Annotated in this window: 96 protein-coding genes, 4 tRNA genes, 1 other RNA gene and 1 pseudogene (2 of these 102 running past the window's edge); 11 read left to right on the forward strand and 91 right to left on the reverse strand. The window is 61.6% G+C overall.

Annotated features, from left to right (window positions below; all coding sequences use genetic code 11):
• From C1717_RS05280 to lepA, 22 genes and pseudogenes are all read right to left on the reverse strand, one after another.
• Nucleotides 1-288, reverse strand: the 5' portion of a protein-coding gene (locus tag C1717_RS05280) for a CinA family protein (RefSeq protein ID WP_102372149.1). The gene continues 213 nt to the left of window position 1, outside the view; only the first 288 of its 501 coding nucleotides appear in the window; the start codon lies at nucleotides 286-288; its stop codon lies beyond the left edge, outside the window.
• 8 nt (nucleotides 289-296) lie between these two features.
• A complete protein-coding gene (pgsA, locus tag C1717_RS05285) occupies nucleotides 297-923 on the reverse strand; it encodes a CDP-diacylglycerol--glycerol-3-phosphate 3-phosphatidyltransferase (protein ID WP_102372150.1) in 627 nt (208 codons plus the stop codon).
• Nucleotides 924-2,264 (reverse strand): 30S ribosomal protein S12 methylthiotransferase RimO, encoded by a 1,341-nt coding sequence (gene rimO / locus C1717_RS05290; protein ID WP_102372332.1) that lies wholly within the window; start codon nucleotides 2,262-2,264, stop codon nucleotides 924-926. It abuts the gene before it with no gap.
• Nucleotides 2,265-2,300: 36 nt separating this feature from the next.
• Nucleotides 2,301-2,798 carry a YajQ family cyclic di-GMP-binding protein gene (locus C1717_RS05295; RefSeq protein ID WP_102372151.1) on the reverse strand — a complete coding sequence of 166 codons (498 nt, stop codon included), beginning with the start codon at nucleotides 2,796-2,798 and terminating at the stop codon, nucleotides 2,301-2,303.
• A 23-nt stretch (nucleotides 2,799-2,821) separates the two neighbouring features.
• Nucleotides 2,822-3,388: a RodZ domain-containing protein gene (locus tag C1717_RS10810; RefSeq protein WP_245859489.1), complete on the reverse strand. Its 567-nt coding sequence runs from the start codon at nucleotides 3,386-3,388 to the stop codon at nucleotides 2,822-2,824.
• Nucleotides 3,389-4,027: 639 nt separating this feature from the next.
• A pseudogene (locus tag C1717_RS10980) lies at nucleotides 4,028-4,219 on the reverse strand (helix-turn-helix domain-containing protein); the annotation flags it as partial.
• A complete protein-coding gene (locus C1717_RS05305) occupies nucleotides 4,219-6,903 on the reverse strand; it encodes an FtsK/SpoIIIE family DNA translocase (protein WP_102372333.1) in 2,685 nt (894 codons plus the stop codon). The gene C1717_RS05305 and the pseudogene C1717_RS10980, both read right to left, overlap by 1 nt.
• 139 nt (nucleotides 6,904-7,042) lie before the next feature.
• Complete coding sequence (locus C1717_RS05310) at nucleotides 7,043-8,710, reverse strand: ribonuclease J (protein ID WP_102372153.1); 1,668 nt, start codon at nucleotides 8,708-8,710, stop codon at nucleotides 7,043-7,045.
• A 184-nt stretch (nucleotides 8,711-8,894) separates the two neighbouring features.
• Nucleotides 8,895-9,866, reverse strand: a complete 972-nt coding sequence (locus C1717_RS05315) for an acyltransferase family protein (RefSeq protein ID WP_102372154.1) — start codon at nucleotides 9,864-9,866, stop codon at nucleotides 8,895-8,897.
• Between the two features lie 86 nt (nucleotides 9,867-9,952).
• A complete protein-coding gene (locus C1717_RS05320; protein WP_102372155.1) occupies nucleotides 9,953-12,190 on the reverse strand; it encodes a polyribonucleotide nucleotidyltransferase in 2,238 nt (745 codons plus the stop codon).
• 136 nt (nucleotides 12,191-12,326) lie between these two features.
• On the reverse strand, nucleotides 12,327-12,605 hold the full coding sequence (rpsO, locus tag C1717_RS05325) for a 30S ribosomal protein S15 (protein WP_102372156.1): 279 nt from the start codon (nucleotides 12,603-12,605) through the stop codon (nucleotides 12,327-12,329).
• Between the two features lie 177 nt (nucleotides 12,606-12,782).
• Nucleotides 12,783-13,541 (reverse strand): DNA repair protein RecO, encoded by a 759-nt coding sequence (gene recO, locus C1717_RS05330; RefSeq protein ID WP_102372157.1) that lies wholly within the window; start codon nucleotides 13,539-13,541, stop codon nucleotides 12,783-12,785.
• Nucleotides 13,542-13,589: 48 nt separating this feature from the next.
• Nucleotides 13,590-14,582: a GTPase Era gene (gene era / locus C1717_RS05335; RefSeq protein ID WP_102372158.1), complete on the reverse strand. Its 993-nt coding sequence runs from the start codon at nucleotides 14,580-14,582 to the stop codon at nucleotides 13,590-13,592.
• A gap of 11 nt (nucleotides 14,583-14,593) precedes the next feature.
• Nucleotides 14,594-14,971 carry a diacylglycerol kinase family protein gene (locus C1717_RS05340; RefSeq protein WP_102372159.1) on the reverse strand — a complete coding sequence of 126 codons (378 nt, stop codon included), beginning with the start codon at nucleotides 14,969-14,971 and terminating at the stop codon, nucleotides 14,594-14,596.
• An 8-nt stretch (nucleotides 14,972-14,979) separates the two neighbouring features.
• Nucleotides 14,980-15,492 carry an rRNA maturation RNase YbeY gene (gene ybeY, locus C1717_RS05345; RefSeq protein WP_102372160.1) on the reverse strand — a complete coding sequence of 171 codons (513 nt, stop codon included), beginning with the start codon at nucleotides 15,490-15,492 and terminating at the stop codon, nucleotides 14,980-14,982.
• A 1-nt stretch (nucleotide 15,493) separates the two neighbouring features.
• Nucleotides 15,494-16,498: a PhoH family protein gene (locus tag C1717_RS05350; protein WP_102372161.1), complete on the reverse strand. Its 1,005-nt coding sequence runs from the start codon at nucleotides 16,496-16,498 to the stop codon at nucleotides 15,494-15,496.
• Nucleotides 16,498-17,790 carry a MiaB/RimO family radical SAM methylthiotransferase gene (locus C1717_RS05355; protein ID WP_102372162.1) on the reverse strand — a complete coding sequence of 431 codons (1,293 nt, stop codon included), beginning with the start codon at nucleotides 17,788-17,790 and terminating at the stop codon, nucleotides 16,498-16,500. Before C1717_RS05355 ends, C1717_RS05350 begins: the two co-directional genes overlap by 1 nt.
• A 39-nt stretch (nucleotides 17,791-17,829) precedes the next feature.
• Nucleotides 17,830-18,975: a molecular chaperone DnaJ gene (gene dnaJ, locus C1717_RS05360; protein ID WP_102372163.1), complete on the reverse strand. Its 1,146-nt coding sequence runs from the start codon at nucleotides 18,973-18,975 to the stop codon at nucleotides 17,830-17,832.
• A 175-nt stretch (nucleotides 18,976-19,150) separates the two neighbouring features.
• On the reverse strand, nucleotides 19,151-20,263 hold the full coding sequence (locus C1717_RS05365) for a DnaJ domain-containing protein (RefSeq protein ID WP_245859491.1): 1,113 nt from the start codon (nucleotides 20,261-20,263) through the stop codon (nucleotides 19,151-19,153).
• 146 nt (nucleotides 20,264-20,409) lie between these two features.
• A complete protein-coding gene (hemW, locus tag C1717_RS05370; RefSeq protein ID WP_102372164.1) occupies nucleotides 20,410-21,591 on the reverse strand; it encodes a radical SAM family heme chaperone HemW in 1,182 nt (393 codons plus the stop codon).
• A 250-nt stretch (nucleotides 21,592-21,841) separates the two neighbouring features.
• Nucleotides 21,842-22,858: a tRNA dihydrouridine synthase DusB gene (dusB, locus tag C1717_RS05375; protein WP_102372165.1), complete on the reverse strand. Its 1,017-nt coding sequence runs from the start codon at nucleotides 22,856-22,858 to the stop codon at nucleotides 21,842-21,844.
• A gap of 118 nt (nucleotides 22,859-22,976) precedes the next feature.
• Entirely contained in the window at nucleotides 22,977-24,785 is a 1,809-nt protein-coding gene (gene lepA / locus C1717_RS05380; protein ID WP_102372335.1) for a translation elongation factor 4, read from the reverse strand.
• A 145-nt stretch (nucleotides 24,786-24,930) separates the two neighbouring features.
• Here lepA and C1717_RS05385 point away from each other — a divergent pair, with 145 nt between their 5' ends.
• Nucleotides 24,931-26,037 (forward strand): IS110 family RNA-guided transposase, encoded by a 1,107-nt coding sequence (locus C1717_RS05385; protein ID WP_102371612.1) that lies wholly within the window; start codon nucleotides 24,931-24,933, stop codon nucleotides 26,035-26,037.
• Between the two features lie 368 nt (nucleotides 26,038-26,405).
• On the opposite strand, the gene rpsT is transcribed toward C1717_RS05385, so the two are convergent.
• The 16 genes from rpsT to C1717_RS05470 all read right to left on the reverse strand — a co-directional run bounded on the left by rpsT (nucleotide 26,406) and on the right by C1717_RS05470 (nucleotide 41,234).
• The gene (rpsT, locus tag C1717_RS05390; protein WP_102372166.1) at nucleotides 26,406-26,669 is read right to left on the reverse strand and encodes a 30S ribosomal protein S20; all 264 of its coding nucleotides are present in this window, start codon (nucleotides 26,667-26,669) and stop codon (nucleotides 26,406-26,408) included.
• A 243-nt stretch (nucleotides 26,670-26,912) separates the two neighbouring features.
• Complete coding sequence (gene holA, locus C1717_RS05395) at nucleotides 26,913-27,869, reverse strand: DNA polymerase III subunit delta (RefSeq protein WP_102372167.1); 957 nt, start codon at nucleotides 27,867-27,869, stop codon at nucleotides 26,913-26,915.
• A gap of 79 nt (nucleotides 27,870-27,948) precedes the next feature.
• Nucleotides 27,949-30,159: a DNA internalization-related competence protein ComEC/Rec2 gene (locus C1717_RS05400; protein WP_180965846.1), complete on the reverse strand. Its 2,211-nt coding sequence runs from the start codon at nucleotides 30,157-30,159 to the stop codon at nucleotides 27,949-27,951.
• A gap of 185 nt (nucleotides 30,160-30,344) precedes the next feature.
• Nucleotides 30,345-31,115: a ComEA family DNA-binding protein gene (locus C1717_RS05405; RefSeq protein WP_180965847.1), complete on the reverse strand. Its 771-nt coding sequence runs from the start codon at nucleotides 31,113-31,115 to the stop codon at nucleotides 30,345-30,347.
• A gap of 261 nt (nucleotides 31,116-31,376) precedes the next feature.
• Nucleotides 31,377-32,627 (reverse strand): tRNA uracil 4-sulfurtransferase ThiI, encoded by a 1,251-nt coding sequence (gene thiI, locus C1717_RS05415; RefSeq protein ID WP_102372171.1) that lies wholly within the window; start codon nucleotides 32,625-32,627, stop codon nucleotides 31,377-31,379.
• The gene (locus C1717_RS05420; protein WP_102372172.1) at nucleotides 32,628-32,915 is read right to left on the reverse strand and encodes a DNA-directed RNA polymerase subunit omega; all 288 of its coding nucleotides are present in this window, start codon (nucleotides 32,913-32,915) and stop codon (nucleotides 32,628-32,630) included.
• A gap of 5 nt (nucleotides 32,916-32,920) precedes the next feature.
• A complete protein-coding gene (gene gmk / locus C1717_RS05425; RefSeq protein ID WP_102372173.1) occupies nucleotides 32,921-33,490 on the reverse strand; it encodes a guanylate kinase in 570 nt (189 codons plus the stop codon).
• Nucleotides 33,491-33,799, reverse strand: coding sequence for an integration host factor, actinobacterial type (gene mihF / locus C1717_RS05430; protein WP_102372174.1), 309 nt, complete (start codon nucleotides 33,797-33,799; stop codon nucleotides 33,491-33,493). It abuts the gene before it with no gap.
• A gap of 202 nt (nucleotides 33,800-34,001) precedes the next feature.
• Nucleotides 34,002-34,730: an orotidine-5'-phosphate decarboxylase gene (gene pyrF / locus C1717_RS05435; RefSeq protein WP_102372175.1), complete on the reverse strand. Its 729-nt coding sequence runs from the start codon at nucleotides 34,728-34,730 to the stop codon at nucleotides 34,002-34,004.
• Complete coding sequence (locus C1717_RS05440) at nucleotides 34,724-35,647, reverse strand: dihydroorotate dehydrogenase (RefSeq protein WP_102372176.1); 924 nt, start codon at nucleotides 35,645-35,647, stop codon at nucleotides 34,724-34,726. Before C1717_RS05440 ends, pyrF begins: the two co-directional genes overlap by 7 nt.
• A complete protein-coding gene (locus C1717_RS05445) occupies nucleotides 35,647-36,438 on the reverse strand; it encodes a dihydroorotate dehydrogenase electron transfer subunit (RefSeq protein ID WP_102372177.1) in 792 nt (263 codons plus the stop codon). The genes C1717_RS05440 and C1717_RS05445 overlap by 1 nt, the downstream gene beginning before the upstream one ends.
• 142 nt (nucleotides 36,439-36,580) lie before the next feature.
• Nucleotides 36,581-37,870 (reverse strand): dihydroorotase, encoded by a 1,290-nt coding sequence (locus C1717_RS05450; RefSeq protein ID WP_102372178.1) that lies wholly within the window; start codon nucleotides 37,868-37,870, stop codon nucleotides 36,581-36,583.
• Nucleotides 37,854-38,798 (reverse strand): aspartate carbamoyltransferase catalytic subunit, encoded by a 945-nt coding sequence (locus tag C1717_RS05455; RefSeq protein WP_102372179.1) that lies wholly within the window; start codon nucleotides 38,796-38,798, stop codon nucleotides 37,854-37,856. The genes C1717_RS05450 and C1717_RS05455 overlap by 17 nt, the downstream gene beginning before the upstream one ends.
• Nucleotides 38,799-38,801: 3 nt before the next feature.
• On the reverse strand, nucleotides 38,802-39,380 hold the full coding sequence (gene pyrR / locus C1717_RS05460; RefSeq protein WP_102372180.1) for a bifunctional pyr operon transcriptional regulator/uracil phosphoribosyltransferase PyrR: 579 nt from the start codon (nucleotides 39,378-39,380) through the stop codon (nucleotides 38,802-38,804).
• Between the two features lie 247 nt (nucleotides 39,381-39,627).
• Nucleotides 39,628-40,386 (reverse strand): ABC transporter ATP-binding protein, encoded by a 759-nt coding sequence (locus C1717_RS05465; RefSeq protein WP_102372181.1) that lies wholly within the window; start codon nucleotides 40,384-40,386, stop codon nucleotides 39,628-39,630.
• Between the two features lie 65 nt (nucleotides 40,387-40,451).
• Nucleotides 40,452-41,234 (reverse strand): ABC transporter permease, encoded by a 783-nt coding sequence (locus tag C1717_RS05470; RefSeq protein ID WP_102372336.1) that lies wholly within the window; start codon nucleotides 41,232-41,234, stop codon nucleotides 40,452-40,454.
• A gap of 188 nt (nucleotides 41,235-41,422) precedes the next feature.
• Between C1717_RS05470 and C1717_RS05475 the strand changes: the two genes are divergently transcribed.
• Nucleotides 41,423-41,497: transfer RNA gene (locus C1717_RS05475), tRNA-Asn, on the forward strand.
• 472 nt (nucleotides 41,498-41,969) lie between these two features.
• Here C1717_RS05475 and rpoD read toward each other — a convergent pair.
• The 13 genes from rpoD to C1717_RS05540 all read right to left on the reverse strand — a co-directional run bounded on the left by rpoD (nucleotide 41,970) and on the right by C1717_RS05540 (nucleotide 59,967).
• The gene (gene rpoD / locus C1717_RS05480) at nucleotides 41,970-43,289 is read right to left on the reverse strand and encodes an RNA polymerase sigma factor RpoD (RefSeq protein WP_102372182.1); all 1,320 of its coding nucleotides are present in this window, start codon (nucleotides 43,287-43,289) and stop codon (nucleotides 41,970-41,972) included.
• 181 nt (nucleotides 43,290-43,470) lie between these two features.
• Nucleotides 43,471-45,450 (reverse strand): DNA primase, encoded by a 1,980-nt coding sequence (dnaG, locus tag C1717_RS05485; RefSeq protein ID WP_102372183.1) that lies wholly within the window; start codon nucleotides 45,448-45,450, stop codon nucleotides 43,471-43,473.
• Complete coding sequence (gene ribF, locus C1717_RS05490; RefSeq protein WP_245859492.1) at nucleotides 45,437-46,444, reverse strand: riboflavin biosynthesis protein RibF; 1,008 nt, start codon at nucleotides 46,442-46,444, stop codon at nucleotides 45,437-45,439. Before ribF ends, dnaG begins: the two co-directional genes overlap by 14 nt.
• On the reverse strand, nucleotides 46,444-47,436 hold the full coding sequence (gene truB, locus C1717_RS05495) for a tRNA pseudouridine(55) synthase TruB (RefSeq protein WP_102372185.1): 993 nt from the start codon (nucleotides 47,434-47,436) through the stop codon (nucleotides 46,444-46,446). Before truB ends, ribF begins: the two co-directional genes overlap by 1 nt.
• A gap of 3 nt (nucleotides 47,437-47,439) precedes the next feature.
• Entirely contained in the window at nucleotides 47,440-48,495 is a 1,056-nt protein-coding gene (locus tag C1717_RS05500; protein WP_180965849.1) for a DHH family phosphoesterase, read from the reverse strand.
• Nucleotides 48,488-48,979, reverse strand: a complete 492-nt coding sequence (gene rbfA, locus C1717_RS05505; protein ID WP_102372187.1) for a 30S ribosome-binding factor RbfA — start codon at nucleotides 48,977-48,979, stop codon at nucleotides 48,488-48,490. Before rbfA ends, C1717_RS05500 begins: the two co-directional genes overlap by 8 nt.
• Nucleotides 48,980-48,994: 15 nt before the next feature.
• Complete coding sequence (infB, locus tag C1717_RS05510) at nucleotides 48,995-51,673, reverse strand: translation initiation factor IF-2 (RefSeq protein WP_102372188.1); 2,679 nt, start codon at nucleotides 51,671-51,673, stop codon at nucleotides 48,995-48,997.
• An 81-nt stretch (nucleotides 51,674-51,754) separates the two neighbouring features.
• Nucleotides 51,755-52,996 (reverse strand): transcription termination factor NusA, encoded by a 1,242-nt coding sequence (nusA, locus tag C1717_RS05515; protein ID WP_102372189.1) that lies wholly within the window; start codon nucleotides 52,994-52,996, stop codon nucleotides 51,755-51,757.
• A 1-nt stretch (nucleotide 52,997) separates the two neighbouring features.
• Nucleotides 52,998-53,492 (reverse strand): ribosome maturation factor RimP, encoded by a 495-nt coding sequence (locus C1717_RS05520; protein ID WP_102372190.1) that lies wholly within the window; start codon nucleotides 53,490-53,492, stop codon nucleotides 52,998-53,000.
• A gap of 237 nt (nucleotides 53,493-53,729) precedes the next feature.
• On the reverse strand, nucleotides 53,730-56,312 hold the full coding sequence (leuS, locus tag C1717_RS05525; protein WP_102372191.1) for a leucine--tRNA ligase: 2,583 nt from the start codon (nucleotides 56,310-56,312) through the stop codon (nucleotides 53,730-53,732).
• 166 nt (nucleotides 56,313-56,478) lie between these two features.
• Nucleotides 56,479-57,579 (reverse strand): YARHG domain-containing protein, encoded by a 1,101-nt coding sequence (locus tag C1717_RS05530; protein WP_180965850.1) that lies wholly within the window; start codon nucleotides 57,577-57,579, stop codon nucleotides 56,479-56,481.
• Nucleotides 57,580-57,584: 5 nt separating this feature from the next.
• Complete coding sequence (locus tag C1717_RS05535) at nucleotides 57,585-58,232, reverse strand: N-acetylmuramoyl-L-alanine amidase (protein WP_102372193.1); 648 nt, start codon at nucleotides 58,230-58,232, stop codon at nucleotides 57,585-57,587.
• A gap of 220 nt (nucleotides 58,233-58,452) precedes the next feature.
• The gene (locus C1717_RS05540) at nucleotides 58,453-59,967 is read right to left on the reverse strand and encodes an IMP dehydrogenase (RefSeq protein ID WP_102372194.1); all 1,515 of its coding nucleotides are present in this window, start codon (nucleotides 59,965-59,967) and stop codon (nucleotides 58,453-58,455) included.
• A gap of 655 nt (nucleotides 59,968-60,622) precedes the next feature.
• On the opposite strand from C1717_RS05540, the gene C1717_RS05545 reads away from it, so the two are divergent.
• The gene (locus tag C1717_RS05545) at nucleotides 60,623-61,627 is read left to right on the forward strand and encodes a hypothetical protein (RefSeq protein ID WP_102372195.1); all 1,005 of its coding nucleotides are present in this window, start codon (nucleotides 60,623-60,625) and stop codon (nucleotides 61,625-61,627) included.
• Nucleotides 61,628-61,729: 102 nt separating this feature from the next.
• Here C1717_RS05545 and C1717_RS05550 read toward each other — a convergent pair whose 3' ends face one another.
• From C1717_RS05550 to C1717_RS05565, 4 genes are all read right to left on the reverse strand, one after another.
• Nucleotides 61,730-62,305, reverse strand: a complete 576-nt coding sequence (locus C1717_RS05550; protein ID WP_102372196.1) for a manganese efflux pump MntP — start codon at nucleotides 62,303-62,305, stop codon at nucleotides 61,730-61,732.
• A gap of 116 nt (nucleotides 62,306-62,421) precedes the next feature.
• Nucleotides 62,422-63,576 carry a PLP-dependent transferase gene (locus C1717_RS05555; RefSeq protein ID WP_102372197.1) on the reverse strand — a complete coding sequence of 385 codons (1,155 nt, stop codon included), beginning with the start codon at nucleotides 63,574-63,576 and terminating at the stop codon, nucleotides 62,422-62,424.
• Between the two features lie 170 nt (nucleotides 63,577-63,746).
• A complete protein-coding gene (thrS, locus tag C1717_RS05560) occupies nucleotides 63,747-65,507 on the reverse strand; it encodes a threonine--tRNA ligase (protein ID WP_102372198.1) in 1,761 nt (586 codons plus the stop codon).
• A gap of 188 nt (nucleotides 65,508-65,695) precedes the next feature.
• On the reverse strand, nucleotides 65,696-66,127 hold the full coding sequence (locus tag C1717_RS05565; RefSeq protein WP_102372199.1) for a zinc ribbon domain-containing protein: 432 nt from the start codon (nucleotides 66,125-66,127) through the stop codon (nucleotides 65,696-65,698).
• Nucleotides 66,128-66,390: 263 nt separating this feature from the next.
• Between C1717_RS05565 and C1717_RS05570 the strand changes: the two genes are divergently transcribed.
• Nucleotides 66,391-67,227: a histidinol-phosphatase HisJ family protein gene (locus C1717_RS05570; RefSeq protein WP_102372200.1), complete on the forward strand. Its 837-nt coding sequence runs from the start codon at nucleotides 66,391-66,393 to the stop codon at nucleotides 67,225-67,227.
• Here C1717_RS05570 and C1717_RS05575 read toward each other — a convergent pair.
• Complete coding sequence (locus C1717_RS05575) at nucleotides 67,224-68,600, reverse strand: bifunctional folylpolyglutamate synthase/dihydrofolate synthase (protein ID WP_102372201.1); 1,377 nt, start codon at nucleotides 68,598-68,600, stop codon at nucleotides 67,224-67,226. The two genes, C1717_RS05570 and C1717_RS05575, sit on opposite strands and share 4 nt — an antisense overlap.
• Nucleotides 68,601-68,710: 110 nt before the next feature.
• Here C1717_RS05575 and C1717_RS05580 point away from each other — a divergent pair, with 110 nt between their 5' ends.
• Entirely contained in the window at nucleotides 68,711-69,280 is a 570-nt protein-coding gene (locus tag C1717_RS05580) for a mechanosensitive ion channel family protein (protein ID WP_102372202.1), read from the forward strand.
• 369 nt (nucleotides 69,281-69,649) lie between these two features.
• Here the strand turns inward: C1717_RS05580 and C1717_RS05585 are convergent, their stop codons facing one another.
• The 19 genes from C1717_RS05585 to C1717_RS05670 form a co-directional block, all read right to left on the reverse strand.
• On the reverse strand, nucleotides 69,650-70,564 hold the full coding sequence (locus tag C1717_RS05585) for a LysR family transcriptional regulator (RefSeq protein ID WP_102372203.1): 915 nt from the start codon (nucleotides 70,562-70,564) through the stop codon (nucleotides 69,650-69,652).
• 227 nt (nucleotides 70,565-70,791) lie between these two features.
• Nucleotides 70,792-71,418: a 5-formyltetrahydrofolate cyclo-ligase gene (locus C1717_RS05590; RefSeq protein WP_102372204.1), complete on the reverse strand. Its 627-nt coding sequence runs from the start codon at nucleotides 71,416-71,418 to the stop codon at nucleotides 70,792-70,794.
• A complete protein-coding gene (locus tag C1717_RS05595) occupies nucleotides 71,419-72,246 on the reverse strand; it encodes a formate/nitrite transporter family protein (protein WP_102372205.1) in 828 nt (275 codons plus the stop codon).
• Between the two features lie 159 nt (nucleotides 72,247-72,405).
• Entirely contained in the window at nucleotides 72,406-72,972 is a 567-nt protein-coding gene (folE, locus tag C1717_RS05600; RefSeq protein ID WP_102372206.1) for a GTP cyclohydrolase I FolE, read from the reverse strand.
• 153 nt (nucleotides 72,973-73,125) lie between these two features.
• A complete protein-coding gene (locus tag C1717_RS05605; RefSeq protein WP_102372207.1) occupies nucleotides 73,126-73,980 on the reverse strand; it encodes a bifunctional 5,10-methylenetetrahydrofolate dehydrogenase/5,10-methenyltetrahydrofolate cyclohydrolase in 855 nt (284 codons plus the stop codon).
• A gap of 2 nt (nucleotides 73,981-73,982) precedes the next feature.
• The gene (locus tag C1717_RS05610; protein ID WP_102372208.1) at nucleotides 73,983-74,633 is read right to left on the reverse strand and encodes a cyclodeaminase/cyclohydrolase family protein; all 651 of its coding nucleotides are present in this window, start codon (nucleotides 74,631-74,633) and stop codon (nucleotides 73,983-73,985) included.
• A gap of 288 nt (nucleotides 74,634-74,921) precedes the next feature.
• Nucleotides 74,922-76,595, reverse strand: coding sequence for a formate--tetrahydrofolate ligase (locus tag C1717_RS05615; RefSeq protein ID WP_102372209.1), 1,674 nt, complete (start codon nucleotides 76,593-76,595; stop codon nucleotides 74,922-74,924).
• A 148-nt stretch (nucleotides 76,596-76,743) separates the two neighbouring features.
• Nucleotides 76,744-76,899, reverse strand: coding sequence for a hypothetical protein (locus tag C1717_RS10580; protein ID WP_180965851.1), 156 nt, complete (start codon nucleotides 76,897-76,899; stop codon nucleotides 76,744-76,746).
• A gap of 158 nt (nucleotides 76,900-77,057) precedes the next feature.
• Nucleotides 77,058-79,760 carry a valine--tRNA ligase gene (locus C1717_RS05620; RefSeq protein WP_102372337.1) on the reverse strand — a complete coding sequence of 901 codons (2,703 nt, stop codon included), beginning with the start codon at nucleotides 79,758-79,760 and terminating at the stop codon, nucleotides 77,058-77,060.
• A gap of 129 nt (nucleotides 79,761-79,889) precedes the next feature.
• Nucleotides 79,890-80,984 (reverse strand): hypothetical protein, encoded by a 1,095-nt coding sequence (locus tag C1717_RS05625; RefSeq protein WP_102372210.1) that lies wholly within the window; start codon nucleotides 80,982-80,984, stop codon nucleotides 79,890-79,892.
• A 303-nt stretch (nucleotides 80,985-81,287) separates the two neighbouring features.
• Entirely contained in the window at nucleotides 81,288-82,736 is a 1,449-nt protein-coding gene (locus tag C1717_RS05630) for a chloride channel protein (protein WP_102372211.1), read from the reverse strand.
• A gap of 9 nt (nucleotides 82,737-82,745) precedes the next feature.
• A complete protein-coding gene (locus C1717_RS05635) occupies nucleotides 82,746-83,534 on the reverse strand; it encodes a sulfite exporter TauE/SafE family protein (protein ID WP_180965852.1) in 789 nt (262 codons plus the stop codon).
• 91 nt (nucleotides 83,535-83,625) lie between these two features.
• A complete protein-coding gene (gene clpX, locus C1717_RS05640) occupies nucleotides 83,626-85,017 on the reverse strand; it encodes an ATP-dependent Clp protease ATP-binding subunit ClpX (protein ID WP_180965861.1) in 1,392 nt (463 codons plus the stop codon).
• A gap of 47 nt (nucleotides 85,018-85,064) precedes the next feature.
• Nucleotides 85,065-85,688 carry an ATP-dependent Clp protease proteolytic subunit gene (locus C1717_RS05645; protein ID WP_102372213.1) on the reverse strand — a complete coding sequence of 208 codons (624 nt, stop codon included), beginning with the start codon at nucleotides 85,686-85,688 and terminating at the stop codon, nucleotides 85,065-85,067.
• 133 nt (nucleotides 85,689-85,821) lie between these two features.
• Complete coding sequence (tig, locus tag C1717_RS05650; RefSeq protein WP_180965853.1) at nucleotides 85,822-87,135, reverse strand: trigger factor; 1,314 nt, start codon at nucleotides 87,133-87,135, stop codon at nucleotides 85,822-85,824.
• Nucleotides 87,136-87,249: 114 nt separating this feature from the next.
• Nucleotides 87,250-87,333 (reverse strand) — tRNA-Leu (locus tag C1717_RS05655).
• A gap of 66 nt (nucleotides 87,334-87,399) precedes the next feature.
• Entirely contained in the window at nucleotides 87,400-88,065 is a 666-nt protein-coding gene (locus C1717_RS05660) for a metallophosphoesterase family protein (protein WP_102372215.1), read from the reverse strand.
• Nucleotides 88,062-90,020, reverse strand: coding sequence for a BMP family ABC transporter substrate-binding protein (locus tag C1717_RS05665; protein ID WP_102372216.1), 1,959 nt, complete (start codon nucleotides 90,018-90,020; stop codon nucleotides 88,062-88,064). The genes C1717_RS05660 and C1717_RS05665 overlap by 4 nt, the downstream gene beginning before the upstream one ends.
• Nucleotides 90,021-90,126: 106 nt before the next feature.
• Nucleotides 90,127-92,322, reverse strand: a complete 2,196-nt coding sequence (locus C1717_RS05670; protein WP_102372217.1) for an alpha-galactosidase — start codon at nucleotides 92,320-92,322, stop codon at nucleotides 90,127-90,129.
• A 404-nt stretch (nucleotides 92,323-92,726) separates the two neighbouring features.
• Between C1717_RS05670 and C1717_RS05680 the strand changes: the two genes are divergently transcribed.
• The 3 genes from C1717_RS05680 (at nucleotide 92,727) to C1717_RS05690 (ending at nucleotide 97,134) form a co-directional block, all read left to right on the forward strand.
• Nucleotides 92,727-93,791 (forward strand): LacI family DNA-binding transcriptional regulator, encoded by a 1,065-nt coding sequence (locus C1717_RS05680; RefSeq protein WP_102372219.1) that lies wholly within the window; start codon nucleotides 92,727-92,729, stop codon nucleotides 93,789-93,791.
• A gap of 18 nt (nucleotides 93,792-93,809) precedes the next feature.
• Nucleotides 93,810-95,363: a 4-alpha-glucanotransferase gene (gene malQ, locus C1717_RS05685; RefSeq protein ID WP_102372220.1), complete on the forward strand. Its 1,554-nt coding sequence runs from the start codon at nucleotides 93,810-93,812 to the stop codon at nucleotides 95,361-95,363.
• Between the two features lie 67 nt (nucleotides 95,364-95,430).
• The gene (locus C1717_RS05690) at nucleotides 95,431-97,134 is read left to right on the forward strand and encodes a glycoside hydrolase family 13 protein (protein WP_102372221.1); all 1,704 of its coding nucleotides are present in this window, start codon (nucleotides 95,431-95,433) and stop codon (nucleotides 97,132-97,134) included.
• Nucleotides 97,135-97,465: 331 nt separating this feature from the next.
• On the opposite strand, the gene C1717_RS05695 is transcribed toward C1717_RS05690, so the two are convergent.
• Genes C1717_RS05695 through C1717_RS05710 form a run of 4 tightly spaced genes read right to left on the reverse strand, consistent with a single transcriptional unit; the run spans nucleotide 97,466 to nucleotide 101,637 of the window.
• On the reverse strand, nucleotides 97,466-98,314 hold the full coding sequence (locus C1717_RS05695; protein WP_102372222.1) for a carbohydrate ABC transporter permease: 849 nt from the start codon (nucleotides 98,312-98,314) through the stop codon (nucleotides 97,466-97,468).
• Nucleotides 98,314-99,183, reverse strand: a complete 870-nt coding sequence (locus C1717_RS05700) for a carbohydrate ABC transporter permease (protein WP_102372223.1) — start codon at nucleotides 99,181-99,183, stop codon at nucleotides 98,314-98,316. Before C1717_RS05700 ends, C1717_RS05695 begins: the two co-directional genes overlap by 1 nt.
• Before the next feature lie 12 nt (nucleotides 99,184-99,195).
• Entirely contained in the window at nucleotides 99,196-100,509 is a 1,314-nt protein-coding gene (locus C1717_RS05705; RefSeq protein WP_102372224.1) for an ABC transporter substrate-binding protein, read from the reverse strand.
• A gap of 18 nt (nucleotides 100,510-100,527) precedes the next feature.
• Complete coding sequence (locus C1717_RS05710; protein ID WP_102372225.1) at nucleotides 100,528-101,637, reverse strand: ABC transporter ATP-binding protein; 1,110 nt, start codon at nucleotides 101,635-101,637, stop codon at nucleotides 100,528-100,530.
• 418 nt (nucleotides 101,638-102,055) lie between these two features.
• Between C1717_RS05710 and C1717_RS05715 the strand changes: the two genes are divergently transcribed.
• The gene (locus tag C1717_RS05715) at nucleotides 102,056-102,910 is read left to right on the forward strand and encodes an AraC family transcriptional regulator (RefSeq protein ID WP_102372226.1); all 855 of its coding nucleotides are present in this window, start codon (nucleotides 102,056-102,058) and stop codon (nucleotides 102,908-102,910) included.
• Between the two features lie 80 nt (nucleotides 102,911-102,990).
• Here the strand turns inward: C1717_RS05715 and C1717_RS05720 are convergent, their stop codons facing one another.
• From C1717_RS05720 to C1717_RS05740, 5 genes are all read right to left on the reverse strand, one after another.
• Nucleotides 102,991-104,922: an alpha-amylase family protein gene (locus C1717_RS05720; RefSeq protein ID WP_245859494.1), complete on the reverse strand. Its 1,932-nt coding sequence runs from the start codon at nucleotides 104,920-104,922 to the stop codon at nucleotides 102,991-102,993.
• A gap of 112 nt (nucleotides 104,923-105,034) precedes the next feature.
• Nucleotides 105,035-105,295 (reverse strand): hypothetical protein, encoded by a 261-nt coding sequence (locus C1717_RS05725; protein ID WP_102372228.1) that lies wholly within the window; start codon nucleotides 105,293-105,295, stop codon nucleotides 105,035-105,037.
• A 203-nt stretch (nucleotides 105,296-105,498) separates the two neighbouring features.
• Nucleotides 105,499-106,854: an NADP-specific glutamate dehydrogenase gene (gene gdhA, locus C1717_RS05730; RefSeq protein ID WP_102372229.1), complete on the reverse strand. Its 1,356-nt coding sequence runs from the start codon at nucleotides 106,852-106,854 to the stop codon at nucleotides 105,499-105,501.
• A 411-nt stretch (nucleotides 106,855-107,265) separates the two neighbouring features.
• Nucleotides 107,266-107,339, reverse strand: a tRNA-Gly gene (locus tag C1717_RS05735).
• Between the two features lie 3 nt (nucleotides 107,340-107,342).
• A tRNA-Pro gene (locus C1717_RS05740) sits at nucleotides 107,343-107,419 on the reverse strand.
• A 241-nt stretch (nucleotides 107,420-107,660) separates the two neighbouring features.
• Here C1717_RS05740 and C1717_RS05745 point away from each other — a divergent pair.
• On the forward strand, nucleotides 107,661-108,656 hold the full coding sequence (locus tag C1717_RS05745; protein WP_102372230.1) for a diacylglycerol/lipid kinase family protein: 996 nt from the start codon (nucleotides 107,661-107,663) through the stop codon (nucleotides 108,654-108,656).
• A gap of 120 nt (nucleotides 108,657-108,776) precedes the next feature.
• On the opposite strand, the gene C1717_RS05750 is transcribed toward C1717_RS05745, so the two are convergent.
• Complete coding sequence (locus tag C1717_RS05750; RefSeq protein ID WP_245859496.1) at nucleotides 108,777-109,679, reverse strand: alpha/beta fold hydrolase; 903 nt, start codon at nucleotides 109,677-109,679, stop codon at nucleotides 108,777-108,779.
• Between the two features lie 54 nt (nucleotides 109,680-109,733).
• The gene (locus C1717_RS05755; protein WP_102372232.1) at nucleotides 109,734-111,014 is read right to left on the reverse strand and encodes an O-acetylhomoserine aminocarboxypropyltransferase/cysteine synthase family protein; all 1,281 of its coding nucleotides are present in this window, start codon (nucleotides 111,012-111,014) and stop codon (nucleotides 109,734-109,736) included.
• 285 nt (nucleotides 111,015-111,299) lie between these two features.
• On the opposite strand from C1717_RS05755, the gene C1717_RS05760 reads away from it, so the two are divergent.
• Nucleotides 111,300-111,761 carry a C-GCAxxG-C-C family protein gene (locus C1717_RS05760; RefSeq protein WP_102372233.1) on the forward strand — a complete coding sequence of 154 codons (462 nt, stop codon included), beginning with the start codon at nucleotides 111,300-111,302 and terminating at the stop codon, nucleotides 111,759-111,761.
• 12 nt (nucleotides 111,762-111,773) lie between these two features.
• On the opposite strand, the gene C1717_RS05765 is transcribed toward C1717_RS05760, so the two are convergent.
• From C1717_RS05765 to fucO, 5 genes are all read right to left on the reverse strand, one after another.
• Complete coding sequence (locus tag C1717_RS05765; RefSeq protein ID WP_245859499.1) at nucleotides 111,774-112,421, reverse strand: IMPACT family protein; 648 nt, start codon at nucleotides 112,419-112,421, stop codon at nucleotides 111,774-111,776.
• Between the two features lie 130 nt (nucleotides 112,422-112,551).
• The gene (locus tag C1717_RS05770; protein WP_102372234.1) at nucleotides 112,552-113,175 is read right to left on the reverse strand and encodes a DUF47 domain-containing protein; all 624 of its coding nucleotides are present in this window, start codon (nucleotides 113,173-113,175) and stop codon (nucleotides 112,552-112,554) included.
• A gap of 71 nt (nucleotides 113,176-113,246) precedes the next feature.
• Nucleotides 113,247-114,299, reverse strand: a complete 1,053-nt coding sequence (locus tag C1717_RS05775; protein ID WP_102372235.1) for an inorganic phosphate transporter — start codon at nucleotides 114,297-114,299, stop codon at nucleotides 113,247-113,249.
• A 276-nt stretch (nucleotides 114,300-114,575) separates the two neighbouring features.
• Nucleotides 114,576-114,955: RNase P RNA component class A (rnpB, locus tag C1717_RS05780), an RNA gene on the reverse strand.
• Nucleotides 114,956-115,077: 122 nt separating this feature from the next.
• Nucleotides 115,078-115,343: the 3' end of a lactaldehyde reductase gene (gene fucO / locus C1717_RS05785; protein WP_102372236.1), read on the reverse strand. 895 nt of this gene lie beyond the right edge of the window; the window shows 266 of its 1,161 coding nt (coding positions 896-1,161); its start codon lies beyond the right edge, outside the window; the stop codon is at nucleotides 115,078-115,080.

A 115,343-nucleotide genomic window follows, 5' to 3' on the forward strand; every position in this document is an offset into this window, starting at 1 on the left:
CGCCTCGCGCGCGCCAGATGCCATCTCACAAGCACACTTCTCGGAAACGGCACCAACAGTCTCAAGCGTTTCAAGCGAAACGTCGAGCATGCTATGCTTCACCGCTTCGGTATAGCTCACAACTCCGCCTTGAAGAACCTGAGATGCACCGGGAACATCGGCGATGCTTGATGCGACAAGGCCGGCTGTACATGATTCGGCGCAACCGACTGTCAAACCGCACTTGGCACATAGTTCTACGAGTTCAAAAGCGATGCGTTCAGAAGAGTCGCTATTTGCCGTGACCATGATCGCTCCTAGGAGAAGATGACCGAGCGCCCATTCCAGAAATACTGTACGCCCGAGATCACCGTGAGGATAACGGCGGCGATCATCAAAGCGCCGGAGACGATGAGCAACCAGGCCGCCTCGTATACAAAACCGATAGAGGCTGCCGAGAAGGAGACGAAGTACCCGCATAGCGACACCATGGTGACCGCCGTCTTCCATTTCCCAAGCTTATCTGCTGCGATGACGACACCTTGAGCACCGGCAACCATACGCAGCGCGCTTACCAGGAACTCACGGAACAGAATGATGAACACGACCCAGACGCTCACCAGCCCCTGCTCGAGCAGGATGAGCAAGGCGGAGAACACGAGCAGCTTGTCAGCAATCGGATCGAGGAACTTTCCGAAATCCGTGATCTCATGGCGGGACCGTGCCAGGTAGCCATCGAGCTTATCGGTAAGGCTCAGCAAAATGTAAAGGGCGCAGGCGGCGATTGTTGGAACCGGAAGATAGACCGCACCAGATACCACGCAAGAGAGCTCGGCAAGCACCATGAAGATGGGGATGAAGACGATGCGCACACACGTGACGATGTTTGCAGGCGTCCACACGCTCGTAGCGCCTTGCGATGACGCTCCCGATGAAGTAGCCATCTATTTTTCCTCGCAATCAATGACATGGCCGACAAGCTCGTAGCAGAAGCTATCGGTGAATTCTACTTGTACGATATCACCAACGGAAGCCTCGGTAGCATCGAGATGCACCGCACCGTCACAATCAGGGGCCTGGAACCAAGCATGGCCGATCAGCTCGGGGCCATCATCGGTCTCTTCGATGCCGTCGACGATGACCTCGGCCGTGGTTCCCACATGCTGAGCCGTTGCGGCGAAACCAAGGGACTCTGCAAGATCCATGGCCGATTGCGTGCGCTCGAGCTTGACGTCTTCATCGATTTGCTCGCTCATCCTAGCGGCTCGCGTGCCGTCCTCACGCGAATAGGAGAACACGCTGGTGTAATCGAACCCGTTCCTATCGAGGAAGGCCATCATGCGCTCGTGCTCATCCTCGGTCTCGCCAGGGAAGCCAACGAGATAGGTGGTACGCAGAATCATGCCGGGAATCTCTGTCCTGAGTCGCGCAAAGAGCTCATCGAGCTCCTGCTCGGAGCCGCTGCGGTTCATAGCCTTAAGAACGCGCGCGTCACAATGCTGAACAGGTATATCGATGTAGGGCAGCACCTCAGGAGTATCGCGGATGGCAGCGACGAGCTCGTCGGTCATGCCTTCAGGCTGAAGGTACAGGACGCGAATCCAAACATGCTCCGGCCGAAGAGCCTCGGCGAGGGCGACGAGGAGGCCAGCAAGGTTGCGCGGCCCATCCGCGCTCTCGTCAAAGTCGCAGCCCCATACGCCTGTATCCTGACCGATCAAAACAAGCTCGCGGACACCGCCGGCAACGAGTTCGCGCGCTTCGGCGATGATGCGCTCCGCAGAGCGCGAATGATACCGCCCGCGAATGTATGGAATTGCGCAAAAGCTGCAGAAGCGATCGCAACCATCGGAGATCTTGAGGTAGGCAACGGCGCTCTCGACCGTACGCATAACGTGAGGAACGTGGGCGGGGACATGGCGCTCGATACCCAGCAGGCCATCGATCACGGCAACGATACCGTCCTCCTCGTCGGTGCGAACGAACCGCGCGACCTCAGGAAGCTCGGATGGAAGATCGTCACCGTAGCGAGAAGGAACGCAGCCGCACATAACGATCGGCGCCTGACGAACGCCCGCTTGAACCTCGTCGGCGAGCTCAAGCGTGCATTCGATGCTCTCAGAGGTTGCGGATGCGAGGAACGAGCAGGTGTTGATGATGACGGCGTCGCACTCCTCGACAGACGCGGCCTCGTCGTAACCTGCAGCCGTGAGCAGCGAGCGCATGCGATCGGTGTCGACCTCGTTCTTAGCGCAACCAAGCGTGATGTAGAGGATTGACCCCATAGCGGGCATTGGGATTCCTTTCGATACCGTGAGAGCCTAGCGATAGTTGGTGAACTGGAGGGGTTGGCCGTAGTCCTGATCGCGCAGGAAGGCAATCACCTCTTGCAGGGTGTCCTTAGAAGCGCTCGTCACACGGAGCTTATCGGATTCGATCGTGACTTTTGCCTTGAGCTTCAGGGCCTTGATGTCCTTGTTGATCTTCTTGGCGGTCTCTTGATCGATGCCGTCGATCAGGTGGCCGATGACGCGCACCGTTCCACCAGAGGCAGCCTGCGGAGCGTCCCAACGCACGGCCTTGATGTCGACGCCACGCTTGATGAGCTTGGAATTGAGCACATCGGTGATTTGGCGCGCCACAAAATCAGCGGGCGCGGAGATGGTGATGGTGCGCTCGGGTTTAGACAGCGTGACGGTCGAACCTGAGTCCTTCAGATCGTAGCGCTGTGAAATCTCGCGAACCGTTTGCTGGTAGGCGTTATCGACCTCTTGCATGTCGATTTGAGAAACGACGTCGAAGCTGGAATCTTTTGCCATCTTATCCTCCTAGGCTGAATTGGCTATTGGGCGGCGTTCGCCGAGTCGCTTTCAGATGCATCACCGTCATCAGTGGTGGCGGGAGTCGTAACGGGCTGCGGCGCGGTTATGGTGACGCGAGCAACGCCTGTTGTACGGGTGTCCCAGCTTACAGCCTCGCCATTGCGCGTCACATCTACGTCAGCTGGGTTGGTAACGGTGATCTCTATGGACTGCTCGACTGTGAACTCCCGGTCAAAGGGCCCCACCACGTTGTCGGCGAAGACCGATGCGCCGTCGAGCTTTATCTCCACCCACGATGAGTCTCCATCATCCACGTGAACCGCGATGACGGTATCCTCGACTTCGGTGACCGGGCTTTTGGCCTCATCGGTCACAGGTGTCTCTGGGCTAGAAGCGCTATCCGCAGTCGAGCTCTCGGGTTCTACAGAAGATACAGCCTCAACCGATTCCGACGTAGAGGAGGCGGGCTCGTTTTCCGTTTCATGAACCGAGCAGCTACGTACGAACAGCAAGGTCACAATTAGCAAAAGAACAACCACGATGCCCACGGCACCGAGGATGATCCTTGGATCGAGGCCGGCGATCACAGAGGAGCTCCCGCCTCGCTGACCCCGCCGTCCGTCGTTACCGCGCGAGCGCGGTTGGTTGCCGCGAGGGGGTTCGGCACGCCGGCTCCCCTGCCGCTGGTAGACGTCGCGTCGCACCCCTGAAGAACGCCTTCTCAGCTCATCTCCGCTCTGGCGAGCCCGATATGAAGAACGAGCACCGCTAGATGCTGGACGCGAACCATAGGCGCTTTGGCCACGCCCTGCCTCAGGGAGAGACCGCCTTCCGTCGAACGGCGACCGGTAGGCATCCGTCCCGCTGCGCGATCGTGCACGAGGATCAGACTCCGGGCGAGGACTCCGCCTTTGAGGCCGATAAACATCTCCATATGGCAGCTGGGATTGCTCCCTGCCAGAGCTACCGATAAGCCTTCGCTGGTAAGGGTTGTTGGTAACGCGGATAGGCTCGTGGCCTGAACGGGATTCTGGCACATAACCGGCTTGCGGAGGCCTCTGCGCGAAACGCGAGCCTCCATCTAGCATCATGAACCTGCCCGTGGGATTCTCCGACCGAGCGGAAACCATGCCGGCAGCGTCCTGATACTGTCCGCCTGAACGCGATGTCTCGCGCTCATAGATGTCTAAATCCTCAAAATAGGCAGCGACGACGGTCCTCGGGTTCAAGCCGAGGAAGCGTGCATAGCTTGCAATCATCCCTTGCGCGTAACCGCGCGGAGGCATAGCTGCAAAGTTACCCTGCTCAAAGTATTCAATGATCTGCGGGCGGATCTTGATGGTATTGGCGACCTGCTGTATCGACATACCTCTCTGACGACGCCGCTCAAGCAGCATATCACCGAATCGCGCGGCCATCAGAAGCCTCCAAACTCGCTGTCATCGGCCATACGGGCCTCCACAGCTTCGAGCTCGGCCAACCCCTCTTCATCGAGGAGGACCTCACGCGGCTTAGATCCATCTGGAGGGCCGACGACGCCCTTTTCTTCGAGCATGTCCATGATGCGGCCAGCACGGGCGTAGCCGACTTTCAAGCGACGCTGGAGCCCAGAAGTAGACCCGAGCCCGGACTCGACCACCAGGCGGGCGGCCTCCCAGATGAGGGGGTCGTCATCGGATGGGCCCGCCGATCCGCCTCCACCAGCCGACATGGTTGCGGGAGCGACAGCCGAGAGGATCTCCTCGTGGTACTCCGCCTCTCCTTGCGACTTCACGAACTCGGTCACCTGGGCGATCTCGTCATCGGAGACGAAGCAGCCTTGAATTCGCTTAGGCTTGCCCCAATCAACCTTGCTGAACAGCATGTCGCCGTAGCCAGTGAGCTTCTCGGCGCCCATCTGGTCGATGATGACGCGCGAGTCAATGCCGGTCGCTACGTTGAAGGCGATGCGGTTCGTGATGTTGGCCTTGATAAGGCCCGTGACGACATTCGAACTCGGACGCTGGGTTGCGACGATGAGGTGGATACCCGCTGCACGGCCAAGCTGAGCGATGCGAACGATCGATGCCTCGACATCCTTGCCGGCGACCATCATGAGGTCGGAAAGCTCATCGATGATGATAACCAGGTACGGCATCTTCTGGGGCGGGTTATCGTACTGCTCGAAAGCACCCGCAGCCTGCTTCTCGTTAAAGGTCGAGATCTTTCGAACGCCCACGCGCTCAAAGATCTTGAGGCGCCGCTCCATCTCGGATACCGCCCATTGAAGCGCGCTAGCAGCTTGCTTGGGCTCCGTAACCACAGGTACGTACAAGTGGGGAAGCCCGTTGTATCCCGCCAGCTCGACGCGCTTGGGGTCGACCATGATGAGGCGCACGTCCTCCGGATAGGAGCGCATGAGCAACGCCATGACGATGGAGTTGATCATGACGGACTTACCGGAGCCCGTGGTACCTGCGATGAGAAGATGCGGCATCTTGGCAAGGTCCGCTACGATGGGCGCACCCTCGGCATCGCGACCGATCGCGAGCTCGAGCGGACCCCCCTGCACGTAAGGAAGCACATCCCCCAGATTCACGTTCTGACGCTTGCGGTTCGGGATCTCGATTCCCACGAGCGACGTACCGGGGATGGGGGCGAAGATACGGACCGACTGCGCAGCAAGGGAAAGGGCGATGTCGTCCTCGAGATTCGAGATTCGGCTCACGCGCTCGCCTTCGCCAGGCTGCACCTTGAATGTCGTGACTGTAGGGCCGCTGATCCAGCCAACGACACGCGAATGCAAGCCAAACTCCTGCAGCGTCGATTGAAGCGACTCCGCTGTCTGGCGAAGCTCCTTTTCTGAAGATGCCGAGCTGGCAGAATTTGGATTGTGCCTGAGCATGGAAAGCGGTGGCAGAACGCGAGCGCCTTCCTCGGCATCCTGCTCAGCCGCGCTGCCCTCCCCTGAGGACGCCGCAGTGGGACGTTGGTGGCGGTCATTCCCAACCGTGGCATCCGAAGCGGAGTCCTGAACGCCCGCATCCCCCTTATCAAGCTTGGTCGCCCCGTCTTCTTGAGCATGCGTACTCGAACGGGGGTTCAAGAGGAACGCAGGAATAGCAGGGGCAGCGGCCTCGGCAGCAGATGATTTGACCCCTGCAGAGATTGCGTTCTCACAGGGATCGTTCGATCCGTGTTGGGCATCAGCGTCATGGCCCCGCAGCGATTCGCCGTCATGAGCTGGGTAACCATCAGAGGACGGTTTGGACCCCGGATCGTTCTTCATGGGAGCAGAGCCATCTGCACCCTCTACGGTATCGACATAGCGATCCTCGATGGGAATGAGGGTCGTCTTGGCTTGCTCGGCAGCCAACTGCGACGAAAGATCGACGAACGGGTCCTCGTCTGCATCATCAGGTTCGTCAGCTAGCAGCGTGGTCTTAGCACGGTCGCCGAGATAGCTCGTTGGGGCATCACCGTTCTCGTCAAGAAGCTCCGCCTGGCGAGGTTCAGGCGCCTGCGCACGACGACGCGGAGCGGCCTCCGCAGCATTATCGCGGCCATAGGGATCTTCATCGCCCCAAGGCCGTTCGTTAACCGCAACATACCGGCGGTCGCGCAGACGATCCACGCGCTCGCGAAGCGCCTCGGCGAAACCCGAGATCGAGAAACCGATGATCACCGCACCGGCAACGATCACTCCGATGAGGACGACTCCAGAAATGACCTTGCCAAGACCGGCGGTGAGCACCGATGCTATCCAGAACCCGACGTAGCCGCCGGCACGGACGAGCTCGGCATCACCGACGGTGACACCGAGCACCATCTGCTCGGGCGTGCCCACCAGGGTGAAGAACGCAATGAGGGCAAGGAAGATGAGAAGCGACCCTGCCACCGTGCGCACCTTGAGCAGCTGCTCGGCATGGACGAAGAACAGCGCCGCAGCGAGCAGCAATGCAAGCGGAAGAATGTATCCGCCTAAACCGAAACCCAAGTGGTAGAAGTCAGCGAGCGCAGCGGTAAGCGGCGCCGAGGCAGGGGCAACGACGGCGATGAGCGATGCAACGGCGAAGACCGCAAGCAAGACGCCAACGATGTCGTGAGCCGTTGAGGCGGTCATGAGCGGCTCGACCGGGACATCCTCGGCGGCATTGGCGTTCGCCCTCAGGTGGGCAGCGGCCTTCTTGGCGCCCGCACCCTTGTTCGCGCGCGCTTGGGGCTTCGAGCCCGTCTGAGTTGTTCCTCGACGAGCTGCCACCCTACACCTCCATTACCACAGGGATGATCATGGGACGGGTGCGGGTGCGGTTCCAGATGAAGTTGGAGATCGAGTCGCGAACAGCCTTGTTCAGCGCACCGGTGCCGTTGCGGGTATAGTCGAACTTGCCCTTCTCGATGGCCTTCATGACGGCAGCGGCGGCATCCGAGCTGAACTCCTCGTCGATGTTGAAGGAGACGCCGCGGCTGGAGAGCTCGACGGCATCGATCTTCTTGCGCTTGAGCGAGACGGTGGCGACGACCGTCACCATGCCGTCGTTCGCAAGCTTCTGGCGATCGCGCAGCACGATCGGATCGGTGTCACCGATGCGCAAGCCATCGACGTAGACCACGCCGGACTCGACCGCCGGACCGCGGCGCACGATGCCGCCGCGCATCTCGAGCGTATCACCGTTGTCGAGAAGGAAGATATGGTCATCGGCAATGCCGACCTTGCGAGCGAGGTTGGCGTGCGCGCGCAGGTGCACTGCCTCGCCATGGACCGGCATGAAGTAGGTCGGCTTCGCCATGGTGAGCATGAGCTTGAGCTCCTCCTGGCTGCCATGGCCCGAGACATGAACGAGCTTGGTGGACTTGTCGACCACCGTGCACTCAAGCTTCGCGAGGCTGTTGATGACCTGCTGTACCGCCTTCTCGTTGCCGGGAACCGGCGTCGCCGAGATGATCACCGTATCGCCCGCATGGATGGAAAGCGTCTTGTGCTCGCCGTTCGCCATGCGCGATAGCGCGGAGAGCGGCTCTCCCTGGGAGCCGGTGCACATGACCACGATGCGGTCGTCGGGGATGCCGTTCACCTCGTAAGCATCGATGATGTCCTGCTCGTCGATCTTGAGATAGCCGAGTTCGCGTGCCACGCGCGTATTGGTGAGCATGGAGCGGCCCGTGACGACGATCTTGCGCCCGCAACGCTTCGCGGCATCGCAGATCTGCTGCAGTCGGTGAATATGGCTCGAGAACGAGGCGACGAACACGCGGCCGGGTGCGTTCTTGATGACGTCATTCAGCGTGGGCCCAACCTCTGCCTCGGATTTAGTGAAGCCGGGAACGGTCGCGTTAGTTGAGTCGGAAAGCAGGAGGTCGACTCCCTGCTTGGCAAAACGCGAGATAGCGGCATAATCGGGCGTGACCCCGTCGATGGGCGTCTGATCGAGCTTGAAGTCGCCCGTATGCATGATCGTTCCCTGCGTGGTCTTGATGTAGACGCCGAGCGCACCGGGGATGGAATGGGTCATCGAGAAGAAATCAACGGAGATCCCACCAAGGTTGATATGCGAACCGCTCTTGACCTCGCGGAACTTAGGCGCCTTGATGCGGAACTCCGCAAGCTTGCCCTCGATGAAGCCGAGTGTGAGCTTGCTGGAGAAGATGGGCACCTTGTTGTTGAGGTCCTGCAGCAGGTACGGTAAGGCTCCGGTATGGTCCTCGTGACCATGCGTGACGATGATGCCGCGCAGCTTGTCCTCGTTCTCGAGAACATAGGTGTAATCAGGCAGCACCAGGTCGATGCCGGGTTGGGAGTCGTCGGGGAACATGAGGCCTGCATCGATGAGCACCATATCAGGGCCGCACTCGATTGCGGTCATGTTCTTGCCGATGCCGTCAAGGCCTCCCAGCGGGATGACCCTCAGCGGTGGGGTTTTCTTTGCCATGTAGGATAAGCTCCTTTCAAGCTGGAATAGCGATGCAAACACGAAGATGCGCTCCAACGCATCCGTGAAACATGTAGATTAGCCATAGGTATAGGTATTTTATCCAGAGTTTGGTGAATGCCCCACCGAGCTCACCGTTACCACAGGAATAACGGAAGAGGCGGATCGCGATGCGCAAAAGGACCTACAAAGCCAAAGCGAGCCCAACATCTAGCGCAAGCCTAAACACCACCACGGCGACCCATCCGAAAGGCAGGGTCGCAACCGAATCAAGCACATACCATGGGGCGACGATCTCAACGGAATGGATGCAGTAGACAGTCATCGAACGGCGGCCACAAGACTCGAGGCTGCGCGTGAGTTTAGGAAATTCCCGTTCGATATACATACAGAACATGCTGATCGCTCCTATGGCGGCAAGGGACCCCACTGGGCCAGCTAAGGCTAGCCCACGGTAGTATCCGTAGCCCAAGTCCATCTCGGACACACCCATGCAAACAGCCCACACGATCAAAGCCATAGCGAACCGCAAAGCAACGCTAACGGTCTGATGCTCAAGGGTTAAGCATCCTCCCTCGTGTGCCGCATATCCACATGACATGAAGAAGAACCCCATGAGCGCTGCAGGCAGGTTCAGAGGAAGGCAGACCGGGCAATAGATCGAGAGAGCTATCGAGGTTATTCCCGCTAGAATCCCAATAACAAGGAGACTTAGCGTGAGCCTCCTCTCATGATTCAAACGCGCGAGCACAAAAGCAAGCATAAGACGCGCACAGAATAGATCAAGCAAAAACCAAGCCGGACCCACTATGGGAATCCCCGTCACGCTGTAGCTCACGTTGAGAACTAACGCTCGCAGCACAGTTGAACCCAACAATAGTGGCGACCCATCCCCTTCCCAAAGATTATTGGCCAAAGAGGCATATAGGGAAAGAAGAACCCAAGGGCAGAGTAACTGTGGAGCCGATCGACGCGCCGTCTCCCCTACTGGACGCGCGTGGAAGGTATAGCCCGCTAAAAAGAAAAACAGCGGAATCTGAAACGAACCCATCAAGGAATGGAGAATCGCAGGAGCGCTATCGGTATGGTAGATAACGACCGCGATGATCGCTATGCCCTTTGCGGCATCAATCCATCCGATACGCTTCGGCGTCATGTCCCCCCCAAGTGAAAAGCAAGAAGGCGTACAGGTGCTTGCCCTGTACGCCTTCCAGCATGCTCCCTTAGGAGAAAGTATACGCCTTAGCCCTCGTGATGGCGGCGGGGGGCACGGCTCCCGTTATCACCGGGACGGCGACGCGGGCGGTCACCGTGGCCTCGACCCTGGCGGTCACGCGACTCGCGGCGCTGACGGCCCTCGCCCTCGCTATGACCCGACCCTTCGGGTGCCTGGGGCTTGTCGAGGCGGTCGAGGGAGATCTTACCCTTGTCATCGATCTCGATGACCTTGACCTTCACAGCATCGCCGATGTTGAGCACGTCCTCGACGCGATCGACGCGACCCTCGGCAACGCGGGAGATGTGCAGCAGGCCGTCCTTCTCGCCGAAGAGGCGCACGAATGCACCGAACTCCTTGATGGTGACGACGGTGCCATCGTAGACCTCGCCGACCTCCGGCTCGCGGATGATCTCCTTGATCTGGGCGAGCGCATCGGCAACGGAGTCGCCGACGCCGCCCACGACCACGGAACCATCCTGCTCGACGTTGATGGTCGTACCGGTCTCGTCCTGGATGCCGCGAATCGTCTCGCCACCCTTGCCGATGATGTCGCGGATCTTGTCAACAGGAACCATGATGGTCTGGATCTGAGGCGCCGTGGAGCGAAGCTCGGCGCGGGGCTCGGGGATGACGTCGAGCATCTTGCCCAAGATAAAGGCGCGGCCCTCCTTGGCCTGCTGGAGCGCCTGGGCAAGGATGTCGAACGTGAGACCGGTGGCCTTGTTATCCATCTGGAGGGCCGTGATACCGCGCTCGGTGCCGGTCACCTTGAAGTCCATATCGCCAAGGAAGTCCTCGATGCCCTGGATGTCGGAGAGGACGACGGTCTTGCCCTCTTCCTGGATGAGACCCATGGCGATACCGGAGACGGGACGCTTGATGGGAACGCCGCCGTCCATGAGCGCCAAGCAGCTCGCGCAGGTGGAAGCCATCGAAGAGGAGCCGTTGGACTCCATGACCTCGGAGACCACGCGGATGGCGTAGGGGAACTCGCTCTCGTCAGGAAGCACCGGAAGCAGGGCGCGCTCAGCGAGGTTGCCATGGCCGATCTCGCGGCGCTTGGGAGCACCGATGCGACCGGTCTCGCCGGTGCAGAACGGCGGGAAGTTGTACTGGTGCATGTAGCGCTTCCCGTCGACCGGCTCGATGGTGTCGAGGCGCTGCCCCTCGCTCAGCATGCCAAGCGAGAGCACCGAGAGCACCTGGGTCTGGCCGCGCTGGAACAAGCCGGAACCGTGTACGAGCGGCAGGTAGGAGTCCTTGACCATGATGGGACGGATTTCGTTCGCCGCACGGCCGTCGACGCGCTCGCCGGTCTCGACGACCATGGTGCGCATGGCGCGCTTCTCGAGCTTCTTGAGGTTCACCGGGATCTCGCGCTCCCAAGCGAGCTGCTCCTCCTCGGTGAACTCGGCACGGATGCGCTCCTTGAGCTCCTCGACGTGAGCGATACGGGACAGCTTGTCAGCATCAGAGAGGGCGGCGTACATCTCGTCGTAATGAGCGAAGATGCGCTCCTCCACCTCGGGCACGGGCTGGTCGAGCTCGTACTCCTTGGGCTGGATGGGGCCGTTCACGCGCTCCCATTCCTCGACGAAGGCGAGCTGAGCGTCGCAGAAAGCACCGATCGCCTCCTGGCCGAAGCGCATGGCGGCGAGCATGTCGTCCTCCGAGACCTCCTCGGCACCCGCCTCGACCATGGAGATAAAGTCCCTCGTGCCGGCGAGTTCGAGATCGAGATCGGAGTTCTCGCGCTCCTCATAGGTGGGGTTGACGATGAACTCGCCCGTCTCCTTATCGCGCCCGATGCGCACGCAGGCCAGCGGCCCCTCGAAGGGCACGCCGCCGAGGGTGAGCGCAAGCGAGGCGCCCATCGTGCAGATCACATCGATGGGGTTCTTCTGGTCGGCCACGAGCGAGGTGGCAACGATCTGAACCTCGTTGCGGAAACCATCCGGGAAGCTCGGGCGGATGGGGCGGTCGATCATGCGAGCGGTAAGCGTTGCCTTCTCAGACGGACGACCCTCGCGCTTAAGATAGCCGCCCGGGATGCGCCCGGCAGCATACATTTTCTCGTTGAAATCGACCGTGAGCGGGAAGAAGTCGTAGTTCTTGCGCTCCTTGCTCACGACGACGGTCACGAGCGCGGTGGTATCGCCCTGCTTGACAAGGGTAGCCCCGGTTGCCTGCTTGGCGAGCTCGCCCGCCTCGAGCGTATAGGTCTTGCCGTACAGCTCGAACGTTCTGCTTACGAGTGACATTTCTCTCCTTCATCTCCGTACACCCCGTTGTGTACGGGCTTCATCGTGCCCGGCGATCCCAGCCGGGCGGTGTAGGACCGATCTTTCGGTCCTCACATGAAAAGGAGCCCCATCGCGGGGCTCCTACATGCACAACCTACTGGATGTTGTCGCGGATGCCGAGCTTCGCGATGAGTTCACGGTACTCGACGATGTCGTTCTTCTTGATGTAGGACAGAAGACGACGACGGCGACCGACGATCATGAGAAGACCGCGACGGGTGTGGAAGTCCTTCGGGTGGGTCTTCATGTGCTCGGTGAGCTCGCGGATGCGCTCGGTGGCGATGGCAACCTGGACCTTGGGGTTGCCGGTGTCCTGGGCGTTCTTGCCGAACTCGACGGTGAGCTCCGCCTTGCGCTCCTTGGATACGGTCATGTCAACACCTTTCTCTCGTATCCGCCCGGCACTGGGGGGCCGCCGGTGCAGCGAGCCGCCAAGTGCGGGTAAACCAACAGCTCGATATGGTACCACAACTCGGAATATCCTCGTAACCTGCACAAGTTGCATGGCTAGACCAAGGCATCGGCTGCACGTGGACTCCGTGCAGGATATCTACACGCCGAGCATGAACTCGAGGCCGCGCAGGCGCACGTCGAGGTGCGTTGCGGCCCATACATGCGCGAGCGCGAGTAGGAAGGTCGCCGTCATAGGCTCGATGGGGGCAGCAGCGAGCTCGTCGAGTTTGAGCGTCATGAGCGAGCGCAGCCAACCGACGACCGTAGCATCGACCGCCTCGGCACCGGCGACGCTCGACGCACAGGAGGCGCAAAGCAGCCCGCCCGCGGTGGCTGAGAAGTACGTGACGTCAGCGTCTCCACAGAACACGCACCCGCGGTAATCGGGCCGGTAACCGACATGCGCGAGAAGCTTCATGATGTATGCCGCCACGAGGAGGTCCTGGTGCGGGCCGTCCTGCTCGCCTCCCATGCCGCCGAGCACCTCGAGAGTGCGCGCCGTGATCGCGAACACGAAGGGATCCTCGGCATCCTCGAAGATGCAGGCGCGGCATACATCTGCTATCGCGCTCGTAGCTGAAAGGAGCTCCAAGGTAGGCGCGGAGCCAAGCGGGGCTGCAAGCAGCCGCGCTTCAGCGATCACATCGAGCGACCTGCCCCGAGCAAGGAGCAGATCGACCTCGCAGCCGATCTCGCACCGGGCGGCAAGCCGGCTTCCAGGCTTGCGCGCGCCCTTGCCGACCGCACGCACCTCGCGCCCTCCCTCGTCGAGCAGCGTGTAGATGAGGTCGGTCTCCTTGAGCTTCGTCTTACTGAGAACGATCGCCCTCGTGCGATAAGTCCTACTTGCCGCCACGCAACCCGCTCATTCCCCTAAAGTGCCCAACGATACAGTATCCCGGCTCTAGTCATCGGCGCTGTAGCCCAAGCGCCTGATCTCGCGCACGTCGGTGCGCCAGTTCTTCTGCACGCGCACGTCGAGCTCGAGGAAGATGCGGCAGCCGAAGATCTGCTCCAGATCGCGCCGAGCATCGATGCCGATTGCCTTGAGCAGCGCACCCTTCTTGCCGATGATGATCCCTTTCTGTCCGTCGCGCTCGACGTAGATGGTGCAGTGGAGCCTAAGCAGGCCGCGCTTGCGCTCGAACTCGTCGCAGACGACGCCAACGGAGTGCGGCACCTCCTCGCGCGTGCGCAGAAGCACCTTCTCACGCACGAACTCCGCGACGACGGTCTCATCGGGTATGTCGGTCGCCATGCCCTCAGGGAACCATTCGGGGCCTTCTGGCAGGTAGCTTGCAACCAGATCGATGAACGCATCGACGTTGAAGCCCTCTGTCGCCGAGAGCACGATGACATCGTCGAAATCGATGAGCGCGCGCGCCGCATCGACCTGCTTGGCAACGAGTTCCGGCGATGCGAGATCTGCCTTGGTGAGGACGAGGATGCGCTTGGCAGAGCTCTTGGCGATGCGCTCGGCGATCCAGGCGTCACCCTTGCCCACGGGCTTCGACGCATCGATCAAAAAGCACAGCACGTCTACGTCATCGAGCTCGGAGAGCGCGCTCTTGTTGAGCTCGCTGCCGAGCGAGTCCTGAGGCTTATGGATGCCCGGAGTATCCACGAAGACGATCTGGAGGCCTTCGCGGCGCACGACGCCGCACATACGGCGTCGAGTGGTCTGCGCCACCGGAGAGGTGATGGCCATCTTCGTGCCCATGCAGGCGTTCATGAGGGTAGATTTACCGGCGTTGGGCCTGCCTACAAGCGCGACGAAGCCGCTGCGCAAGGCACTTCCCGCCTCGAGTGGCTCATCCGCAGGGACGGTCTCAACAAGGGCATCGAGCTCCTCGTCGGTAAGGTCGGCGAACGGATCGTGCTCGATGGTATCGGTCATAGCTTCCTCCTCTAAAGCAGGGTGAATGCACGGATGAACACGATGAGGCCAACGATGGCAGCCGTCACGGAGAGGGTGAAGACGCTCGCTGCAGCGATATCCTTCGCCCGCTTAGCGAGCGGGTGAAGCTCCTGGGTGGCGAGGTCTACGATAGCCTCGATCGAAGTGTTCACGAGCTCGCCGAAGATCACGAGCCCTATGCAGAGCGTGATGAGTACCCACGAGAGGGCATCGATCCTAAGGACGATGCCCGCGACGACGGCAGCTGCACCCACGCAGAGCTGAACCTTTATGTTGCGCTCTGTGGCGACCGCCGTCTTAAAGCCCTCGAACGCATAAGCGAACGATCGCAGGAACGTGGGGTGCTCCTTGTTGGACCCGGGGATCATGGACTTCCCTACCCTTCATCCTCGTGACGTGTCGTGGGGCCGATGACGACGCTGCTGGGGTCATCACCGCGCGCCGACGCGAGAGCACGCAAAATCTCGAGCTCGCGTGCCTCCATCGCGAGCGCCTCGTCTTCCACCAGGTGGTCATAGCCAAGAAGATGCAACATGCCGTGGACGAGCATGAGCCGGCATTCATCGACAGCCGTGGTCTTGAACCCAGGAGCCTGACGAGCGATAACCATCGGCGCGAGCATGATGTCGCCGAGTTCTACCACCTCATCCGGTTGTAATCCAGGGTCATCCGGCGCATCGCATTCAAATGAGAGGACATCGGTAGGGGCATCGATACCGCGCCAGGTTGCGTTGAGCTCGCGCATCTGCTCATCCCCGATGAACGATACCGAAACCTCGACCGGACGGTCGATGCCCTCTGCGGCAAGGACCGCTGCGCAGATCTCCTCGACCTCCCGCGCGTCAAGCAGGCGCTCGACACCCTCCTCGAAAGATACCAGGACGCCCATGCTACCTCACCGCCTTTTGCCCGCGGTCGCTGTTGCGCGAAGAAGCCGAGGCTTCACGTGCTCGGTCGTAGGCATCATAAGCCTCGACGATGCGCCCTACGAGGGCATGGCGCACCACGTCGGCGCGATCGAGGTGAATGAACGCGACATCCCGCACGCCAGCAAGGATCTCCTCGATATCGGTTAGGCCGCCTTTGCGACCCATGAGATCGCGCTGCGTCATATCACCGGTAACGATGAACTTCGAGTTGAAACCAAGTCGCGTCAAGAACATCTTCATCTGCTCGGGAGTTGTGTTCTGCGCCTCGTCGAGCACGACGAAGGCGTCATTCAGCGTGCGACCGCGCATGTAGGCGAGCGGTGCGATCTCGATGATGCCGTCCTCGATGAGCTGGTTTCCGCGCTCCATATCGGTCATGTCGAAGAGTGCATCGAAGAGCGGGCGCACGTAGGGGTCGATCTTCTCTTGCAGCGTTCCGGGCAAAAAGCCCAGGTTCTCCCCCGCCTCGACCACCGGGCGCGTGAGCACGATGCGGCCCACCTCATGGCGCTTGAGTGCTGCCACGGCCATCGCCATGGCAAGATAGGTCTTACCGGTACCGGCGGGGCCCAGGCAGAAGGTCACCGTGTTGGAGCGGATGGCGTCGATGTAGCGCTTCTGGCCGACCGTTTTAGGGCGGATCGCCTTGCCCCGAAAGGTAAGCAGGATATCGTCGCGAAAACCGGAGATGTCCATAACGCTCTCGCGCAGCGTCTGCAGCGCGCGCACGACTTCGTCCTCGGTTGGCGCTCCACCATCGCGCACCTCTCGAAAGAGATAGGTGAACAGCCTCGTGAGGATCTCGACCTCTTCTGAGGAGCCTTTGATGGAGACCTGCCCGCCTCGCACCACGATGCGCGCGGTCGTAAGCCCCTCGATCGCGCGAAGAACCGAATCTCCGCCCCCAACGATGCGGGCCTCGTCAACCCCGTCCGGAATACCCAGCTTAACGCTAGCTGTGTCCATCATGCCCCTTTCACAGCACCAAGGGCACCGCCCTCATTGAGCTCTCCGATAAGGGATCCGCCCTCTTCAATACCCATGATAGCAACGTCGACGAGCGCGGGCGCCAAGCCATGGGCACCCTTCACGTCGATGGCATGGAACGACGCCGTGGTCCCCCGCGTGCCGCGCTCTATGACAACGCGCTCTACGCTGCCTATTCGGAAAAGGGCATCTCGGCGACCAAGCTCGACAGCGAGTTCACGCGCCTGCCGGCTCCGCTGCTCCTTGACGCGCGGGTCGACCTGATCGGGCATATCGCAGGCAATTGTTCCCGGTCGGGGGCTGTACCTGAACACGTGCATGCGCGAGAACCCGACGCGGTCGCAGAGCGCGAGGGACTCTTCGAAGTCGGCATCGCTCTCGCCGGGAAAGCCGACGATCAGATCGCATGAGAGCGATACGTTGGGAACCCGCTCCCTGATGGTTCGGCAAAGGTCTTCGAACGACTCTCCCGTATACGGCCTGCCCATGCGCTCGAGGGTGCGGGTGCATCCCGATTGGAGGGGCAGATGGAGGTACGGGGCGACACGCCCCTCCGAGGCCGCCATGGCTTCGATAAGGCGCTCGCTCACGTCCATCGGCTCGATAGACGAGAGCCTGATCTGAGGTATCCGGGTCTCACGCAGGATGATGCCGAGCAACTCGTCGATCTCCACATGCTCGTCGCCGGGACCCGCTCCGTCGTAGGCACCAAGGTTCACGCCGGTTAGGACGACCTCGGGCAGCCCCGCTCTCTCGACGGCGCGAACCTGGTCGAGCACGGCATCTACGGGCACGGAGCGCTCCGGGCCGCGTGCCTTCCATACTATGCAGTACGTGCACCTGTTATTGCAGCCGTCTTGGATCTTAACGCCCACGCGCGCCTGCCTGAAACGGGCGCTCCCAACGCCGGCATCCTTGCCGTCGAATGTGAGTCCGAGAAGCTCCGCCGCACGGGAAACGATGTTCACCTTGGAAGATTCGACCCGCACGCGTTCTGAGAGCTCGCGCAGGGCATCAGGGTGCAGGTTCGCTGCGCATCCCGTAGCTATCACCCAAGGAGAGCGAGCCCGGTTGAGCGCGTGTCGAACAGCCTTGCGGGTCTTGGATTCCGCCTCGCCAGTCACAGCGCAGGTGTTGACGATGATGAGTTCGGCCTCGTCGGGCTCGACTAAGCGAAAGCCCTCCCGCTCAAGCTCCCGTTCGATATGGTCTGACTCGACGCGGTTCACACGGCAACCGAGGTTGATGACGGAGACAAAGGGATTGGCCACGTTACCCTCTCTTGAAGCGGTGAAGGTTGGTAGGTTGCGCTAGTCGAGGATGTCGTCGATGGCATCCCGGATACGGTCGCCCATGGTGCGGCGACCGCGAGAGTAGTCCTCGCCCATCTCATCCGCATAGCGTTCGAGCAGCGAGCGCGCCTCGCCGCTGAGCTTGCGCGGAACCTCGACGCGGACCCGTGCGATGGCCCGTCCGCGGCCGGAGCCTCCAACGGCAGGCATTCCCATGCCCGGAGCTTCAACCGAATCGCCGTACTGCGTTCCCGCGGGGACCGTGAAGGCGATCGTCTCATCGGGCATGATGCCGGCAACCTCGATGGTACAGCCAAGCGCCGCTTGAGCGATTGAGACGCTGATATCGCAAATGAGATCATCACCCGAGCGCTGGAAACGGTCATGCTCCTCGATTGCCACGGTTACCAGCAAGTCACCGGAGGACTCACCTCGGTACCCCGCCTCACCATAGTCCCGGACGCGCAGCTGGCGCCCAGAGGCGATGCCCGCAGGAATCTGAATGTCGATCTTCTCATGATTAGGCGTCCTGCCTTGGCCACCGCACATATCGCAAGGATGGTCGATGACCGTGCCCTCGCCGTTGCAGTCTGGGCACGGTGAGGAGGACTGGAACTGCCCGAAGATGGAGCGCTGGACCGATGTGACGAAGCCCGTGCCATGGCAGCGCTCGCAGGTCTTCTCGTGCGCGCCCTCTGCCGCACCCGTGCCATGGCAGTCCTCGCACGGAGCGAGGCGGTCGTACGTAACGGTCTTCTTGCAGCCGAGCGCCGCTTCTTCAAGGGTGATGGTGAGCGTGACCGCCATATCGCGGCCACGACGGTGCGCCGAGCGATTCGAGCCTTGGCGCCCCATGCCTCCTCCGAAGAACGAGGAGAAGATGTCGTCCATCCCCATGCCACCGAAGATATCGCTAAAATCGACGTATCCTTGGCCGCCCATGCCCTCGGCAGTGCCGAACCGATCATAGTTGGCGCGCTTCTGCTCATCGGAGAGGACCGAATAGGCCTTGTTCAGCTCCTTGAACTTCTCTTCGGCGTCAGGATCGTCAGAAACATCCGGGTGCACCTTGCGCGCCTTCTTGAGAAACGCCCGCTTTATGGTTCGCTGGTCGGCATCGCGATCGACACCCAGCACCTCGTAGTAATCCTTCGAACCCGGCACGTTGGAAACCTTCCCCCCATGATGATGTACGTCATCTCATACTGGCCGACAAGCGCCGACCGTGGAACATAGTACCCCTATCAACGTGGCATTAAACCACTCAGAACCAGCCTCAAGCCGCTGCGCGGCGCGCATTGATAACGCTTGCGACATTGATTATTGCAGAAGAGCGCCCCTACCAATATCCAAACGGCATCATGCGCGGATACATCATGCAGCTCGATAGCCAGCCAAGCAGGATCGCGTAGAACACGGCGTTTGCGAAACCGTTAACGACGTGCGTGGCGCCGCGCTTCCACCACGTGAGCGATCGATGGGAAAGCGCTTCTTGACCCGCCGCCATGACGCCCATCACCAAAGGAATGAGGGAGACGAGCGCAAGCAGCCTGAAAGAAGGAACGACGATGCCCAAGATGATGAAGGGCAGCGCGAACCCGACCATGCGGAAGCCCTGACGGGCCCGGTCGCCCAAGCGTTCGGCCGCGACGCGTGCCCGCCCCACAAGGTCGCCGGCTGCGGCCCCGTTGGTCCCCGCGTTGCCTAGGCCCTTGATGCGAACCAAGGTGCCATCGTGCGACCCCGCGGGAAACTCGACAACCGCCTCCGAGATGACCTGGTTGCGGCCCGATCCTGCGCACTGGGGGCAGGGGTCGTTGATGACCTTGCCCGACCCGCCGCATTCCGGGCACACCATTTGGAAGACCCCGGCACCGAACAAGAAGGACATATCCACGTCCATGGCGCCCGTGCCTCCGCAGCTCGGACACGTATGCGCATGCTCGGACGAGACCGAACCCGAGCCATGGCATTGGTCGCAAGGCTCGTACCTGCGATACTTCACTGCTTTACGGGCGCCGGAGCGAACCTCCTCGGGAGAGAGGTCGACATCGACCATGATGTCCGCACCTTCCTCGGGGTTGAACGCCTGGCCACCGCGGCCGCGCGTACGCTGCGAACTCCACACGCCGCCAAAGGGGAATCCACCAAAGCCGCTGGTATAGAACCCGCTCGAAGAACCGGCATAGGGGTTTTGGCGTGGGGCACCCGAGTAGGCGGCATACGGATTACCAGAGCGCATGGCATCATACCGGGCGCGCTTCTGCTCGTCCGAAAGGACGGCATAGGCCTCGGAAACCTCCTTGAAGCGCTCCTCCGCATCCGGTTCCTTGTTGACATCGGGGTGCAGCTTGCGAGCCTTCTGCTGAAAGGCTTTCTGGATCTCTTTCGCGGTCGCGTCCTTGGATACACCGAGGATCGCGTAATAGTCTTTCTCGTTCATGCCTGCCATGGGGCGGGAATACCTCCTGCTAGTCGCGAGCATACGTATTGTACCGAACTGGGGCCGCTCTCATACCTGATATCGTAATCGAACGGGTCCGCCATAACTGTCAACAAGGAGACCTCATCGCTCTACATGAAAGAGGACTCACCTGATTACGAGCTAGCCAAATCCCACATGAGCCCATAGAGCTCGTTACCCAAAAGCCAGCCGCGCTCAGTGGGTTGCAAGGCGCCGGTGACGCTATCGATCGCTGCGAGCCCCTGATGTAATGCCCGAGCTATGGCTTCATCGACCCGAACTTTACCGATGACATCCCTTGCCTGTTCGAGCAGCGTGACAGGCGCTCCCGCAGTCATACGCATCGCGAGCATGAGGTCCTCGGCCATGGCCTCTCGCGCGCCAAGGCATTCGAGCTCGAAGCGCGTAGCTTCATCATCTTTCTGCACCAAGCGAATGCGCGCGGCTCCTCCATCGGATTCACTCATTCCAAACAGATTTGCGAACATGCGGAGCTCATCCGCTGCAACCATGCTCGCAGCGGATCTGCCGATCCCAAGGTAGCTCGCACCGGTCCAGTAAGCGCAATTGTGCCGGCATATCTTTCCAGGCTTGGCGTAGCTTGCAACTTCGTAGCGCTCAAACCCGGCATGCAAGAGCCGGTCCCCTGCCAGCTCCATGCACTCAGCTTGGAAGTCTTCGTCTGGATCGAGGGTCGGATCGGCCTCGGCGCGGCGAGCGAGCGGCGTGCCTTCCTCTATGGTCAAAGGGTAGACGGATACATGCCCGGGAGCGCAAGCGATGGCGACGTCGAGCGAGTGATTCCAGCTCGCCAGCGTCTGACCGGGCAGGCCGCACATGAGATCACATGAGGTGTCAAGTCCGCTGCTCAGCGCAGCTTCTATTGCTGCACGAGCGCTCGGCGTATCATGCAATCTGCCTATTGCACGCAACTCATCGTCAACAAAGCTCTGGACGCCGATCGAGACCCTGGTTACACCGGAACAGGCGAGCTCGCCGGCCAGCGGGGCATCGAAAGACTCGGGGTTCGCCTCGACTGTGAACTCGACGGGATCGCACCACTCGCGAACGCGTTTCACCAGCCAAGGAAGGCGAGAACCGAGCACCGTAGGAGTACCTCCACCGATGTATACCGTGGCTACATGCGCAAACGCTCCCGCTGCGCCAAAGGAGTCAAGGCGATTGCACAGGCGATCGAGGTAGACGCTCGCCGCGCGTTCAAGCGAAATCCCATTGCACGCACGCGAATCGAAATCGCAATAAGAGCATTTTGCATGGCAGAAAGGTATATGGATGTAGAGGGCTTCTATGGGCATGTCCGGCCTTTGTTCAGATGCTACAACCGCCATGATAGGCGAACTTTCGAATATCCGCAGGAATCGGTAAAACTCGCGCGTCTTGGCGGTGGTCGCCGCCGGATTTCCCGCAAGCCAAACGGCAGTCTTCACCGTGCTTCCCGCAAGCCGAGCGGTGCTCGCTACCCAGCGCGAACCATCTCGTCGAACAGGTCTCGCGCATCGCCCTAACGAGAAGCAATTCCGAGGCAGACTGCCGTTAGTCCTCTAGCTAGCTTGCCGCAGAGGCTCGCTGCTCCGTATCATGCTCTACATCGTGCTCGATCTCGTCGACCAGCGCGCAGAACTCCTCATACGCGCTGCACCTAACCACTTTGCCGCGCCAGGTCGCCGCGTGAGGTAGGCCCTTCAGGTACCACGTGGCGTACGTGCGGGCGCGCGCCATCGCACGGGGCACGAGCTCGTGCGTGAGCGCCAGGTGCTCGCGAAGCGCAGTCAAGCGCTCCCGCGCATCGTGCTCCGGCACGGGCGTCCCCTCGAGCGCGAGCGCCCGCGCGTCACGGAAGATCCAGGGGTTGCCGTAGGACCCGCGCGCGATGAAGACCGCGCTCGCGGCCGTCTCGCCGAGCATGCGCGCGGCGTCCGCGGCCGTGAACACGTCGCCCGACCCGACGACCGGGATCGCGACGGCATGCGCCACCTCGTCGATGACCGTCCAGTCGGCGGTGCCGGTGTAGAGCTGCTTGGCGGTCCTGCCGTGCACGGCCACGGCGGCGGCGCCGGCCCCCTCGAGCATCTCGGCGAAGGCGGGCGCCACGCGCTCGCCGCTATGGAAGCCGGTGCGGATCTTCACGGTCACGGGCACGTGGGCGCGCGAGACCGCGGCGCGCACGATGCGCTCGGCGGTGAGCGGGTCGTCCATGAGGGCCGATCCCTCCCCCTTCGTGATGACCTTGCGCGCGGGGCACGCCATGTTGATGTCGATGAGCGCGAGCCTGTCGCCCACGCGCTCCTCGACCGCCTCGACGGCCTCGGCGAACTGCTCGGGCTTGCTGCCGAAAAGCTGCACGGCGATCAAGGGCTCCTCCGCGGCCGGCAGGACAAGCTCCCAGGTGCGCTCGCTCGCGTAGTGGAGCCCCGCGACGCTCACCATCTCGCTGTACGCGAGGGGCGCGCCGTGCCGGCGCATCATGACGCGGTAGGCGCCGTCGGTGACGCCCGCCATGGGCGCCATGATGAAGGGGTGCTCGCTGTAGAACGAGCGAAGCTGTTCGGCAAATGAGCTCATAGGTAAACCAGTTCCATGAAGGCATCGCACGACCGTCAAACTCTCGCCCACATCGACGCGTTTTGACGCTCATGCGATGCCGGTGCCTGCAGGTAGCGACCCGGCGGATCGAGATGCCCTAGTCCTCGACCTTGAGGATGGCGAGGAAGGCCTCCTGCGGCACCTCGACCGAACCGATGGCCTTCATGCGCTTCTTGCCCTCCTTCTGCTTCTCGAGGAGCTTGCGCTTGCGCGAGATGTCGCCGCCGTAGCACTTGGCGAGCACGTCCTTGCGCCGGGCCTTCACCGTCGAGCGGGCGATGATCTTGTTGCCGATCGCGCCCTGGATGGGCACCTCGAAGAGCTGCCGCGGGATGATCTCCTTGAGCTTGTCGCAAAGACCGCGCGCGAGTGCATAGGCCTTGTCCTTGTGGACGATGAACGACAGCGCGTCGACCTCGTCGCCGGAAAGCAGAATGTCGAGCTTCACGAGCTCGCTCGTGCGGTAGTCGGCGAAGTCGTAGTCGAGCGAGGCATAGCCCTTCGTTCGGCTCTTGAGCTGGTCGAAGAAGTCGAGGATGAGCTCGGCGAGCGGGATGTCGAAGCGCATCTCCACGGACTTCTGCGAGAGATGCACCATGTCGGTCATGACGCCGCGGTGCTCGATGGAGAGCTGCATCACCGCACCGGTATACTCGGGCGGCACGATTACCTTAGCCTTGAGGAACGGCTCCTCGATGTGATCGATCCGCGTGACATCCGGAAGATCTTGGGGGCTGCGCACGCACAGCATCTCACCATCGGTTTTGAACACGTGGTAGTCCACGCTGGGACTCGTCGCGATGAGGTCGAGGTCGAATTCGCGCTCGAGACGCTCCTTAACGACCTCCATATGAAGGAGTCCCAAGAAACCTACGCGGAAACCGAAGCCGAGCGCAACAGAGGTCTCAGGGGTCCATATGAGCGACGGGTCGTTCACCCGAAGCTTTTCAAGCGCATCTCGCAGATTCTCGTAGTCCTTGTTATCGATCGGGAAGATGCCGGTGTATACCATCGGCTTCGCCTCGCGGTACCCGGGCAGGGGCTCCGCGCAGGGACGGTCGCGATACGTGAGCGTATCGCCCACGTGCACGGCCTCGGGATCCTTAAGGCCCGTGACCACGAAGCCAACCTCGCCAACCGCGAGCTCATCCACCAAGGTCTCGGCAGGGCGCTTGACGCCGACGCCGTCTACGAGGAAGCCGTGGCCCTTCTGCATCATAACGAGCTGGTCGCCCTTGCGAATGCGCCCGTCGATGACGCGCACCGTGGCAACCACGCCGCGATACTCATCGAAGTAGGAATCAAGGATGAGCGCCTTGAGCGGGGCGTCCGCGTCGCCTGCGGGAGGCGAGATGAGGAACACGATCGCCTCGAGGAGGTCGTGGATGCCCTCGCCGGTCTTGCCCGACACGCACACGGCGTCGTCAGCGGGGATAGCGAGCTCGTCCTCAATCTCGATCTTGACCTCCTCGGGATGGGCCGAGGGCAGGTCGATCTTGTTGATCGCGGGGACGATGTCGAGGTCGGCGTTCATCGCGAGGTTCGCGTTCGAGACCGTCTGCGCCTCGACGCCCTGCGTGGCGTCCACGACGAGCACCGCGCCCTCGCAGGCGGCGAGCGAGCGCGAGACCTCGTAGGTGAAGTCGACATGGCCCGGGGTGTCAATGAGGTTGAACTGGTAGGTCTCGCCGTCGTCGGCGGTGTACATCACCCGCACGGCGTTCGACTTGATGGTGATGCCGCGCTCGCGCTCGATGTCCATGGTGTCGAGCAGCTGGGACTCCATATCGCGCTCCTCGACCGTGTTCGTAAGCTCGAGGATGCGGTCCGATATGGTCGACTTCCCATGGTCGATGTGGGCGACGATCGAGAAGTTGCGGATATGTGAGGTATCAAAGGTGTCCATGGGGCGTATTGTATCCAATCCGCGCGCGTAAAGACGATATGAGCTGAACATTGAGCCCCTCCTCCTGTCGCAGGTCCGTGGGTCGGGCGACAATGGTCGTATCCCGCAACCGTGGCCGCGCGCCACATACGACAGAGGAGGGGCCATGTCCCATTATGTCACAGCCATCGGTCTCGACGTCCACGCCCGCAGCATCAAGGCCTTCGCCCTGAACCCGATGACAGGCGAGGCCGAGCGGGCCTCGTTCGGCTACGACCCGGCGGCGGTCGCCGAGTGGGCGCTCGGCTTCGAGTCCCCGAGGGCCGTCTACGAGTCCGGGGTCACCGGCTTCCACCTCTGCCGCGCCCTGCGCGCGCTCGGCCTGGACTGCGTCGTGGGCGCCGTCTCCAAGATGCAGCGGCCCGCCGCCGACAGGGGCAGGAAGACCGACAGGCGCGACGCCGAGTTCCTGGCGCGCCTGCTCGCGACCAGGAACGTCGTCGAGGTGTGGGTCCCCGACGAGCGCACCGAGGCCGCCCGCGACCTGTCGCGGGCCCTCGCCGACGCGCGCGACGACCTCCAGCGCGCCAAGCAGCGGATGTCGAAGTTCCTGCTGCGCCACGGCCACGTCTTCGACGAGTCGACGCCGACCGGGCGCAGGAGGGGCAACTGGACGCGCGCGTACTGGAAGTGGGCCGACGCGATCGAGTTCGACGAGCCCGATGACGCCGCCGCCTACGAGCACTACCGCGACTGCGTGAGGCGCTGCCAGGAGGCGCGCGACGAGCTGGCGGGGAAGGTCGCCGAGTCGGCCGGGAGGCCGGAGTGGAGGCCCGTCGTCGACGCCCTCAGGTGCGTGAAGGGCTTCGACGTCGCCACGGCGTTCCTGCTCGCCTGCGAGGCGGGCGACTTCTCCCGCTTCCCCACCGCCCCGTCCTTCGCGTCGTGGTGCGGCCTCACGCCCTCGGAGCACTCGAGCGGTGAGACGTCGTCGAAGGGCGGGATCACGCGGGCGGGCAACGCCCACGTGCGCTCCGCCCTCGTCGAGGCCGCCTGGCACGTGCCGATGTCCTCGCGCGACCCGAAGCCGCTCGCCCCGGGCCAGGAGGTCGCCCCCGCGGTGAGGAGGCACGCGACGAAGTGCAACCGCAGGCTCATCGACCGCAGGGAGGCGATGGCGGGGGCCGGCAAGCGCCCCGTCGTCGCCAACTGCGCCACCGCGCGCGAGATGGCGTGCTGGGCCTGGGCGATAGCGAGGATGGCCGCGGAGTAGCGGCCGCCCGAGCGAAACAGGGTCCGACCCCGGGGCCCGCCGCGTTCGAGGCCGTTGGGAGGCCACTCGAGTCTCTTTTTATGGGCAGCGGGGAACCGCCACGCCCGCCATACAGACTTCGGCCGAGGCCCCCAGCCGTAGCAACGAAATGCGCAGCCGACGAGGCCACGCGCGGATATTAGAATGCCGAACGTGCGTCGAACAGACACGCCCTCAAGCGGCGGCGCCCCCGGGTGAAGATAGGTAGGCCCGACCGGTCGCGGTAGCTCCGCGGGCGGTCGGGCCGGTTTTGCCTCTTGACAATGTTCAGCTCATATTAGAAAAGGGCCCCGAGTAGAGGCCCCGAAAATGCAATATCCCTGTGTGGGTTAGTTCAGGGTGTTTACGAGCTTCTGAACGCCGGACTTGCGGTTGGAAGCCTGGTTCTTGTGGATGATGCCCTTGGCAGCAGCCTGATCGAGGCGCTTGTAGGCACGGCTCGCGGCGGTCTTAGCAGCCTCAGCGTTGCCCTCCTCGACGGCCTCGTGAACGTGCTTGATGAGCGTCTTGAGCTCGGAGCGCACGGCGCGGTTGCGGATGCGCGCCTTCTCATTCGTGCGGATGCGCTTCTTCTGCGACTTGATGTTTGCCACTGGTGCAGTTCCTTTCAATAGATAGCTATCAACTATCCGGCCTCTGAGACACGGTGAGGTCACACAAAAATGTAGTCTAGCACGATGTATGAGGTAGGTGAAGTGGTGACCTTGTGAAATCATGCCGATTATCGTGATCGGCAAGACCTCGGTACATGCCGAGCGCGTCCTCCGCGTGAATGCCCGGGCATCAAACCGCATCAAGCGCTATCTCGTGCGCATCTTACCAGAAAACCCGAAACGTCACCCGGCTATGTGCGCGATCCAGCGCACCATAGCGAGGTCGGAATCACTCGAGCCCTTAAGCGCGCGCTCGACCTCCACCGCCTCGTGCAGCGCATCGACCAGACGCTCCATCTTGAACCGGCGCGCCCAACGAATATGATTCTTGACCTGCCAGTCCTTGACGCCAAGCGTCTGGGCGAGCTCACGCCCCCGCCCACGGGCGTCGAGTGCTTTGGCGACGATCAGCTCGCGGATGCGCGCGACCATCAATGAGTAGATGCGGACCTCGCTATGAGCCGGAAAGCACCGGTAGAGCTCGAGCGCACGCGGTAGCTCGCGAGCCGAAAGCGCGTCGAGGAAGTCCCAAGGTTGGACCTCGGCCGTGCGCATGACATTCCGCTCGACATCCTCGACATCGATCCTGCCGCCGGAAACCAACGAGGCGAGCCTCTTAAGCTCGTTATCGAGCATCCTGGTGGAGGTGCCCGCGCGAGCGACGAGCGCCTCGGAAGCGGAAAGGGTGATCTCTACCCCATAGCGCCTTGCCATGCCCTGCACCTGCTTGGGAAGCTCCCAGCGCTTCTTGGGGGCGCAGTCGATGACGGCTTTATCGCCGAGCTTTGCGATCGCTTTGTACAGCCGGGTATTCTTGGCAAGCGCATCAGCGACGACAAGGCACACCGTGGTAGGCGCTGGATCGGCAAAGTACGAGACCAACGCCTCAGAGAGCTGCTTGGGCATGCGGTCGCAACCGGTAAGGACAACCAGCCTGAAATCGGTGCCCATGGGATAGGTATTCAGAGATGACAGCACATCGTCAACTTCTTGGTCCTTGCGCATGTCGCGCTCGTCGAAGTTGAAATCGAGCATGCCGCTTGAGGCGAGCCTGCCTTTGAGACGCTCAACAGCGGCATCGCGCTTGACTTCATCGGTCCCGACAACCAGATAGCCCGCGAGTAGCGATGCAGCCGCCATGCGTCTGACCTCCAATACCGATCATAGAATAGACAGCGGACGGCACCATGCCTTTCGCAGTCTTTAGTTCCCGAGTATTCTACCCGCCCCCGCGCGAGGTAGCCACCGTGAAACCTCCTTCTTCAGGCGAGATGGACACATCCCCCGCATCAATGGTGCACAGGAACGGGACGCCGGCTGCTTCAAGGGCATCGATGCATTCCTCAGACGGATGACCGTAGCGGTTGCCCTCCCCCGCACTGGCCACGGCGAGTTCGGGGGCGAGTATGCCGAGCATCTCGGCATCGACCGACTCCGCCGAACCATGGTGGCCAACCTTGAGGACATCGACCGGTCCCACATCGGCTGCGTACCGAGACGCTTCCGTCGCCTCGCTATCACCCGTGAGCAGCATGTCAAGCGACCTGCCTTGCAACTCGTACGACACATCGAGCACAAGGGATGCCTCGTTGCCATCGCCGTCAACTGGCTCTTGCGGCCATACGACTCGGCAATCGAAGCCTCCGACTACGAACCGGTCGCCATAACCGACCTCAACAGCATCAGGAAGATCAAGAGAGCGAATCTCGGGAGGCATGCCCGCAAGGGCTCCATCGGCAACGATGAGCCGATCCACAGCTATGGTCCCGAGCAGCTCGTCCAAACCGCCATAATGATCGCTGTCCCAATGGGTGATCACAACTGCGTCAAGGTGCAAGACGCCATGACGTAGCAGCGCCCTAACGACATCCCCGTCGACGCCCGAGTCAACAAGGAGCGCTCGGCTTCCCTCTCGCAGAAGGATGGCATCTGCCTGACCGACGTCCATAACGATGATTTCCGCAGGAGCGAACCATCGCGAGCGTACCAGCGGCACCGCGACGAGAGACAGGGCGACCAACACCACAGCGCCAAGCGCCATGGGATGCGGAGACCCCCAAACGGCATATACGACGCAGGCGATTCCATAGCAAGCTGGGGCGAGCAGCGACGGGGCGCTCACATACAAAGATGCCCAAGGGAGCTGAGACATGAGCCCTGCGATGAAGAACGATAGATTTGCGAGAGCCTCCGGAATCAAGAGAATCGGAGCGAGCACCGGGAACGCGAGCTGCACGAAGACGGCTGCGACGCCAGCGACGAGCAGAGCGCTCATAATCGGCCCCAACACGAAGTTCGCAAGCGGGGCTACGAGGGAAAGCTCTTCGAACACAGGAAGGGTCACCGGAAGAGTCGCCCATTGCGCGCACAGCGTGAGCGCCAAGGCTTCCCCTACCGCCCGTGGTACGCGGACAGCCTCCAGCAAGCTTGTCATGTAGCCACTGAACACCTGGATGAACAGGACGCTTAATGCCGAAAGCTGGAAGCCGAGATCGAAAACGACGCCCGCATCCACCACGATAAGCACCATCGCAGCCAACGATAGCGCGGATATACCATGGCCCCTCCTACCGCCCAGCGTAGAGGCAAGCGCCATTGCAACCATGCAGAATGACCGGGTAGCGGAGGGTTCGGCTCCGGTGAATCCGACATAGGAAGCCATGAGCACCAGAAGAACCGCAGTCCGCGGAACGGGCCCGACGCGGAGGCGCCTTACGCAAGCGATGACGAGCGCGGAGATGAGCGCAAGGTGGCTTCCTGAAACCGCGATGAGATGCGTGGTCCCCGTATCCGAAAAGGCTTCGGTCTCCACGCAAGCGTTGAGCTCGGTGGTTCTACCGCAGACGATTCCGGCAACGAGCGCTCGCGCCGGGCTGCGGACAGGATCGATCGCATCGAGCGCACGCGCACGCATCCAGTCGATGGGGCTTGTAGCCCCCTCCCGCTGTTCGCGGACGGTAACCACCTGCACGCGTGCGACCTCGCCAGCCATGAACGAAGCCCGATCCCACCGATCATCCTCGAGGGAGAAGATGCGCCCTACGACCTCCAGCACGGTATCCGCCTCATAAGCGCTGTCTGCAGAAAGCGCAACCTTCGCTATTGGCGAACCGTCCACGTCTTTAGCAACAGCGCTCATCGAAGCACCGTAGGCCGATATGCGCGCATCCCCCAACACCTCGAAGCGATACGCGCTCGCAGCGGCATCGAGACCATCGAAGGACCGAGCGCGCCTCAGAGCGCTCGCACCTCCCGCCAGGGTGCCCGCAGCGAGACCGATCGCGATCCAGCGTAATAACGAGATGACGCTGCGAAGGGCGGCGGGCTCCCCGCTTCGGGCGATGAACGCGGCTGTGACGAGCAGCGCGATCACGCCACAAATAGACAGGAGGACCAATGGCGCAAGTGCGATAAGGGCTTGCGTCGCCACCGGGCGAGAGGCGTCGCTTGCGAGGTAAGCCCTCCAGCCCGTCTCGATGGACGCTCCCGCCGATATGCAGCATACGAGCGCTCCTGCGAAAGACGGAGGTATATAGGGACGCGGCGGCAGCTTCGAGCGCTCAGCATGGTCGAATGACGGAACGTTAGAACCTCTCGCTTCCATCTCGACCGCGCTCATACGCAGATATAGGGGGCGAGGTTTTCGAACTTCTTCTCGCCGATACCGCTCACGCGCATGATGTCCTCGATGGAAGCGAAGGGTCCGTTTTCCTCACGATCATCGATGATCGCCTGAGCAGTCGCCGGTCCGACCCCGGGAAGCTCATCGAGTTCGGATAGGCTGGCTGTATTGATGTTCACCGGTGAAATCGACTCCTCGTCACCATCAGATGCTGAGGAGGCACCTGCAGGGGCCGGCGCGGCCTCGCCGACCCGGGGTACATAAACCTTCTCTCCATCGACGAGCGGAGCCGCTCGGTTAATGCCTGAGACATCAGCATCCTCAGCGAGGCCTCCCGCCGCCTCTATTGCATCGGCGACGCGCGACCCCGCAGGAACCTCCACAACACCCGGAGCAACGACTGCGCCGTCGACGTCTATGACGAGCGGCGCCTCCGACGCACCGCTCGCAGAATGCTCGTCGCTTGTCGAGCCAGTGCCGACTCCCCCGCCATGCTCTCCTCTGCCAGAGGCCTCAGCCCCGGTTCCATCCCCTCGTTCGATACCCTCCGCATTTGAACCGATCTCGCCAGCAGAAGATCCGACCCCAGATCGCTCGATGGAAAACGTCTCGCCCCGCGCTGAGCAAAACCCTAAGAGCAAAGCAGACAACGCCAGCACCGCAACAATCGCACCCGCGATCATGAAGCCGGGATGCTGACGAGCGATGGTCATCATCCGCACGATCCAGGAACCTTGTTTAGACTTGCGAGTTAGCTGAACCATGGTCGCCCCCTTCCTTGCTTGCATGATGAAGCAGAAAATGGGCAGCCACCGCTATGGATCGAATTCCTTGAACGACATCCAACGGATATCTTTCCCTTATCTCACCGCCGGGAGCATGCGCTATACGCAACAGCGCAACATACAGGACGAGCTGCGGCTAACCCGCAGCTCGCAAGATTGTTTCGATGCATTTCTCGAATGATGCCATGCAGCCCGAATCATCAGGCCGCTGCGAAATAAATCGCACAACGTCCGCTCATGCTACGAAAGCGGAGCGTCATCGACCGTTCGCTGAATCAGCGCTTCATGACGTTCGCACAGAGCGCGAGGGGGCTTATAGGACGAACTGTCGAAGTCGATGTACTCGACGTTTCGAACAAGCTCCTCGATCATGGCGTCGTGATCGAAAGCATCCCAAGCCTCATGGACGGCATCGAGGCGCGCGTGCGTCTCGGGGGAACGCGGCATGAAGAGCGTGCAGCAATCGGGCGCGGTCTCGCATGAGATGTCATAGGTGCCGATCTCCTGGGCACGAGCTATGATCTCCTGCTTGTCCGAACCGATCAGGGGCCTGAGCACGGGAAGAGACACCATCTCGTTTACCGCAGCGATGTTCTCGAGGGTCTGAGAAGCAACCTGGCCGAGCGACTCGCCGGTGACGAGCGCCTTCGCCCCCTCGATGCGGGCGATGCGCTCCGCAACGGCATACATGATGCGTCGATACATGATGACGCGAAGGCTGCTCGGACAAGAAAGCGATATCTCGCGCTGGGCGTCGCCGAACGGCACGACGTACAGTCGGCCGATTTGCACGGCAGGCGCCAGGGCACCGATGATGTCCTGGCAAAGGTATTCGCTGGTATCTGCCGTCTGCGGACGACCCGAGAAGTGCACGGGCACGCAGACGGCGCCGCGGCGCGCGAGCATCCAGGTTGCCACCGGGGAATCTATGCCCGAAGAGAGCAGCGTCACGACCTTGCCCGCGCTGCCCACCGGAAGTCCACCCACGCCCCGCTCGGAACGAGCGTATACATAGACGCTACCCTGGGCAACGAGCACGTGCACGATCGCATCAGGATGATGCATGCGGACCTGCTTATCCGGGTACGCCTCGCAAAGTGCCTCTCCGACCTGGGCATTTAGCTCCATGGACCCGATGGGGTAATCCGTATTGGAGCGCTTGGCGGCAACTTTGAAGGTCTCAAAGGGGCCGAACTCGCCAAGTGCGGCGACAGCGGCGCGATGGTACTCCGCAGGATCGCGATTAGTATGGAATGCAAGCGAGACGCGAGCGACACCCGGAACGCGCCGGATGACTTCAAAGGCGCGCTCCGCATCGCCAGAACGCGAGAAGGTGACGAGAATATGGCCGGAAATCCTCACGCAGGTAGCAAGTGAAAAGGCGGCACAGGCCGCCTTGATCGTATCCATGAGGATGCGCTCGAAGTGAGCGCGGTTCTTGCCCTTGAGTCCTACCTCGTGGTAATGGACCAGGCAGACGCGACTTCCCATCTACTCGGTACCAACGGCCTTGGTATGACCGAGGGCAGCCTCGTAGCTGTCGTGGTCATAGGAGATATCACCGTCGACGATCTCCTCCATAGCCATGGAGATGGTGTCCTTACCAGAAAGGGCGATGGTGATGTCGTCGATCTCCTGAACCTGCAGCACACGGGAGTGCTGACCACGAAGCATGTTGGTGATGTCGCATGCACGCTTAGAGGAGAGCGCTGCGAGAAGGAACCGGTTGTTATCGGTCTTCTCGAGCAGATCGTCGATAGGGGGCTTAATTACAGACACGGAACTCAGTTCCTTTCATGATTCTCGATGATGGTGAGGAGCTCAGCACATGCTCGGTCAAGATCGTCGTTGATCACCACTTCGTCGTAGCGATCGGCAAACGCGAGTTCACGTTCAGCGTTTGCAAGACGAAGCTCAAGCGATTGAGGCGTCTCGGTGCCGCGCTTAGACAACCGCTCTCGGAGCACATCAAGCGAAGGGGGCATGATGAAAACGAGCACGGCCTCGGGGATGCTCTCGCGCACTTGGAACGCGCCCTGGACGTCGATCTCCAGAATGAGCGAGGAGCCTGCTTTGAGGTTGCGGTCCACTTCGCTACGCAACGTGCCGTAGCAGTTGCCGTGGACATGCGCCCACTCGACGAATTCCCCAGCCTCGACGCGTCGCATGAACTCGTCATGGGACATGAAGTGGTAGCTCACGCCATCTATCTCACCCTCACGCGGGTTTCGCGTGGTAGCCGAAACCGTCAGGCCCAAGCTGGGAAGTGATTCGCGAACACGCGCGACCAGAGTCCCCTTGCCCACACCTGACGGTCCGGAGATAACGAAAAGCTTTGGCTCGAAGCAGGCCACTTACTTGGTCAGGGCCTCGAGGAGCTGCTCGCGCTGACGGACACCGAGGCCCTGAACGCGACGGGTGGCGGAGATGCCCAGCTCGTCCATGATCTTGGCGGCCTTGGCCTTGCCATAGCCGGGAAGCGACTCGATGAGGGTGGAAACCTTCATGCGGGAAGCGATCGGATCATCGGAGTTGAGAACGGACTCGAGGGAAACCTCACCCTTCTTGATCTTCTCACGAAGCTCCGCACGGGCGTGGCGGGCGGCAGCGGCCTTCTCGAGAGCCTGCTTGCGCTGCTCATCGGTGAGCTGAGGAAGCGCCATTAGAACCTCCAAATTTACTGTGGATACTACCAAAACAAGCATTCTAGCTTAGGAAACGATGTTTCCTGCACCTAGCTGCCGTACTAGGTTAGTCGATACGGTTTCAAAGTTCAAGCACGTAGCGAACAATTGTGCAGGCTATGACGGGTAATTCACAGAACGCCCTTGAAGTTTTCGCACGTGAGAGCCTTGACGGGTACCCCTAGGATTGCGCGGCCGTCAATTCCGCCACGATGGCCTCATAAGCTGCCACCGGGTCGGAAGCGCTGGTAATGGGCCTGCCGATCACCAGATGGCTCGCACCGGCATCGATTGCCGCAGCAGGAGTCGCGACCCTGCTTTGGTCACCGAGCTCCGCTCCAGCCGGTCGCACGCCCGGAGTGACGATGAGGGCGTCCTCACCCAAAAGTTCACGCATGGAGCGTGCCTCTTGAGGCGAGCAGACGATGCCGTCGATGCCGTTAGAACTCGCAAGAAGGGCGAGGCGCGCTGCCTGCTCGGCAATGGGATCTTCGACGCCCACCTGGGCGAGGGCAGCTTGATCCATACTGGTGAGCACCGTGATGGCAACGAGCCTTGCGCGTTCGAGACCGCTCGTCTGAGAGGCCTCGTCAACCCCGTTCCGAGCGGCAGCAAGCATCGCCGCCCCACCGCAACCATGAACCGACAAGAGGTCTGCCCCAGCGAGCGCTGCAGAGCGCGCCGCACCGCGGACCTGATGCGGAATGTCATGGATCTTGAGGTCGAGGAAGACCTTGAACCCGCGATCCTTGAATTCTCGGACGATGGAGGGCCCCTCGCCGTAGTACAACGTCATGCCGACTTTCAGCCATGAGGCATGCCCACTCAGCGAGCCGGCAAGGTCAAGTGCTTCCTCTCGACCGCAATCGATTGCGACGATGGTGCGCTCGCGCGCCTCGATATCTAGCATTCGAACGCTCCGATCAGTTCAGTTATGCTCTTGACTCCCTGGGATTCCGCCCATGCCTCGAGCTCCTCTAGAATGCGAACGCTCGCAGCGGGATCGACGAAGCTGGCCATGCCGACCGCAACGGACGTTGCACCAGCAAGGATGAACTCAGCAGCATCCTCTCCCGTCATGACGCCGCCGACGCCGCATACCGGGATGTCCACAGCCTGGCAGACCTCCCACACCATGCGCACGGCGATCGGATGGAGCAAGGGGCCTGACAGGCCGCCCGTCGGCCGTGAGATCTTCGAACGACGCGTGCGTACGTCGATGGCCATGCCCGGAATCGAGTTGATCACCGTGAGGCCATCAGCTCCCTCAGCCTCAAGAGCTCGGGCGATCTCGGGCAGGCGCACGGGGGCCATCTTGACCAGAAGCGGCTTCTTGGTCACCGGGCGACAGGCGCGCATGACCTCGGCAGCACCTTCAGGCGTGGACCCCATAGCCGCGCCGCCGCATGCGATGTTGGGGCAGCTCACATTGATCTCGAAGGCGGCAGCCCAGGGACACAGCTCATCAAAAAGCTCCAGAGCGGCAACGTACTCCTCGACGGAATGACCGGCGACCTGGCAGATGACCGCCGTGCCCTTATCGGTGAGGTCGGCAAGATAGGGACCGGATTCCTCGGCAAAAGCGCGGACACCCGGATTCTGCAGGCCCACTGAGTTCATCATGCCACCGGGGACCTCCGCCATGCGGGGCTTAGGGTTGCCCGGCCATGGCTCGGCCGCGCAGCCCTTGGTGGTAATGGCGCCCAAGCGTGAGACATCGATGAAATTCGAGAACTGCCAGCCCTGGCCGAACGTCCCAGCAGCCGTGTTGATAGGGTTCTTGAGGTGGATGCCGGCAAAATCGACGTCCATGGATACCTTGCCCATTACCACACAACCTCCTTCGCATCAAAGACCGGACCACACATGCAGGCGCCCTTCATGCCGCTCGTGGTCTCGACGGCGCACGTCGAGCAGGCTCCGAAGCCGCAGCTCATCATGCGCTCAAGCGAAGCCTCGCAGTAGACACCCGCCTCAGCGGAGGCGTTGGCAACTTTGGCCATCATAGGCTCAGGGCCGCAGGTCACCACGTACCCATAGGAGCCCGAAGCAAGCAACTCAGCCGCTGGGTCGGTGCAAAAGCCGTGATAGCCCGCGCTGCCGTCATCGGTGCAGACGCGAACCTCGCCGGCTCCGAGCGCCTCGAAGTCCTCGACTCCGACCATGCACGAACCGCTGGCTGCGCCCAGACACACGTCGAAGGCCACGCCGCGCGCGGCAAGCTCTCGGGCAAGGCAGAGCACCGGCGGCACCCCAATGCCACCGGCAACGAGAAGGGCGCGCTGGCAATCTTCGGGCACGGTCCACCCATGTCCGCCAGGTCCCAAGAGGTCAGAGGTATCCCCGGGCTTCATCTGGGAAAGGCGTTCAGTCCCCTCGCCCACCACGGCATACCAGATCTCGACGGTCCCGGCATCGGCGTCGGCCGAAGCGTAGCTCAAGGGGATGCGCAGAAGCGACATGGCGTTGCCAGGTACGGCAATATTGACGAACTGCCCGGGCTTAAGAGCCGCAGCGAGTGCAGGCGCATGGAGAACGAGCGCGTAAACGCCGTCGGCGATGGGCTCGTTCAGCACCACCTCGAACTCATGGACCCTGGCCGGTGAAGGAGTTGGCATTGTCCCTCCGATCATGCTGTTACCTCAGATGCGCCCTCATTGTCTCACAGGCGAGGACGCTGCACATGCTATCCAAACACGAGAGCGGGCGCGCGCCCGAAGGCGACTGCGCCCGCCCTCAGCGGTAAGCGCGAGAATGCGGCTAGCAGACTGCTCCGTTAGCCAGAACATGCTTGCCGCCCACGAAGACGTCAGTGGCGCGGCCGGTAAGCTCGCGGCCCTCGAAGGCGCAGTTTACCGCCTGGGACTCATATCCGTCCTCGCCAACCGTCCACGTAGCCTCGGGATCGAAGACGGTGAGGTCAGCCGTGGAACCCGCCTCAACGGAGATGCACTCGACGCCGAGGATCTGCCGCGGGTTGGAAGACATAAGCTCGACCAAGCGGGCGTAGCCGATCTTGCCGGTATTCACAAGCTCGGTGAGGACGAGGCCGAGAGCGCACTCGATACCCGTCGTGCCGAACGGAGCAAGCTCGAACTCGCGCGCCTTCTCCCACTCAGCATGAGGAGCATGGTCGGTCGCGATGGCGTCGACCGTGCCGTCGACAACGCCTGCGATGAGCGCCTCGGCATCGGCCGCCGTGCGCAGCGGGGGGTTCATCTTCAGGCGCGTATCGTACGTGCCATCAAGCGCATCCTCGGTGAGGAACAGGTGATGCGGAGTGGCCTCGCAGGTCACCGGCAGGCCCTCAGCCTTCGCAGCCCGCACCAGCTCGAGGCCGCGCGCGGTGGAGATGTGCTGGATGTGGAGCTTCGCACCCGTAAGGCGCGCAAGCGCGATGTCGCGAGCGATCTGGAGCTCCTCGCCCTCGGCGGGCCAACCGAGCAGGCCGAGGCGCGTGGAAACGACGCCCTCGTTCACCTGGCCCTCGCCCACAAGGTCCTCATCCTGGCAGTGCGAGAGGAAGGTCTTGCCGAACATCTTGCCGTAGTCCATGCAGCGGCGCATCATGCCCGCGCCCTGGACGCCACGGCCGTCGTCGGTGAAGGCAACGGCACCATGGGCAACCATGTCGCCCATCTCGGAGATGATCTCGCCCTTGAGGCCCTTTGAGCAAGCGCCCGCGGGATACACGCGGCAGTGGCCATCGCGTGCAGCAACGGACTTCACGTACTCGACGACGGTGCCGTTATCGGTAACGGGATCGGTGTTGGGCATCGAGCAGACGCCGGTGAAGCCGCCGCGGACGGCCGCGCGGGTCTCGCTCTCGATGGTCCCCTTGTGCTCGTAGCCCGGCTCGCGAAGGTGGACATGCATGTCCACAAGTCCAGGGACGAGCACCTTGCCGGTAAGGTCGATGACCTCGCACCCAGCAGCGTCGAGATCGGCGCCTACCTCGGCGATCTTATCGCCGTCGATCTTCACATCCATTACGCCGTCAAGAGCACCCTTAGGGTCGACGACGTGTGCGTTCTTAAGCAGAAAGGCCATTGTCGGCACCTCCAAGCAGCAGGTACAGGGCAGCCATGCGCACGCAGATGCCTGCGTACACCTGGTCGAGGATCACGGAGCGCTCCGGGTGGTCGGCCATGTAGGAGTCAAACTCCACGCCGCGGTTGATGGGACCGGGATGGCAGATGATAGCGTCGGGCTTCATGAGGCGCTCGCGCTTCTTGGTGAGGCCGAAGAGCTGATGGTACTCGCGCAGGCTCGGGAAGGGCGCGCCCTCCAGACGCTCGCGCTGGATGCGGAGCATGTAGACCACGTCGAGCTCGGGCAGAACGTCATCGAGCGAATAGCTCACATGATCGGCCCCGAGCACCTCGGGCGCGGCGGGGATGAGCGTGCCGGGAGCGACGACCGTAACCTCGGCACCCATGATCTTGAGCGCGGGGATGAGCGATCCGCAAACTCGGGAGTGCGCGATGTCGCCCACGATGCCCACCTTGAGCCCGTTGAAGTCCTGCTTGCGCTCCCAGATCGAATACAGGTCGAGCAGAGCCTGGGTAGGATGGCCGTGCTTGCCGTCGCCGGCGTCGATGACGACCGCGGGGCTCGCCTGGCTCACGATATAGGGTGCGCCCGCGTGCTTGTCGCGCACGACGATGCAGTCGATCTTGTACGCGTCGAGCGTCATGACGGTGTCGATGAGGCTCTCGCCCTTCACCGTGGACGTGGAGGAGCCGCCGAAGTTGAGCGTATCTGCGGACAAGCGCTTCTCGGCCAGCTCGAAGGAGCTGCGCGTACGGGTGGACGGCTCGTTGAACATGTTGACGATCGTCTTGCCCTTGAGGGTGGGGACCTTCTTGATCGCGCGCTCGTTGACCTGGGAGAAGGCCTTGGCGGTGGTGAGGATCGTCATGAGCTCGGAATCGGAATACTCCGAGATGTCGATCAGGTGCTTATGATTGTTGAACATGGACTACTCGCCTCCCAGCGGAGCGGAGCCCACGCGGGCGCCCGGCTCGACATCGAAAATCTCGACGGTGCTGCGCCCGTCGACCTCCTTCAGATACAGGCGCACGTTCTCCTCATGCGACGAAGGGACGTTCTTGCCCACGAAATCGGGGCAGATGGGAAGCTCGCGGTGACCGCGATCAACGAGAACCGCCAGCTCGACCCGGCTCGGACGGCCAAGATCCATGATGGCATCGAGCGCGGCGCGGATGGTGCGACCCGTGTAGAGGATGTCGTCCACGAGCACGATGCGCTTGCCATCGACATCGAAATCGATCTTGCTGGCATGCACCTCGGGTGCGAACGTAGCGAAGTCATCGCGATAGAAGCTGATGTCGAGGCTGCCGAGCGGAACGCGCACGCCCTCGATCTCCTCGATCTTTTCGACAAGCTCCTTTGCCAGCAGATCGCCGCGCGTCACGATGCCCACGAGCGCAAGGTTCTCACAACCCTCGTTGCGCTCGAGGATCTCGTGCGCGATGCGCGTGATCGCACGATTGATGGCGACCTCATCCATGATGATCGCCTTAGGCGTAGTGCCCATCGCTCTCCTTCCTCGATCCAGGCACACCCGGACGGGTGCACCTTCGCCGCACGCAGCGGCACAAAAAAGATGCCCGACCGCCACGCGGAGAGACATCGCAAGAAGACGCGCTAGGCGCTATGTAGGTCCTTGCGGGTATCTCGTACGCGCTTAAAGGTCGATTAAAGTGTACCACGACCGCCCGCCCGCAAGGGGCGAACGGTCGCGCGCTTCCGATAATGCATAGATATCCGCAGATCCTGCATATCTAGTTGAACTGGTTGCGATACGCCTCGCAAACTTCGCCAACAGGACCATCCATGCGCAGATCGCCCTTCTCAATCCAGATGGCGCGGTCGCAGATGCGCTCGACCTGTTCGATATCATGGCTCACGAAAAGCACGGTCACCGAACCGCTATCGATGAAGTGCCGAATTCGCTCCTCGCACTTATGTTGGAAGAACACATCGCCAACGGAAAGGGTCTCGTCAACGATGAGGACATCGGGCTCAGTGATGGTCGCGATGGCGAAGGCGATACGGGCGACCATACCGCTCGAATAGTTCTTAAGCGGCATATCGAGGAAATCGCGGAGCTCGGCGAACTCAACGATCTCGTCAAAATGCTCCTTGATGAATTCGCGAGTGTAACCAAGAAGCGAACCGTTGAGGTAGATGTTCTCGCGGGCGGTGAGCTCCATGTCGAAACCGGCTCCGAGCTCGATGAGCGGCGCGATGTTGCCGCGCACGGTGCAGCTGCCCTCGCTCGGCTCCAGCACTCCAGCGATGATCTTGAGCATCGTCGACTTTCCTGAACCGTTGGTGCCCACAAGCCCAACGGTCTCGCCGGGATCCACCGTGAACGAGATGTGCTTGAGCGCGCGGAACTCCGTGAAGAAGAGCTCATGCTTGGCGAGCTTGATGAAGTACTCCTTCAAGTTGTTGAGCTGCTCGGAAGCCATATTGAAGATCATGGTGACGTCATCGACCTCGATGGCGTGCTTCTGCGCGGATTGTGTATCGGCCATTGAACGTCCTCGTCCCTAAAGCGCTACCCTCTTGCCGCCCAAGCGTCCCCACTCGGGCCGGGGCATCAGATGTACAGGATGAACTTATGCTCGGTCTTATGGAACACGACATACCCCAAGATCAAGGCAACGAAAGACCAGCCGGCGCACATAGCGAGCGTGTAGGCTGATGGATTGACCTGAAACAAGAAGATGTCGCGCATGAACTGCAGGTAGTTGTACATGGGATTAGCGTAGATGAACACCTGCAGGAGGCGCGGCATCATGGCGATGAAGTCAGTCGTCCAGAAAATGGGGGTGAAGTACATCCACGCGGTGATGACAACGCTCCACAGATGGCGAATATCACGGAAGAACACCGTGAGCGCGCTCAGTAGAAGCCCCAAACCGGTGCAGAACCCCATAAGCAAAAGCAAGCACACCGGAAGCCAGATAAGATGCCACGTGGGTACCACGCGGAACCAGAGCATGACGATCGCAACTGCGATGAGCGAAAAGGCGAAATTGACCAGAGCGAAAAGCGCCTTCTGCACGGGGAAGACGAATCGATGGACTTTGACCTTCTTGAGCAAGGAGGAGGCATCGATGATCGAGCTCAGCGCGGTCGAGGTGGATTCGGACATGAGGCTGAACGTGATGTTGCCGACGATGAGATACAGCGGATACATCTCAGGCGTGATCGAACCGTTGCGCCCCTGCGCAAAGATGGTACTGAAGACGACCGCCATGACCACCATCATGAGCAGCGGGTTGAGCACGCTCCACGCCACACCGAGAATTGAGCGGCGGTACTTGATCTTGAAATCCTTTGAGACGAGCTGCTGGAGAATGAAAAGGTCCTTCTCCATCTTCGAGCGAGCATGCGTCACGGCATTGCTCTTGGTTGCTTCAGCCACAGACAATCCAAACGACAGCGGTACTAGATACGCAGGACATTCTAGCAGAGCTACCATGCCACTCGACTTTTTTCATTTTATGTCTTGCCATTCGCCACGACTTTTGTATACTAATCACTGTTGCTTGAGAGCAGCCACATTCCTCGGTAGCTCAATGGTAGAGCACGCGGCTGTTAACCGCGCTGTTGTAGGTTCGAGTCCTACCCGGGGAGCCATTGTTTTTAAACCCTCGTCAGTCCCCCTGGCGAGGGTTTTCTTATGTCAATGCTGATCGCACGCCAACTACCGCGTTGCCGGCAGTGCCTTTCGTACAAACAATGCAGAATCATCCTCGCTGATCGTACGGTATCTTCATTTTTGAAATGCGATCGTACGATTCCTGCATTGTTCGTATTGGCTATCGTACGTTATCGCCATTTATATTATGGTTATCTTAGGATTTGTGCATTATTAATATGGCTGTCGTACGTTTTCTAACGTTTTATATATAGTTCTGCATTATGTTTACGATAGCCTATTATATATTGCAGATATCCTACGATGGACATTTCGATTCTGCACCAACCCGTCACTCATCCGGCATGAACATCAAGAGATTTGGAACGCATCCGAATCACAATCAGCGCATCCATGAAAAGGCGGGAACCAAACGGTTCCCGCCCAGCAAAGCAATCTCGAGCAAAACAGCTAGTTTTCGATGTAGTCCTTTAGCTTGCTCGAACGGCTAGGATGGCGCAGCTTCGCCAAGGTCTTGGACTCGATCTGGCGAATACGCTCACGGGTGACGCCAAACTCGCGGCCGACTTCCTCCAACGTTCGCGGATGCCCGTCCACAAGGCCAAAACGAAGTTCTATGACCTTGCGCTCTCGATCGGCAAGCGAATCGAGAACCTGGCCGAGTTGTTCTTGAAGCATGGAGAAGCTCGCAGCATCGGGCGGCACAACGGCCTGCGAATCCTCAATGAAGTCGCCGAGCTGAGAATCCTCTTCTTCACCGATAGGGGTCTCGAGCGAAACCGGCTCCTGGGAGATCTTCTGAATCTCGCGGACACGATCAGCCGACATGTCCATCTCCTTGCCGATCTCCTCGGGAGTTGGATCGCGGCCGAGGTCCTGCAGGAGCTGACGCTGTACGCGAACGAGCTTGTTGATAGTCTCGACCATATGCACGGGGATACGAATCGTACGGGCCTGGTCGGCGATGGCACGCGTGATTGCCTGGCGGATCCACCAGGTTGCATACGTGGAGAACTTGAAGCCCTTCTCGTAATCGAATTTCTCGACCGCGCGGATAAGACCAAGATTGCCTTCCTGGATGAGGTCCAAGAATAGCATGCCGCGACCAACATAGCGCTTGGCAATGGAGACAACCAGGCGCAGGTTCGCGCTGATAAGCGCCTGCTTCGCATCGAGACCGACTTGCTCCACGCGCATAAGGCGACGTTTCTCGGCACGCGAGAGCTCGAGCTCGCCATCTTCTGCAGCCTCGAGCTGTTCGGTCGCCTGGAGGCCTGCCTCGATCTTCATGGCAAGATCGACCTCGTCAGCAGCAGTCAGAAGGTCGACTTTACCGATTTCCTTAAGATACATGCGCACGGGATCACCGGTGAGCATGACGGTCGATGCATCGATGCCGCGCACACGGGAACGAGAACGGGACGTGCGGGCGCGACTGCGCTTCTTGCGCACTGAACCCATCTCGCTATCTGCGAGCTTCGCGACTTTGATGTCATGGTCCTCGATGCTCTCATCATCAAGGTCGTCATCCAAGCCGTCATCTTCGACATCGAGAGGCGCATCTTCGTCTTCACCCTGAGAAACGACCTCGACGCCCTGGTCTCTAAGAGCTCGGTAGATGGAAGTCAGCTGTGCATCTGTAACGTCAACGTCCTTGAGCACGACTTGAATCTCGTCCTCGGTGACAGAACCGCTCTTAGCGCCCTTGTTCAGCAGCTTATCGAGATAGGACTCGAGCTCGGTTCCCGCACTCTGGGTATTCTTAGGCACAGACTCTCCCTTCATACAACACAGGGTCATAAATGTACCACACGTGTCTATACCCAACACGTGCGGAAATGATGCTGTGCACATTTTCCGCCGATTTTTGCACCAGTGCCAGCACCGCTCTTGCAAGCGACGCTGGAATAGAATCCTCGCGCCCGCGGGCAACGGTCGTCAATCGCTTGCCCTACGCCTCACGGAAGGGATCTGCGATGCCTTCGACGGCGTTCTGAAGCTCGCGTTGGCGCGCAGCATCACGGGTGGCTTGAATGGTGAGCTCGCGCCGCTCGTCATGGCTGAGCGAGCGATCTTGACGCAGGCGCGCCTGAATGGAGCGCAACCGTCTTCGCACCGTGTACAGCTCGAGCGTATCGATGAGAAATCCTATATTGGCCTCAACGGAATGAGTGCTCGTAGACAAGATGGTCCCGCTGGATACAAGCTCCGCCGCCTCAGGGCAAACAGCCCTCGCCGCCATCATGGCGTCGCTTGGAGAGGTTCCCTCCGGTGTGGCGAGGACAGCCCAAGCGATGGTCTCATGCCGTGGATCGACCCAATCGATGGCGGTGATGCGCTCCGCGAAGGGCCGGAACACGTCAGGGGAACTCGTGAGGAGCGTCAGGAGCTCGCGTTCTCCCGCAAGCGCACGGCGCTCGGCGTTGGTGAGGAGCTCATCTGGGCTCGTTTGGGCCGCAACGCCATCAATGGGTGACACCGCACCAGACGCTCCCCCGTCTTCGTAAGCGTCAAGAGGGACGTAGTCGTACGGCGCTGCCTCTGCATCTTCGTACGGCGGAACGACAGGCTCATCAGGTTCTAAACGCTTGGCGCCGCGCGCGTGGCTTCGCTGCTGTTCCCGTCTCAGCTGTGCAGCCTCCTCTTCTTGGACTTGCTTGAACACTCGCCGCGATGCAGTGCGCACGGCATCAGCATCGAGTCCAAGAAGATCTGCGATCTGCATGAAGTACGTATCGATGAGAAAGCTTGACCGCAACGGGTAGATGAGCCGGCATGCATCATCGAGGGCTGCCGCGCGTCCTCCCGGCGTCGAGGTGTCGCACCGCTCGCCAAGCTTGCGAAAGACAAAGTCCATGAGGGGCTCGGCATTCTCGAGCAGAGCGCGCAAGGCGTCGCCGCCACGTGCGGTGATGAACTCCATGGGGTCCATGCCGTCGGGAAGCACAACGCAGCGTAGGTCGGCAGAGCTCTGCTCGATGAACCCGAGAGCGCGCTCAGCGGCCTTCTGGCCAGCGGCATCGCCATCGAACAGATAGATGATGCGCTTAGCGAACCGCGTAAGCGTCTTCACATGGTGCTCGGTGAGCGCGGTGCCCAACGTAGCGACCACGTTGCCTATGCCCGCCTCATAGCAGGCGATCGCATCGGTGTACCCTTCGACAACGATAGCCTGGCCTTGTGCCACGATATGCTCTTTGGCCCAGTTGAAGCCATAGAGGTTGCGCTTTTTATGGAAGAGCGCCGTCTCAGCCGTGTTGAGATACTTGGGTTGCCCGTCGCCCATGACACGGCCACCGAAGCCGATGCAGCGTCCGCGCTCGTCCATGATGGGAAACATCACGCGGTCGAAAAACCGGTCTGCCAGCGCGCCGCGATCGCGCCTCACCGCGACGTTCGCATCGATCATCTCCTGCGGAGTAAACCCCTTCTGCCCAAGATATGCCACAAGCGATCCGCGCCCGGGGGCATATCCCAGTTTGTAGCGGCGACAGACCTCGCTGCCCATCCCTCGAGAGGCGAAGTAATCGCGTGGATCACCGTTGCGGCCGCGCATGAGCTGCGTATGAAAGAATTCCGCCGAGGCCTCGCAGGCCTCGATGAGACGTGTGCGCTTCGTGCCGCGCTCGAAGCCGCCGCGCGTGTCCTGGATCTCGATGCCCGCTCGGTCGGCAAGGTAATGAATTGCCTCAGGGAAGGAAAGGTTCTCGCGCTTCATGACATAGGTGAAGCAGTCGCCCCCCTCCCCGCAGCCAAAGCAATGCCAGACCTGAGTAGCCGGGATGATATGAAATGAAGGGGTCTTCTCGCCATGGAAGGGGCAGCATCCCCAGAACTCCTGGCCGCGCTGCTTGAGCTGAACCGTCTCTTGAACGAGCTCGACCAGATCGGTTGCCGCGCGAACGCGGTCCTTATCTTCATCGGAAATCATGCAGCGACACCCCGCTCTCCCCTAGTTCCGTACGCACTTCGTCTATATTGCCCAAAACAGTCGCGATGAGCGCGTCGACCGAAGGGAACTGAACTAACGGGCGAATGCGCCATAGGAAGACGAGCGAGATCGCAGCACCGTAGATATCACCGGCAAACCCGATGATATTGGTTTCGAGCGAAGCAGACGCAGCGCGATCGCGGAAGGTCGGCGGTTTTCCAACGTTGATAGCCGCAGGCCAAACCGTTCCATCAACCAGGGCAAGTCCGCCGTAGACCCCCTCTGCGGGCACCTGCACATGTGCGGCGTAGGTTACATTCGCCGTAGGGAACCCCATACCGGTACCCTCTCCGCGCCCGGGGTCAACGGTTCCACGCAGTAGGTATCGACGGCCCAGCAGTTGCTCCGAGCGCTCAAGACAACCCGCGGCGAGGTGCTCGCGAATATGCGTTGAGGAGACAACCTCCCCATCAATGGCCATGAGTTCATGACCGGTAAGGGAAATCCCCTCGCTCGCGCACCACTCCCCCATAACCGGTACGGTCGACGCGCCATGGTGGCCGAGGCGAAAGTCTGCACCCACATGAATCGAACGGATATCGCAAGCAGGCAAGAGAACGCGTTGGAAGAACTCCGCATGGTCAAGCTTCGACAGCTCGACCGTAAACGGGATAACAAGAACGGCATCGACGCCGGATGACGCGAGCAACGCCAGGCGGTCGTCGCTCATGCAGAGCTTGGGGTCCGGGCGCGGTGCCACGACCTCATCCGGGTCAGGCATGAAGGTGACGGCTACAGAAGCCATGCCGCGATCGCCAGCTTCTTCTGTGGCGGCGGCAATAAGCGAGCGATGCCCAAGGTGCACGCCGTCGAAGGCACCGATCACGGCAACACTGGGACCAAGATGCGTGAGCGCGCCGGGCTTCCAATCCACAACCGGAACGGTCCGATCGACAGCGATGAAGTCGCGACGCAGTTCTTCTATAGGAGGCATCATCGGTACTTGCCACCCGATCCTTCTCCCGCCGCGCGAGCTGTTTGATACCCCGACCCAACGCCCTCGATAGGCTGCGGAAACACATCATGGGGGACGAATGCGCCACCGGAGATCTCGCCAAGGGCAGCAAGCCGCCCGCCGCTTACGAGCGCGATGCGCTCGGCACGAAGGGCGTCGGCGCCCACGCTTCTAAGCTTTGAGCAGGGGATACGCTTACCGCAAAGGACATCTGCCAGGAGTTCCTCGTCGCAGCTCATAGCACGCGCCCCAAGCGCTACGACAGGATCGAGTGCATGCTCGTGAGCCACCTCCGCGGAAAGCTCATCGAGCGGGAGGCATGAGGAGCGACCAACCGATCCAGATGCGGTGCGAACAAGGGCGGTGAGATGAGCCGCCGATCCCACCGCGCGACCGAGGTCGCGCGCGAGAGCACGGATATAGGTGCCCTTGCTAACCGTGAACGATACGGTCCAAGCAAGCGCTTCACCTTGGGAGCAGATACCGATGAGCTGCGCCTCATGGACGGTGATCGGCCGGGCTTCGAGCTCGACCTCCTCCCCAGCCCGCGCACGCGCATACGAGCGCACGCCATCGATGGAGATGGCCGAAAATGCAGGAGGCACCTGCATCTGATCGCCGAGCATCCCCCCAAGGACGCGGTCGGCGAAGTCTTCATCTCCAAGCTCCGGAGGGACGGGGGCTTCGCGGGTGATATCGCCTTCTGCGTCATCTGTCGAAGTTTCCGCCCCGAAGGCTATCTCGGCAAGATAGCGCTTGGTGTCGAGCGCGAGCATGCCCAAAAGGCGCGTCGCCTGCCCTACACCGATTACAAGCACGCCCGATGCCATCGGGTCGAGCGTGCCCGCGTGACCCACCCGACGCTCGCCCACGCAGCGCCGTACGCGCGCGACGACGTCATGTGATGTGCAGCCGGTGGGCTTATCGACCCCTATGAGCGCGTTCAGCTGCGCGATACGATGCTTCGCCATGGCCTAGGCCTCGTTAGGGGCGCATGCGAGCTCCTCGACATCACGCACGCTATCAACAAGCTCGATGAGCATGGGCAACGCATCGCGCAGCGTGTCCTCGATGGTCCCCTCGTAGGTGAAACCTGCAGCAGCCGCATGGCCGCCGCCGTTGAACGCAGCGGCGATTCCCGAGACGTCGAGGGCTCCCTTCGCCCTTAGGTTACCGCGCACCTTGCCGTTATCAAGCTCTTTCAGGAAGAGGCAGACCTCTACCCCCATGACCGAGCGCACGATATCCACGAGCCCATCGCATTCATCATGCGAGACACCGTATTCTGCAAGGTCGACGGCGCGCGCATAGCTGTATGCCACACGGCCGTCGGCAACAAGGCGAATGCGGCTCATCACGACGGACTCGAGTTTGAGGTATTCGAGGCGCTGGCTCTGATAGACCTCCAACGCGATGCGCGCAGGATCAGCTCCGGCTGCGACGAGCATGCTCGCGACGCAGAAGCTCTCCGGATCGGCATTTTGATACTGGAAACGCCCCGTATCGGTGACGATGCCGCACAAGAGCGAGGATGCAACAGCAGCATCGATCGAGATGTTCACAAACGAGAGGAACTCGGCGATGAGCACCGACGCGGCGGCGGCATCGGGACGACGAACCACGACGTCAGCGAACTCCTCGCGTGCCGGATGATGGTCGAAGCAAACCACCTTGTCTGCACGGCGAACAACCGCCTCGCCATCTGCCAGACGGTCTAGAACAGGGCAATCGACCGCGATGAACAAGTCTGGATCCGCCGTGTAGCGAGCAGCCGGAACGAGTTCATCGGCACCGGCGAGAAACCGGTATATACGCGGGGCCGGAGCGTCATCCGCGATGAGGAAGGTGATGTCCTTCGACGGGAAACGCCCGCGCAACGCCAGCCCCAAGCCAAGCGTGGAGCCGAGGGCGTCGCCATCCGGAGAGGTGTGACCGCAGATGGCGACTTTCTCGGCAGCGTCGATTAAGTCTAGGATGGCCCAGTATTCGTCGGCATAAGCCGAAAGATCGAGCAAATCGTCGCTATCCATCGAGATCGCCGCCATCTTCATGAGCGACAGGGGCATCGGCAACCGCGGCGTCGTCGGATAGCTCGGCTGCCTCACCCGCCCCCGCAGCATCGATCGCTTGGGAGACCTCGACCGGGTAACCATCCTCATCCTTCTCCACACCGATGGTTGGAGGGACGTTCTCAAGCGCAGCTGCGATGCGCTGCGCCTCATCTGTCGACGTATCGATGCGGAAATCCAGCTCAGGAACGATGCGCCAGTCGAGCGAGCGGGCAAGCAGGCTGCGGATGCGGCCCTTAGCGGAGGCGAGCGTCTCGAGAACTTCGTCGTAGCGCTCACCATCGCATGATACGAAGATGCGCGCATACGAGCGGTCCTGGGTGACCTCGACGCCCGTCAAGGTCACCAGCTCCAGACGCGGGTCCGCGATCTCGAACAGCAGGATATAGCCGAGCTTCTCCCGCAGCTGCTCGGACAGCCGACGGGTGACGTTGTTCTGCTTCACGAAAACGACCTTTCGCTATTCGGTGCGGGCAACCTCGACGATCTTATAGGCCTCGAGCTGGTCGCCCACATGGACATCCTGGAAGCGCTCGATACCAAGACCGCACTCGTACCCGTTCTTAACGCTCTTGACGTCATCCTTGAAACGGCGCATGGAAGCGAAGACGCCGTCGAACACCACAACGCCGTCGCGCACCACGCGGACGCGGTCGTTGCGCTCGATCTCGCCCTCGGTGACCATGCAACCGGCGATAACGCCGACCTTGGGCACGCGGAAGAGCTCGCGAACCTCGGCGACGCCGGTCTGGACCTCCTCCTCCGTGGGCTTGAGCATACCGATGCGCGCCGCGTCGATGTCCTCGATGGCCTTGTAGATGATGGAGTACGTCTTGATCTGCACGTTCTCCTTCTCCGCCATATCACGCGCCTTGGCCTGCGGGCGAACGCCGAAGCCGACGATGATGGCATTCGAAGCGGCGGCGAGGATGACGTCGGTCTCGGTGATCGCGCCGACGGCGGAGTGGATGATGTTGATGCGGACCTCGGACTGATCCATCTTGCTAAGGGCATCGGCCAGGGCCTCGATGGAGCCCTGAACATCCGCCTTGACGACGAGATTGAGCTCCTTGAGCTCGTTCTCGCTCATCTCGGAGAAGAGGGTCTCGAGCGTTACGTGCTTGACCTTGTTCTGCTCCTCGATACGAGCCTTGAGGGCGCGCTCGTCGGCGAGCTTGCGCGCGTCGCGCTCGTCCTCGAAGACGCGGAACTCATCGCCGGCGTTGGGCACGGAGTCGAGTCCGAGGATCTCGACGGCGTCAGAGGGGCGCGCCTCGTCCTTATGGCCGCCGTGCTGGTCGAGCATGGCGCGCACGCGGCCGAAGCTCATGCCCGCCACGAGCGCGTCGCCGACATGCAAGGTACCGCGATTGACAAGCACGGTCGCAACAGGGCCGCGGCCGCGGTCGAGCTTCGCCTCGATAATATAACCGGATGCGAAGGTGTCCGGGTTGGCCTTGAGCTCAAGGACGTCAGCCTGAAGCAGAATCGTCTCGAGCAGGTCGTCGATGCCTTCGTGCGTACGCGCGGAGACGTTGACGAACATGTTCTGGCCGCCCCACTCCTCGGGGATGACGCCGTACTCGACGAGCTCCTGGCGGACGCGGTCGGGGTTGGCATCGGGTTTGTCGCACTTGTTCACCGCAACGACGATGGGCACGCCGGCAGCCTTGGAGTGGTTGATGGCCTCGACGGTCTGCGGCATGACGCCGTCATCCGCAGCGACCACGAGCACCACGACGTCGGTGATCTTCGCTCCGCGTGCACGCATGGCGGTGAATGCCTCGTGACCCGGCGTGTCGACGAACGTGATCTGGCGGCCGCCGATCTCGACCTGGGAGGCACCGATATGCTGGGTGATGCCGCCCGCCTCGTGCGCGGCGATGCCGGTATGGCGGATGGCGTCCAGAAGCGACGTCTTGCCGTGGTCGACGTGACCCATGACCGTGACCACTGGCGGACGCGGCTTGAGGTCGGCCGGATCGTCGTAGAAGGTGAAGGAGTTCTCCTCCTCCGGGCTGATGATCTTGATCTGGCGACCCAGGTCGTCGGCGACGAGCTCGACGAGGTCGTTCGACATGGACTGCGTCATGGTGAGCGGGGTGCCCAGCAGGAAGAGGCGTTTGATGATGTCGTTGGCCGGGACGTCGAGGGCCTCGGCGAGCTCGGCCACGGTCACGCCCTCCGAAACGCGAACGGCATCGAGCTCCTCGACGCTGATGCCCTGAGCCTTGGCCTGCTCGAGCTTCTGCTCCTCGCGAGCCGCCTCGGCCTCGCGCATGCGCTTCTCCTTGCGCTTGCGGCGCCTGCCGCCATCGCCACGCGAAGCCTCCTCGACGGCCATGCGGGCCTCCTCGAGCACGCGCTCGCGGCTGTATTCTTCAGCCTCGCGCGCCATACGGCTGTAGCGGTCCTCCTCGCTATGCTGCGAGCCCTTGCGGCCCTTACGGCCCTTGCCGCCCTTGTCTGGAGCGGGCACGTCCATGCCTGCGGGTATAGAGGGAGCAGACGAGCTGCGGTGCGCATGGCTCTGCGCAGCGTGCTCCTCGCCACCGCGACGGCCACCGCGGCGCTCGCCCTTGCGGGCCGGACGCGGAGCAGCCTGCTCGGCATGCTTGGATTCCTCGGTCTTCTTCCGCTGCTCGAGGATGGTCTCCTGAGCGGCGATCTGGTCGAGCAGCGAGCGGAATCGCGAGCCGGAATCAGATTCGGGCACGCGGCTACGCTTAGCCTCGAGCTCCTCAGCCTGCTTGCGCTCGCGCTCCAAGCGCTCTGCCTCGCGAGCGCGCTCGGCCTCAGCGGCTCGAGCAGCTTCCTCGGCAGCGCGCTGGGCATTGAAGAGCCTGCGGTCCTCCTCTTTACGAGCTTCAGCGGCGAGGCGCTCGGCCTCGTGCTCACGGGCGCGCTCGGCCTCCTCAGCCGCAAGCGCCTCCTCCTCAGCCTTCCGCTGCGCCTCGAGCTCAGCCGCGCGGGCCTCGAGCATCGGGGCGAGCTTCTTGCGCACGATGGCGACGTATGCATCCTCGAGCGATGACGAGGCGGACTTCACGGGGATCTTCATCTCAGAGAGATACCCCATGAGCTCCTTCGAATCCATTCCAAAATTCCTGGCCAGGCTTGATACGCGGGTCTTAGCCATGTGCCGATCACCTACCTCTCGCGCGCCGTGCGCGCCGAACATCCAACGAACCCTGTGCGCGGGGCCTATGCCCCCGGCCCGCTAGATCAGATCCTCCGCGGACTCGATGGCATCAGACTCGTGAACGCCGCAGTAGCGCGAACCAGGGCGAGCCTGGTTGCGGCAACGGATGCCGTCCTCGTTCACATAAGCGCAGCGCCCGGGCTCGTCATCATCGAGCAGGTCATCCTCGGGCTCCTGCCGGACGGGCATGTTGCGCAAGATGTCCGCAGCAAGCGTCTCGTTCTTGATATCGATGTGCCATCCGGTGAGGCGTGCGGCGAGGCGGGCATTCTGGCCTTCCTTGCCGATTGCGAGCGAGAGCTGCTCGTCCGGTACGATCACGCCTGCATAGCGCTTCTCCTCGTCAATGAGCACGCGCGTCACCCTCGCAGGCGACAGGGCGTTCGCAACGTAGCGCGCCGGGTCCTCGTCCCACAGGATGACGTCGACGCGCTCGCCGCGAAGTTCGGAGACGACGGTGCGGACGCGGCTGCCCTTGGGGCCGACGCAAGCGCCGACCGGATCCAAACGGCTGTCGAGCGAGTGGACGGCGACCTTCGAACGCTGGCCGGGCTCGCGGGCAACCGACTTGATCTCGACGGAGCCCTCATAGATCTCGGGCACCTCGAGCTCGAAGAGGCGGCGCAGCAGCGCCGGATGCGTGCGGGAGATGACGATGGGCGGACGGGAGTGCTCGCCGCGGACGGGCTGGACGTTGTTCGCATCCGGATCGCGCACATCGATGATGACGGCCTTGATGCGATCGTTATGGCGGTAGCGCTCGCCCATGGGGCGCTCGTTGCGCTCGTTCTCATGGTGACGCAGGTCGAAATGCGGGAGCTCAGCCTCGACGCCCTCGCGGATCTTCACGATGGTGAAGTCGGGCGTGGACTGGAGCACCGTGCCCGTGATGATATCGCCGATGCGGTCCGAGAACTCCTCGAAGATCTGGCGGCGCGCGGAATTGCGCACGATGGCGTTGATCTCGGACTTGGCATGCTGGGCGGCGATGCGGCTCGTGTCCTTAGGCGTCACGTCGCGCTTAGTGAACTCGGTGTACTCGTCCTCTTCCTCGTCATAGGATTCCTCGACGGGAACGAGCTCGTAGACGTAGACCTTGCCGGTCGCGCGGTCGATGGTGACCTCGGCGCCGAACGGGAGATGCAAGATGTCGGCATAGCTCTTGGCAAGCGACTTCTCGAGTTGGTCGATGAGGTAGAGCTGGTCGATGTGCCTCTCCTGGCAGAGCTCCATCAGAGCTTCCATCATCTGAGATGCCATGTTAGTTCTTTCCTTCCTTGCGCTTGAAGTCGATGACCGGCTTCAAGGTGCACTTCTTCACCTGGTCGAATGGAATCGTGACGGGGTCCTCGCCATCGAGCTCGAGGGTGACGGACTCTTCCGTCGCGGCGCCGATGACGCCTTTATAGCGGCGGCGTCCCTCCAGAGCCGTAGTCGTGAGCTCGCAGCGCTCGCCGACGAAGCGCGCGAAGTCTCGCGGACGGCGGAGCGGGCGGTCGAGCCCAGGGGTCGAGACCTCGAGCGTATAGGAGCCGCTCACCGGGTCCAGAGCCTCAACGACATCGCTCACCCAACTCGTATGCTCGGTGACCGCATCGAGCGAAAGCGGCTCGCCCTCCGCGCCCTCCAAGCGAACACGTACGCACGGCGCCTTGGTGGCACCCGCAAGCTCAACGTCGACGATATCGACGCCGTGCTGGCCGGCAACACCCTCGAGCGCGTCGATGATTGCTTGCTCCTGAGCGCTCTTGACCATGTCACACCCCCTTGTAAGAAAAAGGAAGCGCGGGCGAACCCGCACTCCCTTCACTACACGTCATTTACCGCTTGGTAGCATAGCACATGCAGGTCAGATGGGGATAATCTCCATCGCGGCCTGCTCAATACGAGCTATTGTCTCCTCATTAGCTCCACAATTTGACCCGCCTGGGCAGAGCACAGACCTCGCTCCTCCCCGCCGGAACACCGCCAGGCGCGCAACGAGGCTGCTTAGCTACTTCACCACGAGGTTCACGAGCTTACCAGGCACGCAGATCGCCTTGACGACGGTCTTGCCCTCGATCCACTTTGCCGCAGCGGCCTCGGCTGCTAAGCGCATCTCGTCCTGGGTGGAAGTGGTCGGGACCTCGACGCGGGCGCGCAGCTTGCCAAGCACCTGGACCGCAATCTCGACGGTGTCGCTCGCAGCCTCGGCGATGTCGAACTCGGGCCACGGAGCCGTGTAGACGCTCTCGTCATGGCCGAGTGCCGCATGCCAGAGCTCGTCTGCCCAGAACGGGCAGATGGGCGCAAGCGAGCTCACGATGTCGGTGGCGACGAGCCACGAGAGGGCGGCATCTCGCGAGCCCGGGTCGGCCTCGGTGGCGTTGAGATAGGCACTCGCGGCATTCACCAGCTCCATGATGGCCGAGATCGCGGTGTTGAACTGCTGGCGGTCGAAATCCTCGGTGCACTTTGCGAGCGTGCGATGGCGCTCGCGGTAGAGCTGCTTCGCGGCGGCGTCGAGCGCTGCAGGCTGAAGCTTGGCGTCATCTGAACCGGCGTTCGCCAACTGCCAGACGATGCGCCAGGCGCGCTTGATGAAGCGGTTCGCGCCTGCAACGGCATCCTCGTCCCAGTCGAAGTCCTTCTCTGGCGGGGCGATGAAGAGGATCGCGAGGCGCATGGTGTCGGCGCCGTACGGCTCGATGACGCTCGACGGCGGCACCACGTTGCCCTTGGATTTGGACATGGTCTCGCCGTTGGCGTCCTTGACCATGCCCTGGCACAGCAGGTTGGTGAACGGCTCGTCGACGTCGAGCATGCCCATATCGCGCAGCGCCTTGGTGAAGAAGCGCGAGTACAGCAGGTGCAGAATGGCGTGCTCGATGCCGCCGATGTAGTTGTCGACCGGCATCCAGCGGTTCGCCGCCTCCTTGCTGAACGGCAGCTCTGCGTTATGCGGATCGCAATAGCGCAGGTAATACCAGCTGGAGCAGGTGAAGGTGTCCATGGTGTCCGTCTCGCGGCGGGCCGGGCGGCCGCACACGGGGCAGGTGGTCTCATAGAACTCCTTGCACTCGGCGAGGGTCTCGCCGGCACCGAGATCGAGGTTCGCGGGAAGCGTCACCGGAAGCTGGTCCTCGGGAACGGGCACGATGCCGCAATGCTCGCAATGGACGGCTGGGATGGGATTTCCCCAGTAGCGCTGGCGGCTGATGAGCCAGTCGCGCAGGCGGAACTGCACGCTGCGGCGACCGGTACCGGCTGCCTCGAGATCGGCAACGATCGCCGCCTCGCCCTCGGAGTGCTTACCGCCGCGCATGCCGGTGTACTTGCCGCTCTGCACGAGCGTGCCCTCCGCAGCGTGGGCACTCTCCCAATCAACGGTCTCTGCATGGTAGGTGTCGATGGACTCCCCCGACGCCTCGAGCGCCTCGCGCTCATCATCCATGAGGATGATGGGAACGATGGGCAGGTTGTACTTGCGTGCGAACTCGAAATCTCGCTGGTCACCACAGGGCACGGCCATGACGGCACCGGTGCCGTAGTCGGAGACGATGTAGTCGGCGACCCATACGGGCACCTTCTGGCCGGAAACCGGGTTCATCACGTAGCGACCCGTGAAAGCGCCGTGCTTCTCGAGCACACCCTGCGCGCGCTCGACGGCGGAGACCTTCTCAGCGCCAGCGATGACCGCGCGGACATCAGCCTCGTACTCGGTGCCCTCAACGAGCTCGAGCAAACCCTTGTACTCGGGAGCGAGCAGGAAGAAGGTGCAGCCGAAGAGCGTGTCGGCGCGCGTGGTGAAGACGGTGATCTTGCCCTCGTCACCCGCGATGGGCTGGCCTTCCGCATCGCAGAGGGTAAAGTCGACCTCGGCGCCCTCGGAGCGACCGATCCAGTTCGCCTGCATCTGCTTGACGCGCTCCGGCCAGCCGGGAAGCTTCTCCAGGTCGTCCAGGAGCTCCTGGGCGTAGTCGGTGATCTTGAAGTACCACTGCTCGAGCTCGCGCTTCTCCGGCACGGAGCCGCAGCGCCAGCAATGCCCCTCGGTCACCTGCTCGTTTGCAAGCACGGTATTGCAACCGGGGCACCAGTTCACAGGGCTCTTCTTGCGGTAGACGAGACCGCGCTCCCACATCTTTTCGAAGATCCACTGACCCCAGCGGTAGTACTCAGGATCGCACGTCTTCTGCAAGCGGTCCATATCATAGGAGAACCCCATGCGCTTCATGGTAGCGAGCGCCTGGTCCATGTTCTTGTAGGTCCACTCGGCCGCCTGGGTGTTGTGCTTGATAGCGGCGTTCTCGGCAGGCAGGCCGAAGGCGTCGAAACCGATGGGATGCAGCACGTCGAAGCCGCGCATACGCGCCTGGCGCGCCATGGCATCGCCGATGGTGTAGTTGCGCGCATGCCCCATGTGCAGATCGCCCGAAGGGTATGGGAACATCTCGAGAACATATTTCTTAGGCTTCGCCGGATCCTCCTCCACGGCGAAGAGGTTCTGCTCGTCCCAAGCCTTCATCCACTTGGACTCGATAGCCTGGGCGTCGTATGCCGGAATCTCATGGGTAAGGTCGTGCTGATCGCACATAGAATGGCTCCTCGAAAGACGGCACCGCGCCCGTGCGCGGCGAAACGGTAACGCTCGATATTCTAGCAGGCTTGGGCGATTCGTTCCCGCATGAGCCGCGAAACATACCCAGCAGGTTAACGCGACACCGAGGCGGGCCCGGAAAGCGCGAAGCGCGCCTAAACGCCTAAGATACGTACGACGATCCGCGTTCCTGCTCGTAAGCGTAAATGGCGTCGATGTTCTCGAGCTCGATCTGGCTCAAGTTCGCCTGCTCGTCGAAATCCGCGGGAGCATAGAGAGGCTCGTACCAGCTCTGGCTGTCGAAATATGCCTGGATCTCGGTGTTGTTGAACATGCGCCCGTGGCGCGCGTAGATCTCATTGCGGGCAAGGCAGAGTTCCCAATCAGACAGATCCTCAAGCTCAGACGCATCGATAGCGCGCGTTGAGCTTCCAGGCAGCAGGTACTCCCCATCCCCATCGTCCGGCGCGCCCACCTCCGTGATGATGAACTGCACCGATGCGCTCGCCGAGAAGCCGCTTGCAGGATCGATGGAGAGCTCGAGAATGTGCGTGCCGGAGACCACGGGTTCTTGTGCGGTGCACTCCAAGCTCCACGAAGAACCCGATCCCCGTAAGGTCAGGCTGTCGATCTGAACGGGGACCTGTGCATCATCTTGCACCCGATCCTCCACGAGGAACGATGCATCGTTAAGACGGTCGAGCACAGAACGACCCTCCTCGCTCGACGACAAGTCGCGATCGCTCTCAGAAGAGAGCGTGAAGTCGATGACCATGTGCGGGTACTCGCTGCTATCGAACTCGTCGATGGTGAGCATGAGCGCTACAGGACCCGCATCCTCCTCCGGCTCCTCTTCGGTTTCGGCGCTCCCAGCGATAACAATAGGCTCTTGCGGCTCAAAAGCGCGCAGCAAGCCGCCAAGCGGAATCGCCCAGAACAGGAATCCGAGCAGCGCGAGTCCCGCGACCGCCGCCAGCACCACGAAAGCTGGGCCGAGATCGCGCTTCGCGCCGCTTGGCTGAGCCTTGGCAGCACCCGACGACGCCTTATCCCGCCGCTCCAGCGAATCCTGTCCACTGCGCAAGGGAGCGGTAACACCCTCGAGGGATGCCGTCATGACCGCCGTCTCTTCTGCAGAAACACCCGCATCGCCACGGGCCCCCGCAGCGAGCTGATCGCGCTGAGCCGAGGTGATTCGCGCCCCGCACTCTGGGCAATATTGAGTGCCCTCGCCAAACTCGGCACCGCATTTGGTACAGATCATCGTCATCATCCTCCCGCGCCGTCATGGGTACGGTCGATCTGGTAACGCTCCAAGTATACGGCGAATTCTGCCGAGGTATCCGAGTTGCCGGAGCGCCATGCCTTGTGGTCGATGATCTCGCTCTCGAAACCATAATGCGCATCGATAAGGGCGATGACCGCATCGAGCGCCTGGAGCTGGGCTTCCGTATAGTCCTCGGCACCGCCGCGATGAACAAGCTCGATTCCGATCGAGTAAGAATTCATGCCGTAGTCGCTCGCCCAGCTATGGCCAGGTCCCGTACCCACGCGGTCGTCGCGCGACTCGTCTTCGACGCCATAGAGCTCGTTATGGCCGTTATCGCCATAGCCAGCATGATGAGCGATGACATCGAGGGGAACGCACTGCACAACCCTGCCATCGCGCCCGATCACAAAATGAGCCGCGACGCCATCTCCGGCAGCATCCCACCAACCCACAACCGACTGAGGCGATCCGGCGCCCTCGGTATCGTGGATAACGATGTAGCGCTGATATTCTGCAGGTTTGGGGCCATGCTGGAATGAAGCGCGATAGTCCTCGACGATATCCAGGCGCATGCGAACGGCAGGCTCTGATGACGCCGCCAGCTCCCAAGCTCGGCGCAGGAGCGATCGCTGCCCCGCTAGCACCATGTCCGCCGCTTGCGCGCATGCCGCTAGCGAACCGGAAGCGGATCCAGCCCGCGGAGGTGAAGCCTTGCAGCCAGCAGACACGAGAAGCGCGCATGCAGAAAGCGCTAAAACCCTACGCCTCACCACGAGCGCCCCCTTCCAACATCCCTATAGGCTGGTCACAACTGAAACGGGGCGCCTCAAAGCGCCCCGCCTACGCAACAAGTGGTGTCGCCGCAGCTTACTGGTAGCTCACCATCTGGTGGTTGCGGTCCTTCACCACGACGTCGTGCGCGCCGCCCTCAACGATGGAGGTCGCCGAAACGAGCGTGAGGCGCGCCTTGTCCTGCAGCTCTTTAATCGTGAGCGCACCGCAGTTGCACATCGTGGACTTGATCTTATAGAGCGTGGAGTTCACGCCATCCTTGAGCGCGCCGGCATAGGGCACGTAGGAGTCGACGCCCTCCTCGAAGGCGAGCTTAGCCGCGCCGCCGAGGTCATAGCGCTGCCAGTTGCGAGCGCGGGCGGAACCCTCGCCCCAGTACTCCTTCATATACTGGCCGTTCACGTTCACGCGAGCCGTGGGGCTCTCGTCGAAGCGCGCGAAGTAGCGACCGAGCATCAGGAAGTCGGCACCCATGGCGAGCGCAAGCGTCATGTGGTAGTCATACACGATACCGCCGTCAGAGCAGACGGGAACGTAGATGCCGGTCTCCTCGAAGTACTCGTCACGGGCGCGGCACACATCGATGAGCGCCGTGGCCTGGCCGCGGCCGATGCCCTTGGTCTCACGGGTGATGCAGATGGAACCGCCGCCGATACCAACCTTGATGAAGTCGGCACCGCAGTCAGCGAGGAATCGGAAGCCTTCGGCGTCTACGACGTTTCCGGCACCGACTTTGACGGAATCGCCGTAGTTCTCGCGAATCCACTCGAGCGTGAGCTTCTGCCACTCGGAGAAACCCTCGGACGAATCGATGCACAGCGCATCGGCGCCCGCCTCGATGAGCAGGGGCACGCGCGTCTCGTAGTCGCGCGTGTTGATACCGGCACCAACCATGTAGCGCTTATTGGCATCGAGCATCTCGTTGGGATTGGTCTTATGGGAGTCGTAGTCCTTACGAAACACGATACCAAGCAGGCAATCGTTCTCGTCAACGACAGGGAGGGCGTTGAGCTTCTTGTCCCAGATGACGTCGTTTGCCTTCTTGAGCGTGATGTCCTTATCGCCCACGATGAGCTGCTCGCGCGGCGTCATGAACGTCGCGACCTTCATGCTGGGATCATCGCGGCTGGGACGGTAGTCGCGGCTCGTCACGATGCCGAGCAGCTTGCCGTGCGGCGTGCCGTCCTCGGTGACGGGCATGGTGGAATGGCCGGTGCGGTTCTTGAGCTCCATGACCTCAGCCATAGTCATGTCAGGGGTAAGCGTGGAATCGGAAACCACGAACCCGGCCTTGTGGTCCTTCACGGCCTTGACCATCGCAGCCTCCTGCTCGGGAGTCTGCGAGCCGTAGATGAATGACATGCCGCCTTCCGTAGCAAGCGCGATGCCCATGTCCTCGCCGGAAACGGATTGCATGATGGCAGAAACCATGGGGGTGTTGAGCGAGATGGCAGGTTCCTCACCGCGCTTGAAACGAGTGAGCGGGGTCTTCAACGAGACATTCGTGGGGACGCACTCAGAAGAAGAGTACCCAGGAACCAGCAGATACTCGGAAAACGTATGGGACTCGCCGGGGAAAAACATCGCCATGATACTCCTCTTTTCTCGTTGGGTGCGATCCCTCTCCGGGCGCAGCGGCGCCGGTGAGGTCCACACAGCTGCGTGGACGGAACCGTTTGGCGAATCGGTTCTTGACGTGCCATTGTAGCTCAGCTATGCGCTGCAACAAGCAATCAAAATCGCCTACGAAAAAGACGCACGTTTACCGGTGGCCGAGACCTCAGAATCGACAGAGCATACGAGGGAGATCGTCTGAAAGAGACGCATCACATCCCATCTCCCATACATCCAGCCTAGATTTGCTATTCAAATATCGAGCGAATGACTTCAGCTATCCGCTCGATGAAAATATGCATAGCATTATTTCAAATTTCGACAACTGGAACACGATTTGCGCGTTTCCTACCATCCAACCGCCCCACTCGGGAATCTTTTGTTCTTCGAATGGGCTCTCTCGCCCATTCGGCTATTATTTGCACATTCCCTCGCTATAACCTTCAAAAGTTGAGAAGCCTCTACCTGGGCATATGTAGATCAGCTGAGGCGAACGTCCCATTCGCCCATATTCTGCATGCGTAAACTTACACAGATTTTGCTCGAGTGAAATGCAGGTGTCCACTCACCCAAGTTTTGCTAAGATTGCTTGCACCTCTCTCCCATGCATGCCCAAGTATAAGGAGTATGCATGAAAGCAACCTACTATCTAGTTTGCGGTCGAACTGCGCTTGCGATATACCGCTCGCAGGCGGATGGCGAGCGCCTCGCCAGGCTGCTGCATCAAGAAGCGATGGGCGTGAGGGTGGCATCGCGTATGTTGCCTGAAGACGCTCGCCCGAAAGCGCCGGGAAAAAGAATCGCTTGCGCCCTATCGGTAATGCTAGATACACCCCTACCTATAGAAGCGCTGGTCGTCGAACCAGCCTCTCGCCGACAGTCGGCGTATACGCGAACCATACTTGATAGCGATCCTTTTCACGCGCTATCGTGTATCCACTTTGAGAACGATATTTTCGTCGCGAGCCCTGAGCTCGTGTACTACCAGCTAACAAGAGGTCGCGACATCGCTACTTCGTGGATGCTCGGGTCGGAGCTGTGCGGGAGGTACGCGCTCGACTCCGATGCGAAGGACGGAATGCATGACCGACCGCCCCTGACAACACCGGAAGCGCTCGATCGCTTTTTCGCGAGGTCTCATATGCCATGCAGCCATGCTGCCGGGAAGCGCATTCTACCGTATCTAAAAGCAGGCGCTCGATCTCCAAAAGAGGCGGAAATAGCAGCTTTGATGGCGCTTCCAAGACGCATGGGCGGACGCGGGATCCCAGGGGTCACCCTCAACCGCACCATCGCGCTTACGCCCGAAGCGGCGCGCGTTGCAAAGCGCTCCCATCTTGAAGGTGATGCCTACCTGGAAACCATTGACGAGAACGTTGAATACGACAGCGACGCCCACCATCTATCGCGAGAGGCCCATGAGCGCGATGAGCGCAAGGCGAACGCCCTAAGGATGATGGGCGTCAGCCTCACAACGATCACAGCAGGACAGCTAAACTCTTGGAGTGCAATCGATGCGATCCTCGATGGATTGAGCCGGAAGGGCGGATTCCACAAACGGCTTGAAACACCTGATATCAAACAGGCGCAGCAACATCTTTGGCGCGAGCTGCTCTCAGGCCGCGCAAGGATATGACGCAGGAGGCTCGCCGTCGAGCAGGTCGCCGGCAAACAGGTACGCTGGAAGCGCATGCACGTCGGCGAGCTTCATTCCATGATTCGGCGTATAAGTCGCACGCTAGCCAAGGAACGCTTTGAGACCGATCAAGATGAGCACGATACCACCCGCGACCTCTGAACGCGGACCGAAGTGCGCCCCGAGACGCCTGCCAATGAGGAGAACGACGCAGCAGCAAGCGAAGGTCGTGACACCGATAGCGGCACCATACAGGACGATGTTCGCCCCGGCGGCGGCAAGTGAAACGCCAACCACGAAGGCGTCTATCGACGTGGCGACCGCCTCAAGCATAATCGTCCCGTACGTGAGGCCCTGAGTTGGGCACTCCTCCGGCTCCCGCATCTCGCGAATAGCCTCGATGATCATCTTGCCGCCCACAAAAGCGAGAATCGAGAGGGAAACGATGCCCGCATAAGCTTCGATGAGCGGAGCGATGAGCGTTCCGCCGAAGAACCCTAAGATGGGCATGGCCATCTGGAAGACAGCGAACGCTATGGGCATGGCAAGTTTCTTGGAAGCCGGCATGTCAGGCTCGCACAGTGAGTTGGAAAGCGTCACCGCCATGGCATCCATAGCGAGTGCGACTCCCAGAAGCAGGCTCTGAATAAGGTCAGCGCCAGTAAAAGAGAGATTCATATGCAGAGTTTCCTCCCCGAGTCCTTACGATGGGCCTGGGTACCCCGAAAGAGATATCAGCTCGTATAGAGTTGTCAGGTCGTCTACGAGGACGGCCGCCCTCTAGGGGCCCGCCATCATGGCTGAGGAGGATTGCAGAACAGACGCAATGCCTGGTCGAGGCTATCGGTTACAGCAAGCGGATCGTCTAGTCCGGCATAGATCCGCAGATAAGCCTGGTTGCCCGCCTTGATGCAAGTAACCGCGCTCATCGGTCGCCCATCTGCGACGTTCGGGCGAATTCCATCATAGAGTTCGATCAGGCGACGAGCCCTTCCCTCACACGAAGCGATCGGCGCGCCGGTCAGGCAGAAATCGACCACAGGGCCAAAACCATGCTCGAGCGTAACGGTGGCGACAGCATGGTCGGAATGAGATGCGAGACCCGGATACCAGACATATCCTATACAGGGATGGCAGCTTAGATACGCAGCGATCGCGCGCGCTGAGTCCATCCGCTGCTGCATGGCTGCCGGGAGCGTGGCAAGGACGCTGGCGATGCGCGAGAGCTCGTCTTCGCCAAGCTGCATTGCACTTGTTGGATCTTCTGCCGGATCTCCCAAGCGAAATGCAAACAGACGATAGGCGTCCTCTGCCTCGGTATGGACGACGCGCCTGCGGCCTCGTCCGGAAACAGCAGGGGCGAGGCATACCGCATAGGTCTTCTCGAGGGTCGCTGAAGAGCAGCACGCGCCACCGCCGCCGACCGCCTCGAGGCAAATCTGGGCTCCCAAAGCCAGCGGCTTGCACGCAAACGACGTAGCTCGGGAGCAATCAACGATGAGGAGCGCCCCCACAGAGCGAGCGGCGCGCGAGAGAGCGCGTATATCGGGCACGGGAACGCCAGGAGCTCCGAGCATGTCCACGAACCAGAACAGTCGGGCGGAGCTCAAACCAGAGCCAAACGCATACGATGCCGGAGAGCCTTCTTTTGCAAGACCATCATCGCTGCAGGTAGAGAAACGAGCGAGATAATCTGGGTCGCCCCATCCAGATTGGGCGAGAAACGCCTCGGGAGCGGAGTCGTCGACGACGGAAACGCTCCCCCACTTGAGCGCATCGGGAACAGAGCCCTCGCAAGCCGCTGTGAAAGCGACGAGATGGTCCTCGGGCCCGATGATCCCAAGCTTGGCGAGAAGATCGAGGGGACACATCGCACGCACCAGCCAAGCCGCGCGAGCTCCGTGCGCACGCGCGATCTGCCCGGCAAGCTCAGCCTGTCGAGAAGCCATCTCGTTCCCCTCTCTCCCGTGAACTTTGAAGATTATACCGGTAACCGGTCCTCTCGTACGCTGATTTGTCGTGTCAACGCATCATTACGGAAAGCATGAGCGTAAAGCGGCAAAAAAACTGGGGCGCGGCCCAGAACCGCACCCCAGTCCAGAAATCGTTGGAACGCTGCCTAACGGCGCTCGGCGATCTCGGCCGTGACGTCGGCGATGAACTCGCCGAGGTCGCGCGTCACCGTCTCGTTGGAGCGGTCGCGCACCGAGATGTTGCCTGCCTCGACCTCCTTCTCGCCGATGATGAGCATGTACGGCGGGCGGTCGATGTTGCGCGCCTCGCGGATCTTGTAGCCGATCTTCTCGTCGCGCTCGTCGAGGAGCGCGCGGATGCCAGCCGCCTCAAGCTGCTCGGTCACGCTGCGCGCGTACTCGCGGCTCTTCTCGGAAACGGGAAGGACCTTGACCTGGCAGGGAGCGAGCCAGGTGGGGAACTTGCCCTCGAAGTGCTCGATGAGGATGCCGATGAAGCGCTCGATGGAGCCGAAGCACACGCGGTGCAGCATGATGGGGCGCTTCTTGGAGCCGTCGGCGTCCACGTACTCCAGGTCGAAGTTCTGAGGCATCTGGAAGTCGAGCTGCACGGTGCCGCACTGCCAGGTGCGGCTCAGGCAGTCCTCCAGGTGGAAGTCGATCTTGGGGCCGTAGAAGGCGCCGTCGCCCTCGTTAATGACGTAGTCCTTGCCCAAGCGCTCGAGTGCCTCCTTGAGGCCGGCCTCAGCGCGCTCCCAGTCCTCGTCGGAGCCCATGGAGTCCTCGGGGCGCGTGGAGAGCTCGAGATGGTAGGTGAAGCCGAACTTCTGGTACACGGAGTCGATGAGGTTCACCACGCCCACGATCTCGTCGGTGAGCTGCTCCGGCGTCACGAACAGGTGCGCGTCGTCCTGGTTGAAGCAGCGCACGCGGAAGAGGCCGTGGAGCGCGCCGCGCATCTCGTGGCGGTGCACGAGGCCGATCTCGCCGGCGCGGATGGGCAGCTCGCGGTAGCTGTGCGGGCGGCTCTTGTACACGAGCACGCCGCCCGGGCAGTTCATGGGCTTGATGCAGTACTCCTCGTCATCGATCACGGTGGAGTACATGTTGTCCTTGTAGTGGTCCCAGTGGCCCGAGGTCTCCCACAGGTGCTTGCTCATGATCTGCGGCGTGGAGATCTCCACATAGCCCGCCTTATGGTGGATCTCGCGCCAGTAGCTCAAGAGCTCGTTTTTGAGGATCATGCCGTTGGGCAGGAAGAACGGGAAGCCCGGAGCCTCGTCGCGCATCATGAAAAGATCCATCTCGCGCCCGATCTTGCGGTGGTCGCGGCGCTTGGCCTCCTCGAGCATCTTGAGATGCTGCTCGAGCTCGTCCTTCGTGGCGAACGCGGTGCCGTTCACGCGCGTGAGCATCTTGTTCGAGCTATCGGCCTTCCAGTAGGCACCGGACACGCCCGTGAGCTTGAAGGCCTTGAGCGCCTTGGTGTAGGTGAGATGCGGGCCCACGCACATGTCGATGTACTCGCCCTGCTGGTAGAAGGTGATGCGGGCATCCTCAGGCAGGTCGCCGATGTGCTCGACCTTGTACTTCTCGCCCCGCTCCTCCATAAGGGCGATGGCCTCGGCGCGCGGCAGCTCGAACACGGAGAACTTGAGGTTCTCCTTCACGATACGGCGCATCTCGTCCTCGATGGCGGGCAGGTCGTCCTCGGAGAGGGTCATATCGCCCAGGTCGACATCGTAGTAGAAGCCGTTGTCGGTAGCGGGGCCGTAGGCGAAGTCCGCCTCGGGATACAGGCGCTTGATGGCTTGCGCCATGATGTGGGCGGCGCTGTGGCGCACGACGTGCGTGACCTCCTCGGCCGGGCACTCGTCGATGTGGCCGTCGTTGTATAGAACCTTCATGGACTGCTCCTCAAATATGAAGGCGGCACTAGGCCGCAGCTTACAGCAAAAGCGCCCGAGCCCTCACGGGATCGAGCGCATGCGGCGCCTGCCCACGGCCGAAGGGCCGCCGGGAGGGACAGGCGCCTAGATAGTCTCGGTTCGCTTGCCGATGAATTGTAGACGGCGCATAGTCGAACCACTCCTCGTTACTGGATGTGCGTACGGCAATACGGGCACACCTTCCAGTGCGCGTCGAGCGGGCGATGACAGCCGGGGCAAACGTTGCGCACCTGCGTGTTGCACACGGGGCAGACGATGAAGTCCTTCTCGATCGGGCCGCCGCAGTTCGGGCAGCTTCCATACTGGGCAAGCTGACGCTCGCGCAGGGCGACATCGAGCTCCTGCTCCTCGCGATCGGTGAGGTACGAGCTCGGACGCAGCACGTTATAGGCGATGAGCCCGACGAACGGCAGCAGCGCGAGCAGGCCCCAAGCCCAGAAGAACTGCGAGCCACGACGCCGCGCGTCGATGAACACGTAAACGACCGAGAGGACGTAGAGCGCGGCGATGAATGCGATGAAGAGGTAGATGGCAAACATGAGCTGCGGAGACATGAGCTCCTGGATGTACTGCATCATACGGCATCGATACCTTTCCAGTCTCCGTATGCGAATCAAAGCTAAACCAGTTCGGTATTGTATACCGTCGATGCCCCAACGCCAAAGACGACTTGCATAAAACCTGCTTGTGGCCGGCACGTCCATATTCCCGGCACACCTCATCGCTGCCCGATTGCCTCCCTGCCCGGCAGAAGATGAACGAGACCGAACGCGGCGAACGCAGGCGGGCATGGTAAGGTTGAGCAGGCAAACGGACAGCCAGTTGTTTGAGAGGGGACACTATGCTCGCAGACTTCCATGTGCATTCGGAGTTCAGCGATGACTCGACCTACCCTGTGACAGACGTCTGTCGCGATGCCATCAAGCGCAATCTCGAAGAGATCTGCTTCACGGACCACGTCGACTACGGCGTCAAGCCAGACAGCGATCACCCCGAGCTCGCCCACCTGATCGATGGGGTCCCCAGTATCAACGTCGACTATGACCGCTACTTCCCTACCGTCGAAGCGGCGCGCGAGAAGTTCGCAGACGACCTCACGGTTCGGTGCGGACTCGAGCTCGGCGTGCAGACGCACACCATCGAACGCTACGAGCGGCTACTGGACCGCTGGGGGGATCATCTTGACTTCGCCATCCTCTCTATCCATCAGGTAGGCGACCAGGAGTTCTGGGACGGCTCGTTCCAGGAAGGGCGCACGCAGGAAGCGTACAACGAAGCCTACTACCAGGAGCTCTTGGCGGTAGTCGAACGGTTCCATGGATACTCGATCCTAGGCCACCTCGACCTCATCAAGCGCTACGACCCGGCGGGCATCTACCCCTTCGAGAAGACGCGCGACATCACGGCCGCGATCTTGGAGCGCATCATCGCGGATGGAAAGGGGATCGAGGTCAACACCTCGTCGTTCCGCTACGGCCTACCCGACCTGCAACCCTGCACCGAGATCCTCGAGCTCTATCGCGACCTCGGCGGCACGATCGTAACCATAGGAAGCGATTCGCACGAGCCCGACCACCTAGGGTCCTATATCGCCTACGTGCAGCGGCGCCTCTCGGCCCTTGACTTCAAGGCCTTCTGCACCTTCGAAGGCAAGGAGCCCCACTTCCACGAGCTCTAGCGGGCAAAAAGCCCAGCGACCTCGCCCGCGAGCGTGATGGTCCCCGCGACAGCCAGCGGCAACCCTTCTTCCGTCGCGAAGGACAGCGCATCCGCTACCGAAGCGAACGACGCCATGAGATCGCTCGCAGGCCGTCCCTCGCGCTCGAGCTCCTCGCTCACGGTACAAACGAGGTCTTCAGCGGTAAGCGTGCGAGGCGAGGTCGTCTGGCACACGATGATGCGAGGGAACTCCGGCACCAGCGCGCGTGCGATCCCCTGCGAATCCTTATCGGCGAGCGTCGCAAAGAGCAGCACCGGGCGAAGATCCCGAGTGGGTACGATCTGGGCGACCGACGAGATGAACGTCTCGCATGACTGGGGGTTATGGCAAGCATCGATCAGCACGAGCGGGTCGGTTCGCACGATGTCGAAACGCCCCGGGGTGGGACATGCGGCAAGGCTCGACTCAAGGGCCACAGCGTCTAGCGAACGCTCGAGATAGCATTCAGCAAGCGCCGCCGCGCAAGCGATGTTTTGCGCTTGATAGGAAGGCTTGGGGATAGAGATCTCATAGGTGCCGCGCGGAGCGGGGCACCTTAAGGTGAGCGAGCCGCCCAAGCGGTCCGGCTCGCGGACGATCTCGTGCGTTACGACGAACGGTTCGATGCCGCACGCTCGGCAGCGCTCATCCATGACGGGCTGGACTTCTGGATCATGCGTTCCCTCCCCCAACACGCAGAATCGTCCGGGTTGGATGACGGCAGCCTTCTCCGCCGCGATCTCGGCGAGCGTGTCACCTAAGATCCTCGTATGGTCGAGGCCTATGCCCGTCACCGCGACGACCACAGGGTGCGTGGCACTCGTAGCGTCCCAGCGCCCGCCCATACCAACCTCGAGCACGGCCACGTCGACACCGGCCTCGGCAAACACCACGAGCGCGGCAACGGTCAAAAGGTCGAACGGCGTTATGGTGTAGAGCCCCTCGCCCGATTTCGTCCGGCGGGCGTTCACGCGCCTGCCTGCCTCAACCGCCGCGGAGACGCCATGCGCGAACGCGGCATCGGAGATGACGCGCCCGTCGACCTCCATGCGCTCGGGATATCGCACGAGGTGGGGCGAGGTGTAAAGCGCCGTGCGCAGCCCCTCCCCGCGCAAGATCGCAGCGCAGAAGCGCACCGTCGAGCTTTTTCCATTCGTACCCGCCACCTGTATCACGTCGAAGTGCTCATCGGGTCGCTCGAGCTCGTCAAGCATATCGATAACGGTCTCGAGCAGGGGGCCCGCATCGCCAGATATGACTCCCGTATCCGCAGCGAGTCGAACCGCCTCGTCGAAGGGCAGCTCGGAAAACTCAAAGGGAACCGTGTAAGCGCTTGCATGGTAGCAGCTCATAGCGACCTCTCTTCCTGATGGGCGCAGGCACGCATGACGACAACCGTCGATAGTAGCACGGCATGAAATGCCGTACGGAACGCATGGGTTAGCGCGTATAGCTTGCACATATGTTCCGCGTAGGCGACACCATCTCGGTGGGAAGCAACACCGGCACCGTCATGGAGATCGGCATCCGCACGACCAAGATCAACGACGGCAGCGGCAATGTCATCGTGCTGCGCAACAGCGCCATCTCCAACGTGACCAACCGCACGAAGCTCGATTCGTTCGCGAATGTCGACGTGAACGTGACCGTCGGCGAGGACCTGCCCTACATCGAGAACATGCTCAAGCGCGAGCTGCCCGTTATCGCAGAGCGTCAGCCCATGATCCTCGATGGTCCGTTCTATCGCGGCGTGGTCAATCTCACCGAAACGACGATGACGCTGCGCGTCGTCGCGCGCTGCTCCGAGAAGAACCGCGCTGCGCTCGAGCGCAATCTCAAACGTGAGATGCGCATCCTGTTCACGCGGCACAACATCTCCCCTTATCAGCTTCAATTCGAGCATGAAGATGAAGCCAAGCCGGACAAGGCCAAAGAGGCGGAGGACGCGCGCGAGCTTCAGGAAGCCGACAGCTTTGTCGAGAGCCAGGACGAGACCTTAAGCAAGCTCAAGGGCGAAAGCAACGAGGAGTAATCCGAGCTTCTACACGCTCTTGCGGACGGCGGCTGCCTAGTGCGGCCGCCGTCTTCATGTAGCGCGCTCTTGAGATTCACATGACGAGTCGTATGTCGCATGATTATCGTATGTTTTATGCATAATAGAATATCTTATCGTAGTTATTCTTCGTTTGTTCTAACATTACTGCATGATATCTACGACATGATTAACTATTTTGCTGATATATTACGATTCTATCTTGAGAATCGCTGATGTTCTGCGAGACCCCTCATCGGTATGAGTCGCACTGGCGATTGCCATGCCTCCGGTTGCGGCCCCCTCGCGCTCAACGAAGGTCGTTCACGTCTCAACCTTTTTGAGCGGATGCATGTCGACCCAATTTCCCTAGGACCCGACAACTCCCATGAGATGCGAGAATTCCTCGAGCATGAAGCGTTCGAACGCACGATAGCACTCAGTCTTATGATCTTTGAGCGTGATCGCGCAGACCGGGATCGCCAAAGCATCAGACGCCTTGAAGCGGAGCATTCCCCATTCCGGGGATGAAGAGAACGCTTCAATGCCCACACCCATAGCGAATCCGTTCTCTTCGCTGAGAAGGCGCTCGTACTCCTCACCGGTCGCGACGGGAACTATCGCAGATTTCATGCCGTGCTTACGATAGATGTTCACGATGGTCTCGTTGAAATCATCGAGACCTATGACATACCCCGTTGGATACGGTGCTAGATCGGCAATGGTCACGCTCCCCTTGCCATACAAGGGATGGCTCTTAGGACAGAACACGCCCGCAGGAAGCGTGCCCACCGTCACCGAGTCGCATGCAGGGTTCTCATAGGAACCCACCGTGATGAAGGCATCGATGTTGTCGTCGTAAAGCTGGCTGAGCGCCGCATTGCCAACGCTGATTCCGAGGCTCACCTTCATCCCCAGTTGACGGCCTAGGAACTGCTCTAGACCGGTGCAAACTCCCTGCCAGTTGTTGAAGTGCGGAACGGCGATCAGCACTTTCAGGCCTGGACGTGATTCGAATGCAGCGACATCGCAGCTCTTCGCAAAGCCTTCTATGCGGGCAACTCTATCTAGAGCTCCTTGGATGAGCGGCTTAATCCCTTGGCAGAACGGTGTCGGAGCAGCGCCTTTGCTCCCCCGGATGAACAGAGTCTGGCCAAGCTCTGCCTCGAGCTCTCCAAGGCCTTTAGAAACCGCCTGAACAGAGACTTGCTCAACCCGTGCGGCACCGGAGAAGCTGCCGGTGCACAGCACGGCACGGACATAGCGTAGTTGTTGGATATTCACTCCGGCCCACCTAGCGGATGCGTCTGAATCATGCTGGACTGCAGAGGTAATGGCATACCATCACCTCATGCATTATACAAATGAGCCACCTCCCGCCCGCAAAGCATGGTCCTATCAACCCATCATTGAAGCTGGTAGAAGCGCTCTAAAGGGCTCGTAGCATACACCCCTTCAACCTGCAGCGCACCTTGGTGACAATCTGGGATCTTGGCTCTTCGAGGAGAGCGCTACGAATTGCTCGAGGGGACTATCAGACGTTTTTCGGTAGCTATCGCACCAACCGGTACATCATGGCTATCGACGGCACAAAGGGCCTCCAAGCTGTCGACAACCTGCACCTCTCGGCACAAACCCAGGGATATGCCGTCAAACCGTTCAAGGAAGGTATCGTAGAATCCCCCACCGTATCCCAGCCTGAAGCCTTGCATATCAAAAGTGAGTCCGGGGACCAGCGCAAGCACATGGCGCTTGCCGCATGGATCAACTTCACGACCGGGATCCACATAAGGCTCGAGGACGCCAAGAGAGCCGCGCTCGAGGCCTTCGAAAGAATCGACTTTGAACCAGCGCATGAGACGCGAACCGGCAACGCAACGCGGAAGGACCACGGTTTTACCCATAATCCAAGCCCGCTCGATAATGGCATGCGTATCGACCTCAGCGCCACATGAGAGGTAGGAAGCGATGATCTCGGCGTCCATGAACTCAGGTGAATGGATGATGCGGTAGGCGATCGAGCGATCGGCTGAACCACGTTCATTGGGGGCTAGGCTTGCGCGAATGGCTCTGCATCGCTTACGCAATGCCGATTTACCAGATACCGGACCATCCTTCCAGTCAGGAGGTAAGGCCATTTATGCCGGCTCCCTCTTGGCATAGGCAAACCAGTAAACGGCGCCTACGAGCACGCCGCCCACGATGTTTCCTGCCGTCACGCACACGAGATTCATCGCGACGCCGCCCAGGGGGACAAGGGTCTCGCCCATCCCGGCCTGAATCAGCAGACCGAAGGGCAGGAAGAACAGGTTGGCGACGCTATGCTCGAAGCCGAGGGCTACGAACCCGCATACGGGAAGTATCGTCGCGGCGAGCTTATCGCACACCGTTTTACCGGCAAATCCCATCCAAACAGCGAGACACACCAGCATGTTGCAGAGAATGCCGCGCGCAAACGCGACAGCGGGAGCAAGAGACGCCTTGGAGGCTGCAACCGACAGAGCCGCTCCCCCTAGGGCGCCGTCGCCTATAGCAGTGATCGCTGCAGCGGAAAGAAGCCCTGCCATGACAAGCGCACCGCACGCGTTGCCAGCGTAGACCACGACCCAGTTGCGCAGCATGCCCGAAAGCGGATACCGCCCGGAAAGCACTCCTGTGACCATGAGGCAGTTTCCGGTGAAGAGCTCTGCACCCGCTACAAGGACCAGAAAGAGCCCCAAGCAGAAGACGAGGCCGCCGAGCACCTGGCTCACCGCGAACGGAAGGCTCGAATCAGCCTTCACGACGAGCATGAACGCACCGCCCAAAGCGATGAAGCAGCCGGCGAGCAGGGCTAGGATGAGCAGCCTACCGATCGGCAGCGTCGCCTTCGTTGAACCGGCGGCTTCTGCCGCCGCCTCGATCTCGGCAGGCGTGCGCATAACGGTACTCGATACAGCACCTACCGACACGGGGTCCTTAGGCATAGAACTCCTCTCCGCAAGCAGTTGACACAAGGAGTGCCAAGCATAACCTTCTTACTTCTTTGGCAGGCAGACATCACGGGCATGAAGGGTCGAGCCGACCATCGCGTCCCGCCAGCGCGAAGGAGAAGCGGCGCGAAATCGAACGCTCCTAGCAGCCCGTTACAGACCTAACAGGCGCAAGGCCTCTTCGCGCGTCTTGATTTCCTTTCGAAAGACACCGCGGACCGCAGAGGTCATCGTAAGGGCGCCAGCGCTGCGCACGCCGCGCATCGTCATGCACATATGCTCCGCCTCCAACACGACAAGCACGCCCTGGGGGTCGAGCTCGGCCATCATCGCATCAGCGATCTCCGCCGTCAGGCGCTCCTGGAGCTGAAGGCGCCGGGCATACCCGCTCACGCAGCGCGCAATCTTGGAAAGCCCGGTAATTCGCCCGCCGCGTGGAATGTAGGCAACATGCGCCTTACCCGTAAACGGAAGGATATGATGCTCGCAAAGCGAGGAGAACGGAATATCGCGGACGATGACCATCTCCTCGTTTTCCGTCTCTTGGAACTGCTTGCGCAAATGCTCCGCAGGATTCTCTTCGTAGCCGCCCAGAATCTCCATAGCGGCTCGTGCGACCCGGTCCGGCGTCTCAATCAAGCCTGGACGATCAGGGTCTTCCCCGATTGCAATGAGGAACTCGCGCATCGCCCGCTCGACGCGAGGTTTATCGACTGCCATGCCTTCGCCTTCCCATATCGGGGACGCCCTCGATCAGGATCGGACGTTCCCCGGCCTTGCCGTATTCAGTATAGGGATTGTCCATTCTACCGTCATCGAGCACATAGGGGTCCATGAACGGCGCAAATGGAACAAGCTCTCCCTGAATGCACCCTACCGCTTTGCGCGCTCCGCGGCCTCGACGACATGCTTGACGAGAATGGCGGTCGTCACGGAACCAACGCCGCCCGGAACAGGGGTGATCGCATCCACAACCGGCTCGACAGCGTCGAATTCAACATCACCGACCAACTCGCCGGCAACGTCATCCCAGTTGAAGCCGACATCCACGACCGTCTGTCCGGCCGTAACGGACCCCGCCCCCACGGTGCGGGCATGGCCGGCGGCAACCACGAGCACGTCCGCAGCGCGGCATTCAGCGGCGAGGTCGCGAGTACGCGTGTGGCACATGGTCACGGTAGCATTCTTCGCTTGGAGCATCATCGAGACCGGTCTGCCGATCACGAGCGAACGCCCGACAACCGTCACGTGCGCGCCGCTCAGCTCGATTCCCGACCTTGCGAGCAGCTCGACGACGGCTTCGGCGGTACAGGGAGGGTATCCAAGGGGCTTGTTCGCGAACACACCGTAGAGCGATTCGACTGTGATGCCATCGACATCCTTTGCTGGATCGAGTGCCGTGCAAACCGCAGCCTCATCGAACGCTGCCGGCAGGGGGCGAAGGATAAGGCAACCATGGATAGAGGGATCGCAGTTCACCTCATCGATGACCTCAAGAAGGTCTTGCTGCGAGCAATCCTCGGCGAGCACGAAGCTCTTGACATCCACGCCGATCTTCTCCGCTCGCTTGCAGGCGCCGCGCTCGTAAGAGAGGTCATCGGGACGCTCGCCAACGCGAACGATGGCAAGCGTTGGAGCGACCCCGCCGGCTCGCAGCACATCGACACGACCTGCAAGCTCCTCGGTTATCGCGGCGGCAATCGGTGCGCCGCGCAGGCTCTTTGCCATAGCTATTCCTCTCCACGAATACGTCTTGCCACCAGCGAAGCGAGGGCATCGGCACGCGGCGCATAGGTTGCAAGCAGCTGGTCGGCTTCTTGCTCCAAGCTTTCGGCATAGGCGCGATCAGCCAGGGCCTTCGTGTTCACGAAGACGTTCAAGCTGGCAGACATGAGCGCAGCCGAGCACAGCGCCGCGCCGCAACCGATATCCGAGAGCAGCATGCGGCTTCCCTTCTCGCCCATCTCCTCGAGCAGCTCGACTGAACGCGCGCACGCACGCATCATCTCCATAGGAGCGGAGCACGCCTTCTTGGTTGCAGCCTCCAGCTCCTGCGCGCGCGCAGGGTCATCCCTGGGGATGCTGTAGGCACGCGAGAGGGGCTCGAACGCCACCGCATCCGCTTGGATGAGCCCTACCAGCTTGGAGCGGAGTTCCTCGGCCTCTCCCATCATGCGGCAAACGTCTTCCTCTACCTCCGCGTAGCGCTTCTTGCCCGCGGTGAAGCTTCCGACCATCGAGCAAAGCGCGATGCCGAGAGCGCCTGCGAGCGCGGCGGCTCCGCCCCCGCCAGGCACGGATTTCCTTGCTGCAAGCTCGCATGCGAAGTCGCGACAAGATAAATCCGCGAGCGAGCCCGTGCTCGCGCTCGTATCGGCCATGGTAACCGTCCAATCTGTTCACGCTGCTATTCGACAGCACCGAAGCAGCGGGTCTCGACACAGGAGAACCCGCCCCGCGCACGGGCAGGTCTCCATATACGTACATACAAGAAGCCTGTAAGCGGACCTCGCACATGGCAACGGCAGTATGCCGCAGGGCTCAATATACCCCTCATCCCCCACGCGTCAACGCATGGAAACACGAGCAGTAGACCATCACGAAAACGATCAGGCCGAGCACAGGGGACCGCCCTAAGCGAAACCTCGAGCGGTCCCCTGTAAGGGATGCTAGAACAGACCGGTGATCACGCCGTTCTCATCGACGTCGATCTTTTCGGCAGAGGGAACCTTCGGGAGGCCGGGCATGGTCATGATATCACCGGTAAGCGCCACCACGAAGCCCGCGCCCGCGGATACCTTGAGGTTGCGAACGGTGATGCGGAAGTTCTCCGGTGCTCCGAGCTTGTGCTGATCGTCTGTGAAGGAGTACTGGGTCTTCGCCACGCAGACCGGCAGGTTCCCGAAGCCGTTCTCCTTGAGCTGCTTCATCTGACGCTGCGCCGCCGGCGTGTAGTCCACACCATCTGCATGGTAGATCTTGGTCGCGATGGCCTCCAGCGCCTCGTCGATCGGAGCGCCGTCCTCGTAGGAGAAGCGGAACTCGTGCGGCTGCTCGCACAAGCGCACGACCTCTTGGGCAAGCGCCTCGCCGCCTTCTCCGCCCTTGGCCCAGACCTCGGAAAGCGCGACGTTCACACCAAGCTCCTGGCACTTCTTCTCCACGAGCGCGAGCTCGGCCGGCGTATCCGTAGGGAACGCGTTGATGGCCACGACACAGGGCAGGCCGTAGACGTTACGGATATTCGACACATGGCGCAGCAGATTGGGAAGGCCGGCCTCAAGCGCCTCGAGATTCTCGGTGGTGAGCTCGGCCTTGGGCACGCCGCCGTTGTACTTGAGGGCGCGCACGGTCGCCACGATGACCACGGCGTCGGGATCGAGATCGGCCATGCGGCATTTGATGTCGAGGAACTTCTCGGCACCCAGGTCGGCGCCGAAGCCAGCCTCGGTCACGACGTACTCGCCGAGCTTGAGGGCGCATTCCGTAGCCTGCACGGAGTTGCAGCCATGCGCGATGTTCGCGAACGGCCCGCCATGTACGAAGGCGGGCGTGTGCTCGAGCGTCTGCACGAGATTCGGCTTGATGGCGTCTTTGAGCAGCGCCGCCATGGCGCCGTGTGCCTTAAGATCCGCCGCGGTGACCGGCTTGCCGCCGTACGTGTAGGCGACGACCATGCGACCCAAGCGCTCCTTGAGGTCCATGAGGCCGCTCGCCAGACAAAACGCGGCCATGACCTCGGAAGCGACGGTGATATCGAAGCCGTCCTCGCGCGGTACGCCCTGAGCCTTGCCGCCCAAGCCGTCGACGATGTGGCGCAGCTGGCGGTCGTTCATATCCACGGCGCGCTTCCATACGATCTGCTTGGGGTCGATACCGAGGGCGTTGCCCTGTTGGATATGGTTGTCGAGCATGGCGGCAAGCAGGTTGTTAGCCGCTCCGATGGCATGGAAGTCACCGGTGAAGTGCAGATTGATGTCCTCCATGGGGACCACCTGGGCATAGCCGCCGCCGGCAGCACCGCCCTTGATGCCGAACACGGGGCCGAGCGAGGGCTCGCGCAGCGCTAGCACCGCCTTCTTGCCCAGGCGCGAAAGCGCATCCGCAAGGCCGACGGAGGTCGTGGTCTTGCCCTCGCCTGCAGGCGTGGGATTGATGGCGGTCACGAGTACGAGCTTCGCCTTGCGCGGCATGTCCCTCAGGGCATTGATATCGACCTTCGCCTTGTACTTTCCGTAATGCTCGAGCTGGTTCTCCACCAGGCCAACCCGTGCCGCGACATCGGAAATGGGCAGCATCTCCGCTTCCTGGGCGATCTCGATATCGGACTTGTACTCCGCCATGTGCACTCCCCTCATCGGCATACGTGACATGCTCTATCCTACCGCCCTTCGCCCTCCTCACAGCAGCCGCATCCGCGAAATGCCGATTATCCATAGCAGACGGGCGCATACGGCACTCCGTCGCACGGAGGGCGATGTGCAAGGCTTCCTATCTCAACGCGCTAGAGACGTTCGACTCGCCCCTCGCGCCCGACCCGATCTTCGAATCGATCTCCCGAGCCATCATTCTTGCCCATTCGCTCGCCATAAGCTCGTTGTGGGCGGTAAGGTACTCGATAGCGTCGTGGACTTCTTCTTCGAACACGATGGCGGCTCCCCCGAAAAGATCGAGTCGACTTCGCTGGACGTAAACCAGTACCTCACCAGACGAAAGAGGGGCCGCATCGAGGCGGCCCCTTCACAATGACTATGCAGGCGGCCAGGCGCAACGCCCGAGGGCGAGCGATGACCCGATCGATTCCGTTATGCCAGATCGGCGAGTTGGATCTTGAGCGCCGCGATGACTCCGGTAAGCTCCTGGACGCGTTCGCGCTTCTTCTCCACGACATCGGGGGCGGCCTTAGCAAGGAACCCCTCGTTGGAGAGCGTGCGCTCGGCTGCTGCAAGCTCCTTCTCGTCCTTGGCGATCTCCTTCTCGATCCGCGCGCGCTCGGCGTCGAAATCCACGAAAGCGCCGACCGTCACGAACGCATCGAAATCGCGGCCGGCAAGTGCCACGGAACCTTCAGGCTTATCGATCTGTCCATCGAGCGCCGTCGTGAGCTCGCCCACATTCGCGAAGCTCATGATGAAGTCGCGCATGCCCTCGATGGCGCGCGCAGCGCTATCGCTATGGGCGCGCACCGCAACATCGAGCGGCTCCTTAGGAGAGATGCGGTAGCGAGCGCGCGTGGAGCGGACATCGGTCACTACAGCGCGAGCAAGCTCGAACGCACGCTCACCGTCCTCGTCGATGAGATGCTCGAAGGCTTCGGGCTCGGGCCAGGATGCGACCATGAGGGCTTCGGCACGATGCGCCTCCCCCGTTGCCGGGTCGACATCAAGCCAGCTCGCCGGCATAGCGTCCCAAATGGCCTCGGTCACGAAGGGCATGAGCGGATGCATGAGGCGCAGGCTCGCATCGAGCACGAAGATGAGGTTGCGCTGCGCCTGCAGGCGGGCACCGTCCTCGCGCAAGCGCGTTTTGGTGACCTCGACGTACCAGTCGCAGACCTCGTTCCAGAAGAACGTCTGGATGCCGCGAGCCACATCGCCAAACGTATATCCCTCGATGCCCTCGGTAACGGACTTCACCATCTTTGCCAGACGGCTCAACATCCAGGCATCGGCAGGCGTCTCGACACGCGGCTCGCCGGGTGTATAGCCCTCCATGTTCATGAGCAAGAAGCGGCTCGCATTCCAAATCTTGGTCACGAAAGCGCGCGCCTGCTCGGTACGCTGGCTGCCTTTGAAGACGTGCGTCTTCTTGTCGATGTCCGCATCGAATTTGACATCCTGGTTGTTGGTGAACAGCGAGAGCAGGTTGAAGCGCATGGCGTCAGCGCCGTACATGTCGATGAGATCCATGGGGTCAACGCCGTTGCCCTTGCTCTTGGACATACGGCTGCCGTCCTTGGCAAGAATCGTCGGGTAGATGACGACGTCATGGAAGGGAACCTCGTCGAGGAAGTACAGAGAGCTCATGATCATGCGCGCAACCCAAAGCGCGATGATGTCGCGCGCGGTGACGAGCGCCGTGGTGGGATGATGCCCTTCGAGTTGCTCGGGATGCTGTGGCCAGCCCTGCGTGGCGAAGGTCCACAGCTGCGAGCTGAACCACGTGTCGAGCACGTTCTCATCCTGGTGCACGTGGCGCCCGCCGCATTTGGGGCACACGTCGGTGTCCTCCATGAGGGCGTCTTCCCAGCCGCAGTCCTCGCAGTAGAAGACCGGGATGCGATGGCCCCACCACAGCTGGCGCGATATGCACCAGTCTTTGAGGTTTTCCATCCACGTAAGATAGCTCTGCTTCCAGCGCTCGGCGTTGAAGCGGATCTTGCCCGAGGTCACGGCCTCCGTCGCAGGCCCCTTGAGCTTATCGACGGCGACGAACCACTGCTCGGATAGCCATGGTTCGAGCGTGTTGTCGCAGCGGTAGCAGTGCATGACGGAGTGATCGTGGTCCTCGATATGGTCGAGCAGACCGTGCTCCTCGAACCAGGCAACGACCTTATCGCGGCATTCGTCGCGCGTGAGTCCGCTGAACTCGCCGTACCCATCGACCACGACGGCGTGCTCGTCAAAGATGTTGATCTGCGGCAAGTCGTGCGCCTGGCCCATGGCATAGTCGTTGGGATCGTGCGCAGGCGTGACCTTGACGAAACCAGAACCAAAGCCAGCGTCCACATGCCAGTCCGCGAAGATCGGGATCTCGCGATCGACGATGGGCAGCTTGACGGTCTTGCCGATGAACGCGGCTTTCTCAGGATCCTTGGGCGAGACCGCGACGCCCGTGTCGCCGAGCATGGTCTCGGGGCGCGTCGTGGCGACGACGATGTACTCCTGGCCGTTCACCGGCTCAGTGAGCGGGTAGCGCAGGTGCCAGAGGTGCCCGTGCTCCTCTTGGTACTCGGCCTCGTCATCGGAGATGGCCGTGGTGCAGCTTGGGCACCAGTTCACGATGCGCTTGCCGCGGTAAATGAGACCGGCGTGGTACCAATCGCAGAAGACGCGGCGCACCGCCTCGGCATACTCGGCATCCATGGTGAAGCGCTCGTCATCGAAATCGACCGAGCAGCCCATGCGACGGATCTGGTTTTGGATGATGCCGCCATACTCATGCGTCCAGTCCCAGCAGGCGTCTATGAAGGCGTCGCGGCCCATCTCAAGGCGGTTTTTGCCCTCGCTCTTGAGCTTCTTGTCAACCTTGGTCTGGGTGGCGATACCGGCATGGTCGGTACCCAGGATCCAACGGGTCGAGCGGCCGCGCATACGCGCCTCGCGCACGATGGCATCTTGGATGGAGTCATCAAGCGCATGGCCCATGTGGAGCATGCCGGTGACGTTAGGCGGCGGGATGACGACCGTGCAATCGCCCACACCGGGACGACGCTGATAGTAACCGCCATCGAGCCACTTCTGGAGAATCTGGGGCTCAGTAGACGCCGGATCGTAGGTCTTGGGCATCTCTTCCACGTCTGCCACCTTCCGCTGGAATAATCGAACCGGTTGGTACCCGGCAAATTCATGCACTGGTTCAAGAGGATAGCATAGAGGGGCAGCCTTGACGCCGCCGCGGCGCTCCAGCGCGTCCGCCTACGCCTTGATCACAGGCAGCCCGATGGTCACCCGCGATCCCTCGCCCTCGAGCGCGAGGCCCTGGCAAGCCGCCGGAACGAGCGCTCCGTGTCCCTGTTTGAGCTCGAAGCGCCGGCCGTCTGCCGCCGCAAGCACGGCATCGCCATCGACCGCGACGAGCACGCGATGCCCATCGAAAGCCGGCAGCGCATAGGAGCTGGTAAGATCCACGGCCTGGACCTCGAAGCCCTCGGCCCGATCGGGCCCAATGAGCTCGCGCAAGCGGTACTCCCCTGTCTCCTCGAGCGTGCGCGGCACCATGACGCAGCGCTCGCGAATGGCATCATCGTCATAGGTGGTGTAATCGAACAGACCGAGGCCCTCGTCTGCCGATAGCCCATGGAACAGCTCGGCATCGTCGATACGCTGCCCACCGATGACGCGCTCGGCGCGAATGGTGACGTCGTTGCATTCGTGGTACTCGACGAACAGGCAATTGGGACCCATGCAATGCGGCATGCCTGCCGGGATGAGGATCTCGTCACCCTCGTGGACCGGAAGCTTGTGCAGACAGTCGACCATGGCGTCGATGTCCTGTCGCTCGAAGAGCTCGCGCCAGAGCTTAGGCGTCACATGTGGCTTGAAGCCGGCGTAAACGTAGCGCTCCTCGGCACCCCCGCGCAAGCGCGCGATATACCATGCCTCCGCCTTGCCCCGGGGCATGCCGAAGTAATGCCGTGCCTTCTCATCGGTGAGATGGCACTGCATGACGATGCGCACCGTTGTATCGCCTGCGCGTACAAGCACTGCAAGCTGACCGGGGTTGAACGAGTGGAAGCGAGCGCCGAGCATCTCCTCGGGATATGCCTGGATGAGCTCATCGAGCCGCACGCCACCCTGCTCGGGGATGGTCTTGCTCACGCCATAGCCCTCGGGCTTGCCTGCGGAAATCGCCCCGTCGGAGGTCACGAGCAGCTCCTCGCATGCATGGCTATCCTCCATGGGCGCCATGCCGCGCCATTCGTTCAAGAGCTTGCCGCCCGTGTAGAACCGCTCGACACGGTTGTCTTGGAACAGAAGCGGCTGGGTGACGAGACGGTGGTCGAACGACATAGCTGAACCTCACGGGCGTTGGACGGACTCAACCTGCATGATACGCCATGTAGAACGCAAATGCATGAGCACGAGCGCTACCGACAGCCGGCACAAGGCAGGTTCCCGGGTCGCAGGGCGCATGCACCAACCAAGCCAGTCGAGGCATTGCATGGTTCCAGGCGCGTTCAAGGTGCCGGCATGCAACCTTTCAAAGCGCAGGCATGCAACCGTACAAGGTGCAGGCATGCAACCTTTGTGCGCCTACTGCACAGATCGAGGCACCGCGAGGCCGAATTCTATGCCAATGACGCACAAAGGATTCTATTTGGATCGAGAGGCATCGTTGACCTCGTCCGCGTTCGGCTCGCTCGCATCCGCGACGCGCTCGGCATGCGCCATGCGCCCGGGATCCTCGGCACGTTCCGTCTCGCTCGCATGGCGTTCGATTGCAGCCTCCACGGTGTCGCCTTGGTCCACATCGAGCGAACGCCACTTAGGCGTGACGATGCGCTGCGCCGGGTAGACGCCTCGATGGCCCGCTACGATATAGCCCACGAACGAAACGATGACATAGAAGGGCGCGGCATACCCGCCAAAAAGGTCGACGCCGAGCATGATCGTGGTAATTGGCACGTTCAGCGCCGCCCCGAAGATACCGATGAGCCCGAGCGCCGCCATGAACGAGGGCTGCACCCCGAGGACCAAACCCAACCAGCCGCCGAGCGCCGCCCCGATGCCAAACAGTGGCGTCACCTCTCCGCCCTGGAAACCCGCGCCCAAGGTGAGAGCCGTAACGACTAGCTTGATGAACGCATCGGCAGGAGTGACCTCGCCCGCGAACCCCGCCTCGATAAGCCAGGACGAGAGACCCGCGTAGCGGAAGAGCCCAAAAGCGACGTAGACGCCAAGAAGGACGAGCGAACCGATCAACGCAGCGGCAAGGTAGTTGGTGATGCGGCTACTGTAGAAATGCCTGACAGCGCGAATCGCCGCCGAAAACAACCGCGCCGCCACGCCGCACGCAATACCCGCGATGACTGCATATGCGATACCGCGCGCGTCGAACTCAGGAATGAGGCCGATGGGATAGGCCTCGCGCGGGGCGCCCAGCATGGTAGCAACAAGGTCGCCTACAAAGGACGCCACAAGGCAGTAGATGCCCGCACCGTAATGGAGCTTGCCGATATAGCACATCTCCATTCCGAAGAACGCTCCGGCAAGCGGTGTGCCGAACACCCCGCCGAAAGCCGCCGAGATCCCCGCCATCATGAGATCCTGGTCGTCATGAGGCTCGAGCTTGCAAACCTTGGAGACAACATCGGCGATGGTGCCACCGATCTGGACCGCAGTGCCCTCGCGGCCAGCAGAACCTCCCGCAAGGTGCGTGGCGACCGAGCACACGAACGTGAAGGGCGCCATCACCCAGGGGATGCGGCGGCCGGTAACCGCCGAATCGATTACCAGGTTGTTGCCGCGCGCCGCCTCACCGCCATAGGTCCGATAAAGCCACGCCGTGAAGACGCCCACTACCGGAAGCAAGGCGAAAACCAGAACATGGCCCTCGCGAAATGCGGTAACCGCGGTGAGGCTCGCGAGAAAGAGCCATGCCACGGCACCCATGCACACGGAGACGAACACCACGAGCACCATGAGGCGCGCGCTCTCACGCACATTGCGCAAGCTCCTCCGCGCGTCCATGGAGAGCATGCGACGTTGGTCCTTGAGCGGTATCTCGACGATAGGATGCCCGTCGTGCCCCGACCTATCCATACGTAGCGCCTACAGAACCGTGTAGCGGGCGAAGTTGTACACGCAGATGAGCACGATCACGATCATCAGACCGCTGAAAAGCTTGTCCACGTGCTGCTCGTCGATACGCTTGTTGATGACGCGACCGCAGATGCCGCCCAAGATGCCGCATGCGATCATCCCCGCGATGAGCAGCGGGTTGATGCTGCCCAAATCGACCGTGGGCAGGCTGGTGATGGTGCTCGCCGCCTGCGAGCACAAAATGATGAACAGCGAGTTCTGCGCGGCGAGCTTGGTCGCCATGCTGAAGAAGTAGAAGAGCACCACCAGGTTGATGGGACCGCCACCGATTCCAAGGAAAGACGACATGACACCCAACGCGAACCCGATGACGAGGCACGGCAGCGTCCCGTCGACGGTGAGCGTCTTGATCTTGGGCTTGTTCAGGTTGTAGACGAGCGTGCCCAACGTGATGATGCCGAGCGCAACCGCTTGAACCGCCCCCGCCATGTCGGGCGTGGCGAAGAGCCCCTCGACGACATCGAAGAGCTGCTTGCCGGCAAGCCCGCCCACCGTGGCGCCGATCGCGAGCGGCAGCGTGTGGTCCGCATCGATCGACGTAGAGCCCGAGAGTCGGTTCCGCAGCACCGAGTAGCAGGTCATGGCTAAAACAGTGCAACCCGAGAGGAAGTTGATGGTGCCGGGAGGCAGCGTTCCCGAGGCATCGAGCACGGGTTTGATGATGACCCCGCCACCAATACCGCAGATCGCGCCGATGATCGAGGCGCCGAAGCTGATGATGAAGAATAGGACGTACATCCTGCCCCCTATGCAAACATGGGATGGACCGCTCAGGCCCATCCCATGGTAACGCAAATAAGCTTCAGGGGCGTAGCCGATACCGCACGGTTTACGCGACGCGGCGCGGTTGCTCTTCGCCGCGGACTGCGGCAGCTGTCACCACGACCTTAGCGACGCCCTCCTCGCTCGGCAAGTCGAACATCGTTTGCTGAAGCACGTCCTCGCAGATGGAGCGCAGACCGCGTGCGCCGGTCTTGCGGGCGAGCGCCAGCTTGGCGATCTCGTGCAGCGCCTCGGGCTCGAACTCGAGCTCGGCACCCTCGAGCTGGAACATGCGCCGGTATTGCTTGGCGATCGCGTTTCGGGGCTCGGTGAGGATGCGCACGAGGTCGTCCTCGTCGAGCGCCTGGGTACGCGTGATCACCGGCGTACGACCGATGAACTCGGGAATCATGCCGAACGCATTCAGGTCTTGCGGGAGCACCTGACGCAAGAGGTCGTTCTCGTCAGTTGAAGTGGGGCCGGCGATCTCGGAGTTGAAGCCTACACCCTTGTTGCCCACGCGATCGGCGATGATCTTGTCGAGGCCCACGAAGGCGCCGCCGCAGATGAACAGGATATTGGTCGTATCGATCTGCAGGAGCTCTTGCTGCGGATGCTTGCGACCTCCCTGCGGGGGAACGCTGGCGACGGTGCCCTCGAGGATCTTCAAGAGCGCCTGCTGCACGCCCTCGCCCGAGACGTCGCGCGTGATGGAGAGGTTCTCCGCCTTTCGGGCGATCTTATCGATCTCGTCGATGTAGATGATGCCAACCTGAGCGCGCTCGATATCGCCGTCAGCTGCCGTGATGAGCTTGAGCAGGATGTTCTCCACGTCCTCGCCCACGTAGCCGGCCTCGGTGAGGGCCGTGGCGTCCGCGATGGCGAAGGGCACCTCCAAGATGCGCGCGAGCGTTTGTGCGAGCAAGGTCTTGCCCGTACCCGTGGGACCGAGCAGGAGGATGTTCGACTTGGCGAGCTCCACGTCGCCGAGATCGTCGGGACTCGCGGAATGCTTGCCGAGCGGCGCTGCTGCACGGCGACCATCGCTCTCATCGTGAGCGCCCTCGGCGGCACCGCCCTCGATAACGCGGCGGTAATGGTTGTACACAGCCACCGACATCGCGCGCTTGGCATCCTCCTGGCCCATGACGTACTGCGACAGCTCGTCGTATATCTCATGCGGCGTGGGAACGCGGTTGATCACGGGCGTCACGGGGGCGTCGGACTCTGCGTCGGCGTCATCATCGGGCTCGACCTCATAGCCCATGCTCGCAAGCATCTCGGGTGTGATGCCGGGATTCGCCGCGATGTAATCGCTTGCAAGCGATTCCTCGAGGATATCGACGCACGCAGCCACGCACTCATCGCAGATGAAGGTGTTGTTGGGACCTTTCACGAGCTTGCGCACCTGACCCTGCTCCTTACCGCAGAAAGAGCAGCGGATGGGATCGTCGGTCATATCGTCATGATAGGTGGGGGGCACGCCTCCCCTACCGCGCCCCGCCATTACTGGGCCACCTTGACGGCATCGGAGCGCGACGAGATGATGCGGTCCACCAGACCGTACTCGAGGGCCTCCTGAGCACGCATGTAATGGTCACGCTCGGTATCGAGCTCGACCTTCTCGAACGGCTGACCCGTCGCGTCGGCGAGGATCTGGTTGAGGTTGCGACGGTTCTCCTTGATCTCCTGAGCGGCGATCTCGATCTCAGTCTGCTGACCTTGGGCGCCGCCGCTGGGCTGATGGATCATGACCATCGAATTGGGCAGGCAGAAGCGCTTGCCCTTGGCGCCGTTGGCGAGCAGCACCGCCGCCATCGACGCCGCCATGCCGATGCAGATCGTCGAGACATCGGGCTTGATGAAGTTCATCGTGTCCAAGATGGCGAGCCCGGAGTACACCTCGCCGCCGGGCGAGTTGATGTAGAGCGAGATGTCCTTCTCGGCGTCTTGGCTTTCAAGATGGAGCAGCTGCGCGACGACGAGGTTCGCCGTCACCGAGTTGATCTCCTCGCCCAAAAAGACGATGCGATCGTTCAGGAGGCGGGAGTAGATGTCATAGCTACGCTCACCGCGCGGCGTCTGCTCGATGACGTAGGGCACGAGCGCCGAATCGATCCGATCGATCATGCGGTCTCCTCTCATGGTTTCAAAAACGCGTACGGTGCCCGACCACTCGGCCAGCCACCGTACGCTCACCGGTTATCCGGTTACCTACTCTACCCAATCTGCGAGCGCTTACGCACGCGCGATGGAGTTTTGCCTACTCGGCGTCGCCCTCGGGAGCCTCGTCGGTCTTGGCGGTCTGATCGACCTCGGTGACCTGGGCGTTCTCCACGAGCCAGTCGCAAGCCTTGGAGCGGCGGATGGAGTCGCGCACGGCGGGCATGCGGCCCTCCGCGATGAAGCTCGCCTTGGAGGCCTCGGCATCCTCGACGCCGGCGTTCTCGAACTCCTTGTCGACGTCCTCCTCGGTGACCTCGATCTCGAGGTGACGCGCGAGCGCGTCGAGGGCGAGCGACTCACGGGCGACGTCATCGGCCTGATGATGCAGGTCGGCGATGAACTGCTCGGAGGTGATGCGGTTGGCCTGCAGCCACTGGTCGAGGTTCATGCCGCGCGCGGCGATGTTCTGCAGGAAGGTCTGACCGAGCTCCTTGAAGACGGTCTCGGCGTAATCGGCGTCGACCTCCTCGAGCTCGAGGCGCTCGGCGAGCGCGGCAACGGCGCGGTTCTCCTTGAGACCGGGGAGCTGCGCCTTCTTGTCCTGGTCGATCTCGATCTTCACGGCATCGCGCATGGCGGCGATATCGTCGAAGCCGAAGGCGTCCTTGGCGAGCTCGTCGGTAAGCTCGGGCACGACGCGGGTCTTGAGGCTGGTGACGGTGACCTCGACGGTCTTCTCCTCGGCATCGTCGCCCTCGGGCGTCCAGGAGATCTCCTTGGTCTCGTCCTTCTTCATGCCGCGAATGCCCTCGTCGACGGCCTCCGGTACGCTACCGGAGCCCACCATGACGTAGCGGCTCTCGGAGGCAAGGTCCTCGGCGTTCTTGACGTCCTTGATGGCGAGGGTCACGAAGTCATCCTGCTCGATGCCGCGGTCCTCGACATCCTCGAAGCGCGCCTGGTAACCCAAAAGCATCTCGATTTGGGCGTCGATCTCGGACTCGGTGACCTCCGCGGGCGGCATCTCGATGGAAACGGCATCGTAGGAGGAGAGCTCGGCGGAGGGGCGGAGCTTGAAATCGACCTTGTAGACGTAGTCCTCATGGTCCTTGACCATGTCGAGGTCGTCCTGATAGTGCGGGTCGGAGACCGGGACGATGTCGAGCTCGTTCAGAACGGCCGCCTCGTTAGCAGCGATGACATCGTTGGTGGCCTGAGCATGCGCGAAACCCTTGCCCAGCATGTTGTCGATAACGGGGCGCGGGGCCTTGCCCGGACGGAAGCCGGGGAAGCGGTACTTCTTGGCGCAGTCGCGGTAGGCCTGCTTGATCGCGGCGTCGACGTCGGCCGCGGGAATGGTGACCGTGGCGGTAAGCTGCTGGTTCTCGACGTCAGAAGCGGTGATGTTCAACGTTCCTCCTCTTGCATGCCCGGCGGATCCTCGGGTGCCGGGTACCCTTTTATCCAGATTATGGCGAGCAACCGCCCCGTGCGCACGCGACGGGCCCGGTAATCGCGGGTGCGTTGGTGCGGGCGAAAGGACTCGAACCTTCACGGGAATCCCACTGGAACCTAAATCCAGCGCGTCTACCAATTCCGCCACGCCCGCACAAGGCGCACAGCTCTAGCATGATAGCAGATAATCCCTGCGTGCAAACGGGGCGCAGCATATTCATCACCCAACCAACCCGCCGCGTGCCACACGGCGCACGATAAGCGCACAATCCGCGGCTTCGACGCCGGGAGCGTCCGGCACCTCGAAGATACGCGACCCGCAGGCGTTGAGGATGCGCGTTCCGGAAGGATGCCTGCCCGTTCGCGCGATGCGACCGTATTCCCGGTGCACATGGCCGTGGACCATCGTATGCGGTTTCAAGACCTCCAGGCAGGTGTTGAATGCCTCGAAGCCCTGATGCGGCAAGTCGGGAAGGTCGTTGTACCCGCGCGCGGGCGCATGGGTCACCATGACGTCGATTCCGCCCGTCATGCGCGCGACGAGCGAGAGCTTCGTCGACCGCCAGCGCATCTCCTGCTCCGTGTAGCCGTATATGCGGCTGTTGTAGCGGATGGAGCCGCCGAGCCCCATGAAGCGCACCCCGCGGTAGCGCGCGATGCATCCATCGATGTTGACGCATCCCTCAGGTGCATGGCGAGCATAGGCGGTATCGTGGTTGCCGGCAACATAGAGAAGCGGGATGTTAGCAAGGGTAACGATATGCTCGAGATAGGATGCAGGGAGGTCGCCGCACGAGATGATGAGCTCCACGCCCTCCATGCGGTCGCGGTCGTAGTGGGTGGTGAGCCAGGACTCCTCCACATCGGAGACCGCAAGGATCCTCATGCGAGCGTCCCTTTGTGCGGGAGCGTCGCGATGTCGACGGGGATGAGCCCGCTTACCTCGACTTTCTCCAGCCCCTCCTCGGAGAGCTCCCGTTGCTCGGGCAGGCGGCCGACCACGTTGGCATTGAGCCAGCTCATGCGCACGATCTCCTCGCTCGAGAGACGTCCCTCCTGAGCCCCCTTCACCGGACCATCCTGGCTCACGAGTTCACCTGCGAAGGGATCGATGCGACGCGTGAGCACCGACTGCCGGAGCACCTCGATGAGCGCCCGCTGCCCGTAGGGAAGCCGGTCCATGAGCTCGACGTCGAGCACGCCCGATGACATGCCCCACCAGTAATTGAGTGCGAGACCCGAAAGCTCGCTCTGCTCCTTGTGCCATGTCTCGTTTCGGATGGACTGAACGATGAGCTGGTAGTAGCGACCCCATTTAAGCACGGGCTCGGCGAGATGGACGGTGGTCCCATCGTCCTCCACGCGGTAGAGCCCCCATGCTTCCTCCGGATCGGCCGGATCGGGGTAGTCGCGTGCCGAGACGATCCGAACATCATCCTCGGCGAGCTCGCGCTTCCAATCGTAGTCTTTCGCCGAGAACCACTTGAGGTAGACGGTCACGAGCGGATCGACCATGGCGGCGCCGATGGCGAAGGCGTTGATCTCGGACACGCTGCCGAAAACCGGGGTCTCGGCGACGTAACCGACCTTATGGTTCTCCGCCATGCTCGCAGCAAGCGCGCCGAGCAGGAACTTCGCCTCGTATAGGCGGATGCTGAAGGTGCGCACCGCGCTATGCGAGAGGCTCACCGAGCAGTTGATGAACGCGCATTCCGGATGCGCCACCGCGGAGCGCAGGCAATCGCGCATCTGGGTGGGCGCGATGGTCACGATGAGATCGGAACCCTCGGCCAAGGCGTCATCAACCGCGTGGTCAAAATCCTCCCCATCCACGCAATCCGTATAGGCGCTGGTCGAGATCGTTGCCCCCAGCTGACGCTCGAGTTCGAAGCGCCCCTTCTCATGCATGGCCGTCCAGCCGTCGGTCAGCGGATTCCCACCGTAGATGAACGATGCTCGGAACGGCTTCGCGCGAACCGCCTCGCGGTACAGGTTCTTGAGCTCGGGGATGATGGCAGCACGACTCGAGCGCGGATCCTCCAGATAGGCGACCTTGCCACCGTCGCGCTTGACGACGAACTCGCCCCACATGCGCTCGACTTGCCGGTCGACCTCGCTCGGCAGCGCGCGCACCGCCACGTCATAACCGAAGACGCCGAGGTAGGTGAGGAAGGCCTCCCCCGCCGTGAGCCCCAAGCGCTCGCCCCCGCGCTTGCGGAAGGCGCCGAGGAACGTCTCGAACGCGGAGCGGAAATCGCGCACGACCTCTTGCGGCCAAGCATGCTCGAGGTCTTGTCCCGCAAACGCCGCCAACCGCACGTAATCGCCTTCGCGGGTGAACACGATCCCGTAGACGGGCGCGACGTTGAAGAACCGCATGAACTCCTGGTAGATGCGATAGGTCTCGGTATCGGAAGGCATGGGAACCACGCGCGTGACGGATGCGAGGATCGTCGGCTGCTCCAGATACCGCAAAACGGAGACCCGCTTGTTGCCTTCCTGCACGTAGAAGCGCTGCAGGAACTCGTACACGATGATGGGGTCGCGGATGCCCTCGGCACGCTGGGAGTCGATGAGGTCGCTCCACTTCATCGCGAACTCGGAGCCGACCTCGGGCAGGGGCATGAAGTTCGTTGCGAAGGTGTTCTGGCGCCCGCGCGTGCGCGTGCCCGCGATGAGGTCGATATCGATCTCCATCGTACCTATGGGGACTTCACCTTGATACCCCTCACCCTTCAAGATGTCGTCAAGGGCGGGCAGATACGGGTAGCGTCCCGCGGAAACGTCCGTCTGAAGCTGTTTATGGCCGAGCTTGCGCGCGCGGCGATAGTCATCGAGCATCTCCCCACCTCATTCGTTTCGCGATCCGGCGTCACAGCCGGCAGCACTCCATCGAACAGCACGCGCCCGGCAAACCCGCAGGCATACGGTGCGCGACCATCTCCCGTTAGGCGTCGACGCGCTCGAAGCGATACATCACCGCAGCATTCGCATCGAGCCCCACCGGCAGGGGGAATCCGGCATCCATGAGGGCATCGGCAGGATATACCACGCCCGTATCCAGATTGCGATAGAACGCCCCCGGGGTGAGCCCTCTCGGAACGACGTAGTTCGCCACACCGTACCCGTTAACCGTGAGCAGCACGGCGCTCACCACGGCCTCGGACCCGTCCTCGGCAACGTACTCCCATGCGCTCACGGCATCGGACAGGGGTGAGCTCAGCCGGTAGAAGAGGCCCTCGCGCACCAGGCCCTCGATCTCGTGGAAGCGCTTCACCTGTTCGCGAATGTGCTCGCAGGCGCGCTCGGGCAATTTGAGCAGATCGAGTTCGTAGCCGAAACCGCCTCCCTGCATGGCGACGACGCCGCGCGTCGTGATGGGCGTCTCGCGCCCATTGACCTCGTTGGGGCACGCCGAGACGTGCGCGCCCATAGCGGACGCAGGAAACCCGAACGAGGTGCCGTACTGGATGGTCAGGCGATTGATGGCATCGGTGTTGTCGCTCGTCCAGATCTGCGGCGTGTAGTAGAGCATGCCGGCATCGAACCTGCCGCCGCCCGCAGAGCAGCCCTCGAAGAGAATCCGGGGATAGCGCTGAACAAGGCGCTCGAGTAGATCGTATAGACCAAGCATGTAATCGTAGAGGACCTTGCCCTGATCGCTCGATGCGCGGGAGTAGGTGTCCACGATGCTGCGGTTGTAGTCCCACTTCACGTATTCGATGTTAGCCTGGTCGAGCACAGCGCAGAGCTGCTCGTAGAGGTTGTCGCGCACCTCCTTGCGCGACAGGTCGAGCACGAGCTGGTCGCGGCCGAGCACGGGACCCTTACCCGGCACGGCGAGCACCCAGTCGGGATGCTCGCGGTACAGCTCGCTATCCTCGCTCACCATCTCGGGCTCCACCCAGATGCCGAACTTGAGCCCCAGAGCGTTCACGCGGTCGACGAGCTCTTTCAGGGTGCCGCCCAGCTTCCCCTCGTTCACCGTCCAGTCGCCGAGCGCCCGGAAATCATCGCGCCGGGTGGAGAACCAGCCATCGTCCATGACGAGCATCTCGATTCCCAGGCTCGCGGCCTGCTCCGCGAGGCGCACCAGGCTCTCGCCCGTGAAATCGAAATAGAAGGCCTCCCAGCTGTTGAGCAGCACCGGGCGCGAACGGTCGCGCCACGTGCCGCGGCAAACGTGCTTGCGGATGCAGCGATGGAAGTTCTGGGAGACGCGCTCGATGCCCGCATTGGAGTAGGTCATGATGACCTCGGGCGCGACCAGCTGCTCACCTGGGGCGAGCGGATAGGAGAAGCGGTCGTCGGAGAGGCCCATCTGCATGCGCGTCTGGTTGTACTGCTCGCACGTGACCTCGGCCTCGAACCCACCGCTGTAGACGAAGTTCATGCCCCAGGCGCGACCCGTGGATTCCGTTGCCTGCTCATCGCAGAGCACCATCACCGGACTGTACTGGTTGGAAGACATGCCGCGACGACTTCCCACCGAGAAGGTCCCATGGCCGACGTGGTGGCGATCCGGCGTTCGCTCCATGGCATGACGTCCATAGAAGGTGATCACGTCGTACTCGCCGTGCACGAAGTCGAGACAGGCCGTCTGGGCTCGGTCGACCGTTACGACGCCGGTTCCCTCGTTCTTGATGATCGCGGCGCGCGTGATGATGTCGATCTCGGGGAGCACGCCGTACAAAAGCTCGACGGTGATGCCCACGCGCTCGTCGGCAAGGCGGATGACGAGCGTCTCGGCTCCATCCGACTCGTCATCGCTGTAAACCGCAGGAAGCCCCGGAAGACTATACTTACCAGGGCGAATCTCGTGATCGCGGTAGCGCAGGTCGCAGCCGAACGCACCACGGTCGTCTCGAACCGCCAGCAGGGGGCTCCTCATGTCGCCCGCACCCTGGAAGGGGTACTCCTGAGGAAGCACGTCAAGCGAGTACGTACGGTCATGCACGTCGTAGGGGCAGCCGCACATTCCGCTGCGATCGGCGTAGGTCACCAAATAGGCCATGTAGCCGTCTGTGCGCGCCCCGTAATACAGATGCAGCAAAAAGCCGTAAGGATCGGCCTGCATCTGGTACGTCGAGTTCTTGGTATTGATGGTGAAGATCTTTGTCTCTTCGTCAACGAAGATCGGCATGACCCCTCCCTTTACTTGATGCTCACGGACGCAGGCGCCCAAGGGGAGACAGCCGCTGCCGCCACCCGAAAGACACCTAGATCAAGCAGGCAAAATCCCGCCTGCTGCATTATAAACGCGCACACCACGCAACAAAATGCGGTACCAGCCATCACAAGCTTAGCAAACTTGCCAACGCCGACGAGGCTCGACGTTCGACGGAGCACCGAGATCAACCTGACAGGGAGGTCGGCGGGGCGTGAAGAATCGACAGCTCGTGGAACCGCGAACCTCCCGAGCTGCCCGAAATGTGACGATATTGTGACCATACTATGGAACCGTTTTCATGCCATATTTCTCCACTTAAGTTTGCCTATAGTACATGTTTGTGGAACCGTTTCCACACCACTGTTCCAAGGAGGGCTATGAACATCAGGGACATCGCGGAGCGTGCCGGCTACGGCGTCAGCACGGTCTCGCGCGTCATCAACGGCCAATCCAACGTGAGCGACCAAGCCCGCGAGCGCATTCTCGCCGTGATGGATGCTTGCGGCTACGAGCCCAACAGCAACGCTCGCTATCTCAAGATGCGTTCGCCCTCCCCCGTCGCCGCCTTCGTCATGGGAACGAACAACCGGTTATTCGGCGACATCCTCGCCCGCATACAGGCGCGATTCTGGGACCTCGGCGAGGAGGTCGCCGTCACGCACCTTGAAGACGATGCCAACGAGGTTCAGTTCGCTATCAACTACCAGCAGGCGCGCCACCCCAAGGCAATGCTGTTCCTCGGTGGCGAGCGCACCTACTTCCGCGAGGCGTTCGGCCAGATTTCGGTACCGAGCGTGCTTGTGACCAATACCGCAGAGGGCCTAGGCTTCGAAAATCTCTCGAGCGTCACGATCGATAACGAGGCGGCTGCCGCGCACGCAATCGATTACCTCTATGCCGCCGGTCATCGTCGCATCGGCATCCTCGGCGGTACGCGCTCCCCCGAGCAGATCGGCGGACGTCGTCTCGAGGGCGCCGAGAGCGCGCTCATGGCTCACGGCATCGTCTTCAATCGCGATCAGGACTATGAGCCCTGCGACTTCACCGAGGAGGCTGGCTATCGTGCCATCGGGAGGCTCCTCTGGCGCTCTACGGACCTCACCGCTGTGCTCGCGCTCGGAGACGTCATCGCCTTCGGTGCCATTCGCGCCATCTACGACCGAGGAGGCAGCGTCCCTGGCACCATTTCTATCATGGGCTTCGACGGTACCGCGCTCTCGCGCTACTCGGTTCCCCGCATCACCACCGTGCGACAGGATACCGACGCCCTTGCGAACCGCAGCGTGGACCTTCTCCTTCAGGGCATGCAAGGACAGGCGCACGCCCTGCACGAACTTGCCCCCTTTGACATCCTCGAGCAAGAGAGCGTCGGCGCGCCCAACACCAGCGGTGTCGCGAACCTTCTAGCCGCCGCTCACGACTCGCACCGGTTGAATCGCTAGAAGAAGGGAACCGTCCTCATGAGAAGTGCCGGAATCCTCATGCCCATCACCGCGCTTCCCTCGCCGTGGGGCGTGGGCACCATGGGTGCGGAAGCGCGCTCGTTCATCGATTTCCTCACAGAGGCGGGTGTGGAGGTCTGGCAGGTCCTGCCCATCGTGCCCACCAGCTTTGGTGATTCGCCCTATCAATCGTTCTCAACCTATGCGGGTAACCCCTACCTCATCGACCTCGACGACCTTGCCGCCGAGGGCCTTCTCGACCGCGCGGAGTATACTGGTCGCACCTGGAGCTCCCTCCCCGACCGCGTCGACTACGGCGCGCTGTACGAAGCGCGCTTCGATGTGCTCGCCTGCGCCACGCAGCGACTTGCCGAGATGCACCCCGACGAACTCCGCGCCTTCTGCAAGCGCGAGGCGGCCTGGCTGGACGACTACGCCCTCTTCATGGCGCTCAAGGAAGCCCACGGCGGCGCCTCGTGGAACACCTGGGAGGCAGCGCTCCGTCATCGCCAGCCTGTCGAGCTCGCCCGCGCGCGCATGGAGCTCTCAGAGCGGATACGCTTCTGGCAGGCGGTCCAGTGCCTGTTCTTCCGCCAGTGGGAGAGCCTGCGCATCTACGCTAGGACCGCGGGCATTCGCATCATGGGCGATCTCCCCTTCTACGTGGCCCTCGACAGCGCCGACGTCTGGGCTCATCCCGAACAGTTCCAGCTCGATGAAGAGCTGCGCCCAACCGAGATCGCCGGCGTTCCCCCCGACGGATTCTCGGCCATCGGGCAGATCTGGGGGAATCCGCTCTTTGCCTGGGATCGCATGAAGGCGGACGGCTACACCTGGTGGATTGACCGGATCTCGTTCCAGCTGCGTCTGTACGACATCCTGCGCATCGACCACTTCCGCGGCTTCGACTCCTACTTCGCCATTCCCACCGGGGCGACCACGGCCGCAGGCGGACGTTGGCGGAAGGGCCCCGGCAAAGCGCTCTTCCAAGCACTGAAGTGCACCGTCGGCGACGTGAGTATCGTGGCGGAAGACCTCGGCTACCTCACGCCATCGGTGCGCCAGCTCCTCGACGACACGGGATTCCCCGGCATGAAGGTGCTCGAGTTCGCCTTCGACACACGCGACTCCGAAGCAGGCGACGAGACCTACCTCCCGTACGCGTATCCCGAAAACAGCGTGGCCTATGTGGGCACCCACGACAACGACACTGCGCTTGGATGGCTCGTCAATGCGCCTGCGCCCGACGTTCGCACAGCTCGCGAATACCTCCACCTCGATGACCGCGAGGGCGAGGGCTGGGGCATGATGCGCGGCATCTGGGCAAGCGCTGCGAAGCTCGCCGTCGTGCAGATGCAGGACGTGCTGGAACTCGGCAGCGAGGCGCGCATCAACACCCCCTCGACCCTTGGAGACAACTGGACCTGGCGAGCGCTCCCTGGCTTCGCGAGCGCACCGCTAGCAGCGCGCCTGCGCCACCAGCTCCATCTCTATCACCGCATTCCCGCCGAACATATGCACACGGCAACCCTCGCGAACGATACCGCATCATCCACGAGCAGGGAGGACTGACATGGACCTCGAATCCAAGCAATTGGGTTAGCTAGGGCATGCACCCGACAATTGAAAGGAGCTTCTCATGACCAACGCACATGCTGATTGGTGGAAGCAGGCGGTGGTGTACCAGGTGTACCCGCGCAGCTTCTACGATGCCAACGGGGACGGCCTGGGCGACATCGCGGGCATCACGGCAAAGATCGACTACCTTGCCACACTTGGCGTCGACGCCATCTGGCTCTCGCCCTTCTACCCCTCCCCTCTTATCGATGGTGGTTACGATGTAGCAGACTACCGCGACGTCGACCCGCGCCTGGGAACGCTCGACGACTTCGACGAGATGGCTGCCGCCGCCCATGCCGCCGGCATGAAGGTCGTCGTGGACATCGTGCCCAACCACACGTCCACCGAGCATGAATGGTTCCGCGCGGCGCTCGCTGCGGGCCCCGGTTCCCCGGAGCGCGACCGCTACATCTTCCGACCGGGCCAAGGCGAGCACGGGGAGCTGCCTCCCAACGGCTGGAAGTCGACCTTCGGCGGCCCTGCCTGGGAGCCGGTGGGCGACGGCGAATGGTACCTGCATCTATTCGCCGTGGAGCAGGCCGACCTCAACTGGAAGAATCCCGAGGTCCACGAGGACTTCAAGAAGACGCTGCGCTTCTGGAGCGACCGCGGCGCCGACGGCTTCCGCATCGACGTGGCGCACGCCCTCGCCAAGGATCTCGACAGCCGCCCGCTTGAGGATTGGCCCGACGACCCCGGTCAATCGAGCCTCGCACAAAGCGGCGACGATGACGAGAACCCCCTCTGGGATCGCCCAGAGGTCCACGACATCTATCGCGAGTGGCGCCAGGTGTTCAACGAGTACGAGCCCGCGCGTTTTGCAGTCGGCGAAGCATGGGTGGCACCCGAGCACCAGTGGATGTACGCCTCCACCGACGAGCTCGGCCAGGTCTTCAACTTCGAATTCGCCAAGAAGAACTGGTTCGCGGCAGACTTCCGCCTCGCCATCGAGGAAGGCCTCGATGCGGCCGAGCGCTCGAAGTCTACGACCACGTGGGTGCTCTCGAACCACGATGTCCCGCGCCATGCTACCCGGTTCGCTCTTCCGCAGGTGCCCTCGAGCACGCATCACCAGATCGCGACCGACTGGCTGCTGCGCGACGGCACGACCTACTACGAAGATCGCGAGGCGGGCACCCGACGCTCACGTGCAGCGCTCCTCATGGAGCTTGGTCTCCCGGGATCGGTCTACCTCTATCAGGGCGAGGAGCTCGGCCTCTTCGAGGTTGCCGACATCCCGTGGGGGGCGCTCGAGGATCCTCAGGCACAGATGACCGCCCATGGCGATGCCATCAAGGGCCGCGACGGCTGCCGCGTGCCGCTGCCATGGACATCGCTCGATGCGACGGGAGGTTTCGGATTCTCGGGCCCCGCAGACCATGCAGCGCCGCACCTTCCGCAACCGGCATGGTTCTCCCAGTTCGCTGTCGAGGTTGAGGAAGGCGACGAGGCTTCGATGCTCAGCTTCTATCGCGCCGCCCTTGCGCTTCGCCGCTCGCTGATCGTGCCCACGGGTGACACCTCGCTCGCATGGGACGAAGCCAACACCGGAGATGTGCTTGCCTACCAGCGCCCCCTCGCAGACGGACGCACGCTCGTAAGCGTGACGAACTTCAGTGCGTCGCCCGTGGAGCTGCCCGCTGGCGAGGTACTCATCGCCTCCGCCGAACTCGTCGACGGCAAGCTCCCCCGGGATGCTTCCGCTTGGATCGCCTTCGCCTAAAGGAACGCTCTCGATACACCGCACGCTGGCAACAATTTGCCAGAGGCACCCCAACCGGGCCGCGAGCCGCCATCTGAACGGCTCGCGGCCCTGTCTTGTCATCGAGCGCTGAAAAACCCCAAGCTGAAAACCGCGTGCGCTTTTGACACATCCTGAAGCCTTTCTTGGTCCAGATCTGTGTAAAAAGCGCACGAGGTTTTTTGAGTCGGAGCCGAGCGCTTGAAGCGTGCCGAATGCTCGGCGCCAGACGCTACCCGAGCTAGCGTAAAACGCGCCCGCAGCTCCGAGAAGCTGCGGGCGCGCTGCATGAAGCGTGCGAGTCTATGGTCGGCTACTTCACGGCACCGTTGGTGACGCCGCCGATGATCTGCTTCTGCGCCACGATGTAGAAGATGATCATGGGCAGCATAGCGAGCAGGTACGACGCGAAGGCGAGCGGGTAGTCTGTGCCGAACGCCGTCTGGAAGCTCATCTGGGCGAGCGGCAGCGTGTAGACGCCCGAGCCGCCCATGATGACGAGCGGGGTCATGACGTCATTCCAGACCGCGAGCCCCGTCAGGATCGCCACGGTGGCGTGCATGGGCTTCATGATCGGGAAGATGACCTTCCAATACGTCGTCCACGTGCTCGCACCGTCGACGCGGGCCGCCTCCTCGAGCGCCACAGGGATGTTCCGCAGGTAGCCCGTATAGAGCATGATGTTCATGGGCATGTAGAACACGATGTAGAGCAGCATGACACCAACCATGTTGTCGAGATGCATGATGGCGGTCTGCTTGACGAGCGGCATCATGAGGATGGCGAACGGCACGTACATGCCTGCGATGATGAACAGATACGACAACTTGAAGGCGCGACGTTCCATATTGCGCCCGATCGCGTAGGCAGCGAGCGAGTGCACGAGGATGGAGACGACCACCGCCACAACGGTGATGATAAGCGAGTTCATAAATGAGCTGAAGAACTGCGTCTTCTCCATGGCCTCGGCGAAGTTGGCGAGGTCCCACGTAGCGGGCAGCGAGAAGATATCGAGGCCCGTGGGCATGGATTTGGAGACCGCGATGCGCACCGTCATATACAGCGGGAACACGATGACGACGAGCGCGACGAGGATGAGGCCCACGGTCACGGGCCAGTTCGCCCGTTCCTTGACCTTGGCGCCGAATGCGTCCTTTGCCATTAGAGTTGCTCCTCTCTACTGCTCAGGAAATTCGTCTGGATGATCGAGATGGCCGCGATGAGCACGAAGAAGATCACGGCGTTGGCGCACTGGAAGCCGAACTGGCCGCCGGCGAGGCCGTTGTTGTAGATGAGGAAGGAAATGGACTCGGTGGATTGTGACGGGCCGCCCGAGGTCATGGCGACGATCTGGTCGAAGACCATGAGCATGTCCTTCATCACGAGCACCATGTTCGTGGTGATCGAGGGCATGATGAGCGGCAGCGTGATGTAGCGGAACTTGTTCCAGCCGGTCGCGCCGTCGAGCGCGCCCGCCTCATAGACGTCCTCGGGCACCGAGGAGAGGCCGGTGATGTAGATGATCGTCGTCTGGGCGCAGCCCTGCCATACGAGCACGACGACGATGGCGATCCAGGCGAGATCGGGCGAGGCAAGAATGGACTCGGTGCCGGTCATTGCCGGGATGATCCAGGTGAACAGGTAGCTGAACACGTAGCCCACAACGAGCGCGCCCAGGATCTTCGGAACGAAGAACAGGCCGCGCAGGGCGCTCTTGAAGCGAATCTTGCTCGAGAGCGCGATGGCGAGCATAAGGCTCACCACGTTCGTGAAGATCGTGGCGACCACGGCCACCTTGAACGTAAAGAGATACGAGTTCAGGACGCGCGTGTCGGTGAACAGGTCGGCGTAGTTGAGCAGACCCACGATGTTGAAGGCTCCGTAGCCCTTCGAATCGGTGAAGCTGTAGAACACACCGGTGATGAGCGGGAACGTATTGAACGCCACGAACAGGATCAGCACGGGGATGAGGATCGCGTAGAACGTCTTCATCCGAGCCGAGCCGACTTTGCTCTTGGTAAGACTTGCCATGTCATCTCCCCCTTACTGTTGGCTCTCGTATTCCTGGACCTTGCGGATGACGGCGCGGTTGTAGCGCAGCCAGTCGGTATCGAACTTCTCGAGGAAGGCGGCGATGGCGGTGTCGTCGTCGCGCTCGTCCAGAAGCATCGTCTGCAGCTGGGCGTCGACGGCCATGGCGGACTGGTAGGAGTGGTCGAGGTAGTCGAGCACCCGACCCTCGTCCAGAAACTCCTGGATTCCGTCGAAGAGCGAGTCGAGCTCGAAGTCGCCCTCGACGCAGGGGATGGCGCGCTGGTCGGAGATGTAGGTCTGCAGGTTCTCGCGGTCGGCGAGGTAATCCAGAACCTCGTAGACCGCTTCCTTGTGCTGGCACGCCGCCGATACGCACCACTGCAGGTCGACACCGGAGACCACGATGCGGTCGGCGGGGTCGTCTGCTGAGGGCATGGCGAACATGCCGACGTTGACGTCGGGATTGCCCGTCAGGATCTGCGGAACGGCGAACGAACCGCAGGGGTACATGGCGCTCTTGCCGTTCGCGAAGCTCGTGCAAGCGTCGTTGTAGCTCGCGGCGAAGGGACCGGGCTCACCGGGCAGGCAGGTCTGGCTGTACTGGAGCATCTGGCGCATGCGGCGCGCGGGCTCGCCGTACCAGTCGGCGAACTTCGCCTGGCCGGCGTTCACCTGGCGCGCGAGGTCCTGGGGCACCATGTTCACCGTGATGGAATTCCACGGCGAGAGAATCGTCCAGGTATCGAGGTAGCCGAGGTAGAACGGGGCGACCTCACCCTCGCCCTTGATGGTCTCGCAGAGCTCGATGAGCTCGTCCCACGTCTGGGGGATGGGCCAGCCCTTCTCCTCGAACATGTCGACGTTGTAGAGCATGCCCGCAGCGTTCGCGACGTAGGGCACGCCGTAGATGCCGTCCATGGGAACGTAGGTCACGCTCTCGAGGATGTTGCGGTATGCCTCCTGGACGTTCGCCATGCCTTCGTAGTCGGAGACGTCAGCCAGAATCTCGGAATCGACGAAACTCGCGTAGTCCGCATCGCCGCCGATACCGATGACATCCGGGTAGTTCTCGCGCACGAAACGCGTCTTCATGATCGTCACGGCATCGGCCGGGCTATCGATCTTGAGCACGACGTCGTCGTGCGAGGCGTTGAAATCGGCCTGAATCTGGTCAAAGAGCGCCTTGGCCTCCTGCTTGTAGGAGACGAACTCGACTTGGACCCTGCCGTCGGCCGTCTCGCTCGCGCAGCCCGCGAAGAGGAGCGCCGAGGCAGCGCCCAGCCCTCCCAGAAGCGTGCGGCGCGTGATGGGCTTGTTCAGCATATCTGCTCCCCTCGCGTGCTAGTGGACCACGGCCTGCTCGGTCTCCTTATCGAAGACATGGAGCTTGTCCATGTCGAAGGCGACCTTGATGCGGCTGCCGGTGCGGGCGGGGTTGGTCGCGGAAACGTGCGCGGAGACAGAGCCACCGTCCACATCGCCGTAGATCATAGCCTCGGAACCCAGGAGCTCGTAGACCGTGACCGTGGCATCGATGGGCTCGGAGAGGTTCTTGCCGTCCGCATGCTCATGCTCCTCGATGACGTCCTCGGGGCGGATGCCCGCGATGACGACCTTCCCCACGTAGGGCTTGAGCGCCGCCGCCTTGGCGTCGGGCACGGTGATGGTGTTCGCGCCGAAGGTGAGGGTGACCTTGCCGGCGCTCTCCCCCACCGTGGCGTCGATGAAGTTCATCTGAGGCGACCCGATGAAGCCGGCGACGAACAGGTTGCAGGGCTCGCTATAGAGCTTAGACGGGGTGTCGACCTGCTGCATCACGCCGTCCTTCATAACGACGATGCGGGTTCCGAGCGTCATGGCCTCGGTCTGGTCGTGCGTGACGTAGATGATCGTTGCGCCTAGGCGGTCATGGAGCTTCGAGATCTCGGCGCGCATCTGCACGCGGAGCTTGGCATCGAGGTTGGAGAGCGGCTCGTCCATGAGGTAGACCTTGGGGTTGCGGACGATGGCGCGTCCCATGGCGACGCGCTGGCGCTGGCCACCGGAAAGCGCGGACGGCTTACGGTCGAGCAGCTTCTCGAGATCGAGAATGCGCGCCGCCTCGTGAACCGCCTTGTCGATATCTGCCTGGGGAACCTTACGGAGCTTCAACGGGAAAGCCATGTTATCGAAGACCGTCATGTGCGGGTAGAGCGCGTAGGTCTGGAAGACCATGGCGATGTCGCGGTCGGCCGGCTCGACATCGTTCACGACCCTCCCGTCGATCTTCAGCGTTCCCGAGGTGATATCCTCCAAGCCGGCGATCATGCGCAGGGTGGTGGATTTACCGCAACCCGACGGACCGACGAAGATGATGAATTCCTTGTCCTCGATCTCGAGGTTGAAATCCTTCACCCCCTCATAGCCATTTGGATACGTCTTGCCAATGTGTTCGAGCGAAAGTCCAGCCATCCAACGACCCCTTCCATCCCAAGTCTTTGCTTTGTACATGGCGACAGACAAAGCGTTCCATGTAGCATGGTAAAAAAATATCATTTTGCTAGGAAGTCCATCTATTTCGGTATATATATTATCACTATTATTGTTCTCCCAGTTATTTTGCTATATTTACTGGAATAACATTTCGTAAGCAATCGTTAAGTGGTAGTAAAAGCATACTTGAACGGCATCACAACATTTCAGAAACAACAGCAACATTGCAGGTCATCTATCTATTCTTGCTATATCCGTCTATGATAGGGTGATGATGGTACAGATCGTAGTCATATGCCATAGTGCATTGTTTATAGCGATATAATATATCATATTGTGTGTGGTTTCGCATTATGATATATCTATAGTAGAGACAGGGCACCAAGGGGGCGAGAGCGTGAGAGCACATGAGGTCGAATTCTCGACGTTCGAGGGCGGCATATTCACCGACCTCGTACCCTTCCAATACGGACGCGAAGTCTGCGCACCCGGCCATGCCTTCGGGCCAGCTCGCCGGAGCCACTACCTTTTCCACTACATCATCGAGGGATGCGGCTCACTCACCGCTGTGAACGATTCTGGAAGCCAGACGTTTTACGACCTCAAAGCCGGCGAGGGTTTTCTCATCTTTCCCGGCCAGACCACGACCTACGTAGCCGACCTTTCCGAACCGTGGGAATACATCTGGATCGAATTCGACGGCTCGCATGTGAAAGCGTCACTCGATCATATCGGCTTCTCCCCCATTAATCCGATCTACCGCGTCACCGACCCCGCTGCCCGCGACGAGATGCTTGGTGCCATGAGGCGCATACTCGCCCATCGCAACGACTCGGCCTTGTACCTCGTGGGGTGCACCTATCTCTTTTTCGATGCGCTCCTGCGGTCCGCTGAGTCGCACCGCGTCCCGCAGACCACGAAACTGCACGGCTTCTACATCGACAGCGCGCTGTCCTTCATCGAGAAGAATTTTCAGACCGATGTGAGCGTTGAGGATATCGCACGGTACATAGGGCTCAACCGAAGCTATTTCGGCAAGATCTTCAAGGAGGGCATGGGTGTCTCGCCGCAAAAATTCCTCATGGGATACCGCATGGAGAAGGCCTGCGAGCTACTCAAGCTCTCGTCGCTCTCCATCGGGGAGGTCGGACGCTCCGTGGGCTACCCCAACCAGCTCCACTTCTCGCGCGCGTTCCGCAACACCTATGGCACGTCGCCTCGCACGTGGCGCCAGCAGCACACCGTAAGATAATCCCGACGAATGGAACGGACGCCGCCCCGCTCGCACGTCCGTGCAAGACGGGGCGCGACGCTTCCGATCCGAAACATTGCCTACAGCTCGAACCAGGCAAAACCCCATGCTGGAAGCTCGAATGAAGCGAGCTCGGTCCGCTCACCGGATAGAAGATCGATATACTCCGCCCGCTCAGGCATCCAGATGGTCTTCTCCCGATCGCTGAAGTTGAACACAGCGTGCAAGGTCTTGCCCGCGCGCTCGCGCACGATCCACAAGATCGAGACATCGCTGTAATCTTTAGTCCCCACCGTCGCCTCGGCGCTGAAGACCGGATCATCGCACCGGATGCGCTCCAGCTCCAGAAGGCCGAGGAAGATGCGGTTCTGGACGGTCCCCTCCCTATCGATTTCCTCGACGAGCCCCCACGGGAACGCACCGCGATGGATATAGCGCGAATCATCGGCCTTCTCGGGATCGTCCCTGTAGGAGTAATCGTTTATCTGACCGATTTCGTCCCCGCTGTAGATGATGGGCAGCCCCGACTGCGTAAGCATGTAGGCATGGAGCATGAGGTCTTTGCGCACGGCGACCTTCATCGCCTCCGCATCGCCCTCGAATCCCGCCGCCTCAATGCCGCACATGGATGCCGTCGTGGCACAAAAGCGTGCGTCGCCCGTGACGGGGTCGGCGTTGTAGAGCGCGCCGCGGCTCGTGCTCCCCGGCGCGTAGCCCTGGAAGTAGTCGTTGAGGTAGCGCTTGTGGGGCACCTCCTTTTGCCCCCACCGCCTGAGCACGGGATAATCGAGTCCCCAGCCGATATCGTCGTGGCACCGCAGGTAGTTGAGGAAGGTGTACTCCTTGGGGAGGCCGCATACCGCATCGAGCTGCAGCCGCAGGAGCCTCACGTCTCCCGTCGCGACCGTATGCCACGTCGTCGCCATGGTGGTCACGTTGTAGAGCATGTGGCATTCCGGCTTCTCGACCGTACCGAAATACGGGACGACCTCGACCGGCGCCATGACCACCTCGCCCAGCAGCACCACGCCGGGGCAAACGACCTCGCCGATCATGCGCATCATGCGCACGAGCGTATGCACCTGCGGAAGGTTCCGGCAGTTGGTTCCGAGCTGCTTCCAGATGTAGGGCACCGCATCGAGCCGCATGATGTCTATCCCTTGGTTGGCGAGGTAGAGGAAGTTGTACATCATCTCGTTGAAGACGCGCGGGTTCTTGTAGTTGAGGTCCCACTGGTAGGGATAGAACTGCGTCATGACGCACTGGCCAAGCTCAGGCAGGTACGTCCAGTGGCCGGGGGCCGTCGTCGGGAACACCTGCGGAACGTCGCGCCCATAGCGATCTATGACGTCCTGGTTCGCCTCGAAGAAGTAGCGGCTCATGTACTCGCCCTCGCCGGCTCGCGCACGCCGGGCCCATTCATGCTCCTCCGAGGTGTGGTTCATCACGAAGTCCATGCACAAGCTGATGCCTCGCTCGTGGCAGACCTGCGCCAAGTGCGCGAGGTCATCCATCGTCCCCAGGTCCGGGCGCACGCTCCGGAAGTCCTTGACGGCATACCCGCCATCGGAGCGGCTCTTGTCAGTCGGAGTATCGAGAAACGGCATGAGATGGATGTAGTTCACCCGGCACCGCTCGAGATACGGCAGCCTGGCCTCAACGCCAGCGATCGTGCCAGCGAAATTGTCGATATACATCTGCATGCCGAGCATCTTCTGGCTGCGGTACCACGCACCCGCCTCCTCGCGGGCCGCATCAAGGGCTTTGAGGCGGTCGGGGCGATCATCGAAGAATCGCTTCATCTGGTCGACGAGCTCGGCGAACATGTCGCCGTTATCATAGAGCTCCATATAGAGCCAGCGAAGCTCGTCGTGATGGCGCTCGAGGCGTTTTTGAAACGCGCGGGTTTCCAAGCCCGCGTCACCGCGCCCGTCGGTCGGTAAAGCGCCCTTGCACTCGATCGCGTTCGACATGCAAGCAGATGAAATGGGTTGTTTCGCTTTTGACGACATACGTTCCCTCGAAAAGACGGGGCGCCCCGCGGCATGCTTGCCGCACCCTGGAGACGCCTAAGCTACGAAGCTATCGAACGCGTAATCTGTCGCCTCGTCAACTATACAACCCCTAGCCCGCGAGGAGCAAGACGATTCTGCCGACCATGAAGACGACAGGCGTGAGCAGGCACAGCACAATGCCCGCCACGCAAGCGATCGTCCCTATGGTGCAGGTGAGGTCGAGCCGATAGTCTTCCCTTCTTGCCTGTCTCGCGAGCCGGAACCCCACGACGGCGCCTGCGGCACCGACGAGCTGCAGCAAGATGAACGGGCAGAAGGATACAGCGATCGCAACGGCTCCGATGACAATCGAGACGATGTCTTTCCGCATGGCTACCTTTCTTTACACAGCGTTGGGGCGGTCGGGACGGGTAATCGAATGAACGCATGGCCCATTATACGGCGCTCGGGACGAAAGCGGGCGCGATGGTAAGCCTGACGGGCAGCGGACCTCTCGTGGATCGGGGCTTAACAGGAAGCGGCCGGCACCCCCAAAGGGGCGTCGGCCGCCGCGAAAACCAAGCGGTATGTCCCCTAGCAGACGCCCTGGGAGATCATGGCGTCGGCAACCTTCATGAAGCCGGCGATGTTGGCGCCCATGACGTAGTTGCCCTCGTGGCCATAAGCACGAGCGGTCTCATCCACGTTGTGGAACATATCGCGCATGAGCTTCTCGAGCTTGCCGTCGACCTCCTCGAAGGTCCAGGTGAGGTGCTCGGCGTTCTGGCTCATCTCGAGGCCGGAAACCAGCACGCCGCCGGCATTGGCCGCCTTGCCGGGCATGAACGCGACGCCGTGCTCCAAGAAGTACTGAGTCGCCTCGAGCGTCGTGGGCATGTTCGCACCCTCGCCAACGACCTTGCAGCCGTTTGCCACGAGCGCCTCTGCATCCTCGAGGGTGAGCGTGTTCTCGCGGGCGCACGGCAGCGCGATGTCGCACGGAAGCTGCCACACGCCGCGTCCATCGCCCTCGTGCCAGACGGCACCGGGACGCTCGTCGACATACATGGCGAGACTCACGCCCTGGTCGTGCCCGGAGCGCTTCTTATCGTAGATGTGCTCGAGCACCCGGTAGTCGATACCCGTCTGGTCCTCGATCCAGCCCTTGGTGTCGGAAGCGGCGATTACGGTGCCTCCGAGCTGCGCCACCTTCTGGATAGCGTAGATAGCAACATTACCCGAACCATGGACGACAACCTTCTTGCCCTCGAAGGAGTCACCGGTGCTCTTGAGGTACTCGTCTACGAAGTACACGAGGCCGTAGCCGGTCGCCTCGGTACGCGCGAGCGAACCGCCGAAGGTGAGGCCTTTGCCCGTGAGGACACCGGACCATTCGTTGCGGAGGCGTTTGTACTGACCGAACATATAGCCGATCTCGCGCCCACCTACGCCGAGGTCGCCTGCGGGGACGTCGGTGTTGGGACCGATATGGCGGCTGAGCTCGGTCATGAAGCTCTGGCAGAAAGCCATGACCTCGCGGTTGGACTTACCCTTAGGATCGAAGTCGCTGCCACCCTTGCCGCCGCCCATGGGCAACGTGGTGAGCGCATTCTTGAAGATCTGCTCGAAGCCCAGGAACTTGAGCATGCCCAGCGTCACCGTGGGGTTGAAGCGCAGACCACCCTTGTACGGGCCGATCGCGGAGTTGAACTCGACGCGGTAGCCGCGATTGACCTGGACCTTGCCAGCGTCGTCGACCCAAGGAACGCGGAACATGACGACGCGCTCCGGTTCAACGAGACGCTCGAGCAGCGATAGCTCCTCGAATTCAGGGTGGGCCTCAACAGCAGGCTCGATGGTTTCAAGCACCTCGGTAGCAGCTTGCAAGAACTCAGGTTGATCGGCGTAGCGCTCGCGCAGATCGTCGATCACACGTTGCGTGTAACTCATTGATTTCCTCCTCCATTATCGCGCCCAGCCGGTAGTGGAACGGAGGGCGCCCTAGCCTGGAAAAGTGTAGCGCTTGCCGTCCTCCCCATCACAAGTCGCATGGCAATCGAAACCGACATGCAACACGCCGGGCACATCAAAAATGAAAGCGATACCGGGGGCGCGGCTCCCCCGTCGCAACCGCATGCTCAGGAAGTGCTTGATTAGTTGATTATCGTGGAGGGTGACTTATTGCACTCAACTTCGACCGGAACGCGGTCCTCCGGTTGCTTTGGTCAGGTATCAAATGAGGGGGGGTACACAGCTGGAAGCCCGCCGTTCCGCATCGATCGATAGCGCATCGTCATTGCGCATCGCTCGATGGAAAAAGAAGCAGGCCCGAGCCTGCATGCTCTGACCTGCTGTTACTTCTGGAGCGGGCGACGGGAATCGAACCCGCGTCATCAGCTTGGAAGGCTGGGGTTCTACCATTGAACTACGCCCGCATATGGTCGGGACGACAGGATTCGAACCTGCGGCATCGTGCTCCCAAAGCACGCGCGCTACCAGACTGCGCCACGTCCCGACGTCCGGTGTAGCATTATACGGATTTTACCGATCATGGGCAAGACGGCATCGCCTTCACCCAACAACATCTATCCATCCCCTGCCGAGCAGCGGTGGGACTCACCGCTCCATATCAACCTAAACGAGCACTGCGCTGCCATGTCGAACGAAGCACCCGGAAGATAGGCGATAATGGATGCGGCGCGATGGGACGCGCCACACCACGATGCGTTGCTCCAAGCACGGGACCCGAGGAAGAGATGAACGATAACGCCATATCTGCCGATGTTCTCGGCCGAACCCTCATCATCGCCAACCCAACTGCACAGCTCGGATCGAGCGAGCAGGTGGCTGAGCGGCTCCAGCGCTTCCTCTGGCTCTACCATCATGATCGCGCCTCGTTCAAGCTCGTGTATACCGAACGCGCCCACCATGCCGAAGAGCTCGCTCGAGAAGCCTCCGACTTCGACTCGGTCATCGCGCTCGGTGGTGACGGCGTGGTCCATGAGGTGGCAAACGGCCTCATGCGCATCGCTCGCGCCGATCGTCCCGCCATGGGCGTCGTCCCCGTAGGCTCGGGGAACGACTTTGCCAGGACCCTGGGGATGAGCGACTTCACCGGAGGCAGCCTTGCGCGCTACCTCACCTGCGAGCGCGTCCCCTTTGATATAGGCCGACTATCCCTTTGGAGGGACCACGCGAGCCGCGTGGCAGGCGATGAGGCGGATTCAACCGAGTACTTCGTGGAAACCTTCTCGTTCGGCCTAGATGCTGCTGTGGCGATCGGCACCTATAAGCTGCGGACCAAGACGCACCTCACCGGCAACGCCCTGTATACGGCGAGCGGTGTGGACGTCCTTGCTCGGAGGTTCCAGTCGTACCCCGCGACCATCGCGCTCGACGGCGGAGAGCCGGAGCATCTGCGCACGTTCATCATGGCGGTGCAGCTCGGACCTACCTACGGATCGGGATACCACATCTGCCCCGAGGCGAATCCAACAGACGGACAGTTCGATGTGTGCATCGCCAGCGGGCGGGCCAATCGCGTGACCGCGCTCTCGTTGCTGCTCCGCGCAAAAAACGGGGGCCACGTGCGCTCACGGTATATCCGCTTCGCGCAGTCTCGGCACATTGACATCGAACTCGATGGCGCCGAGTACCCCATGCAAGCGGATGGCGAGCAAGTCGTGGCGCAGAGCATATCCGTCGACCTGCTGCCCGGCGCCCTCACGATCCTGAGACCAGTCGAGTCCTAGCCCATGCGGAACAGCGGGCGCCCCGGAGCGCCTCCAGCAGCGAGCACCCGAGCGCAATCGTCGGAGCACCCCTTCTGCTGATGCTCAAACATGGCTGACCAGCGCAGGGGCCTTGGCTCGCTAGAGCCCAAGCCCTTGAAGCCAGGCGAGTATGTCGGCGACTACACGGCTGCGATGCGGCTCGTTCAGGATTTCATGCCGCATCCCTGGGTAGACGGTCTCCTGCACGCGCTCCATGCCGAGCGCTCGGTACTGCTCGACAGCTCGTTGCACACCGCTGCCGAAATCCCCCACCGGATCGCCTTCACCAGCGATGAAGAGCATGGGTAGCGTTCGCGGAATGCGGTTGGCGAGGGTGCGGTCCTGGGCTGCTACCGCAAGCGCGGTCACCGCGGCGTAACCTCCAACCGTGAATTCGCGTCCGCAAAGCGGGTCAGCGATGTAGGCGTCGACGACTGCGGAATCGGTCGAGAGCCAGTCGAAGGGTGTGCGTGCATCCTGAATCGCCCGACCATAAGCGCCCACCGCAAGGGCATGTACAAGATGGCTGCGCGAGCGCTCGCCGCGCACCCGGGCAAGAATGTGGCAGAGCGCGTTGCCAGCACGGGCGAGCGGCACGGGCTGCTGCCCCGTCCCGCAGATGATGGCTCCCACCGCATCGGCGCCCGGACGCGTCAGGTACACCCGCGCGATGAAGCTCCCGAGCGAATGGCCGAAGATCACATGGGGCAGATCGCGAACGCCGAAGAGCTCGCAGGCCTCCTCATAGGCGCGCTCGACATCCGCGAGCAACAGGCCCGCTCCCCCATCGATTGGCAGATGGCCCAGATCGTCTGGTCCGGCGGCAGTCATCCCGTGGCCGATTTGATCGTGCGCGCACACGGCGCAGCCCGCCTTGCAGAGCTCGCCCGCGAACCATTCGTAGCGCCCGATATGCTCGGACATCCCATGGATGATCTGCACGAGCGCCCGCGGCCGCTCGCCCGCCCCGGAGCCCTCGGGCTCCCAAAGGCGGGCGCGCACGGTCGAGGCCCCGTCTTCACTCGGAAAAGCGTAATCGCAGCACCTCATACGCCGCTAGCAGTGCTCGAGCGCCTGCGCGACGTCGTCGATGAGATCCTGCGTATCCTCGATGCCGCAGGAAAGGCGCACCATGTCCGGTGCGATGCCGGCTGCGGTGAGCTCCTCATCGGTCATCTGGCGATGCGTGGCGTTCGCGGGGTGCAGCACGCAGGTGCGAGCGTCGGCAACATGCGTGGCGATCTGGGCGACATGCAGGTTCTTCATGAACTCCTCTGCCGCGGCGCGTCCGCCGGTGAAACCGAAGCTCACCACGCCGCAGGTGCCATTCGGCATGTACTTTTGAGCAAGTGCGTGCCAGGGATCGCCCGGGAGGCCGGGGTACTTCACGAAGCGCACCTTGGGATGGTCGATGAGGAACTCGGCCATGGCCTGCCCGTTCTTCACATGCTGGGGCATGCGCACGTGCAGGCTCTCCAGGCCCATATTGAGCAGGAAGGCGTTCTGGGGGCTCTGGATGCAGCCGAGGTCACGCATGAGCTGCGAGGTCGCCTTGGTGATGAAAGCCGCCGCCTGGCCGAACTTCTGCGTATAGACCACGCCGTGATAGGTCTCATCGGGCGTGGTGAGACCGGGGAACTTGTCGGCATGGGCGTCCCAGTCGAAATTGCCGGAGTCGACGATGGCGCCGCCCACCGCCGCACCATGGCCGTCCATGTACTTGGTGGTGGAGTGGGTCACGATGTCCGCCCCCCACTCGAAGGGACGGCACATGACGGGCGTGGGGAACGTGTTGTCCACGATGAGCGGCACGCCGTGCGCATGGGCCGCGGAGGCGAAGCGCTCGATATCGAGCACGTCGAGGGCTGGGTTGGCAATCGTCTCGCCGAAGACCGCCTTCGTGTTGGGCCTAAACGCCGCCTCGAGCTCCTCGTCGGTGCAATCAGGCGCTACGAAGGTGCTCTCGATCCCCATGCGCTCCATCGTATGCGCGATGAGGTTGTACGTGCCGCCATAGATGGCAGAGCTTGCGACCACATGGTCGCCTGCGCCCATGATGTTGAAGAGGGCGAAGAAATTCGCCGCCTGGCCAGAGCTCGTGAGCATAGCGGCGGTGCCGCCTTCGAGCTCCGCGATCTTGGCCGCGACCGCGTCGTTAGTGGGATTCTGCAGGCGCGTGTAGAAGTAGCCGGCCTCCTCGAGGTCAAAGAGGCGACCCATGTGCTCGGAAGTATCGTATTTCCAGGTTGTGGACTGGTAGATGGGCACCTGGCGCGGCTCGCCATCTCCCGGGCGGTAACCGCCTTGGACGCACGTGGTTCCGATATGCTCTGCCATAGGATCGCTCCTTACCGTAGGGTCGTACTCGTGGGCGCGAGAAGGCGCCCGCACGTCAACCGTACTAGCGTAACCCCGCGGGCATCGCCTGCGACGCGAGCAGTCGAATGTTTACAGAGATGCCACCGATGCGCGCCCATGCGTCGAACTACGGGTGCTATCATGCATCTCGGATACACTGGCTCCGAGCGGCATAGCGGCCTCCTTCTGCAAGCACCTCGCATCACCTATGACCAGCCGCAGCCGCGTACGGGGCCGAGAAGTGCCGTTAGGAAAGGAACCACCATGCCCGCCACCGATATCCTCGCCCGCAAAGAAGAACTCGCCGCCAAGGCCGTAGCGCTGCGCGCCGAGCGCAAGTTCAACTGCGCGCAAGCGGTGGCATGCGCGCTCGCAGACGAGGTGGGAGCCGACTTCGAGACCTGCTACCGTCTCTCCGAGGGCTTCGGCGGCGGCATGGGCACCCATACCGAGACCTGTGGGGCCATCTCGGGCGCCGTCATCGTGCTCAGCCAGCTCAACAGCGGCGGAACCGAGGTATCGGGCACCACGAAGACGGCTACCTACCAGCTTGTGCGCAAGGTTGTAGAGGGCTTCCAAGAGATGAACGGCACCACGATCTGCCGGGAACTCAAAGGCGTCGGCAATCCCGAAGGCATGCGCCGCAGCTGTCCCGGTTGCATCGAAGACGCCGTGAACCTCGCCGTCGAGGTAATCGCTGCACGCGCCCAACAGGACGAGAACTAAACAGCCGCCGAACTAGAACTCGTCGAATCGCACCGCTCCGCGCTCGATACGCGGGTTGCCAGCGGTAAGCTCGGTCATAGCCGCTATGAAGGGCTCCTCGTCTCCCGCATGGAACACGAGCGAGAGCGCCACTTCATCGGTGTACTCGACTGCACGCTCCTTGCCGCCCGCCTGCTCCACCAGATGGCGAACCTGCTCCAATAGGGCGTAGGGAACGCGCGCCCCTACCGGTGCCACGGCAGTCATCTCGACCAGCATGTCCTGGGTACGCGCCATCTCGATCGCAGCCTGCGCCGCCGCGGTGTAGGCACGCACCAATCCACCGGGGCCCAGCAGGGTTCCGCCAAAATAGCGCGTCGTCACGCAGCAGACGTCCTTGAGCCGCGCACCACGGAGCACCTCGAGCGTAGGCATACCGCTCGTACGCTGCGGCTCGCCGTCGTCGCTCGCCCGCTCCTGGCCGTCGCGCAAGATCCAAGCCGGCACGTTGTGGCGGGCATCGAAATGTCGCGACCGGACCTCCTCGATGTGCGCGGCGGCTTCCTGCTCGTCCTCGACGTGCACAAGCTGGGCGATGAAGCGGCTCTTGCGGTCGAGGAACTCACCTTGCGCCTCGAGGCCGCCGCGCATCGTGAAGTAGCTCTCCATATCGCAAGCCATATCGCAAGCCTTTCGCATCCCTGGGAACCTGTTCAGGGGGTAAACCAATGAGGGCGGCACCACGCGGCACCGCCCTCATTCTAGCAAGGCCGCACATATGCAGCCATGACTCGACAACCAACCGAGCAGCTTAGCTGTTCTTCATCACGATCGTGTCGATGGTATCTGCAACCTGCTCGCAGTAATCCACGCAGTACTCAAGGAACGAGTAGGTCTCGTGCCAGGTGAAGACCACCATCGGGTCCGTGCAGGTGGTGTGCAGGGCGCGCATGGACTTCATATACAGGGCATCGGCCTCCTGCTCGATGGAGTTGAGCTCGACCACATACTCGCGCAGTTTCTTGGACTTCTTGAAGTGCGCCAGCTCGCCCACCAGCTTGCGCATGGAATCGCATCCGCGGACCACCATGTCAACGAGCTCGAGCGCATCCGGGCGCATCTCGCGGATGTTGTCGAAGTACAGCCGATGCAGCACGCCCTCGATGCGGTCGGTAACGGTATCGAGGTACTCGCTCAGCTCGGCGATGTCCTCGCGCTCGATCGGAGTCACGAAGGCGGTCACGAGCGCATCGAGCACCTCGTGGCGTCGCTCATCGGCAGCCTGCTCGATGGTATGCATCTCCTCGATCGCCTCCTCCAAGCGATCGGGATCAAAGCTGTGCATGACCCTCGACAGCAGCTGCGCCGCCTGGTACGAATACTCAGCGCTCGCGCAGAACGCCTCGAAATAGAATGCGTCGTTCTTCCTTGCCATGGGTTCCTCCTCGGATTATGCAACCATATTCATCGCGCCAGCCTGCGGCGCATCATAACGGATGGGATCGCTTAGAAGAGCATCATGAAGATCTTCGCCATCACGAAGCTGATGATGCCGCAGCCTGGGAAGGTGAAGACCCAGGTAAGCATCATGTCCTTCACAACCGAGAAGTTGATGGCCGAGAGGCGCTTCACCGCGCCCACGCCCATGATGGCGCTTGTCTTGGTGTGCGTGGTGGACACGGGAATGCCCGTAAGGGTTGAGATCAGGATGCAGGCAGCGCCCGCGAGATCGGCCGAGAAGCCCTGGAAGGTCTCGAGCTTGACCATGTCCATGCCCACGGACTTGATGATCTTCTCGCCGCCCACGCTCGTGCCCACGCCCATGGTCACGCTGCAGATGAGCATGAGCCAGATGGGTATCGTCGCACCCACGAGCTCGGGTTGGCCGTTCACGAAGGCGACGCCCAGAAGCAGCACGCCGATGAACTTCTGGCCGTCCTGCGCTCCGTGCATGAAGCTCATCGCCGCGGCGCCAAAGATCTGCGCGTAGCGAAACGCCTTGTTGGTCCGCCGTCGGTCCATATTCGCGCAGAGTATGGTGAGCAGCTTGCAGATTCCCCATCCCAGGGCGAAGCCGAGGACGAGGCTCAGCACCAAACCGTAGATGACCTTGATCCACTCCTCGCCGTTCACGCCGTCAAGACCGCCCTGCACCGCAAGCGCGGCACCGGTCAGGCCGGCGATGAGGCTGTGGCTCTCGCTGGTGGGTATGCCGAATATCGATGCACCCACGCTGTAGACCACGATCGAGAACAAGGCCGCGCAGAGCGCGATGAGCGCCATCTGGGCGTCGCTACCGAAATCGACCATGTTCGAAATGGTGGAAGCGACTGACGAGTTGATCACCGTCATGATGAGCACGCCTAGGAAGTTGAAGACGGCGCTCATGATGATGGCGGGTCGGATGTTGATGCTACGGGTCGTCACAGCCGTCGCGATGGCGTTGGGGGCGTCGGTCCAGCCGTTCACGAAGATGACGCCAAGGGTGAGCAGCACCGTAACCGCCATGATGGGGTTACTGAGCACCTGCCCGATAAACTGAGCGAATGAGACGTCCAAGATGTTCCCCTCGATGCAGCGCGCAGAGCGCGCCTGAACAACATGACTTCGCTATTTTACCGTTTCTTAACGCTACGCTAATCCTCATGTAACGATTTCGAGCCGAATCGAGGGACTTTGTTGTTCGTGTAAAGTCAGTAGCTGCAAAAATGTCTGAATACAAGCAAATCCTTTACTCTGAGCTTACATTTACATGATGTTTTGATTAGGTAGAGAGCTCAAGAGATGCAGAGTCTGCCTGCGAATACCGTTGAGCTATATGCGCTATGAACCGAAATACGAAGCGGGCCTATAAGCCGGGTTCTGTCGAGGACGATCATTTATCTTGGCGGACGCGTTGCCGCGCCGCTCTACGCACGCTACCCGGGCGCGGACCGGGCAGGCCCATCACGCCCCTATTTGCGCTTGCTCCGGATGGGGTTTACCAAGCCGCCGCGTCGCCGCGACGCTGGTGGTCTCTTACACCACCGTTTCAGCTTTTCCCTTTACACGCCGAGTCAGCACGCAGGTGGGAGTCTTCTTTTCTGCGGCACTTTCCGTCGGGTCGCCCCGCCTGGCCGTTAGCCAGCATCCTGCCCTGTGGAGCCCGGACTTTCCTCACGCGGACGCATCGGGCAAAGCCCGAAGGCCCCGCGCGCGACCGTCTGGCCCGCTTCGCAGGGGGTATTGTATCACAGCGGTCGATGACGAAAGAGGGAGGGGCGAACCCCTCCCTCGTAAACCCACTCAGCTGCACCTTGACGCTGCCAGCCGGAGGAAAGCTCGATAGAAGCCGGCCTTACGCCATGATCTTCTTGAAGAGCTCGACGACGGTGTCGTGATCGGCCTCGCGCGGGTTGCCCGGATAGCAGGCGTCGGCGAGTGCGTCGTCGGCGATCTGGTCGAGCTCGTCGGCCTTGATGGCCTCGCAGACCTTGGGGATGTCGACATCCTCGGAGAGCTGGCGCACCGCAGCGATCGCGGCGTCTGCAGCCTCATCGGTGGTCATACCCGAGATGTCGACGCCCATGGCGACGGCGACATTCGCCAGGCGCTCGGCGACGA

The sequence above is a fragment of the Enorma phocaeensis genome, from assembly GCF_900186505.1.
Lineage (GTDB): Bacteria > Actinomycetota > Coriobacteriia > Coriobacteriales > Coriobacteriaceae > Enorma > Enorma phocaeensis.

Excerpts from the sequence above, each read along its gene's own strand:
- pgsA (WP_102372150.1), bottom strand. The coding sequence starts at position 923 with ATGGCTACTTCATCGGGAGCGTCATCGCAAGGCGCTACGAGCGTGTGG.
- rimO (WP_102372332.1), bottom strand. The coding sequence starts at position 2,264 with ATGGGGTCAATCCTCTACATCACGCTTGGTTGCGCTAAGAACGAGGTC.
- C1717_RS05295 (WP_102372151.1), bottom strand. The coding sequence starts at position 2,798 with ATGGCAAAAGATTCCAGCTTCGACGTCGTTTCTCAAATCGACATGCAA.
- C1717_RS05305 (WP_102372333.1), bottom strand. The coding sequence starts at position 6,903 with ATGACCGCCTCAACGGCTCACGACATCGTTGGCGTCTTGCTTGCGGTC.
- C1717_RS05310 (WP_102372153.1), bottom strand. The coding sequence starts at position 8,710 with ATGGCAAAGAAAACCCCACCGCTGAGGGTCATCCCGCTGGGAGGCCTT.
- C1717_RS05315 (WP_102372154.1), bottom strand. The coding sequence starts at position 9,866 with ATGACGCCGAAGCGTATCGGATGGATTGATGCCGCAAAGGGCATAGCG.
- C1717_RS05320 (WP_102372155.1), bottom strand. The coding sequence starts at position 12,190 with ATGTCACTCGTAAGCAGAACGTTCGAGCTGTACGGCAAGACCTATACG.
- rpsO (WP_102372156.1), bottom strand. The coding sequence starts at position 12,605 with ATGACCGTATCCAAGGAGCGCAAGGCGGAGCTCACCGTCGAGTTCGGC.
- era (WP_102372158.1), bottom strand. The coding sequence starts at position 14,582 with ATGACCGATACCATCGAGCACGATCCGTTCGCCGACCTTACCGACGAG.
- C1717_RS05340 (WP_102372159.1), bottom strand. The coding sequence starts at position 14,971 with ATGATCCCCGGGTCCAACAAGGAGCACCCCACGTTCCTGCGATCGTTC.
- ybeY (WP_102372160.1), bottom strand. The coding sequence starts at position 15,492 with ATGGGCGTCCTGGTATCTTTCGAGGAGGGTGTCGAGCGCCTGCTTGAC.
- C1717_RS05350 (WP_102372161.1), bottom strand. The coding sequence starts at position 16,498 with ATGGACACAGCTAGCGTTAAGCTGGGTATTCCGGACGGGGTTGACGAG.
- C1717_RS05365 (WP_245859491.1), bottom strand. The coding sequence starts at position 20,263 with ATGGCAGGCATGAACGAGAAAGACTATTACGCGATCCTCGGTGTATCC.
- hemW (WP_102372164.1), bottom strand. The coding sequence starts at position 21,591 with ATGCCCATAGAAGCCCTCTACATCCATATACCTTTCTGCCATGCAAAA.
- dusB (WP_102372165.1), bottom strand. The coding sequence starts at position 22,858 with ATGAGCTCATTTGCCGAACAGCTTCGCTCGTTCTACAGCGAGCACCCC.
- lepA (WP_102372335.1), bottom strand. The coding sequence starts at position 24,785 with ATGGACACCTTTGATACCTCACATATCCGCAACTTCTCGATCGTCGCC.
- C1717_RS05385 (WP_102371612.1), top strand. The coding sequence starts at position 24,931 with ATGTCCCATTATGTCACAGCCATCGGTCTCGACGTCCACGCCCGCAGC.
- holA (WP_102372167.1), bottom strand. The coding sequence starts at position 27,869 with ATGGCGGCTGCATCGCTACTCGCGGGCTATCTGGTTGTCGGGACCGAT.
- C1717_RS05405 (WP_180965847.1), bottom strand. The coding sequence starts at position 31,115 with ATGGTTCAGCTAACTCGCAAGTCTAAACAAGGTTCCTGGATCGTGCGG.
- thiI (WP_102372171.1), bottom strand. The coding sequence starts at position 32,627 with ATGGGAAGTCGCGTCTGCCTGGTCCATTACCACGAGGTAGGACTCAAG.
- mihF (WP_102372174.1), bottom strand. The coding sequence starts at position 33,799 with ATGGCGCTTCCTCAGCTCACCGATGAGCAGCGCAAGCAGGCTCTCGAG.
- pyrF (WP_102372175.1), bottom strand. The coding sequence starts at position 34,730 with ATGCTAGATATCGAGGCGCGCGAGCGCACCATCGTCGCAATCGATTGC.
- C1717_RS05440 (WP_102372176.1), bottom strand. The coding sequence starts at position 35,647 with ATGGGCAAGGTATCCATGGACGTCGATTTTGCCGGCATCCACCTCAAG.
- C1717_RS05445 (WP_102372177.1), bottom strand. The coding sequence starts at position 36,438 with ATGCCAACTCCTTCACCGGCCAGGGTCCATGAGTTCGAGGTGGTGCTG.
- C1717_RS05450 (WP_102372178.1), bottom strand. The coding sequence starts at position 37,870 with ATGGCCTTTCTGCTTAAGAACGCACACGTCGTCGACCCTAAGGGTGCT.
- C1717_RS05455 (WP_102372179.1), bottom strand. The coding sequence starts at position 38,798 with ATGTTCAACAATCATAAGCACCTGATCGACATCTCGGAGTATTCCGAT.
- pyrR (WP_102372180.1), bottom strand. The coding sequence starts at position 39,380 with ATGGGCACTACGCCTAAGGCGATCATCATGGATGAGGTCGCCATCAAT.
- C1717_RS05465 (WP_102372181.1), bottom strand. The coding sequence starts at position 40,386 with ATGGCCGATACACAATCCGCGCAGAAGCACGCCATCGAGGTCGATGAC.
- C1717_RS05470 (WP_102372336.1), bottom strand. The coding sequence starts at position 41,234 with ATGGAGAAGGACCTTTTCATTCTCCAGCAGCTCGTCTCAAAGGATTTC.
- dnaG (WP_102372183.1), bottom strand. The coding sequence starts at position 45,450 with ATGATTTCCGATGAAGATAAGGACCGCGTTCGCGCGGCAACCGATCTG.
- ribF (WP_245859492.1), bottom strand. The coding sequence starts at position 46,444 with ATGCCTCCTATAGAAGAACTGCGTCGCGACTTCATCGCTGTCGATCGG.
- truB (WP_102372185.1), bottom strand. The coding sequence starts at position 47,436 with ATGGCGAAGCATCGTATCGCGCAGCTGAACGCGCTCATAGGGGTCGAT.
- C1717_RS05500 (WP_180965849.1), bottom strand. The coding sequence starts at position 48,495 with ATGGATAGCGACGATTTGCTCGATCTTTCGGCTTATGCCGACGAATAC.
- infB (WP_102372188.1), bottom strand. The coding sequence starts at position 51,673 with ATGGCTAAGACCCGCGTATCAAGCCTGGCCAGGAATTTTGGAATGGAT.
- nusA (WP_102372189.1), bottom strand. The coding sequence starts at position 52,996 with ATGGCATCTCAGATGATGGAAGCTCTGATGGAGCTCTGCCAGGAGAGG.
- C1717_RS05520 (WP_102372190.1), bottom strand. The coding sequence starts at position 53,492 with ATGGTCAAGAGCGCTCAGGAGCAAGCAATCATCGACGCGCTCGAGGGT.
- leuS (WP_102372191.1), bottom strand. The coding sequence starts at position 56,312 with ATGTGCGATCAGCACGACCTTACCCATGAGATTCCGGCATACGACGCC.
- C1717_RS05530 (WP_180965850.1), bottom strand. The coding sequence starts at position 57,579 with ATGATCTGTACCAAATGCGGTGCCGAGTTTGGCGAGGGCACTCAATAT.
- C1717_RS05535 (WP_102372193.1), bottom strand. The coding sequence starts at position 58,232 with ATGGTGCTAGCGGGGCAGCGATCGCTCCTGCGCCGAGCTTGGGAGCTG.
- C1717_RS05540 (WP_102372194.1), bottom strand. The coding sequence starts at position 59,967 with ATGGCGATGTTTTTCCCCGGCGAGTCCCATACGTTTTCCGAGTATCTG.
- C1717_RS05545 (WP_102372195.1), top strand. The coding sequence starts at position 60,623 with ATGAAAGCAACCTACTATCTAGTTTGCGGTCGAACTGCGCTTGCGATA.
- C1717_RS05550 (WP_102372196.1), bottom strand. The coding sequence starts at position 62,305 with ATGAATCTCTCTTTTACTGGCGCTGACCTTATTCAGAGCCTGCTTCTG.
- C1717_RS05555 (WP_102372197.1), bottom strand. The coding sequence starts at position 63,576 with ATGGCTTCTCGACAGGCTGAGCTTGCCGGGCAGATCGCGCGTGCGCAC.
- thrS (WP_102372198.1), bottom strand. The coding sequence starts at position 65,507 with ATGAAGGTTCTATACAACGACGGCCACATCGACGAGTGCCCGGCCGAG.
- C1717_RS05565 (WP_102372199.1), bottom strand. The coding sequence starts at position 66,127 with ATGATGCAGTACATCCAGGAGCTCATGTCTCCGCAGCTCATGTTTGCC.
- C1717_RS05570 (WP_102372200.1), top strand. The coding sequence starts at position 66,391 with ATGCTCGCAGACTTCCATGTGCATTCGGAGTTCAGCGATGACTCGACC.
- C1717_RS05575 (WP_102372201.1), bottom strand. The coding sequence starts at position 68,600 with ATGAGCTGCTACCATGCAAGCGCTTACACGGTTCCCTTTGAGTTTTCC.
- C1717_RS05580 (WP_102372202.1), top strand. The coding sequence starts at position 68,711 with ATGTTCCGCGTAGGCGACACCATCTCGGTGGGAAGCAACACCGGCACC.
- C1717_RS05590 (WP_102372204.1), bottom strand. The coding sequence starts at position 71,418 with ATGGCCTTACCTCCTGACTGGAAGGATGGTCCGGTATCTGGTAAATCG.
- C1717_RS05595 (WP_102372205.1), bottom strand. The coding sequence starts at position 72,246 with ATGCCTAAGGACCCCGTGTCGGTAGGTGCTGTATCGAGTACCGTTATG.
- folE (WP_102372206.1), bottom strand. The coding sequence starts at position 72,972 with ATGGCAGTCGATAAACCTCGCGTCGAGCGGGCGATGCGCGAGTTCCTC.
- C1717_RS05605 (WP_102372207.1), bottom strand. The coding sequence starts at position 73,980 with ATGGCAAAGAGCCTGCGCGGCGCACCGATTGCCGCCGCGATAACCGAG.
- C1717_RS05610 (WP_102372208.1), bottom strand. The coding sequence starts at position 74,633 with ATGGCCGATACGAGCGCGAGCACGGGCTCGCTCGCGGATTTATCTTGT.
- C1717_RS05615 (WP_102372209.1), bottom strand. The coding sequence starts at position 76,595 with ATGGCGGAGTACAAGTCCGATATCGAGATCGCCCAGGAAGCGGAGATG.
- C1717_RS05620 (WP_102372337.1), bottom strand. The coding sequence starts at position 79,760 with ATGCCCAAGACCTACGATCCGGCGTCTACTGAGCCCCAGATTCTCCAG.
- C1717_RS05625 (WP_102372210.1), bottom strand. The coding sequence starts at position 80,984 with ATGTCGTTCGACCACCGTCTCGTCACCCAGCCGCTTCTGTTCCAAGAC.
- C1717_RS05630 (WP_102372211.1), bottom strand. The coding sequence starts at position 82,736 with ATGGATAGGTCGGGGCACGACGGGCATCCTATCGTCGAGATACCGCTC.
- C1717_RS05635 (WP_180965852.1), bottom strand. The coding sequence starts at position 83,534 with ATGTACGTCCTATTCTTCATCATCAGCTTCGGCGCCTCGATCATCGGC.
- clpX (WP_180965861.1), bottom strand. The coding sequence starts at position 85,017 with ATGACCGACGATCCCATCCGCTGCTCTTTCTGCGGTAAGGAGCAGGGT.
- C1717_RS05645 (WP_102372213.1), bottom strand. The coding sequence starts at position 85,688 with ATGATCGATCGGATCGATTCGGCGCTCGTGCCCTACGTCATCGAGCAG.
- C1717_RS05660 (WP_102372215.1), bottom strand. The coding sequence starts at position 88,065 with ATGAGGATCCTTGCGGTCTCCGATGTGGAGGAGTCCTGGCTCACCACC.
- C1717_RS05665 (WP_102372216.1), bottom strand. The coding sequence starts at position 90,020 with ATGCTCGATGACTATCGCCGCGCGCGCAAGCTCGGCCATAAACAGCTT.
- C1717_RS05670 (WP_102372217.1), bottom strand. The coding sequence starts at position 92,322 with ATGCCGATCTTCGTTGACGAAGAGACAAAGATCTTCACCATCAATACC.
- C1717_RS05680 (WP_102372219.1), top strand. The coding sequence starts at position 92,727 with ATGAACATCAGGGACATCGCGGAGCGTGCCGGCTACGGCGTCAGCACG.
- malQ (WP_102372220.1), top strand. The coding sequence starts at position 93,810 with ATGAGAAGTGCCGGAATCCTCATGCCCATCACCGCGCTTCCCTCGCCG.
- C1717_RS05690 (WP_102372221.1), top strand. The coding sequence starts at position 95,431 with ATGACCAACGCACATGCTGATTGGTGGAAGCAGGCGGTGGTGTACCAG.
- C1717_RS05695 (WP_102372222.1), bottom strand. The coding sequence starts at position 98,314 with ATGGCAAAGGACGCATTCGGCGCCAAGGTCAAGGAACGGGCGAACTGG.
- C1717_RS05700 (WP_102372223.1), bottom strand. The coding sequence starts at position 99,183 with ATGGCAAGTCTTACCAAGAGCAAAGTCGGCTCGGCTCGGATGAAGACG.
- C1717_RS05705 (WP_102372224.1), bottom strand. The coding sequence starts at position 100,509 with ATGCTGAACAAGCCCATCACGCGCCGCACGCTTCTGGGAGGGCTGGGC.
- C1717_RS05710 (WP_102372225.1), bottom strand. The coding sequence starts at position 101,637 with ATGGCTGGACTTTCGCTCGAACACATTGGCAAGACGTATCCAAATGGC.
- C1717_RS05720 (WP_245859494.1), bottom strand. The coding sequence starts at position 104,922 with ATGTCGTCAAAAGCGAAACAACCCATTTCATCTGCTTGCATGTCGAAC.
- C1717_RS05725 (WP_102372228.1), bottom strand. The coding sequence starts at position 105,295 with ATGCGGAAAGACATCGTCTCGATTGTCATCGGAGCCGTTGCGATCGCT.
- gdhA (WP_102372229.1), bottom strand. The coding sequence starts at position 106,854 with ATGAGTTACACGCAACGTGTGATCGACGATCTGCGCGAGCGCTACGCC.
- C1717_RS05745 (WP_102372230.1), top strand. The coding sequence starts at position 107,661 with ATGAACGATAACGCCATATCTGCCGATGTTCTCGGCCGAACCCTCATC.
- C1717_RS05755 (WP_102372232.1), bottom strand. The coding sequence starts at position 111,014 with ATGGCAGAGCATATCGGAACCACGTGCGTCCAAGGCGGTTACCGCCCG.
- C1717_RS05760 (WP_102372233.1), top strand. The coding sequence starts at position 111,300 with ATGCCCGCCACCGATATCCTCGCCCGCAAAGAAGAACTCGCCGCCAAG.
- C1717_RS05765 (WP_245859499.1), bottom strand. The coding sequence starts at position 112,421 with ATGGCTTGCGATATGGAGAGCTACTTCACGATGCGCGGCGGCCTCGAG.
- C1717_RS05770 (WP_102372234.1), bottom strand. The coding sequence starts at position 113,175 with ATGGCAAGGAAGAACGACGCATTCTATTTCGAGGCGTTCTGCGCGAGC.